Annotated in this window: 103 protein-coding genes, 1 tRNA gene and 1 pseudogene (1 of these 105 running past the window's edge); 59 read left to right on the top strand and 46 right to left on the bottom strand. The window is 64.2% G+C overall.

Annotated elements, in window-relative coordinates:
- On the top strand, positions 1–394 hold the 3' portion of the coding sequence (locus tag NCR35_RS10640) for an ABC transporter ATP-binding protein (protein ID WP_250534330.1). Its footprint begins 305 nt before the window's first position; 394 of the gene's 699 nt are visible here — the last part of the coding sequence; its start codon lies beyond the left edge, outside the window; it ends in the stop codon at positions 392–394.
- A gap of 1 nt (position 395) precedes the next feature.
- On the opposite strand, the gene iolB is transcribed toward NCR35_RS10640, so the two are convergent.
- The 7 genes from iolB to NCR35_RS10605 all read right to left on the bottom strand — a co-directional run bounded on the left by iolB (position 396) and on the right by NCR35_RS10605 (position 9,177).
- The gene (gene iolB, locus NCR35_RS10635; protein WP_250534329.1) at positions 396–1,202 is read right to left on the bottom strand and encodes a 5-deoxy-glucuronate isomerase; all 807 of its coding nucleotides are present in this window, start codon (positions 1,200–1,202) and stop codon (positions 396–398) included.
- Positions 1,199–2,101 (bottom strand): myo-inosose-2 dehydratase, encoded by a 903-nt coding sequence (gene iolE / locus NCR35_RS10630; protein WP_250534328.1) that lies wholly within the window; start codon positions 2,099–2,101, stop codon positions 1,199–1,201. Before iolE ends, iolB begins: the two co-directional genes overlap by 4 nt.
- Positions 2,102–2,124: 23 nt before the next feature.
- Positions 2,125–3,993 carry a 3D-(3,5/4)-trihydroxycyclohexane-1,2-dione acylhydrolase (decyclizing) gene (gene iolD / locus NCR35_RS10625; protein ID WP_250534327.1) on the bottom strand — a complete coding sequence of 623 codons (1,869 nt, stop codon included), beginning with the start codon at positions 3,991–3,993 and terminating at the stop codon, positions 2,125–2,127.
- Entirely contained in the window at positions 3,990–5,996 is a 2,007-nt protein-coding gene (locus NCR35_RS10620) for a bifunctional 5-dehydro-2-deoxygluconokinase/5-dehydro-2-deoxyphosphogluconate aldolase (protein WP_250534326.1), read from the bottom strand. Before NCR35_RS10620 ends, iolD begins: the two co-directional genes overlap by 4 nt.
- A 17-nt stretch (positions 5,997–6,013) precedes the next feature.
- Positions 6,014–6,802, bottom strand: a complete 789-nt coding sequence (locus tag NCR35_RS10615; protein WP_370650540.1) for an ATP-binding cassette domain-containing protein — start codon at positions 6,800–6,802, stop codon at positions 6,014–6,016.
- Between the two features lie 11 nt (positions 6,803–6,813).
- The gene (locus NCR35_RS10610) at positions 6,814–7,983 is read right to left on the bottom strand and encodes an ABC transporter permease (protein WP_250534325.1); all 1,170 of its coding nucleotides are present in this window, start codon (positions 7,981–7,983) and stop codon (positions 6,814–6,816) included.
- 141 nt (positions 7,984–8,124) lie between these two features.
- Entirely contained in the window at positions 8,125–9,177 is a 1,053-nt protein-coding gene (locus NCR35_RS10605) for a sugar ABC transporter substrate-binding protein (RefSeq protein WP_175944318.1), read from the bottom strand.
- A gap of 228 nt (positions 9,178–9,405) precedes the next feature.
- Between NCR35_RS10605 and NCR35_RS10600 the strand changes: the two genes are divergently transcribed.
- Genes NCR35_RS10600 through NCR35_RS10590 form a run of 3 tightly spaced genes read left to right on the top strand, consistent with a single transcriptional unit; the run spans position 9,406 to position 12,300 of the window.
- Positions 9,406–10,284 carry a MurR/RpiR family transcriptional regulator gene (locus tag NCR35_RS10600; protein ID WP_175944317.1) on the top strand — a complete coding sequence of 293 codons (879 nt, stop codon included), beginning with the start codon at positions 9,406–9,408 and terminating at the stop codon, positions 10,282–10,284.
- Entirely contained in the window at positions 10,274–11,278 is a 1,005-nt protein-coding gene (gene iolG / locus NCR35_RS10595) for an inositol 2-dehydrogenase (protein ID WP_250534324.1), read from the top strand. The genes NCR35_RS10600 and iolG overlap by 11 nt, the downstream gene beginning before the upstream one ends.
- Before the next feature lie 5 nt (positions 11,279–11,283).
- A complete protein-coding gene (locus tag NCR35_RS10590; RefSeq protein ID WP_250534706.1) occupies positions 11,284–12,300 on the top strand; it encodes a Gfo/Idh/MocA family oxidoreductase in 1,017 nt (338 codons plus the stop codon).
- Positions 12,301–12,342: 42 nt separating this feature from the next.
- Here NCR35_RS10590 and NCR35_RS10585 read toward each other — a convergent pair whose 3' ends face one another.
- Positions 12,343–12,678 carry a helix-turn-helix domain-containing protein gene (locus NCR35_RS10585; RefSeq protein ID WP_250534323.1) on the bottom strand — a complete coding sequence of 112 codons (336 nt, stop codon included), beginning with the start codon at positions 12,676–12,678 and terminating at the stop codon, positions 12,343–12,345.
- Entirely contained in the window at positions 12,675–13,019 is a 345-nt protein-coding gene (locus NCR35_RS10580) for a type II toxin-antitoxin system RelE/ParE family toxin (RefSeq protein ID WP_250534322.1), read from the bottom strand. Before NCR35_RS10580 ends, NCR35_RS10585 begins: the two co-directional genes overlap by 4 nt.
- A gap of 228 nt (positions 13,020–13,247) precedes the next feature.
- On the opposite strand from NCR35_RS10580, the gene NCR35_RS10575 reads away from it, so the two are divergent.
- Positions 13,248–13,475, top strand: a complete 228-nt coding sequence (locus tag NCR35_RS10575) for a sulfurtransferase TusA family protein (protein ID WP_206466644.1) — start codon at positions 13,248–13,250, stop codon at positions 13,473–13,475.
- Between the two features lie 71 nt (positions 13,476–13,546).
- Here the strand turns inward: NCR35_RS10575 and galU are convergent, their stop codons facing one another.
- Both galU and NCR35_RS10565 read right to left on the bottom strand, forming a co-directional pair.
- Entirely contained in the window at positions 13,547–14,428 is an 882-nt protein-coding gene (gene galU, locus NCR35_RS10570) for a UTP--glucose-1-phosphate uridylyltransferase GalU (protein WP_248320158.1), read from the bottom strand.
- A gap of 85 nt (positions 14,429–14,513) precedes the next feature.
- Positions 14,514–17,381, bottom strand: coding sequence for a valine--tRNA ligase (locus NCR35_RS10565; protein WP_250534321.1), 2,868 nt, complete (start codon positions 17,379–17,381; stop codon positions 14,514–14,516).
- Positions 17,382–17,589: 208 nt separating this feature from the next.
- Between NCR35_RS10565 and NCR35_RS10560 the strand changes: the two genes are divergently transcribed.
- The 7 genes from NCR35_RS10560 to NCR35_RS10530 all read left to right on the top strand — a co-directional run bounded on the left by NCR35_RS10560 (position 17,590) and on the right by NCR35_RS10530 (position 24,590).
- Positions 17,590–19,944, top strand: coding sequence for a UvrD-helicase domain-containing protein (locus tag NCR35_RS10560; protein ID WP_250534320.1), 2,355 nt, complete (start codon positions 17,590–17,592; stop codon positions 19,942–19,944).
- Positions 19,902–20,693: a 5'-methylthioadenosine/adenosylhomocysteine nucleosidase gene (locus tag NCR35_RS10555; RefSeq protein ID WP_250534319.1), complete on the top strand. Its 792-nt coding sequence runs from the start codon at positions 19,902–19,904 to the stop codon at positions 20,691–20,693. The genes NCR35_RS10560 and NCR35_RS10555 overlap by 43 nt, the downstream gene beginning before the upstream one ends.
- A 184-nt stretch (positions 20,694–20,877) precedes the next feature.
- The gene (locus NCR35_RS10550) at positions 20,878–21,138 is read left to right on the top strand and encodes a hypothetical protein (protein WP_250534318.1); all 261 of its coding nucleotides are present in this window, start codon (positions 20,878–20,880) and stop codon (positions 21,136–21,138) included.
- A 38-nt stretch (positions 21,139–21,176) separates the two neighbouring features.
- Positions 21,177–21,599, top strand: coding sequence for a hypothetical protein (locus tag NCR35_RS10545; RefSeq protein WP_250534317.1), 423 nt, complete (start codon positions 21,177–21,179; stop codon positions 21,597–21,599).
- 135 nt (positions 21,600–21,734) lie between these two features.
- Positions 21,735–23,639 carry a propionate--CoA ligase gene (locus NCR35_RS10540; protein ID WP_250534316.1) on the top strand — a complete coding sequence of 635 codons (1,905 nt, stop codon included), beginning with the start codon at positions 21,735–21,737 and terminating at the stop codon, positions 23,637–23,639.
- A gap of 115 nt (positions 23,640–23,754) precedes the next feature.
- Positions 23,755–24,147, top strand: coding sequence for a BPSL0067 family protein (locus NCR35_RS10535; RefSeq protein ID WP_244846841.1), 393 nt, complete (start codon positions 23,755–23,757; stop codon positions 24,145–24,147).
- Positions 24,144–24,590, top strand: coding sequence for an STY0301 family protein (locus NCR35_RS10530; protein WP_350029198.1), 447 nt, complete (start codon positions 24,144–24,146; stop codon positions 24,588–24,590). The genes NCR35_RS10535 and NCR35_RS10530 overlap by 4 nt, the downstream gene beginning before the upstream one ends.
- A 65-nt stretch (positions 24,591–24,655) precedes the next feature.
- On the opposite strand, the gene NCR35_RS10525 is transcribed toward NCR35_RS10530, so the two are convergent.
- Positions 24,656–25,906, bottom strand: coding sequence for an MFS transporter (locus NCR35_RS10525; RefSeq protein WP_250534314.1), 1,251 nt, complete (start codon positions 25,904–25,906; stop codon positions 24,656–24,658).
- Between the two features lie 315 nt (positions 25,907–26,221).
- Between NCR35_RS10525 and NCR35_RS10520 the strand changes: the two genes are divergently transcribed.
- Positions 26,222–27,889, top strand: coding sequence for a methyl-accepting chemotaxis protein (locus NCR35_RS10520; protein WP_250534705.1), 1,668 nt, complete (start codon positions 26,222–26,224; stop codon positions 27,887–27,889).
- 1,030 nt (positions 27,890–28,919) lie between these two features.
- Here NCR35_RS10520 and NCR35_RS10515 read toward each other — a convergent pair.
- Positions 28,920–30,392, bottom strand: a complete 1,473-nt coding sequence (locus NCR35_RS10515) for an HDOD domain-containing protein (protein WP_250534313.1) — start codon at positions 30,390–30,392, stop codon at positions 28,920–28,922.
- Positions 30,393–30,533: 141 nt separating this feature from the next.
- Entirely contained in the window at positions 30,534–32,429 is a 1,896-nt protein-coding gene (locus tag NCR35_RS10510) for a putative bifunctional diguanylate cyclase/phosphodiesterase (protein WP_284502943.1), read from the bottom strand.
- Positions 32,430–32,948: 519 nt separating this feature from the next.
- On the opposite strand from NCR35_RS10510, the gene NCR35_RS10505 reads away from it, so the two are divergent.
- From NCR35_RS10505 to NCR35_RS10495, 3 genes are read left to right on the top strand one after another with little or no spacing between them, the layout of a single operon-like run.
- On the top strand, positions 32,949–34,223 hold the full coding sequence (locus tag NCR35_RS10505) for an EAL and HDOD domain-containing protein (protein WP_250534311.1): 1,275 nt from the start codon (positions 32,949–32,951) through the stop codon (positions 34,221–34,223).
- Between the two features lie 35 nt (positions 34,224–34,258).
- On the top strand, positions 34,259–34,828 hold the full coding sequence (locus tag NCR35_RS10500) for a peroxiredoxin (RefSeq protein ID WP_250534310.1): 570 nt from the start codon (positions 34,259–34,261) through the stop codon (positions 34,826–34,828).
- Between the two features lie 37 nt (positions 34,829–34,865).
- Entirely contained in the window at positions 34,866–35,351 is a 486-nt protein-coding gene (locus NCR35_RS10495) for a hypothetical protein (RefSeq protein WP_250534309.1), read from the top strand.
- Between the two features lie 4 nt (positions 35,352–35,355).
- Here NCR35_RS10495 and cydB read toward each other — a convergent pair whose 3' ends face one another.
- Positions 35,356–36,363: a cytochrome d ubiquinol oxidase subunit II gene (gene cydB, locus NCR35_RS10490; RefSeq protein ID WP_250534308.1), complete on the bottom strand. Its 1,008-nt coding sequence runs from the start codon at positions 36,361–36,363 to the stop codon at positions 35,356–35,358.
- 25 nt (positions 36,364–36,388) lie between these two features.
- Positions 36,389–37,852, bottom strand: a complete 1,464-nt coding sequence (locus NCR35_RS10485; RefSeq protein WP_250534307.1) for a cytochrome ubiquinol oxidase subunit I — start codon at positions 37,850–37,852, stop codon at positions 36,389–36,391.
- A gap of 214 nt (positions 37,853–38,066) precedes the next feature.
- Between NCR35_RS10485 and sugE the strand changes: the two genes are divergently transcribed.
- The 6 genes from sugE to NCR35_RS10455 all read left to right on the top strand — a co-directional run bounded on the left by sugE (position 38,067) and on the right by NCR35_RS10455 (position 43,760).
- Complete coding sequence (gene sugE, locus NCR35_RS10480) at positions 38,067–38,387, top strand: quaternary ammonium compound efflux SMR transporter SugE (RefSeq protein ID WP_206466633.1); 321 nt, start codon at positions 38,067–38,069, stop codon at positions 38,385–38,387.
- A 270-nt stretch (positions 38,388–38,657) separates the two neighbouring features.
- Positions 38,658–39,287: a DUF4126 domain-containing protein gene (locus tag NCR35_RS10475; RefSeq protein ID WP_244846827.1), complete on the top strand. Its 630-nt coding sequence runs from the start codon at positions 38,658–38,660 to the stop codon at positions 39,285–39,287.
- A gap of 116 nt (positions 39,288–39,403) precedes the next feature.
- Positions 39,404–41,893: an ABC transporter permease gene (locus NCR35_RS10470; protein ID WP_250534704.1), complete on the top strand. Its 2,490-nt coding sequence runs from the start codon at positions 39,404–39,406 to the stop codon at positions 41,891–41,893.
- A gap of 20 nt (positions 41,894–41,913) precedes the next feature.
- Positions 41,914–42,348, top strand: a complete 435-nt coding sequence (locus NCR35_RS10465; RefSeq protein WP_250534306.1) for a group II truncated hemoglobin — start codon at positions 41,914–41,916, stop codon at positions 42,346–42,348.
- Positions 42,349–42,438: 90 nt separating this feature from the next.
- Entirely contained in the window at positions 42,439–43,170 is a 732-nt protein-coding gene (locus NCR35_RS10460) for an alanyl-tRNA editing protein (protein WP_250534305.1), read from the top strand.
- A complete protein-coding gene (locus NCR35_RS10455) occupies positions 43,167–43,760 on the top strand; it encodes a DUF924 family protein (RefSeq protein WP_250534304.1) in 594 nt (197 codons plus the stop codon). The genes NCR35_RS10460 and NCR35_RS10455 overlap by 4 nt, the downstream gene beginning before the upstream one ends.
- 13 nt (positions 43,761–43,773) lie before the next feature.
- Here the strand turns inward: NCR35_RS10455 and NCR35_RS10450 are convergent, their stop codons facing one another.
- The 10 genes and pseudogenes from NCR35_RS10450 to NCR35_RS10405 form a co-directional block, all read right to left on the bottom strand.
- A complete protein-coding gene (locus NCR35_RS10450) occupies positions 43,774–44,520 on the bottom strand; it encodes an SDR family oxidoreductase (protein ID WP_250534303.1) in 747 nt (248 codons plus the stop codon).
- 13 nt (positions 44,521–44,533) lie between these two features.
- A complete protein-coding gene (locus tag NCR35_RS10445) occupies positions 44,534–45,118 on the bottom strand; it encodes an LOG family protein (RefSeq protein WP_250534302.1) in 585 nt (194 codons plus the stop codon).
- The gene (locus NCR35_RS10440) at positions 45,118–45,855 is read right to left on the bottom strand and encodes a TetR/AcrR family transcriptional regulator (RefSeq protein ID WP_250534301.1); all 738 of its coding nucleotides are present in this window, start codon (positions 45,853–45,855) and stop codon (positions 45,118–45,120) included. The genes NCR35_RS10445 and NCR35_RS10440 overlap by 1 nt, the downstream gene beginning before the upstream one ends.
- A gap of 161 nt (positions 45,856–46,016) precedes the next feature.
- Positions 46,017–46,592 (bottom strand): diacylglycerol kinase, encoded by a 576-nt coding sequence (locus NCR35_RS10435; RefSeq protein WP_250534300.1) that lies wholly within the window; start codon positions 46,590–46,592, stop codon positions 46,017–46,019.
- Entirely contained in the window at positions 46,589–47,620 is a 1,032-nt protein-coding gene (locus NCR35_RS10430; RefSeq protein WP_250534299.1) for a glycosyltransferase family 4 protein, read from the bottom strand. The genes NCR35_RS10435 and NCR35_RS10430 overlap by 4 nt, the downstream gene beginning before the upstream one ends.
- 30 nt (positions 47,621–47,650) lie before the next feature.
- Positions 47,651–48,448 (bottom strand): annotated as a pseudogene (locus tag NCR35_RS10425) (UDP-2,3-diacylglucosamine diphosphatase); the annotation flags it as partial.
- A gap of 233 nt (positions 48,449–48,681) precedes the next feature.
- On the bottom strand, positions 48,682–49,185 hold the full coding sequence (locus NCR35_RS10420) for an RDD family protein (protein ID WP_250534297.1): 504 nt from the start codon (positions 49,183–49,185) through the stop codon (positions 48,682–48,684).
- Positions 49,186–49,192: 7 nt separating this feature from the next.
- Entirely contained in the window at positions 49,193–49,942 is a 750-nt protein-coding gene (locus NCR35_RS10415) for a DUF3106 domain-containing protein (protein ID WP_250534296.1), read from the bottom strand.
- Between the two features lie 27 nt (positions 49,943–49,969).
- Entirely contained in the window at positions 49,970–50,422 is a 453-nt protein-coding gene (locus tag NCR35_RS10410; RefSeq protein WP_250534295.1) for a DUF3619 family protein, read from the bottom strand.
- Positions 50,419–50,982 carry an RNA polymerase sigma factor gene (locus NCR35_RS10405; protein ID WP_250534294.1) on the bottom strand — a complete coding sequence of 188 codons (564 nt, stop codon included), beginning with the start codon at positions 50,980–50,982 and terminating at the stop codon, positions 50,419–50,421. Before NCR35_RS10405 ends, NCR35_RS10410 begins: the two co-directional genes overlap by 4 nt.
- A gap of 368 nt (positions 50,983–51,350) precedes the next feature.
- Here NCR35_RS10405 and NCR35_RS10400 point away from each other — a divergent pair, with 368 nt between their 5' ends.
- From NCR35_RS10400 to pssA, 5 genes are all read left to right on the top strand, one after another.
- Positions 51,351–53,114 carry an acetolactate synthase 3 catalytic subunit gene (locus tag NCR35_RS10400; RefSeq protein ID WP_206466619.1) on the top strand — a complete coding sequence of 588 codons (1,764 nt, stop codon included), beginning with the start codon at positions 51,351–51,353 and terminating at the stop codon, positions 53,112–53,114.
- Positions 53,115–53,223: 109 nt separating this feature from the next.
- Positions 53,224–53,715: an acetolactate synthase small subunit gene (gene ilvN, locus NCR35_RS10395; protein ID WP_008341906.1), complete on the top strand. Its 492-nt coding sequence runs from the start codon at positions 53,224–53,226 to the stop codon at positions 53,713–53,715.
- A gap of 68 nt (positions 53,716–53,783) precedes the next feature.
- The gene (gene ilvC / locus NCR35_RS10390) at positions 53,784–54,800 is read left to right on the top strand and encodes a ketol-acid reductoisomerase (protein WP_175944239.1); all 1,017 of its coding nucleotides are present in this window, start codon (positions 53,784–53,786) and stop codon (positions 54,798–54,800) included.
- A gap of 105 nt (positions 54,801–54,905) precedes the next feature.
- Positions 54,906–55,550, top strand: coding sequence for a phosphatidylserine decarboxylase (locus NCR35_RS10385; protein WP_244846813.1), 645 nt, complete (start codon positions 54,906–54,908; stop codon positions 55,548–55,550).
- A gap of 13 nt (positions 55,551–55,563) precedes the next feature.
- Positions 55,564–56,430 (top strand): CDP-diacylglycerol--serine O-phosphatidyltransferase, encoded by an 867-nt coding sequence (gene pssA / locus NCR35_RS10380; protein WP_175944235.1) that lies wholly within the window; start codon positions 55,564–55,566, stop codon positions 56,428–56,430.
- A gap of 76 nt (positions 56,431–56,506) precedes the next feature.
- Here the strand turns inward: pssA and NCR35_RS10375 are convergent, their stop codons facing one another.
- The 5 genes from NCR35_RS10375 to NCR35_RS10355 form a co-directional block, all read right to left on the bottom strand.
- On the bottom strand, positions 56,507–57,214 hold the full coding sequence (locus NCR35_RS10375) for a glycine zipper 2TM domain-containing protein (RefSeq protein WP_250534293.1): 708 nt from the start codon (positions 57,212–57,214) through the stop codon (positions 56,507–56,509).
- A gap of 183 nt (positions 57,215–57,397) precedes the next feature.
- Positions 57,398–58,924, bottom strand: a complete 1,527-nt coding sequence (gene lysS, locus NCR35_RS10370; protein WP_250534292.1) for a lysine--tRNA ligase — start codon at positions 58,922–58,924, stop codon at positions 57,398–57,400.
- A 93-nt stretch (positions 58,925–59,017) separates the two neighbouring features.
- A protein-coding gene (prfB, locus tag NCR35_RS10365; protein ID WP_250534291.1) for a peptide chain release factor 2 occupies positions 59,018–60,122 on the bottom strand; the annotation gives its coding sequence in 2 pieces (ribosomal slippage) (positions 59,018–60,040 and positions 60,042–60,122; 1,104 coding nt in all).
- A 241-nt stretch (positions 60,123–60,363) separates the two neighbouring features.
- The gene (gene recJ, locus NCR35_RS10360) at positions 60,364–62,064 is read right to left on the bottom strand and encodes a single-stranded-DNA-specific exonuclease RecJ (RefSeq protein ID WP_250534290.1); all 1,701 of its coding nucleotides are present in this window, start codon (positions 62,062–62,064) and stop codon (positions 60,364–60,366) included.
- 12 nt (positions 62,065–62,076) lie between these two features.
- Entirely contained in the window at positions 62,077–63,192 is a 1,116-nt protein-coding gene (locus tag NCR35_RS10355; protein WP_250534289.1) for a regulator, read from the bottom strand.
- Between the two features lie 213 nt (positions 63,193–63,405).
- Here NCR35_RS10355 and NCR35_RS10350 point away from each other — a divergent pair, with 213 nt between their 5' ends.
- The 9 genes from NCR35_RS10350 (at position 63,406) to ftsB (ending at position 74,352) form a co-directional block, all read left to right on the top strand.
- Entirely contained in the window at positions 63,406–64,659 is a 1,254-nt protein-coding gene (locus tag NCR35_RS10350) for a lipoprotein-releasing ABC transporter permease subunit (RefSeq protein WP_250534288.1), read from the top strand.
- Entirely contained in the window at positions 64,652–65,365 is a 714-nt protein-coding gene (lolD, locus tag NCR35_RS10345; RefSeq protein WP_250534287.1) for a lipoprotein-releasing ABC transporter ATP-binding protein LolD, read from the top strand. The genes NCR35_RS10350 and lolD overlap by 8 nt, the downstream gene beginning before the upstream one ends.
- Before the next feature lie 24 nt (positions 65,366–65,389).
- Positions 65,390–66,178: a TatD family hydrolase gene (locus tag NCR35_RS10340; protein WP_250534286.1), complete on the top strand. Its 789-nt coding sequence runs from the start codon at positions 65,390–65,392 to the stop codon at positions 66,176–66,178.
- Positions 66,179–66,262: 84 nt separating this feature from the next.
- Entirely contained in the window at positions 66,263–68,782 is a 2,520-nt protein-coding gene (locus tag NCR35_RS10335) for a ComEC/Rec2 family competence protein (RefSeq protein ID WP_250534703.1), read from the top strand.
- A 28-nt stretch (positions 68,783–68,810) separates the two neighbouring features.
- Positions 68,811–69,614 carry an alpha/beta fold hydrolase gene (locus NCR35_RS10330; RefSeq protein WP_250534285.1) on the top strand — a complete coding sequence of 268 codons (804 nt, stop codon included), beginning with the start codon at positions 68,811–68,813 and terminating at the stop codon, positions 69,612–69,614.
- 158 nt (positions 69,615–69,772) lie between these two features.
- Positions 69,773–71,467, top strand: a complete 1,695-nt coding sequence (gene pyrG / locus NCR35_RS10325) for a CTP synthase (RefSeq protein ID WP_250534284.1) — start codon at positions 69,773–69,775, stop codon at positions 71,465–71,467.
- Positions 71,464–72,318 (top strand): 3-deoxy-8-phosphooctulonate synthase, encoded by an 855-nt coding sequence (kdsA, locus tag NCR35_RS10320; RefSeq protein WP_250534283.1) that lies wholly within the window; start codon positions 71,464–71,466, stop codon positions 72,316–72,318. The genes pyrG and kdsA overlap by 4 nt, the downstream gene beginning before the upstream one ends.
- 166 nt (positions 72,319–72,484) lie before the next feature.
- Complete coding sequence (gene eno / locus NCR35_RS10315) at positions 72,485–73,768, top strand: phosphopyruvate hydratase (RefSeq protein ID WP_250534282.1); 1,284 nt, start codon at positions 72,485–72,487, stop codon at positions 73,766–73,768.
- A 119-nt stretch (positions 73,769–73,887) separates the two neighbouring features.
- On the top strand, positions 73,888–74,352 hold the full coding sequence (ftsB, locus tag NCR35_RS10310; RefSeq protein ID WP_175944209.1) for a cell division protein FtsB: 465 nt from the start codon (positions 73,888–73,890) through the stop codon (positions 74,350–74,352).
- 80 nt (positions 74,353–74,432) lie between these two features.
- Here ftsB and NCR35_RS10305 read toward each other — a convergent pair whose 3' ends face one another.
- The 3 genes from NCR35_RS10305 to NCR35_RS10295 all read right to left on the bottom strand — a co-directional run bounded on the left by NCR35_RS10305 (position 74,433) and on the right by NCR35_RS10295 (position 76,465).
- Positions 74,433–74,780 carry a hypothetical protein gene (locus NCR35_RS10305; protein ID WP_250534281.1) on the bottom strand — a complete coding sequence of 116 codons (348 nt, stop codon included), beginning with the start codon at positions 74,778–74,780 and terminating at the stop codon, positions 74,433–74,435.
- Positions 74,781–74,929: 149 nt separating this feature from the next.
- Complete coding sequence (gene hslO / locus NCR35_RS10300; protein ID WP_244846795.1) at positions 74,930–75,880, bottom strand: Hsp33 family molecular chaperone HslO; 951 nt, start codon at positions 75,878–75,880, stop codon at positions 74,930–74,932.
- Positions 75,881–75,940: 60 nt separating this feature from the next.
- Positions 75,941–76,465, bottom strand: a complete 525-nt coding sequence (locus NCR35_RS10295; protein WP_244846794.1) for a gamma carbonic anhydrase family protein — start codon at positions 76,463–76,465, stop codon at positions 75,941–75,943.
- A 185-nt stretch (positions 76,466–76,650) separates the two neighbouring features.
- On the opposite strand from NCR35_RS10295, the gene NCR35_RS10290 reads away from it, so the two are divergent.
- The 10 genes from NCR35_RS10290 (at position 76,651) to NCR35_RS10245 (ending at position 85,833) form a co-directional block, all read left to right on the top strand.
- Entirely contained in the window at positions 76,651–77,499 is an 849-nt protein-coding gene (locus tag NCR35_RS10290) for a ferritin-like domain-containing protein (protein ID WP_250534280.1), read from the top strand.
- 49 nt (positions 77,500–77,548) lie between these two features.
- Positions 77,549–78,433, top strand: a complete 885-nt coding sequence (locus NCR35_RS10285; RefSeq protein WP_250534279.1) for an alpha/beta fold hydrolase — start codon at positions 77,549–77,551, stop codon at positions 78,431–78,433.
- 88 nt (positions 78,434–78,521) lie between these two features.
- Complete coding sequence (locus tag NCR35_RS10280; protein WP_250534702.1) at positions 78,522–79,352, top strand: 3',5'-nucleoside bisphosphate phosphatase; 831 nt, start codon at positions 78,522–78,524, stop codon at positions 79,350–79,352.
- Between the two features lie 146 nt (positions 79,353–79,498).
- On the top strand, positions 79,499–80,128 hold the full coding sequence (locus tag NCR35_RS10275; protein WP_244846791.1) for an L-threonylcarbamoyladenylate synthase: 630 nt from the start codon (positions 79,499–79,501) through the stop codon (positions 80,126–80,128).
- A gap of 97 nt (positions 80,129–80,225) precedes the next feature.
- On the top strand, positions 80,226–80,891 hold the full coding sequence (locus NCR35_RS10270; protein WP_159836517.1) for a site-2 protease family protein: 666 nt from the start codon (positions 80,226–80,228) through the stop codon (positions 80,889–80,891).
- A 4-nt stretch (positions 80,892–80,895) separates the two neighbouring features.
- Positions 80,896–82,098, top strand: coding sequence for a tryptophan--tRNA ligase (locus NCR35_RS10265; RefSeq protein ID WP_244846789.1), 1,203 nt, complete (start codon positions 80,896–80,898; stop codon positions 82,096–82,098).
- Complete coding sequence (locus tag NCR35_RS10260; protein ID WP_250534277.1) at positions 82,098–82,706, top strand: class I SAM-dependent methyltransferase; 609 nt, start codon at positions 82,098–82,100, stop codon at positions 82,704–82,706. The genes NCR35_RS10265 and NCR35_RS10260 overlap by 1 nt, the downstream gene beginning before the upstream one ends.
- Before the next feature lie 99 nt (positions 82,707–82,805).
- On the top strand, positions 82,806–83,711 hold the full coding sequence (gene dapA, locus NCR35_RS10255) for a 4-hydroxy-tetrahydrodipicolinate synthase (RefSeq protein WP_250534276.1): 906 nt from the start codon (positions 82,806–82,808) through the stop codon (positions 83,709–83,711).
- Positions 83,712–83,897: 186 nt separating this feature from the next.
- The gene (gene bamC, locus NCR35_RS10250) at positions 83,898–85,040 is read left to right on the top strand and encodes an NlpB/DapX family lipoprotein (RefSeq protein ID WP_250534275.1); all 1,143 of its coding nucleotides are present in this window, start codon (positions 83,898–83,900) and stop codon (positions 85,038–85,040) included.
- 19 nt (positions 85,041–85,059) lie between these two features.
- Positions 85,060–85,833 carry an MBL fold metallo-hydrolase gene (locus NCR35_RS10245; protein ID WP_250472608.1) on the top strand — a complete coding sequence of 258 codons (774 nt, stop codon included), beginning with the start codon at positions 85,060–85,062 and terminating at the stop codon, positions 85,831–85,833.
- A 111-nt stretch (positions 85,834–85,944) separates the two neighbouring features.
- Here NCR35_RS10245 and NCR35_RS10240 read toward each other — a convergent pair whose 3' ends face one another.
- Positions 85,945–86,199 (bottom strand): hypothetical protein, encoded by a 255-nt coding sequence (locus NCR35_RS10240; protein ID WP_250534274.1) that lies wholly within the window; start codon positions 86,197–86,199, stop codon positions 85,945–85,947.
- Positions 86,200–86,463: 264 nt separating this feature from the next.
- Positions 86,464–87,702, bottom strand: a complete 1,239-nt coding sequence (locus NCR35_RS10235) for a cupin domain-containing protein (protein ID WP_250534273.1) — start codon at positions 87,700–87,702, stop codon at positions 86,464–86,466.
- A 33-nt stretch (positions 87,703–87,735) separates the two neighbouring features.
- On the opposite strand from NCR35_RS10235, the gene NCR35_RS10230 reads away from it, so the two are divergent.
- Positions 87,736–88,281: an FKBP-type peptidyl-prolyl cis-trans isomerase gene (locus NCR35_RS10230; RefSeq protein WP_244846782.1), complete on the top strand. Its 546-nt coding sequence runs from the start codon at positions 87,736–87,738 to the stop codon at positions 88,279–88,281.
- Between the two features lie 53 nt (positions 88,282–88,334).
- On the opposite strand, the gene NCR35_RS10225 is transcribed toward NCR35_RS10230, so the two are convergent.
- From NCR35_RS10225 to NCR35_RS10205, 5 genes are all read right to left on the bottom strand, one after another.
- Entirely contained in the window at positions 88,335–89,687 is a 1,353-nt protein-coding gene (locus tag NCR35_RS10225) for a hypothetical protein (protein WP_250534272.1), read from the bottom strand.
- The gene (gene mutS / locus NCR35_RS10220) at positions 89,674–92,298 is read right to left on the bottom strand and encodes a DNA mismatch repair protein MutS (RefSeq protein ID WP_250534701.1); all 2,625 of its coding nucleotides are present in this window, start codon (positions 92,296–92,298) and stop codon (positions 89,674–89,676) included. Before mutS ends, NCR35_RS10225 begins: the two co-directional genes overlap by 14 nt.
- A 281-nt stretch (positions 92,299–92,579) precedes the next feature.
- Positions 92,580–92,948, bottom strand: a complete 369-nt coding sequence (locus tag NCR35_RS10215; RefSeq protein WP_250472605.1) for an ElaB/YgaM/YqjD family protein — start codon at positions 92,946–92,948, stop codon at positions 92,580–92,582.
- Between the two features lie 184 nt (positions 92,949–93,132).
- Positions 93,133–94,431: a lysophospholipid transporter LplT gene (gene lplT / locus NCR35_RS10210; protein ID WP_250534271.1), complete on the bottom strand. Its 1,299-nt coding sequence runs from the start codon at positions 94,429–94,431 to the stop codon at positions 93,133–93,135.
- Between the two features lie 213 nt (positions 94,432–94,644).
- Entirely contained in the window at positions 94,645–95,448 is an 804-nt protein-coding gene (locus NCR35_RS10205; protein ID WP_248320082.1) for an inositol monophosphatase family protein, read from the bottom strand.
- 268 nt (positions 95,449–95,716) lie between these two features.
- Here NCR35_RS10205 and NCR35_RS10200 point away from each other — a divergent pair, with 268 nt between their 5' ends.
- Both NCR35_RS10200 and cysE read left to right on the top strand, forming a co-directional pair.
- The gene (locus tag NCR35_RS10200; RefSeq protein ID WP_250534270.1) at positions 95,717–96,484 is read left to right on the top strand and encodes an RNA methyltransferase; all 768 of its coding nucleotides are present in this window, start codon (positions 95,717–95,719) and stop codon (positions 96,482–96,484) included.
- Positions 96,485–96,669: 185 nt separating this feature from the next.
- Positions 96,670–97,464 carry a serine O-acetyltransferase gene (gene cysE, locus NCR35_RS10195; RefSeq protein WP_250534269.1) on the top strand — a complete coding sequence of 265 codons (795 nt, stop codon included), beginning with the start codon at positions 96,670–96,672 and terminating at the stop codon, positions 97,462–97,464.
- Here the strand turns inward: cysE and NCR35_RS10190 are convergent.
- The 4 genes from NCR35_RS10190 to NCR35_RS10175 form a co-directional block, all read right to left on the bottom strand.
- Entirely contained in the window at positions 97,459–98,268 is an 810-nt protein-coding gene (locus NCR35_RS10190; RefSeq protein WP_250534268.1) for a UDP-2,3-diacylglucosamine diphosphatase, read from the bottom strand. The genes cysE and NCR35_RS10190 overlap by 6 nt on opposite strands.
- Positions 98,269–98,279: 11 nt before the next feature.
- Positions 98,280–98,771: a peptidylprolyl isomerase gene (locus NCR35_RS10185; protein WP_244846768.1), complete on the bottom strand. Its 492-nt coding sequence runs from the start codon at positions 98,769–98,771 to the stop codon at positions 98,280–98,282.
- Between the two features lie 73 nt (positions 98,772–98,844).
- Complete coding sequence (locus tag NCR35_RS10180) at positions 98,845–99,423, bottom strand: peptidylprolyl isomerase (RefSeq protein ID WP_206466594.1); 579 nt, start codon at positions 99,421–99,423, stop codon at positions 98,845–98,847.
- Between the two features lie 93 nt (positions 99,424–99,516).
- Entirely contained in the window at positions 99,517–100,317 is an 801-nt protein-coding gene (locus NCR35_RS10175; RefSeq protein ID WP_250534267.1) for a tetratricopeptide repeat protein, read from the bottom strand.
- A 463-nt stretch (positions 100,318–100,780) separates the two neighbouring features.
- On the opposite strand from NCR35_RS10175, the gene cysS reads away from it, so the two are divergent.
- The 9 genes from cysS (at position 100,781) to NCR35_RS10130 (ending at position 112,929) form a co-directional block, all read left to right on the top strand.
- Positions 100,781–102,178: a cysteine--tRNA ligase gene (gene cysS / locus NCR35_RS10170; RefSeq protein ID WP_250534266.1), complete on the top strand. Its 1,398-nt coding sequence runs from the start codon at positions 100,781–100,783 to the stop codon at positions 102,176–102,178.
- A 47-nt stretch (positions 102,179–102,225) separates the two neighbouring features.
- Positions 102,226–103,266: a DNA-3-methyladenine glycosylase family protein gene (locus tag NCR35_RS10165; protein ID WP_250534265.1), complete on the top strand. Its 1,041-nt coding sequence runs from the start codon at positions 102,226–102,228 to the stop codon at positions 103,264–103,266.
- 127 nt (positions 103,267–103,393) lie between these two features.
- A complete protein-coding gene (locus tag NCR35_RS10160) occupies positions 103,394–104,365 on the top strand; it encodes an acetyl-CoA carboxylase carboxyltransferase subunit alpha (RefSeq protein WP_244846761.1) in 972 nt (323 codons plus the stop codon).
- A 52-nt stretch (positions 104,366–104,417) separates the two neighbouring features.
- A complete protein-coding gene (gene tilS / locus NCR35_RS10155; RefSeq protein WP_250534264.1) occupies positions 104,418–105,845 on the top strand; it encodes a tRNA lysidine(34) synthetase TilS in 1,428 nt (475 codons plus the stop codon).
- A gap of 339 nt (positions 105,846–106,184) precedes the next feature.
- Complete coding sequence (locus NCR35_RS10150; protein WP_175944160.1) at positions 106,185–107,435, top strand: aspartate kinase; 1,251 nt, start codon at positions 106,185–106,187, stop codon at positions 107,433–107,435.
- Between the two features lie 176 nt (positions 107,436–107,611).
- Positions 107,612–107,704, top strand: a tRNA-Ser gene (locus tag NCR35_RS10145).
- A gap of 107 nt (positions 107,705–107,811) precedes the next feature.
- Complete coding sequence (locus tag NCR35_RS10140; protein WP_250534263.1) at positions 107,812–109,467, top strand: site-specific integrase; 1,656 nt, start codon at positions 107,812–107,814, stop codon at positions 109,465–109,467.
- A gap of 66 nt (positions 109,468–109,533) precedes the next feature.
- Positions 109,534–111,447 carry an ATP-dependent nuclease gene (locus tag NCR35_RS10135; protein ID WP_250534262.1) on the top strand — a complete coding sequence of 638 codons (1,914 nt, stop codon included), beginning with the start codon at positions 109,534–109,536 and terminating at the stop codon, positions 111,445–111,447.
- Positions 111,448–112,344: 897 nt separating this feature from the next.
- The gene (locus NCR35_RS10130) at positions 112,345–112,929 is read left to right on the top strand and encodes a recombinase family protein (protein WP_250534261.1); all 585 of its coding nucleotides are present in this window, start codon (positions 112,345–112,347) and stop codon (positions 112,927–112,929) included.
- Positions 112,930–112,977: 48 nt separating this feature from the next.
- On the opposite strand, the gene NCR35_RS10125 is transcribed toward NCR35_RS10130, so the two are convergent.
- Complete coding sequence (locus NCR35_RS10125) at positions 112,978–113,433, bottom strand: hypothetical protein (RefSeq protein WP_250534260.1); 456 nt, start codon at positions 113,431–113,433, stop codon at positions 112,978–112,980.
- 1,051 nt (positions 113,434–114,484) lie between these two features.
- On the opposite strand from NCR35_RS10125, the gene NCR35_RS10120 reads away from it, so the two are divergent.
- Positions 114,485–115,285 carry a hypothetical protein gene (locus NCR35_RS10120; RefSeq protein ID WP_250534259.1) on the top strand — a complete coding sequence of 267 codons (801 nt, stop codon included), beginning with the start codon at positions 114,485–114,487 and terminating at the stop codon, positions 115,283–115,285.
- Positions 115,286–115,343 lie beyond the last annotated feature (58 nt).

Raw genomic sequence — 115,343 nt, 5'->3', positions numbered from 1 at the left:
CGAACGTAAAGGCACGCGCTTCACTTTCGACGACGCCTACGCGCTCTTTCCCGCGTTGAAGGAGCGCGCGTCGGTGAAGGCCGGCGCGCTATCCGGCGGCGAGCAGCAGATGCTGTCGCTCGCGCGCACGCTGATGGGCGATCCATCGCTCATCGTCATCGACGAACCCGGTGAAGGGCTCGCGCCGCAGGTCATCGCGCAAGTGGCCGCATGCCTTGCGACGCTGCGCCAACGCGGCGTGGCGATACTGCTGATCGAAGAGCGGCTCACGATTGCGCGCATGCTCGATGCGCGCGTCGCAGTGATGGGACACGGCGCAGTGCGCTTCGACGGTTCGCTCGCGCAACTGGAGCAGCGCGACGACGTGGTGCGCGAGTGGTTGTCGGTAGGGTAAATCAACCTTTGCTGTCGCGCTCCACGATCCATTCGTGCTTCGGATCGTTCTTGAAGTGCCACGTCCGTTTGTCGCCCGCCATCACGTTCAGATAGTAGTTGTCGTAGCCATACGGCACGACGACCGGATGATAGCCGCGCGGCACCATCACGACATCGTGATCTTCCACGGCCATGGTTTCGTCGAGATCGCGTTCGTCGGTATAGACGCGCTGGAATGCAAAGCCTTGCGGCGGATTCAAGCGATGATAATACGTCTCTTCGAGCGCGCTTTCAGTTGGTACGTTATACTGATCATGTTTATGCGGAGGATAACTCGATGCATGTCCGCCGGGCGTTCTCACTTCCACCACGAGCAGCGACTCGGCAGTTTCGGTTTGCGGAAGAATATCGCAGACGTAGCGCGTATTCGCGTGTTTGCCGCGCGTCGAGCGTTTCATCTGCGAAGGCTCGATCAAACGCGGTGGATAAAGCCCCGTTGCAGGCGCGCTTGCCACCGCAAGCTCCGTTTCGCGCTCGGCGCGCACGATGGCGGCGAGCTTCGGCGGCACATAGACCGCATACGGCGCGGCGTCTTCGAACACGCTGTCGCGCGATCCGATGGACTGCCAATGCTCGTCGCCGGCTTCGATGCTCACCGTCCCCGTCAGCACGACGATGCAGCTTTCGCGATCCGCGTCGTACACGTGCACGACATCGTCCGCATCCATGCGATACGCGGCGAAGCCCACATGCTTCCAGCCCGCGGAATCCGGTGTGACGCGCGCGATGGTCTGCCCTTCGCGCGATGCTTTCACTAGCAGGCTCATGCCGCCTCCTTGTACGTTGCATCGACGAGTGCGCGCAGCGTGCGATAGCCCTTGTCGGCATACGCATAGCTCGGCGCAATCACGGGATCCTGCTCCGCTTCGACCACGAGCCAGCCGCGATAGTCATGCGCAGCCAGACACGCGACGATGCCTGGATAATCCACCGCGCCGTCGCCCGGCACGGTGAACGCGCCGTTGATGACCGCATCGAGAAAGCTCCAGTTGCGGTTACGCGCGAGCTTCACGATATCAGTCCGCACGTCCTTGCAATGCACATGGCATACGCGCGCGATGTGCTTTTGCAGCACGCTCAACGCATCGCCGCCGGCAAACGTGATATGGCCTGCATCGAAGAGCAGGCCGACGTCATCGCTCGTCAGCATCATCAAACGGTCCACGTCGGCCGGCGTCTCGACATACGCGCCCATGTGATGATGATAGGCGACGCGCACGCCCTTAGAAAGCGTGTATTCGGCAAAGCGGTTCAGCCGCTCGGCGTATTGCGACCATTGCGCATCCGAGAAGAAGCGCGGACGCTGATACAGCGGACGAGGCGCGCCTTGAATCGAATCCGCGACTTCGCCATAGACCATGACGCTCGCGCCGTTTTGCGCAAGCAGGTCGAGATGCGGGCCTGCAGCTTCCATCTCTTCTTCGACGCTGCGTCGCGCGAGCTGGCCGGAATACCAGCCGGAGACGAGCGCGAGGTCGTATTGCGCGAGCAGCGCCTTCAACGCTTGCGGTTCGCGCGGGAACTTGTTGCCGAGCTCGAAGCCTTCATAGCCGATGCGCTTGCCTTCGGTCAGCGCGACCGAAAGCGGCGTCTCGCCGCCGAGTGAAGGCAAGTCGTCGTTCATCCATGACAAGGGATTGATGCCGATGCGGACATTCAGGGGCATGGTGTCGTGTCCTTTGTTGATGCTTAGTCGATGTTGCCTGCGCGAGCCTTCAGCGCGCGTTCATACTTCGCACGCGCGGACATGACCGCATCGCGATCCGAGACTTCGGGCACCGCCACTTCCCACCACCATCCGCCTTCTTCGGTGGTGCGGGCGGGATCGGTGTCGATCGAGATCAGATAGCTGCGGTCCGCGGCGCGTGCGCGCTTCATCGCGTCCTGCAGTTCATTGACGTTGGCTACGTGTTCCGCGAGCGCGCCCATCGAACGCGCGTGCATGGCGAAGTCGATATGCGGCGCGCCCGCTTCTCCTTGCTTGCAATCGTCGAGCAGGTTGTTGAACGGCGCGCCGCCGCACGCCTGCTGCAAGCGGTTGATGCAGCCATAGCCGCGATTGTCGAGCAGCACGACGATCAGCTTGGCGCCTAGCATCACCGATGTAGCAAGCTCGCTATTCATCATCAGATAGCTGCCGTCGCCGACGATCACGATCACTTCGCGTTCGGGCCGCGCGAGCTTCACGCCGAGGCCGCCCGCGATTTCATAGCCCATGCACGAATAGCCGTATTCGACGTGATAGCCGCCCGGCGCGCCCGTGCGCCACAGCTTCTGCAAGTCGGCGGGCAGCGTGCCCGCGGCGCAGACGACGATATCGTCGGCCGGCGATGCATCGTGCGAGCGTTGCACCGCGCCGATCACCTCGGCTTCGCGCGGCAAGCGGCCGTCCGGCGGCGGCGTGTTCGTCACGTGCGCGACGGTCTCGCGCCAATCGTTCGCAAGACGCTGCGCACGCGTGGTCCATTCGGGCGCGGCACGCCAGTCGCCAAGCGCCTGCGATAGCGCATCGAGCGCGAGACGCGCATCCGCTTCGACGGCCACGGCGTTTTGCTTTAGTGCATCGAATGGATTGGCGTTGATGGCGAGAAGCCTGGCCGCTGTGAAGAGCGTGTTCGATCCGGTCGTGAAGTCCTGCAAGCGCGTGCCGACGGCAAGCACGCAATCGCTCGCGTGCGCCAGTTCGTTCGCGGACGACGATCCCGTCACGCCGATGCCGCCCACGTTCAACGCGTCGTCCCATGCGAGCGCGCCCTTGCCGGCCTGCGTTTCCGCGACCGGAATGCCGTGCTTGTGCGCGAAGTCGCGCAGCGCCTCGGTGGCGAGGCCATACAACACGCCGCCGCCCGACACGATCATCGGCTCGCGTGATCCACGCAGCAACGCGGCGGCACGCTCGATCTCGCGCGACGATGCGGCCGGCGCATGGAACTCGACTACACGCGGCTCGAAGAACGAAGCAGGGTAGTCATACGCCATCGCCTGCACGTCTTGCGGCAGCGCGAGCGTCACGGGTCCGCATTGCGCGGCATCGGTCAACACGCGAATGGCGCGCGGCAACGCGCTCAACAATTGCGCGGGATGCACGATGCGATCGAAGTAACGCGACACGGCCTTGAGCGCATCGTTGGCCGATGCCCCGCCATCATGCGCATCTTCGACTTGCTGCAACACCGGATCAGGCGCGCGCGAGACGAAGATATCGCCGGGCAAGAGCAGCACCGGCAAGCGGTTCACATGCGCGAGCGCGGCCGCTGTGACGAGATTCGTCGCGCCCGGGCCGATGGAGGTCGTCACCGCCATCATGCGGCGCCGCATGTGCGCCTTGGCGAAGGCAATCGCGCTATGCGCCATCGCCTGCTCGTTATGCGCGCGATACGTCGGCAATTCCTCGCGATGCCGGTACAGCGCCTCGCCCATGCCCGCGACATTGCCGTGTCCGAAGATCGCGAAGACGCCGCCGAACAGCGGCTCGCCGTGTTCAGTGCGCAGTGCCGCAAGATAGCGCACGAGCGCCTGCGCGGCGGTCAGTCTGATGGTGGAAGCCACTGGGTTCATGCGGCTTGCTCCTGGGTTGCGTGAAGGGTCTTGATATCGGCTGTCGTGTCCTGCGATGCGCGCGCATCGCGCCATGCCGCGATCAAGGTCTCGAACGTGCGGCGCACGCGGGCGATGAGTTCGTCGTCGCTTATCTCGCCCGCAAGCCATGCGTGGCTCGGCTCATGAAAGATGGTGCGGCCTACCGTGAAGCCTTTGCATGTCTTCGACGAAGCCGCTTGCCTGAAGCCATCGCGCAACTGATCGACGCCCGCGGACAATCCCAGCAACACGACGCCGCGACAGTACGGATCGCGCTCGGCGATGAGGCTATCGACAGCTTGCCATTGCGCGGCGCTCATCGGTTCGAGCTTCCACCATTCGGGGTATAACTGAAGGTTATAGAGCCGCTTCAGCGCGCGATACGCTGTGTCGTCCGCGACGAGCGGTCCGTTCTTCGGCACGATCACTTCGAACAGCAGTTCGTGGCCGCTTGCCTGCACTGCATCGTATAGCGCGCGCAACTGCGCTTCCTGTTCGAGGCGCACGTCGTGCGGATGATCCGGGTGATAGTGAACCAGGCACTTCACCACATGCTCGCGCGGCCATTCGACGAGCGTCGTGCCGACCGATCGGCCATGATCGAAGACGAGCGGCATGGAGCCGGGCAACTCCACCGGCCGGCCGATCCACCAGCCGCGCCCCGTTGCCGCGTTCAGCGCATCCTGTCCATAGCGGTCGTCGATCAACACGCCGATACGCCCTTCGAGTTGCAGTTCTTTTTCCGTCTGCGCGACCGCTTCGACGAACAAGCCCTTGAGCGTCGAGATACGTGCTTCGCTTGCGCCCGTTTGCTGCGCGAGTTCGAAGAACTGGTTGCGATGATCGAACGCGAAGCCCAGCACTTCGTCCCATGCCTTGCGCGCAGGGCTCACGCGATGCAGCCGTGCGAGCGTCGCATCGCGGTCGGGGCGAGGCATGCGCGCCGGGTCTTGTTTTGCTGCGGCGAGGAAATAGTCGAGTTCGGCGGGCGTCGGCATGGCGGGCGCGCAGCCGTGTCGCGAAACGACGAGCGCGCCGCATGCATTCGCCGCGCTCGCGCAGGCTTCGAGCGGCGCATCGCGCAGCCATCCGGAGAGGAAGCCGGAGGCGAACGCATCGCCTGCGCCGAGCACGTTCAGCACTTCCACTTCGACGCCGCCGTGAATGGGCGCATCGTCGATGGAAGCGGGCACCGCGCCTTCGATGATCGAGCATCCGAGCGGCCCGCGCTTCACCACGAGCGTCGCGCTCGTGGCGGTGCGCACCATCGTCAGCGCATCGATGAGACGGTCCTTGCCGCCCGCGATACGGAACTCTTCTTCGGTGCCGATCACGAGATCCATCAGCCGCAAGATGCGCTGCAAATGCGCGGTCACGCCTTCGTTGGCGACAAAGCGCGTCTCACCATCGGCCTTGCCCGTGAGGCCCCACAGCACCGGCCGATAGTCGATGTCGAGTATCGTGCGAACCTGATTGCGTCGCGCATATTCCAGCGCGCGGCGGCTCGTGCGATTCACGTGCTCCGTCGAGAAGTGCGTGCCCGTGATGAGCAGTGCTTTCGATGACGCGATATACGCTTCGTCGAAATCGCTTTCGTCGACGGCCATGTCCGCGCAGTTCTCGCGATAGAAGACGAGCGGAAACGTATCGCGATCTTCTATGCCGAGCAGCACGAGCGCGGTCAGCCGCTCGGGATCGGTTCGAACATGGCTGATATCGCAGCCTTCGCGCGCAAGCGTTTCGGTGAGAAAGCGCCCCATGTGGTCGTTGCCGACGCGCGCCAGCATCGACGACTTGAGCCCGAGCCGCGCGCAGCCGAACGCGATGTTCGCCGACGATCCGCCGAGATATTTCGCAAACGTCGATACGTCTTCGAGCCGCGCGCCCACTTGCTGCGCATAGAGATCGACGGCGAGACGCCCGAGGCACACGATATCGCGCGTGCGGTCCGGCGCGAAGCGGGAAGTGTTTTGTGCAGGCATGAATGATGTCCTCGGTATCAGATGGTCGCGCCTTCGAGTTCGCCGATCATCTTCTGCATCTCCGCGCCGCCCGCCATCATGTCGAGCACTTCGTTCTTCGTGATGGTGTCCTTCGTGAAGGTGCCCATCGAACGGCCGCGGTTGAGCAGCGTGAAGGAATCGCCGATCGGATACGCGTGGTGCACGTTATGCGTGATGAAGATCACGGAGATGCCTTTCGCGCGCGCCTTGTGAATGAGCTTGAGCACATTGAAGCTCTGCTTCACGCCGAGCGCGGCGGTCGGTTCGTCCAGGATCAGCACGCGCGCGCCGAAGTGAATGGCGCGCGCAATCGCGAGACATTGCTTCTCGCCACCGGACATGGTGCCGATGGGCTGATGTGCATCGCGCACGTTGATGCCCATTTCCGCGAGCTTGGCGCGCGACGTTTCGGCGGCGAGGTCGAGGTCCATCACGCTGAATAGGCCGAAACGCTTCTTCTGCGGCTCGCGTCCCATGAAGAAGTTGCGCGCGACCGACAGCAGCGGCACGAGCGCGAGGTCCTGATACACCGTCGCGATGCCGAGGTCGAGCGCCTCTTTCGGCGATTCGAAATGCACGGGCTTGCCATCGACCAGATACTGGCCGGCAGAGGGCGCATGCACGCCTGCCAGCGTCTTGATGAGCGTGGACTTGCCCGCGCCGTTATCGCCGAGCAGACAGTGCACTTCGCCGCGTTTGAGCCGCAACGTGACGCCGTTAAGCGCGATCACCTTGCCGAAGAACTTGCTGACGTTTTCCAGCGCGAGAATGTTGTCGTCGTTCATGGCGGTGGTCCTCATTGCGCCTGCGACACGCGGCGGCGCACGTAGTGATTGAAGAGCACGGCGATCAGCAGCATCACGCCGAGAAACACGCGGAACCAGTCGGAGCTGACGTTCGTGTAGGTGATGCCGATCTGCACGACGCCGAAGATTAGGGCTCCGAAGCATGCGCCGACGACCGAGCCGTAACCGCCCGTCAGCAAGGTCCCGCCGATGACCGCCGCGATGATCGCTTCGAATTCCTTCTGCAAGCCGCGGTCCGCCGCCGCCGAGCCGATGTCGCACACCTGCAGCACGGCGAAGAGGCACGAGCAGAACGCGGTCAGCACGAAGAGCGAGATCTTCACGCGCTTGACCGGCACGCCGACGTTCTTCGCGGCGTTCGCATCGCCGCCGACCGCGAGAATCCAGTTGCCGTAGCGCGTTTTTGCAAGCACGAACGCGCCGATCGCCGCAAGCACGAGCCACCAGATGATGACCTTCGGGATGCCGGGCACGAGCGGCTCGCCGCTATCGAGCAGCTTGCCGATGCCCAGATGCGCGAGCCACGTGAAGAAGCCGTGCAGCGCGACGCCATGAAAGAACGTATCGGCGACCCAGTCCTTCTGCGCGAGATCGCCGACGCCGGAGATGATCGTGCGGTCCGCAAACATGATCGAAAGCGCGAGCGTCAGGCCGCGCAGAATGAACAGAAACGCGAGCGTGACGATGAACGATGGCAGGCGCGTGCGCATCACGAGATAGCCGTTGAGCGCGCCGAGCAGCATCGACGCGGCGAACGCGAACAGAATCGCGAGCGAGATCGGCCAGTGGAAATAGACCGAAGGCAGCGCGACCATCATGCCGGCGAAGCCGATCATCGAGCCGATGGACAGGTCGAACTCGCCCGCGATCATCAAGAGGCACGCGCCGACAGCGAGCAGGCCTAAGTAAGCGGCGACCTGGGACCAGTTCATCACGCCGTCGAGGTTGAACATGCCCGACGAACCCGCGCCGAAGCCGAACACGATGAAAACCAGCACCGTGCCCGATATCGCCGCGAATTCCGGGCGATTCAGCAGATGCCCGAACCACGACTGCCGGCGTACCCGCTCGTCCGATGGCCTGTCCTTGTCGGTCGCAGCGTCGGCGCTGTCGTGCTGAGGATTCGCGTGTGGAGGATAGTGCTTGCCGGCTACGCCCATGATGGCTCCTTGAAACGATCACTAATGCGGTACGGATGCGTGCGGTCCTGCCGCGTCCGCGAACGGACGCAGCAGCATTGTCGTGTTGGAGAAAAGCGGGCGGCTCGCGTGACGCGCCGCCCGAAGAAGGTCAGCCGTGCATCAGCGGTACTGCCCGGCGTACTTCACGACCTTGTCGAGATTGTCTTTAGTGATGAAGCCCGGGCCCGAGCGAATGTTCTTCGGCCCGTACGACGGCTGCAAGCCATACGTCTCGAGGCGCGCCTTGAACTTCGGGTTCGCTTCGAGAAGCTGGCGGATCTTCGCCGGATCGGTGGTGTGCTCCTTCTTCACGATGGCGAGCACCGCGACCGGAATGTAGCCCTGCAAGTACGGCTGCTGGTCGATGGCGAACTTGATCGTGCCGTCCTTGATCGCCTTCGCGATGTCGTCGGAGAAGTCGAAGGTCACGAAATAGACCTTGTTTTGCAGGCCCATTTGCGTGACGGCCTTGAGCGTCGCGGAAGCGGGCGTCGGTCCGAGCGTGAGAATGGCCTGCGTGTCCGGATGATTGCGCAGGAACGCCGAGACCTTCGACTGGATCTCGGTCGGGTCCTGTCCCGAGTCGACCGTGGACGCCTTGTAGTCCACGCCGATGGCATCGGCGAAACCGCGGCAACGGTCGAACGACACGGTGTTCGTCGCGATATGGTTCACGCACAGGAACGACTTCACGCCGGCCGCTTTCGCCTTCTCGCCCGCCGCCTTTCCCGCCACGTATTCCGGCTGACCGATGTGCATGATCGCGCCCAGTTGCGCGCTTTGTTCCTCGGTGCCCGAGTTGATCGTGACGAGCGGAATCTTCTTGGCCGTGACCTTGTTGAGCGCGCTTTTCAGCACGTCGAAGTCCGCGATCGTCGTGATGACGCCGTCGTAATTGCGCGCCGCGGCCTGTTCGATGAGGCGCGCCATGTCGGCGATGTCCCCGTTGGGCGGATTGCGATAGTCGGTCTGGACGTTGAAGTCCTCGTCCGCCTGTTTGATCGCGTTCTTGATGGTGTTCCACCACGAGTCCGAGTCCGGCGCGTGGCTGATGAGCACGAATCTGGCGTCCGGCGCCGCGTGAGCGGGGGACGTCGTGAACAACGCGGCGCTGCACAGCGCAGCAGCAGCCGCCAGCGCGCGCAGCGCGGCCCGACCGTTGCAAAGGGTCATTGTCTCCACCTATCTCGGTTGTTGTCTGGTGTGATTTTCTGGCGAGCCGTTCGAGGGCCAGGAGGCCGCTCAACCATGCTCACGAGCAAGAGTAGGTCAGTTTTCGGCGGTCTGCAATAGATATTTCAACGGTGCGACAAATGGAAAATGCTTTCCAAATTGCAGGCGGGCTTTCTATAATCGGCTGCACCGGCGCTCGCTTTCGGGCGCCGACGAACCGGGCTTTCCATGCAGGATGAAACCAGTACCGACGTCCTTTCCGTCGATGACCTGATGCAGCGGATCACCGATGCATACGACTCGCTGCCGCGCCAGTTGAAGAGCGTGGCGTCGTATATCGAGCAGCATCGGCAGAGCGTGATGATGGACCGCACGAGCGATATCGCCGCGTCGTGCGGCGTGCATCCGTCAGCGGTCGTGCGTTTTGCGCAGCGCTTCGGCTTCTCCGGCTTCTCCGACCTTCAGGCGGTGTTCCGGCAGGCGTACGCGGGCGGCAGCACGGCGCAGAGCTATCAGCAGCGCATTCGCAAGCTGATCGACGAGAAAGCCGGCGTCGCTTCGGGCGTTTCCGTGGCGCGCGAATTCATCGCGGCGAGCCGCGCGGGCCTCGACGAACTCGAAGCGGGTCTGGACGACGCGCAGTTCGAAGCCGCCGTCGAGATGCTGGAGAAGGCGGAGAACATCTATGTGATCGGCGTGCGCCGGTCCTTCGCGGTGGCGAGCTACATCGTCTATGCGCTCGGCCATACGAAAAAGCGCGTGCATCTGATCTCGGGCGTCGGCGGCATGTTCCGCGAACAGATCCGCAGCGTGAAGAAGGGCGACGTGCTCATCGCGATCAGCTTCGCGCCGTACGGCAAGGAGACGCAATACTGCGTGCGCGCGGCGCAGCATCACGGCGCGGCGACGCTCGTCATTACCGATAGCCAGCTTTCGCCGCTCGCGCGCCATGCGAGCGCGAGTCTGCTCGTGAAGGAGGGCAGCGCGTTCGCGTTTCGCTCGCTCACGAGCACCATCTGCCTGTGCCAGGCGCTTTTCATCGCGCTCGCGTACCGGCTCGAATTGAACGTCGAAGAATCCAGGGAGACAGGCGGTTATGACGATTGACGTGGCGGTGTTTGGGGCGGGGCGCATCGGCAAGATTCACGCGGCGAATCTGGCGCGGCAGCCGGGCGTGCGGCTGAAGTATGTCGTCGATGTGAACCGTGACGCGGCGGCCGCGCTTGCGGAACAGCACGGCGCGCAAGTAGCCGATATCGACGGCGCAATGGGCGATGCGGCGATCGGCGCGACCGTCGTGTGTTCGAGCACGGACACGCACGCGGACCTCATCATGCAGTCGGCGTCACAAGGCAAGCACGTGTTCTGTGAAAAGCCGGTGGACCTGACGCTCGAACGCGCGCGCGCCTGCGCCGACGCCGTTGAACGCGCGCGCGTCGTGTGCATGATCGGCTTTCAGCGGCGCTTCGATCCGACGTTCTCGGCGCTGAAGGCGCGCGTCGATGCGGGCGAGATCGGCGATCCGGAAATGCTGATCGTCACGAGCCGCGATCCGGGCGCGCCGCCTGTCGAATACATCAAGCATTCGGGCGGCATCTTCAAGGACATGCTGATCCACGATTTCGACATCTTCCGCTGGATGCTCGACGACGAAGCCGAGACGCTGCACGCGACCGGCAGTTGCCTCTCCGATCCGGCTATCGCGGATGCCGGCGATATCGATTCGACCGCGGTCACGATCCGCACGAAGCGCGGCCGCCTGTGCCAGATCAACACGGCGCGGCGCGCGGCGTATGGCTACGATCAGCGGTTCGAGTTGCTCGGCAGCGCGGGCATGCTGCAGGCGGGCAATGTGCGGCCGACGGAAGTGACCGCGTATTCGAAGACGTCCGTCTCGACGGACGTGCCCGAAGCGTTCTTCCTCGAACGCTACCGCGCGGCGTATGCGCTGGAAATCGCGCATTTCTTCGATGCCGTGAATCACGGCAAGCCGGTGCGCACGACGGTCGCCGATGGCCTGAAGGCGCTGGAGCTGGCCGAAGCCGCGACGCTTTCGTGGCGCGAGAAGCGCATCGTGCGGCTTGCGGAGCAAGCAGCGTGAGCGCGGTGCGCGTGGTGCGCGTGGGGATCGTCGGGCTCGGCCGGCTCGGCCGGCGCCACGCGGAGAACCTCGCGTGGCATGTGCCGGGCGCGAAGCTCGTTGCCGCGTGCAGTCCCGTCGACGAGGAACGCGCGTGGGCGCGAGAACGCTTGCCGGAGCTTGCGCTCTATGCCGACTACGACGCGCTGCTCGCCGACGCATCGGTGGATGCCGTGTGGCTCGTCACGCCGACCTCGCTGCACGCGCGGCAGATCATCGCCGCGCTGGAGGCGGGCAAGCACGTCTTCTGCGAGAAGCCGCTCTCGCTCGATCTCGCCGAATGCGACCGCGTGATCGAAGCGCACGCGCGGCATCCGCAGCTTCACGTGATGATCGGCTTCGTGCGCCGCTTCGACGCGAGTTACCGCGATGCTTTCGAGCAGGTCGGGAAGGGCGCGATCGGCCGGCCGTTCATGGTGCGCTCGCAGACCTGCGACAAGAACGACCCCGACGGTTTCTTCGTGCGCTTCGCGCCGACTTCGGGCGGACTCTTTCTCGATTGCAGCGTGCACGACATCGACCTCGCGCGCTGGATGCTCGGCAATCCGCGTGCGAAGCGCGTGTTCGCGAGCGGCACCATCGCGATTCACGAGGGCTTGCGCGAATGCGGCGACATCGACAACGGTGTGGGCGTCGTCGAATTCGACGATGGCCGGCTCGCCGTGTTCTACGCCTCGCGCACGATGGCGCACGGGCATGATACGCAGACCGAAGTAATCGGCACGGCGGGGGCGTTGTCGGTGGGGCGCAATCCGCGGCTGGATCGCGTCGAAATCGCCGATGAGCACGGCATGCGCAACGCGTGCACGCCGACGTTCTTCGAGCGTTTCGAGGAGGCGTTCTTGCGCGAGGCGCAGGCGTTCGTCGCGTTGCTGAACGACGGCACGCCGACCGGTCTCACGCTGAACGATGCGCGAGAGGCGACGCGCATCGGGATTGCGCTGCGGGAAGCGTATGGGAGTGGGCGGCCGGTGGATCTTTGAGCGCTGCGGAGCGCATCGCCCGCATTCGCGTTGATACCGCCGTCAGCCGACGACCAGTGTGACCGGCTTGCCTATGCGGGCGAGCATTTCCACGAGCGAGTCGATGGTGAACTTGCTCGACTTCTTGTTGACGACGTCCGATACACGTGGCCGGGTGACGTGGAGAATTTCGGCGGCATCGGCTTGCTTCAGATTTTGGGCTTCGATCCAGGCCGCCAGCTCGTCCATGAGTTGCTCTTTGAGCAGCAGCGTCTGACCGATGAGCGCCTGCGATTCGGCTTGATACCGGAGTGCTTCCGCTGGCGCAAAACCAAGCTCTGCGAAGATGTTCGCTCCTCGCTTGGTCACGTGCCGGACTTTGGTGTCGACCTTGTTCATGTTCGTGCCTTTCTTTCCCGAACAATCGCCCGATAGCGAGCGGCGGCGATTTCCTTGTCGTGCGTGGATGTCGCTTGCGATTTCTTTTGGAAGCAATGCAATACGAAAACCGCTTCTTCGAACTTCGCTACGTACATAACGCGAAAGATTCCGCTTGTGTCCTTGATGCGGATCTCCCGCACACCGGGGCCAACATCGTCGAAGGGCTTCCAGTCTTCGGGATCGAGCCCGACTTGCAGACGGCCAAGTTGGAAGCCTGCTTCGCGCCGTGCCGCAGAGGGAAACTCAAGGATGTCGTCGTAGGACGAGCCGACCCAGCGGATTTCTTTCTCATCGGTCATTGTACAAAATTTTATACAGCTCCGCCGACGCACGCGGTCGAAAGGCGCCGGGCACGCAGAGACTGCGAAGGTTGGTGAACGAGAGCCGAAAAATCTATCCGCTGGCACTAGAGGCGTGAAGTGGAAAACTCCCCAGCGAGAAGAGGGAAGACAACGAGCGGCCAGCCGGTGCATCTCCAACCGCTGCGTTAAAATCGAACCACCAGGCACACGGAAGGTTCAATCGCGATGGAAGTTCACAAGGAAGTCGACGCACGCGGGCTCAACTGCCCGTTGCCGATTCTGCGGGCGAAGAAGGCGCTGGCCGACATGACGAGCGGCCAGATTTTGAAAGTACTCGCGACCGACCCCGGCTCGCAGCGCGATTTCGCCGCGTTCGCCAAGCAGACCGGCAATGAAATCGTCGAGTCCAGCTCGCAGGACAAGACGTTTATCTTCTTGATGCGGCGCCGCTGAAAATCAGGCGCAGAAGCAAAATGCCCGTCACGAGAGTGACGGGCATTTTTTTGTGCGAAGGCCGTTGACGCTTACCCTTCGAGAACCGGCGAACGCGTGCGCAGATATTCTTCGAAGTCCTTCGCCACTTCCGGATGGCGCAGCGCGAATTCGACCGTCGCCTTCAGATAGCCGAGCTTGCTGCCGCAATCGAAACGCGTGCCGTGATACTTGTACGCGAGCACTTGCTCATCCGACAGCAGCGACTGAATCGCATCCGTCAGTTGCAGCTCGCCGCCCGCGCCGGGCTTGAGCGCGCGGATGTGATCGAAAATGCGCGGCTTCAGCACATAGCGGCCGACCACGCCCAGGTTCGACGGCGCCACCGCCGGCTCCGGCTTCTCGACGATGCCCGACAGCTTGACGATGTTGTCTTCCCACTCCTTGCCGTCGATGATGCCGTACGACTTCGTGTCTTGCGGCGGGATCTCTTCCACGCCGATCACCGAGCTGTGATAGTGGTCGAACACCTCGATCATCTGCGACATGACGGGCGGCTTGCCGTAAAGCAAGTCGTCCGCGAGGATCACGGCAAACGGGTTGTCGCCGACGAGCTTTTCGGCGCACAACACCGCGTGGCCGAGGCCGAGCGCTTCGGCCTGACGCACATAGAAGCAGTCCACGTGGCTCGGCTTGATGCTGCGCACGAGCTCCAGGAGCTTCTCTTTGCCGCGCGCCTCCAGCTCGGCTTCGATCTCGTAGGACTTGTCGAAATGATCCTCGATGGCGCGCTTGCTGCGGCCGGTGACGAAGATCATTTCGGTGATGCCGGCGGCCATTGCTTCTTCGACCGCATACTGAATCAGCGGCTTGTCGACGACCGGCAGCATTTCCTTCGGGCTAGCCTTGGTCGCGGGGAGGAACCGCGTGCCGAGACCCGCAACGGGAAAAACCGCTTTGGTAACTTTTAGCATGTGATGACCCTGATCCTCTTAATCATTTAGAACATCGAGTGAAGCGACTGAACAGGGCGTAAAAACGACTCCCATTAAACTTCCATCACACGGGCAGTCGCAATAATTGCGCCTGAAGCTTCTCGATAGTGGTCTTGTATTCTGCCAGCCTTTTGCGCTCCTGTTCAACGACAGCGGCCGGCGCCTTTGCAACAAAGCTTTCATTGCCCAGCTTCGCGTTACATTTGACGATCTCGCCGCCAAGACGTTCGACTTCCTTCGTCAAACGCTCGCGTTCCGCGGCCACGTCGATCTCGACTTTCAGCACCAGCTTGTGCGTGCCGACGATCGCCACCGGCGCGCCATGCGCTTCTTTATCGAGCGCGGCTTCGTCGTCGATGATCTTCACTTCCGCGAGACGCGCGAGCGCCGCGATGTAGGGCGCGAACGACGAAAGACGCGCGGCGTCGCCATGCGCGAGCAAGGGCACCTTCACCGCGGGCGACAGGTTCATTTCGCCACGCAGATTACGACATGCGTCGATCACTGCTTTCAGTTCGGCGGCCCACTGTTCAGCGGATTCATCCAGCTTTTTCGTCTCGGCGCGCGGATATGGCTGCGTCATGATCGACGCTTCGCCTTCATTCGCGCCCGCCGGGTACGCGTCCGTCAACGGGGCGACCTTCTGCCACAACGCTTCCGTGATGAACGGAATGACCGGATGCGCCAAACGCAGCACCGTCTCCAGCACGCGCAAGAGCGTGCGGCGCGTGGCGCGCTGCTGCTCGGGCGTGCCGTTCTGAATCTGCACCTTCGCGAGTTCGAGGTACCAGTCGCAGTACTCGTCCCACACGAACTTGTAAATCGCGCTTGCGACATTGTCGAAGCGATAGTCCGCGAAGCCCTTCTCGACTTCCGCTTCCACGCGCTGAAGCAGCGACACGATCCAGCGGTCCGCCTTCGAGAAGTCGGTGTAGCCGCCGGGTCCGCAATCGCCGGGCTTGCAGCCGGCCACGTTCGCGAAACCGCAATCGTGGCCTTCGCAATTCATCAAGACGAAACGCGTGGCGTTCCAGAGCTTGTTGCAGAAGTTGCGATACCCCTCGCAGCGTGCCAGATCAAAATTCACATTGCGACCGAGCGTGGCCATCGACGCCATCGTGAAGCGCAGCGCATCCGTGCCGAACGCCGGAATGCCGTCGGGGAATTCCTTGCGCGTCTTCTTCTCGATCTGCGCGGCCTGCTTCGGAATCATGAGGCCGCTCGTGCGCTTGGCGACGAGCGTTTCGAGGTCGATGCCATCCACGATGTCGATCGGGTCGAGCGTGTTGCCCTTGCTCTTCGACATCTTCTGGCCTTCCGCGTCGCGCACGAGGCCATGCACGTAGACGGTTTCGAAGGGCACCTTGCCGGTGAAATGCGTGGTCATCATCACCATCCGGGCGACCCAGAAGAAGATGATGTCGAAGCCCGTCACGAGCACCGAGGAAGGCAGGAACGCCTTCAGTTCCTTCGTCTCGTTCGGCCAGCCGAGCGACGAGAAGGGCACGAGCGCGGACGAAAACCACGTGTCGAGCACGTCGTCGTCGCGCTTGAGCGAGCCGGTGTAACCCTGGCGCTCGGCGTCCGCGCGGGCTTCTTCCTCGGTCTTCGCGACGAAGATTTCGCCGTTCTCGCCGTACCACGCGGGAATTTGATGCCCCCACCACAACTGACGCGAGATGCACCAGTCCTGAATATTCTCGAGCCACTGATAGTAGGTCGTGGTCCAATTCTCCGGCACGAACTTGATCTCGCCATTGCGCACGACATCGAGCGCGGTCTCTGCAATCGACTTGCCCGGGTTGAACGTGCCTTCGGGCGCGGGTTTGCTCATCGCGACGAACCATTGGTCGGTCAGCATCGGCTCGATGACGACGCCCGTGCGGTCGCCGCGCGGCACCATCAGCTTGTGCGGCTTGACGGAATCGAGCAGACCTTGCGCTTCGAGATCGGCGACGACCTGCTTGCGCGCCTCGAACCGGTCCATGCCGCGATATTTCTCGGGCGCGTTGTCGTTGATCTTCGCGTCGAGCGTGAGGATTTCGATTTGCGGCAGCTTGTGGCGCTGGCCGACCGCGTAGTCGTTGAAGTCGTGCGCGGGCGTGACCTTCACGACGCCGGTGCCGAACTCGCGGTCCACGTAGTCGTCCGCGATCACGGGAATCTCGCGGTCACACAGCGGCAGCACGACGCTCTTGCCGATCAGATGCGCATAACGCTCGTCTTCCGGATGCACCATCACGGCGACGTCGCCGAGCATGGTTTCGGGGCGCGTCGTCGCGACCGTGAGATGCCCAGAGCCGTCCGGCAGCGGATACTTGATGTGCCACAGGCTGCCGTTCTCTTCCTCGCTCACGACTTCGAGATCGGACACGGCCGTGCCGAGCACCGGGTCCCAGTTCACGAGCCGCTTGCCGCGATAGATGAGCCCTTGCTTGTAGAGCGTGACAAAGACGTCGCGCACGGCGGCGGACATCTTGTCGTCCATCGTGAAGTATTCGCGCGACCAGTCGATCGACGCGCCGAGCCTGCGCACCTGCCGCGTGATGGTGGAGCCGGACTCCTGCTTCCACGCCCACACGCGCTTCAGAAACTCTTCGCGGCCCAGGTCGTGGCGCGAGATGCCTTGCGCGTCGAGCTGTCGTTCCACGACGATCTGCGTCGCGATGCCCGCGTGGTCCGTGCCCGGCACCCACAGCGTGTTTTCGCCGAGCATGCGGTGATAGCGCGTGAGGCCATCCATGATGGTCTGGTTGAACGCGTGCCCCATATGCAGCGTGCCGGTGACGTTCGGCGGCGGCAGTTGAATGGAGAAGTTCTTGGCACCTTCCTTGAAGGTCGGCGCGGAATAGCCGCGTTTCTCCCATTCCGGGCCCCACTGGGACTCGATGTTCTGGGGCTCGAAACTCTTCGCAAGCGTGCTGTCGCTCATCGTGAAATCTGCCGAAAAATGCGTGAAAAGATGCGGGGTAATCACCGATTATAAGGTTTGGACCGCGCAATCGGACGAATCCGGGCGCGGCCGGTCCGCGGCCGCGAACGGCTCGCCGGGCGACGCCATCGGCGCGGTCTTATAATGGTCGGCTCGCCGGCGACTTCGTGCCGGCTTCTTCGGTGCGCTTGCCGCCGCTCACTTTCCCATGCCCGATTTACTCGCCAACCTCAATCCCGAACAGCTCGCCGCCGTGACGCTGCCGAACGAGCCCGCGCTGATCCTCGCGGGCGCGGGCAGCGGCAAGACGCGCGTGCTCATCACCCGCATCGCGTGGCTCATCCAGCAGGGTTACGCATCGCCGCAGACCATTCTCGCCGTCACGTTCACGAACAAGGCCGCGCGCGAGATGATGTCACGCCTGTCGGCGCTCTTGCCCATCGACACGCGCGGCATGTGGATCGGCACGTTCCACGGCCTCTGCAACCGCATGTTGCGCGCGCATTACCGCGACGCGGGCCTGCCGCAGTCGTTCCAGATTCTCGATACGGCGGACCAGCTTTCCGCGATCAAGCGGCTCATGAAGGGCCTGAACGTCGACGACGAGAAGTATCCGGCGAAGAATCTCCAGTACTTCATCAACAACGCGAAGGAACAAGGGCTGCGGCCGAAAGACGTCGATGCGACCGACAACTTCAATCGCAAGTTCGTCGAGCTGTACGAGGCTTACGACCAGCAATGCCAGCGCGAAGGCGTCGTCGATTTTCCGGAGCTTCTGCTGCGCTGCTATGAACTGCTCGCGCACAACCCGCCGCTGCGCGCGCATTATCAGGCGCGCTTTCGCAATATCCTCGTCGACGAGTTTCAGGACACGAACAAGCTGCAATACGCGTGGCTGAAGCAGCTCGCCGGCGAGCACAACGCGATCTTCGCCGTGGGCGACGACGATCAGTCCATCTACGCGTTTCGCGGCGCGAACGTCGGCAACATGCACGATTTCGAGCGCGAGTTCCGCGTGCGCAATCTCATCAAGCTGGAGCAGAACTACCGCTCGCACGGCCATATTCTCGATACCGCTAATTATCTGATTGCGAACAACGCGCGGCGGCTCGGCAAGAATCTGCGCACGGACGCGGGGCACGGCGAGCCGGTGCGCGTCTACGAAGCCGCGACCGATTCGCAGGAAGCGGGCTGGATCGTCGAGGAAATCAAGGCGCTCATCAACACCGGCCTCGCGCGCGGCGAGATCGCGGTGCTGTATCGAAGCAATGCGCAGTCGCGCACCATCGAACATACGCTGGTGAACGCGGGCATCGCGTATCGCGTGTATGGCGGCTTGCGCTTCTTCGAGCGTCAGGAAATCAAGCACGCGCTCGCGTATCTGCGCCTCATCGACAACCCGAACGACGACACCGCGTTCGCGCGCGTCGTCAACTTTCCGACGCGCGGCATCGGTGCGCGTTCCATCGAGCAACTGGCCGACGCCGCGCGTCTCTACAACTGTTCGATGGCCGCCGCCGTGCCTTACGTGACCGGCAAGGCGGGATCGAGCCTCGGCGCGTTCGCGACGCTCATCGCGAAGATGCGCGCCGAAACGCAGCAGATGAGCCTGCCCGAAACCGTCGAATACGTCGTGCGCGCGAGCGGACTCGCCGCGTTCTACGAAACCGAGCGGGAAGGGCAGGACCGGCTCGAAAACTTGCAGGAACTGGTCAACGCGGCAGCGGCGTTCGTGAGCGAGGAAGGCTACGGGCTGGATACGCCCGCGCGATCCATTCCGCTGCGCCCCGGCGCGACCGCCGCGCAGGAGATCACGTCGGTCAGCGAGGACGGCGAGATCGAAGTGCTGGATGCGCCCGGCATCGCCGATCCCGCGCAGAATCCGGACACCATGACGCCGCTCGCGGGCTTCCTGTCGCATGCATCGCTCGAAGCGGGCGACAACCAGGCGCAAGCCGGGCAGGACGCCGTGCAGTTGATGACCGTCCACGCGGCGAAGGGGCTGGAGTTCACGGCGGTGTTCATCACCGGGCTCGAAGAAGGACTCTTTCCGCACGAAAACAGCGCGCAGGAATCCGACGGGCTGGAAGAAGAGCGGCGGCTCGCGTATGTCGCGATCACGCGGGCGAAGGAGCGGCTGTATCTGTCGTTCGCGCAGAGCCGCATGTTGCACGGCCAGACGCGCTACAACATCCGCTCGCGCTTCTTCGACGAACTGCCGGAAGGCTCGCTCAAATGGCTCACGCCCAAAGTGGAGGCGGGCGCGCGCTGGGGCGGCCGCGCCGACAACGCCGGCTGGGGCCGCGACTGGTTCGCGCGGCCGGGACAGGAACGCGGCGGTCCGTCGACGGCGAGCGCGGCGCTGCCGTCGTTCGCGAACGAACAGCGCGCGGCCGATACCGGCTTCAAGGTCGGGCAGGCCGTGTTCCACACGAAGTTCGGCGAGGGCACGGTGACCGCGCTCGAAGGTTCCGGCGCGGACGCCCGCGCGCAGGTGCGCTTCAAGCGTCACGGCGAGAAATGGCTCGCGCTCGCCGTGGCGAAGCTACAGGCGGTCGAGTGAAGCGGCTTGCGATCATGGCGGCGCTGCCGCAGGAACTGGGCGACCTCATCGCGCACATGCGGGGCGCGGGCGACGTGCGCACGGTCACGCTCGGCAAGCGCGAATATCACGTCGGCGAGGCGCACGGCGTGCCGGTGGTCGTGACGCTCGCGCGCATCGGCAAGGTCGCGGCGGCCGCGACGGCGAGCGCGCTCATCCACGTCTTCGGCGTCGATGCGATTCTCTTCACCGGCGTCGCGGGCGGCGTGCGGGCGGACGTGCGCGTGGGCGATATCGTCGTCGCGAACGCGCTGCTCCAGCACGATCTCGACGCGTCGCCGTTCTTCCCGCGCTACGAAGTGCCGCTGCTGGAGCGCACGCGTTTCGACGCCGACAGCGCGCTGTCGGACGCGCTCGCCGCCGCGGCGCTCGCGTTCATCGAAACCGAAGGCGATGCGCTCGCCGAGCGCTTCGCTGTCGTGCGGCCGCGCGTGCATCGCGGGCTGGTGGTGAGCGGCGACAAGTTCATCGCGAGCCACGAGGCAGTGAGCGCGTTGCGCGTTGCGCTGCCGGATGCGCTCGCGGTCGAGATGGAAGGCGCGGCGCTCGCGCAGGTCTGCTACGAGCACGGCGTGCCGTGCGCCGTTGTCCGCACCATTTCCGATACGGCCGATGCCGCCGCGCCCGCGTCCTTCGCGGAATTCTTGACGGCGATTGCGGGGATGTATTCGTCGGGGGTGTTGTCGCGGTTTTTGATGCGGGCTGCGTGAGGCGGTTGGCCGCTCGGTCAGTTTGAGCGGGGCCGTTGCTTGCACTGCTCGAACCACCGCAAGCAGCAGCGTGCGAATCGGCGGCTGCCACATCTTGCCGCATCCGTCCCATCACGCTTGTTATTGAGAATGATTCTCAATACAATGAGGTCATACATCGTGGATACACGACTGGAGGCCCAACGTGACCAACGATCCGAACTCCAACGCCGTAGCACACAGCGACCCGCCCGATGCGCACGCCGACCGCGCCATCGCAGCCAACGCCGCCAAAGTCCTGGAAACAACCCGCCGCGCGTGGGCCGAAGCGCCCGCCGCGCCGTCGCCCGCGAGCGTCGAATGCCCGCCGCCGCGCGCCGCGCGAAAAAAGCGCGTCGTGCCGCGCCGTTCCCGCTGGCCGAGTCTCGTCGCCGCCCTGAACGAATGGAGCCCGAAGCCGCTGTGACCGCCGCCGACCATACTTCCAAAGCTCTCGACACGTCCATGCTCGACGCAAGCCGCTTCCCGCTCGTGCGCGTGCGTCGCCGGGCGATGAAACCCGGCTACGCGTTCGCGTGGTCCGCGCAGATGCGCCGGCTGCTCGCGCTCGCGACGCCGTTCGTCATCGTCGCGGAACACAGCGACGACGAAACGCCCGACGACATCGCTCTGCGCGCTGCTTGGCTGCGCACGCATCGCGTGGCGCTTGCGGCGCACTGCCGCGGATTCATCGTGATCGAACCGCGCATCGAGGCCCGGGCGACGACGCGCGAAACGCTGCGCACGCTCACGCACGACAGCGGCGTGCGAACGGTCGTTGTATCGAGCATGCGCGTGGCAGGCGAACTCGCGCCGGTGCTGCTCAGGCACGGCGCGGCACCGGCCAGCGCGCCGCGATCGCGCAGACCGGAGAGCCGCGCCGTCTGAACCCGCGGACCGCTCACACCCACTCCCACGATCAGGGCGCGCCCTCTCTAGCCAGCCATTCGCCCGCTGCTCTATGCTGTGGAGCGAGTCGATTTGCATCGACTCGCCACCGCTTGCATCTTGCAGAGGACGCGCATGCCGACTTACCGAGAAGCGTATCGCCAGTCGATCGAAGAGCCCGAAGCGTTCTGGGCCGAACAGGCCCGCCGCATCCATTGGCAGACGCCGTTCGAACAGGTGCTCGATGCGAGCAACCCGCCGTTCGCGCGATGGTTCGTCGGCGGGCGCACGAACCTGTGCCATAACGCGGTCGATCGCCATCTCGCCTCGCGCGCGCAGCAGGACGCGCTCGTCTATGTCTCGACGGAAACGGGCATCGAGCGCCGCTACACGTATGCCGAACTGCACGCGGAAGTGAACCGCATGGCCGCCGTCATGCGCTCGCTCTCGGTCAAGAAGGGCGACCGCGTGCTCATCTACCTGCCGATGATCCCCGAGGCGCTGTTCGCGATGCTCGCGTGCGCGCGCATCGGCGCGATCCATTCGGTCGTGTTCGGCGGCTTCGCGGCGCCGAACCTCGCGGCGCGCATCGACGATGCCGAGCCCACGCTCATCGTCACCGCCGATGCGGGCGCGCGCGCGGGCAAGGTGATCGACTACACGCCGCTCGTCGACGAAGCGTTGTCGCGCGCCGAATTCAAGGTGCCCCAAGTGCTTTTGATCGACCGGCAGCTTGCGCCCGAGCGCCTCCAGGCGAGCTATCTGGTCGCGTACGAGCCGCTGCGCGAGCAATTCTTCGATGCCCACGTTCCCTGCGAATGGCTCGAATCGAACGAGCCGTCGTATGTGCTCTACACGTCCGGCACCACGGGCAAGCCGAAGGGCGTGCAGCGCGATGTCGGCGGTTATGCGGTCGCGCTCGCCGCGTCGATGGAGCATATCTTTCAGGGCGCGGCCGGCGACACGATGTTCACGGCATCGGACATCGGCTGGGTCGTGGGGCATAGCTACATCATCTATGCGCCGCTGATCGCGGGACTCACGACCGTCATGTACGAAGGCACGCCCGTTCGTCCGGATGGCGGCATCTGGTGGCGGCTCGTCGAGCAGCACAAGATCAACCTGATGTTCACCGCGCCCACCGCGATCCGCGTTCTGAAGAAGCAGGACCCGGCGCTGATGGCGAAATATGATCTGTCGAGCCTGCGCACGCTTTTTCTGGCGGGCGAGCCGCTCGACGAGCCCACCGCGCAGTGGATCCAGAGCGCGTTGCAGAAGCCCGTGATCGACAACTACTGGCAGACGGAAACCGGGTGGCCGATGCTGGCGATACCGCGCGGCATTGAGGCATTGCCGTCGAAGCTCGGCTCGCCGGGCGTGCCGTCGATGGGTTTCAACCTGACCTTGCGCAACGAGATGACCGGCGAGCCGTGCGCGCCGGGCGAGAAGGGCGTCGTGACGCTCGGCTATCCGCTGCCGCCGGGCTGCATGCAGACCGTCTGGCGCGACGACCGGCGTTTCGTCGAGACGTATTGGCAGAGCGTGCCGAACCAGATGGTCTATTCGACGTTCGACTGGGGCGTGCAGGACGAGGACGGCTACGTGTCGATACTCGGGCGCACCGACGACGTGATCAACGTGGCGGGGCATCGGCTGGGCACGCGCGAGATCGAAGAGGCGTTGTCGGCGCACGCGGCGGTCGCGGAAGTGGCGGTCGTCGGCGTGACGGATGCGCTCAAGGGGCAGACGGCGACGGCGTTCGTCGTGCTGCGCGACGCCGATCGCATCAATGCGCCGGGCGCGCGCGAAGGCATGGAAGCGGAGCTGTGCCACGCGGTCGATACGCAACTCGGCGCGATTGCGCGTCCGGCGCGCGTGCATTTCGTCTCGATGCTGCCGAAGACGCGATCGGGCAAGCTGCTGCGCCGCGCGATTGCCGCGCTGGCCGAAGGCCGCGATCCCGGCGATCTGCCGACGATCGAGGACGCCGGCGCGCTCGCGCAGATCCGGGCGGCGCTGGGAGCATCCGGCAAGCCATAAGGCAGACACGCGGCATTGATCTTACGCAAGCCACGCCGCAATTTAACGCTCGCGGGTGATATTGGCTGATGCGGTGGCGCATACGATCAGGAGACCTTTACAAAGGAGGGTCTCCATGTCATACCGATATTCCGACGCAGCCAGCCTGGAAGGCACCGACATGGTCGGATCGCACCAGTGCGTCGATCTGGTCAAGCACTATGCGCACGCGCCTGTCACCGCTTTGTGGCGCGAGGGGCAGCGCGTGCTCGACGCCACGTTGATTCCAGCGGGCACTGCCATCGCCACGTTCGTGGAGGGCAGATACCGTAGCCACGCTCACGGCAATCATGCCGCGCTTTTCCTGCGCCGCGAGGGCGATTGCATCTGGGTGATGGATCAATGGGCGAACGACGAAGACAACAAGCCGGTGGTCTCGTCGCGTGCGATTTGTCGGAAGGGGCGGCTGAAGAACGGCCACTACGCGGACCCGAGCAACAACGCGGACGCGTTCTCCATCATCGAATGAGGGCGCGCGTGAAGTCATGCAGCAAGCCTCGGATGTGGGCGGCAATCGGCGCTGCGCTTCTCGCGGCATCGGGTGCGGCTGCCGCCATGGAGATCGCATGCCCCGCGCGCGTGACGATGCAGCCGGCCGTCATCACCGATGCACCAGACGGATGGCAGCCGCAACAACGGCGCACGACGCTATCGGTGCAGGACGTCGTCGTGACGATCGGGCCGCCCGAGGAACGGCATGATCTGAAGCCGGACATCACGATGGTCAACGGCCGCAGGTCGTACAACTGGCGATTCGTCGCCGCCGAGAACGAGCACGGCGTCTGGCTATCGTGCGGATATGGCAACACGATACTGCTTTCGCAAAAGCTCTCGACGCCGGTAGCCCAGTGTCAGGCGCAGGAGCCCATCGTCGAAAACGGCTACAGGAAGCTCGTCATCACCTGTCGTTGAGCCTGCCCGCCAAGACAAACGCCCGGTCACGTTTCCATGACCGGGCGTTGTACGAAACACCTTGCTCAAGCCTTCGCGTCGTGGGTTCTAGGCAGAAACACCGTCAGCACGCCGATCAACGGCAAGAACGCACACAGCTTGTAGACATAGTCGATGCTCGTCACATCCGCGAGATGCCCGAGCACCGCCGCGCCGACGCCGCCCATCCCGAACGCGAAGCCGAAGAACAGGCCCGCGACCATTCCGACCTTGCCGGGAATCAGTTCCTGCGCGTAGACGAGAATCGCCGAGAACGCCGAGGCCAGCACGAGCCCGATCACCACCGACAGCACGCCGGTCCAGAACAGGTTCACATACGGCATCAGCAAGGTGAACGGCGCGACACCGAGAATCGATACCCAGATCACCGCCTTGCGTCCGACCTTGTCGCCCACCGGCCCGCCGATGATCGTCCCGGCCGCGACCGCCGCGAGGAACACGAACAGGTGAAGCTGCGCGGCTTGCACCGACACGCCGAACTTGCTGATCAGATAGAACGTGAAATAGCTCGTGATGCTCGCAAGGTAGAAGTACTTCGAGAAGACGAGCAGAACGAGCACGCTCATCGCCAGCATCACCTTCTCTCGCGGCAGCGCAGCGTGCGCCGCCTTCGCGCGGCCTTTCTTGACCGCCGGATGACGCTTGTACCAGCGGCCGATGTTCGCGAGCACGACCATCGCGAGCAGCGCCGCCGCCGAGAACCACGCGATCGAGCGCTGGCCGTGCGGAATCACGACGAGCGCGGCAAGCAGCGGTCCGAGCGACGAGCCCGCGTTGCCGCCCACCTGAAACAGCGACTGCGCGAGTCCGTGCTTGCCGCCCGACGCCATGCGCGCCACCCGCGACGATTCCGGATGGAACACCGACGAACCGCAGCCCACCAGCGCCGCCGCGATCAGCAACGTGCCGAAGTTGCCCGCAATCGACATCAGCAGAAGACCGGAGAGCGTGAAGCCCATGCCGACGGGCAGCGAATACGGTTTCGGGTGCTTGTCCGTGTACAGCCCGACGATCGGTTGCAAGAGCGACGCGGTGATCTGATACGTCAGCGTGATCAGGCCGATCTGCCCGAAGGTGAGCGCGAACTCGCTCTTGAACATGGGGTAGATCGCCAGAATCAGCGACTGAATCATGTCGTTGAGCAGATGCGAGAAGCTGATGGCGCCCAGCACGGAATACACGGTGCGCGGCGCTGGCACGGGCGCCGCGCTGGCCGCATTCACTGCCGACGCGCCGCCCGAACTCGGGAAGGCGCCTTTGTCGATGCTTGTTTGCATGGTTGAAGTGAGGAGAAAGAAGCGGTGGTGTCGGATTCGTTCTTCTGCCCGCGATTCATGCGCGAACCGAATGTCTGCCAGTGTAGGTTGGCTCGCTTGCGTTGTCATGCCAAGGTTTGTCGAGAATCGGACACGTCTTTGTCGATGCCGCGCGTATCGTCGGAACAAACGAATTTTGGCCGGATATAAGAATCGCCGGGCATCGAACGGCCGTACGCACCCGCTAAAGAAAAACGAGGGATATGCCGTAGACCAGCGATGTGGGCGTCCCGGACAGCGGGCGTACCGTTCGAAGAAATCACACGGGGATACATGATGAGACTCTTTCCGCTACGCGGCGCGCGAGGCGCCGGCCTGATGCCGAACGCCGCTTCGGGCCGGCCGGCACTCGGCGCAGGAAGCCAGACGGCTTCGACGCGCACGCTGTCCGTGAAGGCGACGTTGCGCCTCGCGTTCGGCCTCGTTCTCGCGGGCACGCTCGGCATCGGCGCGATTGCGCTCACGCAGATCAGCCGGCTCAACGGCGCGACGGAGTCCATCTACACGCAAGGCTATGTCGCGAGCCGCGCGGCCGAGGAAACGCGCGGCTATCTGCTGCGCGCGAGCCGTTCGCAGAAGATGCTGCTCACCGCATCGACGGCGAAGGAGCGCGACGACCTCGGCAACGAGATCGAACACGCGCTGACCGAGATCGGCAAGGAGCAGACGCAACTGGCGCAGTACATCGACCATGCGGATACGGACGCGCTCGCGCAACAGAAGCGTTTCGCCGCCGCGCTCGCGACGTGGAGCGGCAACCTGCGCGGCTTCGTCAAGCTCGTGAAGGAGCAGCCGCTCGATCTCTCGCAGATGAACTGGCAAGTCGGCATGCAGGACGTCTCGCTGCTCGTCGAGACCAGCAAGCTGGAGAAGATGGTCGATGAGCTCGTCGCGCGCCGGGGCGCCGCCGCGAAAGCGACCATCGACGCCGCCGCGTTCATCTTCCATTCGTCGTTCGTGATGGTGGCGGTGCTGACGATTGCGCTTTTCGTGCTCGCGATCATCGTCAGCGAATGGGTCGTGCGGCGTCTGTCGGGACAACTCGGCGGCGAGCCGGGCTATGCGAAGGAAATCGCGAGCCGCATCGCGTCGGGCGATCTCGCTTATCCAATCCGCCTCAAGCGCCGCGACGACGCCAGCATGCTCTACGCGTTGTCCGAGATGCAGTCGGGCTTGTCCGCGACGGTCGGCGAGATTGCGGCGAGCGCGGAGGCGATCGCGTCGGCGTCGAGCGAAATCTCGACCGGCAACGTGGATCTGTCGCGCCGCACGGAAGAGCAGGCGGTCGCGCTGGAGAAGACGGCGGCCAGCATGGAGCAACTGACGTCGACGGTGCGCCAGAACGCCGATAACGCGATGCAGGCGACGACGCTTGCGCATAACGCGTCGGAGATTGCGGAGAAGGGCGGCAAGGTGGTGGGCCGCGTGGTCGAGACGATGGAGCGCATCGACGCGAGCGCGAAGAGCATCGGCGACATCATCGGCGTGATCGAAGGCATTGCGTTTCAGACGAACATTCTCGCGCTCAACGCGGCCGTGGAAGCGGCGCGCGCGGGCGAGCAGGGACGCGGCTTCGCGGTCGTGGCAGGCGAAGTGCGCGCGCTGGCGCAGCGGTCGTCGGCGGCGGCCAAGGAGATCAAGACGCTGATCGACACGTCGGTTTCGCGCGTGTCGGATGGCTCGACCTATGCGCACGAGGCGGGCGCGACGATGGAAGAAGTGGTGCGCGCGGTGCGCCGCGTGACGGACATCATGGGCGAGATTTCGGCGGCTTCGGCTGAGCAGAAGTCGGGCATCGAGGCGATTGGACATGCCGTGTCACAGATGGACGCCGGGACGCAGCAGAACGCGGCGCTCGTCGAGCAGGCGGCGGCTGCGGCCCAATCGCTCGATGATCAAGCGCGCGCGCTTAAGGGGCTTGTTGGGAAGTTTCAGTTGGTCTGAGGTTTCTTTTTGTTGTTGGCCTTGCTCTTGCTCTTTCTTCGGGGCGAGGGCGCTTTATGCTTTGCCTAGATAAACTGCTCTTTCGTCGGGGAACTTGATTTCGCGTCGGTCTATTGGCGTTGCCCCTCCCCGGGGCGGGGGTCACTTTCTTTGCTGCTGCAAAGAAAGTAACCAAAGAAAGCAGCTTTTTTTGGCCCAAAGCATTAACAGTGTGGCCACTCCGCAGCAAGGCATTGGCACTCAGTTTGAATCAGCCCTGAATCACCTTCCACGCCCGCTGAGCGCCACGTCCTCCGAGCCCCTTGGCTCGTCAAAACCTTCTCGAACGACGGCTCTGCCACTTGTTCGAGCCTCAGCAAGCCGCCAGCCGAACAACCAGAACAGGTGCGCGACAAGCATTTCTCACAGCGATAAACACCGGCTCGCACGCGGCGCGCACCGCACCGGGCGGTATCGTCGCGCTCGCCGTTGCAGGCCTAGAAGCAGGTGCGGATTCGGCCGCGGCTGCGACCGTGGTTGCCCGTGGCGGCTAACGAATTGCGACTTGCGGTGCGGTTGAGGGTTCGGTTGAGGGTGCGGTTGCGGTGCGGCTGCGGCAGCGACAGGACAGCAACAGCAACAGCAACAGCAACAGCAACAGCAACAGCAACAGCAACAGCAACAGCAACAGCGACTGCGACTGCGATTGGACTTGCGACTGCAACACGGCCACGGCAATTCGTTGAAGTGGTTGTTAAGTAATGCGAAGCATACCGATGGTTTTGACGAGCCAAGGGGCTCGGAGGACGTGGGTGTTCAGCGGGCGTGGAGGGTGATTCAGGGCTGATTCAAGCTGAGTGCCAATGTCTTTCTGCGGAGTGGCCACACTGTCGCTGCTGCGGGCCAAGAAAAAGCTGCTTTCTTTGGTTACTTTCTTTGCAGCAGCAAAGAAAGTGACCCCCGCCCCGGGGAGGGGCAACGCTAATAGACCGACGGAAAATCAAGTTCCCCGACAAAAAAGAGGGCGCCGAGAGCAAATAGCAAAGAACCCTCAAATCAACTCAACTTCCTTCCAATTAGCATTGAAAAAAAAACGGCTAAGCTCCCGTGTGAGCTCATTGAGCGCCCCCATCTCCTGTGGAGAAATCTTGTGCACATGCTGCCCCACAGTCCAGTCGCCATAAACGAGCGCGACAGTCGAATCGTTCGACTTCACGGGCAGCAGCACGAAAGCCTGCGCCTCGCCGAGCGTCTCCTTGTACCAGCGCGGCAAACGCGCGTCGATCCGCGGATCGTGCGCATTCTCGATGAAGATGCCCACGGGATTCGTGATCGCGAGATGAAACACATCCGGCCGGAACTCGGCGCTGAAGCAAAGCGAGGAAAGCATCGGCTCGATGCCCGCCCCCATGCCGAGACGCGCCTGGAACTCGTTGTTGGCCTGGCGCACGAAGACGACCGTGCGCGAAAGACCGAGCCCCGCGAGCACCGCCTCCGACGCCAGCGCGAGCACCGGCGAAAGCGCGTTCTTCGACGGCAGCGAGCGCAAGTCGGCAAGACTCGCGCCGATGCGCGCCTCCGCCGATACGCTCGCCCGCGCCATCGCGTCCGCGTCCGCCTGTAGTTCGACGATCTCGCGCATCACGCCGTCGCCGCTGTCCTCGCTCGCGAGCGCAAGGCTCATCGATGCGAGCGTTTCCGCATCCGCATTGAGCGCGCCGCTGTAGCGCTCGGCGATATCGACGAGCATCGGTTCGCGCCCGCCCGCCGCGACGTTCTGCGCGGTCAGCGCATCGGCGACTTCGGTCGAATAGTTGGTGACGGCCTGCAGCCAGCGCACGTGCTTCGGCACGGTTTCATCCGGCGGCGCGGTCGGGTCGCTCACGCGCATGCCCGCGCGAATCGTTTCCGGCAGACGCCAGCGGTCCGCCGCCTCGATGCCGATCTCCTCGAAGGTCACGCCAAGCAGCGCGGCGCACGCGCTGCTATCGCTGATGTTCTCGGTGGCCGCCTTGCGGCGCAACTGGTCCCACTCGTGTTCGAGATAGAACGCGACGAGCAGCTTGCCGATCTGCCGCATCAGCGTGCAGACCACGGCTTCTTCCGCCGAACGCAGGTCGATGCGCTCGGTCACTTGCCGCGCGACCGTGCCCGAAAGCAGCGTGCGGTTCAGTTCGAGTTTGGCGTCGATGCGGCGCGGCGCGCTCTGATGAAAGTGGTCGACGAGCTTCAGTCCGACGACCAGATGCCCGACCGCGTCCATGCCGAGCACCATCAGCGCCCGGGTGACGGTCGTGATGTTGCCGCCGAAAGCCATGTACATCGCGGAATTGGCGAGCCGCAGCACCTTCTGCGTGAGCCCGAAGTCCGACAGCACGACTTGCACGAGTGCAGTGAAGTCGAGGTCGTCGTCGCTCATCGCGGACACCGTCGTGCGCAGCGCCTGCGAAAGCATCGGGAAGTCCCCGCGCTCGCTCATGCGCTGCCACAACTTGTCCAGTAGTTCGGCCTTGGTGCGTGCCATGCGTAAAAAAACCTGTTGTTGCGAGAACGGCTAACCCGAAGCGGCTCTGCCCGATCCATCGTTCAGCGGCCAGCCCCGGAAGATACACGCATTCAGGGCGTTAAGGCGCGCTCTTTGACTAGAACACGAACATTCGTACGCTCATATTGTCTCGTGCAGCACGAGCGAACTCGATTGGAACGAACGCGCGAGTTCGTCCGACGGCATGGCCTGGCCAATCAGCCAGCCTTGTATGTGGTCGCAGCCCAGTTCGGCGAGCAAGTCCCGCTGCGCCTCGGTTTCGACGCCTTCCGCGACGAGTTCCAGTCCGAGCGACTGCGCGAGCCCGACCACCGCGCCCACGATCGCGCGGTTGTTGCGCGACGTAATCAGGTTTTCGACAAAGCTGCGGTCGATCTTGAGCTTCGCGAGGGGAAACCGTTGCAAATAGGCGAGGCTCGAATAGCCGGTGCCGAAGTCGTCCACGGCGAAGCGGATGCCGAGCGCGCGTAGTGCTTCGAGCAGGCGCGTCGCTTCTTCCGGGTCCTGCATCAGCAGGCTTTCGGTGATCTCGAAGACGAGCCGCTCGGCGTCGATGCCCGTCAGCGCGATGGCTTCCTTCACCGCCGCCATGAAGCGTTTGTCGCGGAACTGCCGCGGCGACACGTTCACCGACACGTAATCGAGCCGGATGCCGATGGCGTCCCACTGCACGAGCTGCATGCACGCCGCCTTCAGCACCCAGTTGCCGAGATAGTTGATGAGGCCGATGGACTCCGCGAGCGGAATGAACGTCGAGGGCGGCACGAGCCCATGCGCCGGATGATGCCAGCGCATCAGCGCTTCCACGCCGACGACGGCGCCCGTGCGGATCTTCGTGATCGGCTGGAAAAAGAGCGAGAACTCGCCGTTGCGCACGGCTTCGTAAAGGTCGGCTTCGAGCTTGAGGCGCTCCGCGTCGGCGGGATCGTCGTCGAGCGAATGGACGACGAGCGTGTTGCCGCCCGCGGCCTTCGCCTGCGCGAGCGCGAGATCGGCCATGCGCAGCAGGCTCGCCTGCACGCCGGATTTGGCGGTCGCGCCGTCTTTGACCGCGTAGTCCGGATACAAAGCCACGCCGACGCTCGCCGACAAATGCGTGTGCTGTCCGCGATTCCGGTACGGCTGCGCGATGGCCGTCAGCAGCCGGCGCGCGAGGTTCTCGGCGGCTTCGGCGGTCGCGCCCGCGGGCAGCAGCAGCGCGAACTCGTCGCCGGCCACGCGCGCCACGCGCTCGCCGTGCGTGGCCGTATGCTGAATGCGGCGCGCGGTTTCGCGCAGCATGTCGTCGCCCGCCTCGGAGCCGAGCGCGCGGTTGATGCGCTGATAGTCGTCGATATCGAGCAGGACGAGCGCCGTCTGCGTGCGGGTGCGTTCCGCTTCCGCCTGCATGGCGCCGACCGCCGCCTGAAGCGCGGTCGCGTTTTCGAGGCCGGTGAGCGGATCGTGATGCAGCGCGTGCGTGAGCGACGCTTCGCGTTCGCGCCAGCGCGACACGTCGAACGCGGCGAGCGCGAAACCGGGCGTGCCCTGCGAGGCGGTCGCCAAAAGCCGCAGCTCGACGCAGATCGGGTAGGTGAGCGACTTCACGAGATTGAGCGTCGCGCATTCGAGCTGGCCGCTCTCGCGCGCGCGGGCGACGAGCGCGTCCAGTTCGCCCGCTTCCTCCGACGGCACGAGATCGTGCAGCGTCAGCATGCTCAGGTAGTCGTGGTGATAGCCGATGAAGTCGATGCTCGCGTGCGACACGTACTGAAAGCGCAGCGCGTCGTCCAGATGCGCGAGGAAATCGACCGCGCCGAGCGTCGCTTCGAGCGCGGCGGCGGACCTGCCCGCCATGCCCGCGCCGTGAGCCGGGGAAGAAGGGGACGCGGGCACGGGCGCGGACGCGGGCGACGCAGCGTCGTGCGCGTGCGCATCGCGGTCGTCTCGCGCGGCGGGTCTCCATGCGCGGCAAAGCACATCGAACGCGATGCGCCAGGGTGCGCGGCGGGAGACGGAAGTCCGGTTCGCTTGCATGGTCAGTTAAGGTTCTCGCGGCGGCGCGCAGCCAATGGTCGACGCACAAGCTGATCGTCGGATGCTTCGGCGGCGCGCGAATGCCGCTTCGAGCGGCTCGGCGTACGGCGCGCCGGCATGAGGCGCGGCACGCTCTATCAGGCGAGTTATCGGCGGATTGGCGAATTTCTTTAACCGTCATGCCGCCGTCACGCGGGGCGCCGGCGGCAATCAGGGAAAACGCGCGGCGCGGCCGTTGCGCGCCTGGCGTAAAACATGGACGCAAGGCGATTTTCGGTTACAGTGCGCGTTTCCGCGAAACGCCTCGGCCCCGGTCGCCATGCGGGCGGGCGTCCCGCGTTACGGTTGCCCGATTCGGGAATTCCACACGTCACGCTTCATGATCGATTGCCTTCCATCGCCGACTCGCGCAGGTCGTTGCGGCTTCGAGACCGCTCATGTGCCGGCATCGGCGCAAACCTTTGCGCGCGCGCTCGTTGTCCTGCCTGACGGATTCGTCGGCCTCATTCGGTTTCCGTCATGCCCGATTCAACGCTGAAGCTGCGCGCCCGACGCGAGCCGAGCGTCTACGTCGGACGTCAGCCGATTCTCGACGGCGCGGGCGCGCTCGCCGCCTACGAACTGCTGTTCCGCGACAGCCCGGAAAACCGCGCCCGCGTCGATAACGACGTGCAGGCGACCGCGCATGTCGTCGCGCGCACGGTCGGCGAAATCGGCGTGCCGGCCGTGCTCGGACTGCATCCCGGCTACGTGAACATGAGCCGCGAACTCATCTTCGACGACATCGTGCATCTCATGCAGCCCGAGCGATTCGTGCTCGAGTTGCTGGAGAGCATCGAGTTCGACGACGCGCTTTTCAAGCGATGCGCGCAGTTGCGCCGCGACGGCTTTCGCTTCGCGCTCGACGACGTGACGCGCCTCGACGATACATTGCTCGCCGCGCTGCCGTCGGTCGATATCGTGAAGGTGGACGTGCTTGCCGCCGAGCGCGCGCACTTGCGCGAACTGACGGCGCTCGTCAAGAAGCACGGCAAGCTGCTCGTCGCGGAAAAGGTCGAGACGCACGAGGACTTTGCGCAGGCGCGTGCATTGGGCTTCGATCTCTTTCAGGGCTATTTCTTCGCGCGGCCGCAAGTGCTGTCGGCGCGGCGCGCGAGCCCGGCGCGCGGCACGCTCTTGCGGCTCTTGTCCGTGCTCGGCAGCGACCCCGGCCTGCGCGAACTCGAAGTGGAGCTGAAGCGCAATCCGGACATCGTGCTGCAACTCATGCGCCTCGCCAATTCGAGCGCCCATGCGCGCGGACGCAACGTGTCGTCGCTGAAGGAAGCCATGGCCGCCGCCGGCACGCGCCAGTTGATGCGCTGGACGCAACTGCTGCTGTACGCGGACGGCAGCGGCCTGCCGTGGCGCTCCGACCCGCTCTTGCAACTCGTCGGCACGCGGGCGCGCTTCATGGAACTGGCGGCGAATGCACTGCGTCCATCGGATGAAGCGTTCTCGGATGCCGCGTTCATGACCGGCATCTTTTCGCTCGTGCACGTGGTGGTGGATCTGCAGCCTGCCGAGATTGTCGATAAGCTGCATCTGACTGCCGATATCCGCTCGGCCATTCTCGCGGGCGAGGGCGAACTGGGCGCGCTGCTCGGCATCGCGCGGGCGACCGAACGCGGCGATGTCGAAGCCATCGACGAACGACGGCTTGCCGATCCGGCGCTCGACGCGCTGAGCCCCGCGCTTCTGGCTTCGCTTCAGGTGGAAGCGGCGGCATGGTTCGGCGAGCAGCGGCTCGACTGAACGCGGCACCAACCCGATCACGGAGAGACATCCGCATGAAAAGAAGAACGAAGCTGGCAGGCGCGGCGCTTTCGGGCTTGATCGCGTGCGCGGTGGCGGCGTATCCGCTCCTGGCGCGCGCCACGCTCAAGCCGGGCGATGCCGCGCCTGCTTTCGTGGCGCAGGCGTCGCTCGGCGGCAACGTTTTCGACTACTCGCTCGCCGACGCGCTGAAAAAAGGCCCCGTCGTGCTGTACTTCTATCCGGCCGCGTTCACGAAGGGCTGCACGATCGAGGCGCACGAGTTCGCCGAAGCAGTCGATCAGTACAAGGCGGAGGGCGCGACGGTGATCGGCGTGTCGCACGACGATATCGGCACGTTGCAGCGTTTTTCGGTGAGCGAATGCCGAAGCAAGTTCCCGGTCGCCGCCGACACCGACGCGAAGATCATCGGCGCATACGACGCCGCATTGCCGTTCAAGAGCTCGATGGCCAACCGCGTGTCGTACGTGATCGCGCCGGACGGCAAGGTCATCTACGAGTACACGAGTCTGTCGCCGGATCAGCATGTCGCGAACACGCTGCAGGCGCTGCGCGAGTGGAACGCCAAGCACAAGGCGCAGTGATGGCGGCCGCTTCGTACGTTCGCAAAGGGTAGCCGTCATGCCGATCGTTCTCGCGCTCATCGCGCTGGCGGCGCTGATCTACGGCGCGGTGTGGTCCTTCGACGCGCTCGATGCGCGCTTCGGGCTGGGCGTGGCCGTCGGCGTCGCGGTGGTCGTGGCGGCGGCGGTAGCGGCGGGCATCGCGTACTGGCTCGCGCGGCGTCGCGAGATCGCGCCGAATCTGCCGCGCGTCAAGGGCGACGCCACCAACTGGACGCACGAACTGAAGCGCGACTGGGGCGGCGTGCGGCTCGCCGCGGGCAAGCGCCTGCTGGACGTGCGCGTAGGCGAGGCGACCGGCCACTACATCTTCGCCGACCTGCGCGACGCACAACTCGCGCGGGACGACGCGCGCGGCGAGTGGCACGTCGTTCTCGATGTCGCCGACAAGGTTCACGGCCAATGGCGTCTGCCGATGACCGACCGCGCCGAGGCGCGCAAGTGGACGCGCATTCTCTCGCTCGCGGTCCGGCAAAAGCTCTGATGCGTCATTCCACGTGATAGCCGATGTCGCTGCGCACCTTGCCGCGAAACACCCAGTACGACCAGGTCACGTAGATCATCAGCACCGGCAGCAGGAACAGCGTTCCGATCAGGAAGAACTGATGCGTGATCGGCGCGGCCGACGCGTCCCATAGCGTCACCGAAGGCGGCGCGATGAACGGCCACAGGCTGATGACGAGCCCGGTGAACGCGAGAAAGAAGAGGCCCATCGAGCAGACGAAAGGCAGCACTTCGCGGCCTTTCGAGAGACTCGACCAGAGCTTCCACGCGAGAAACGCGGTGAGCAACGGCACCGGCGCGAACGCGAAGGCCATCGGAAAGCCGAACCAGCGCGAAGCGATGCGCGCGTCTTTCAGCGGCGTCCACAAGCTGATGAGCAGAATGAACGCGAGCACGCCGATGAGCGCGAAGCGCGCCATCTTGCGGCCCCACGCCTGCAAGTCGCCTTCGGTCTTGAGCACGAGCCACGTCGAGCCTTGCAGCGCGTAGCCGAATATCAGGCCGACGCCGACCAGGAGCGGAAACGGCGCGAGCCAGTCCCAGCTCGTTCCCGAGTACTGCCGGCCCACGATAGGAAAGCCCTGAATGAACATGCCCAGCACGATGCCCTGCGAGAACGTGGCGAGCAGCGACCCGTACGCGAACGCGCGATCCCACAGCCACTTGCGCGCGCCGACGACCTCGCGGAATTCGAACGCCACGCCGCGAAAGATCAGCCCGAGCAGCATGAAGAGAATCGGGAAATAGACGGCCGGCACGATGATCGCGTAGGCGAGCGGAAACACCGCGAACAGTCCGCCGCCGCCGAGCACGAGCCACGTTTCGTTGAAGTCCCAGACGGGCGCGACGGAGTTGATCATCAGATTGCGCTCGTCGTGGTCGCGGCGCAGCAGAAAGAGCATGCCGACGCCGAGATCGAAGCCGTCGAGCAGCACGTACATGAACACGGCCAGCGCGAGAATGGCGGCCCACAGCGGCACGAGATCGAGCATCGCGTTCTCCGGTTGTCAGGATCGGCTAGTTGGGCCGGCGCGGCGGCACGATGTCGTCGCTCGGCGCGACGTCCGCCGTCTGCCGCGAGGTGTCTCTGCTCGACGATACGGCCGAAAGCGGCCGCGCCGCGCGCGTCTTCGGCTGAAGCAGTTCGTTCTCATGACCTTGCGTGGCTTCGGACGGACCGATGCGCACGAGACGCCGCAAGAGGATGTATCCCGAGCCGAAGATGACGGCGTACGCGAGCACGTAAAGCAGCCACGACAGCCCGACATCGCCGGTGGTGAGCGAGGGCGTCACCGAATCGCGGGTGCGCAGCACGCCGTACACGGTCCACGGCTGCCGGCCGGCTTCGGTCGTCGTCCATCCGGCGAGCACGGCGATGAAGCCGAGCGGCATCGCGAACGTCGCCGCGCGCAGCCATCGCCTGCTGCGTTCGAGCTTGCCGCGCGCGAACAGCACGATGCCCGACAGCACGATCGCGAGCATCAGCATCGCGATGCCGACCATGATGTGAAACGCGAAGAACACGACCGCGACGGGCGGGCGGTCCTCGCGCGGAAAGTCCTTGAGGCCGCGCACGTAGCCGTTCGGATCGTGCGTCAGATAGATGCTGCCGAGCACCGGCACCGAGATTTCGAAGTGATTGCGCTCTTCGTCCTGATCGGGAATGGAGAAAAGATTGGCGGGCACGCGCGAGCCCGATTCCCATAGCGCCTCCATCGCGGCGAGCTTGGCGGGCTGATGCTTGAGCGTGTTGAGGCCGTGGGCGTCGCCGAGCACCATCTGCACGGGCACCATGATGATGAGAAAGATCAGCGACATCTTGAGCATCACGCGGCTTTCCTCGATCGCGCGGCCCTGACGGATATACATGGCGCCGACGCCGAGAATCACGAAGGCGGTGGTCACGAGAAACGCGCTGACCGTGTGGCTCAGCCGGAACGGAAACGACGGCGAGAAGATCACGTCGAAGAAGCTGACCACTTCGAAGCGGCCGTCGGGCATGAGGCGGTAGCCTTGCGGCGTCTGCATCCAGCTATTGACCGCGAGAATCCAGAACGACGAAATGAGCGTGCCGAGCGCGACGAACAGCGCGGACATCACGTGCGCCCACTGCGGCACGAGCTTGCGGCCGAAGAGCAGCACGCCGAGAAACGCCGACTCCAGAAAGAACGCGGTCAGCACTTCGTAGCCCATCAGCGGGCCGACGACGTTCGCGGTGCGGTCGGCGTAGCGGCTCCAGTTGGTGCCGAACTGAAACGGCATCACGATGCCCGACACCACGCCCATGCCGAACGACACCGCGAAGATCTTGAGCCAGAACGCCGACAGCCGCCGGTAGACATCGCGCTTGGTGATCCACCAGTTGACTTCCAGCGTGGCGATGAAACAGGATAGCCCGACGGTGAAAGCCGGCAGCAAGATATGAAACGCGATGACCCACGCGAACTGAAAGCGCGAGAGCAGAACCGAGTCGATATGCATGAACGCTCCTTGGCGATTCTTGCAACGTTTGCGTCGAACGATGCGACTGTACGCGCGTCGTTCTTTAATACACCGTTTGCCGGCGCGGGACACGCGGCGCGCATGACCCCTTTGCTACAATTTCGGCCTCGCGCTCATCAGCTAACCGCGTGCCGGACGACCGGGGCGCACATCGACTCATCGGGGACGGCCCCATCTTCATGGGAGTGACCCGATGTCCTGGATTCTTCTCTTCATTGCCGGTCTGCTGGAAGTCGCGTGGGCGGCGGGCCTGAAGTCGTCCGACGGCTTTACGAAGCTCGGCCCGTCCGTTTTCACGCTCGTGACGGCCATCGGCAGCTTCGTGCTGCTCGCGCTCGCCATGCGCCAGTTGCCGCTCGGCACCGCGTATGCGGTGTGGACGGGCATCGGCGCGGTCGGCGCGTTCGTGTTCGGCATCGTGTTCATGGGCGAGGCGGTGTCGGCGGCGCGCATCGTGAGCGCGGTGCTCATCATCGCGGGCTTGATCGGACTCAAGCTCACGTCGGGGCACTGAAAGGCGCGGGAACGGCAATCGCTTGGCCGCTGCAGTGCCACACGCCCACTGCGGGCATTTTGCGTGGATATAATGATCTGAAGTCAGTCTGACGGGCGCCTCGCGTGCGGTCGCGGTTTTCGCGGCGGGAGGCTGGCGGTTCCATCTTACGCGCGCCCGCGTCGCGGCTTCTTTCGGTCACTCCGGTCAGCGGAGCGGGCCGATTGTTTCAGCCGGTACAGCATCGAGCCGTGGCAAGAAGCGCGCGGCTGGCGCAACAAGGAGGCGGCAATGCTGGAATCACTTTCGCTCGCTGCGGGCCTTTCATGGGCGAGCGGGCTGCGCCTGTACCTCACGGTCTTCGTCGCCGGCCTGTTTGCCCGCATGGGCGTCATTCATCTGCCCGACACGCTCGCCGTGCTCGCTTCGCCGTGGGTAATCGGCGTCGCCGCGTTCCTCGCGTTCGTCGAATTTCTCGCCGACAAGATTCCCGCGCTCGATTCCCTGTGGGACGCCATTCATACGTTCATTCGCATTCCGGCGGGCGCAGTGCTCGCGGCAGGCTCGCTCGGCCACGCCGATCCGACGCTGCTCACCGTTGCCGCGCTTGCCGGCGGCACGCTCGCCGGGGCGTCGCATTTCGCGAAGGCCGGCACGCGCGCGCTCATCAATCTCTCACCGGAGCCGGTGTCGAACTGGGCGGCATCCGCCACCGAAGATGTCGGCGCGACGCTCGGCCTCGTGCTCGCGTTCTTCGTGCCGCTCCTGTTCCTCGTCATGCTGATTGCGTTTCTGGTGGTGGCCGGCTGGGCGCTGCCGCGCCTCGTGCGCGGCGTGCACGGCGGCGTGTCGCGCATGGCGAAGCACATGCTGCCGGGCACGCATAACCCGATCAGCCGACTGCGGAGCAAGCACGATTGAGCACGGCGGCCAACGACAAACCGGCGGCCAAGGCGTCGCAAGGACCGCACGCGCCTCACCACGCGCATCCGAGCGCCAGGCTCGACTTCCTCCAGACCGTGCGCCAGTCGTGGCGCATGACCGCGCGCGACTGGCGCGCGGGCGAACTCACGATGCTCCTGCTCGCGCTCGTGCTGGCGGTCGCCGCGTTGTCGAGCGTCGGGTTTCTCGCGGATCGCATGCGGCAGGGGCTCGCCCGCGACGGGCGCCAGATGATCGCCGCCGATTTCGTCGTGCGCGCCGATCACCCCGTCGATCCGATGTTCGCGCAAGAAGCGCGTGCGCTCGGGCTCGAAACGGCAGGCACGACCATCTTCCCGAGCATGGTCAGCTCGGGCGGGCAGACGCCGCTTTCGCGGCTCGCGGCGATCAAGGGCGTGACGCCGGGCTATCCGTTGCGCGGCGCGCTGCGCATCGCGCCGGGCCCCGACGCGCCGGATGCGCCCGCGCAAGGCATTCCCGCGCCCGGCACCGTCTGGGTCGATCCCGCGCTGCTCGACGCGCTCAAGACGAAAGTCGGCGGCGCGGTGAAGGTCGGCACGCGCACCTTCACGGTCGCGGCGGTCATCACGCGGGAAATGGACCGCGGCTTCTCGTTCGTGAACTTCTCGCCGCGTCTCATGATGCGCGCCGATGAAATCGCGGCGACGGGGCTGGTCGGCTACGGTAGCCGCGTGACGTACCGGCTGCTCGTCGCGGGACCGGACGCGCAGGTCGAGCGGTTCGCGCAGTTCGCGCGCGGCAAGACCGACGGCGGCAAGCTGCGCGGCGTGGCGCTCGAATCGCTTTCGGACGGCCAGCCGCAAGTGCGACAGACCATCGACCGCGCGAGCCACTTTCTCACGCTCGTCTCGCTGCTGACGGCGCTGCTCGCGGCGGTCGCAATCGCGATGGCCGCGCACCGGTTCGCGCGACGCCATCTGGACGGCTGCGCCGCGATGCGCTGCCTCGGCGTCAGCCAGCGGACGCTGCGCGCGCTCTTCATCAACGAATTTCTTGCGATCGGCGTGATCGGCAGCGTCGCGGGCATCGTGCTCGGGTTCATTGGGCATCTGGTGCTGCTGCGCGCGCTGGGTTCGCTCGTCGATGTCGAGTTGCCGCAGGCGAGCGCCTGGCCGGCTTTGCAAGGCATCGCGATGGGGCTCGTGCTGCTGCTCGGCTTCGCGCTGCCGCCGCTTTTGCCGCTCACGCGCGTGCCGCCGGTCCACGTGATCCGCCGCGAACTGGGCGATGCGAGCCGTATCGCGTATGCGGCGTATGGCGTCGGCGTGCTGCTCTTCGCGGCGCTGCTCGTGATCGCGGCGGGCGAGTTGAAGCTCGGCGTGATCGTCGCGGGCGGGTTCGCGGCGGGGCTGCTGCTCTTCGGCGTGATCGCGCGGGCGGCGCTGTGGGCGGCGGCGCGCTTCGTGCGGCGCGAGAGGAGCCGCGCGGGCGTCGGCTGGCGCTATGCGCTCGCGTCGCTGGAGCGGCGCAGCGGCGCGAGCGCGTTGCAGATCACGGCGCTCGGCATCGGGCTGATGTGCCTCTTGCTGATCGGCATGACGCGTAACGATCTCATCAAGGGTTGGCGCGACGCCACGCCGCCGGATGCGCCCAACGAATTCCTGATCGACATTCAGCCGGACCAGCGCGACGGCGTGCTCGCCTATCTGCACGGCCACGGCCAGCCCGACGCCGTGCTCTCGCCGATGGTGCGCGCGCGCCTCGTCGCGATCAACGGCAAAGCGGTGAATCCGGACAGCTACGACAAGCCGGACGCGAAGCGGCTGGTGGACCGCGAGTTCAACCTGTCCTACACGACCGCGCTGCCCGACGACAACCGCGTGACGCAGGGCGCGTGGTACGGCACGAGCGGCAAGCCGCAGGTGTCGATGGAAGAGGGCATCGCGAAGACGATCCGCGTAAAGATGGGCGACATGCTGCGTTTCGACGTCGCCGGCCTGCCGGTGGAAGCGCCCGTCACCAGTCTGCGCAAAGTGGACTGGAATTCGTTCAAGGTGAACTTCTTCGTGCTGATGCCGCCCGCGGCGCTCGCGGACTTGCCCGCGACGTTCATCACGAGCTTCCATCTGCCCGCGAACGATCAGCGCATGATCGACGGCCTGATCGCCGCGTACCCGAACGTCACGGCCATCGACACCGCGCCGATTCTCGCGCAGATTCAGCGCACGCTCGCGCAGGTGATCGGCGCGGTGCAGTTCCTCTTCATCTTCACGCTCGCGGCGGGCGTGCTCGTGCTGTACGCGGCGCTCGCCGGCACGCGCGACGAGCGCATGCGCGAGTCCGCGCTGTTGCGCGCGCTCGGCGCGTCCCACCGGCAAGTGCGCTCGGTGCAGGTCGCGGAGTTCGTCGCGGTCGGCGCGTTGTCGGGCCTCATGGCCGCGCTCGGCGCGCAGGGCATCGGCTACGTGCTCGCGTCGCGCGTGTTCGAGTTTCATATCGATTTCAATCCGTGGCTCGTGCCGGCGGGCGTCGTCGCGGGCATCGCGTGCGCGGGGCTCGGCGGCTGGCTCAGCCTGCGGCGCGTGCTGGCGCGCCCGGCGCTGCAATCGCTGCGGGACGCATAGTTTTCAGTCAAAGCAAAGCAATGAGCGAAGTGAATCAACCGGCTTCCGAAGACGAAGCGACGAATCAACAACGAGCGCCCACCGCGTTCGAACTCATCGGCGGCGAGGAGCGCGTGCGCGCGCTCGTCGACCGTTTCTACGATTTGATGGACCTGGAGCCCGAGTTCGCGGGCATTCGCGCGCTGCATCCGCCGACGCTCGACAATTCGCGCGACAAGACGTTCTGGTTCCTGTGCGGCTGGATGGGCGGACCGGATCACTACATCAGCCGCTTCGGGCATCCACGGCTGCGGGCGCGGCATCTGCCGTTCGCCATCGCGTCAAGCGAGCGCGATCAATGGCTGCGCTGCATGGCCTGGGCGATGGAGGACATCGGCCTCGCCGAGCCGCTGCGCGAGCGCCTGCTCACGTCGTTCTTCGATACCGCCGACTGGATGCGCAACCGTCCCGGCTGATTCGCCGCGTTGTGTACCGGGCGAGGCCGCGCCGGTTTGCGGCATCATCTGCGATCAACCGACCATCCAAGGCTTTGAGGACACGAAGTCATGACTACACGCGCGCTCTTTCGCGAGGACGCTTATCAAAGACGCTGCGAGGCGACCGTCACCGCCATCGACGAGGCGGGCATCCATCTGGACCAGACCGTGTTCTATCCGCTCGGCGGCGGGCAGGCGGGCGATGCCGGAACGCTGACGCTCGCGGACGGCACGGTCATCGCCATCGCGGATACGCGCAAGGCCAAGTTCGAAGGCGCGACGCCCGACGATGCCGTGCATGTGCCCGCGCCCGGTCAGGAAGACTCGCTCGCGAAGCTCGAGGTGGGCGACACCGTGAGCGCGGAAATCGACTGGGAGCGGCGGTATCGGCATATGCGGCTGCACACCGCGAGCCACCTGATCTGCGCGGTGCTGCCGTATCCGGTCGATGGTTGCAGCATCACGACCGACTACGCGCGGCTCGATCTCGCGACCGTCGAGCCGATCGAGCGCGAAGCAGTGGAAGCGAAGCTGCGCGAGCTCGTCGGCGGCTCGCACGACGTGCGCACCGAATGGATCACCGACGACGAAATGTCGGCGCGCCCCGAACTCGTCCGCACGATGAGCGTGAAGCCGCCGATGGGTCTCGGCCGCGTGCGGCTTCTGCGCATCGAGAACGTGGACTTGCAGCCGTGCGGCGGCACGCATGTGCGCAACACCGGCGAAATCGGGACGCTGCGCATCGCCAAGCTGGAAAAGAAGAGCGCGCGCACGCGGCGGCTCGTGCTGGAACTGGCTTGACGGTCGTGACCGGCGACCGGCGCGCGCAGGACGTCCTCGATGTCTGGTTCGGCGCGCCGGGTTCGCCCGAGTTCGGCACCGAGCGCAAGCAGTGGTGGACCAAGAAACGCGCATTCGACGCCATGCTGACCGAACGCTTCGGCGCGCTGCTCGACGAAGCGCAGGCGGGCGGCTTAAAAGAGTGGGAACGCGAGCCGCTTTGCGCGCTCGCGCTGATCGTGGTGCTGGATCAGTTCTCGCGCAACTGCCATCGCAACACGCCGCGCGCTTTTGCCGGCGACGCGCGGGCGCTGGCGGTCGCGAAGACGCTCGTCGAGCAGGGCGACGACTTGCGGATGCCGAGCGCCTGTCATCGCGCGTTCGTGTACACGCCGTTCGAGCACGACGAAACGCTCGCCAGCCAGCGCGAATCGGTGCGCCTTTTCGCGAAACTTCGCGACGACACGGGCGTCGCGAGCTTCTACGACTCCGCGTTGAGGCACGCGGAAGTCATCGAGCGGTTCGGGCGCTTTCCGCATCGGAACAGGATACTCGGGCGCAAGACGCTGCCCGACGAAGAAGCGTGGCTCGCCAAGCACGGCGGCTTTTGAACGCCCGAGACGATCACCGTCCGCCCGTCACGTCCAGTATCGCGCCGGTTACATACGACGACGCATCCGAGAGCAGCCAGACGATCGACTCTCCGACTTCGTCCGCCGTGCCGGGGCGTCCGAGCGGCGTGTGCACGCCGAGCACGTGCGCGCGGTCCGGCTTGCCGCCGCTCGCGTGGATGTCGGTTTCGATGAGGCCGGGGCGGATGGCGTTGACGCGCACGCCTTCCGGGCCGAGTTCCTTGGAAAGGCCGATGGTCATCGCGTCGATCGCGCCTTTCGAGCCCGCATAGTCCACGTATTCGTTGGGCGACCCGAGCCGCGCCGCCGCCGACGACACGTTCACGAGCGAGCCGCCATGGCCGCCGCGCGAGCGCGACAGACGCCGCGCCGCCTCGCGCGCGCACAGATACGCGCCGAGCACGTTGGTGTCGAAAATGCGCTTGAGCCGCTCGATGTCCATGTCGGCCAGAGGCGCCCCCGGCGCGACGATGCCCGCGTTGTTCACCACGCCGTCGAGCTTGCCGAAGGCTTGCTCGGTGGCGTCGAACATGGCGATGATCGCGGCTTCGTCGCGCACGTCGCCGGCTATCGCGATAGCCTTGCCGCCCGCCGCGCGCACCGCCGCGACGGTTTCTTCGGCGGCTTGCGCGTTCGACGCGTAGTTCACGCCGACCGACCAGCCGCGCGCGCCCGCGAGAATGGCAGCCGACCGGCCGATGCCGCGGCTCGCGCCGGTGATCAGGATGACTTTGGACATCGCTCGACTCTCCTCAGACTGCGTTGCGTTTCTCGGACCACTTGTCGTTCGCGGGCGGCGTGTAGGCCGCGAGCTTCGCGATCATCTCGTTCGGCTCGGCGGCCACCTGAATCATGTCCAGATACGGCTTGCGCATGAAGCCTTCGTCGATGGTATGACGCAGCATCGACAGAAGCGGGTCGAAATAGCCGTTCACGTCCAGCAGGCCAACGGGCTTCTGGTGATAGCCGAGTTGCGCCCACGTGTACACCTCGAAGAACTCTTCGTACGTGCCGACGCCGCCCGGCATGGCGACGAAGGCATCGGCGAGATCGGCCATCTTCTTCTTGCGCTCGTGCATGTCGGGCACGACGTGCAGTTCGGTGAGATCGGTGTGGCCGACTTCCTTCGCGAGCAGCAACTCGGGAATCACGCCGACCGCGCGTCCGCCGGCGGCGAGCACTTCATCGGCGATCAGGCCCATCAGCCCGACGCGGCCGCCGCCGTAGACGAGCGACAGGTTCGCTTCAACGAGCGCGCGGCCGAACGCGCGCGCCGCTTCGGCATAGACGGGGCGGGCTCCGGTGGCGGAGCCGCAATAGACACACACTGCCTTCATTATCGGGAATCCTTCGGTGTTTCGTTCTTCGATGCGCTGGCGGCATCGTCGCGCGGCGGCAGGAAGTCCGCGAATCCGCGCTTGGGCATCTTACCGGACACCAGATCGTCGAAAAGCTGGCGCGAGCGGCCGCGCAGATAAGGCGCCATGATCGAGATGATGTGCACGCTCACCTGATGAAGCTCCGCGCGAATCGCTTCCTGATCGTTGTACTTGCGCGGGTTCATCACGTACTGATACGACAGCCAGTACGTGGCGATCACGCCGATGTTGGTCGCGATCACCTCGATCTCGGCGGGCGTCGCGACCATTTCCTGATCGGCGACGAGCGCCTCGCACAGCTGCTGCGCAAAGCGCACCTTGTGCGTGATGATCTGCTTGAAGTGCGTTTCCAGCGTGCGGTTGCGCGCGAGAAGGTCGTTCAGGTCGCGGTAGAGAAAGCGATACGTCCAGAGAAAGTCGGCCATGTACTGCAGATACGACCACATCTCGTCGATGGTCGGCCGGTGATCGTCCGGAAAGCGCAGGCGCTTCTGAACCTGCTGCTCGAACTGCGCGAAGATGCTGTTGATGATGTCGTCTTTGTTGCGGAAATGGTAGTACAGATTGCCTGGACTGATTTCCATCTCCTCGGCGATCGTCGTCGTGGTGACGTTCGGTTCGCCGATATCATTGAACAACTTCAGCGACAGCTCGAGAATCCGTTCGCGGGTACGGCGGGGAGGTTTCGCTTCCATGTCGTCCGACCTTGGCATCCGGTCGCGGCGGCCTCGTGCAAGCATGCCCGCGTCCGGTTCCATTGCTATTTTTGAGAATATCGGACGATTATAAACCGCTCGTTCTCCGTTCCGGACGCGGCCTCGCAGACCCGGCGACGACTTTACGAGATACCGCGCCCTCAAGCCAAAAGACGCCTGAGCCACGCAGCCGCAGCGGGCGCGTGCGGCCACAGAATCATGGCCCAGGTGAGCACGCATACCGCGAGCGCGACCATCACAGCGGCGCTGCCGAAGTCCTTCGCGCGCTTCGAGAGTTCGTGGCGTTCCAGCGAGATGCGGTCGATCGCCGCCTCGACGCTCGAATTCAACAGCTCGACGATCAGCACCAGCAGCACCGAGCCGATCAGCGCGGCGCGCTCGACCGGCGCCACCGGCACGAACAGGCTGCACGGCAACAGAATGGCCGCGAGCGTCAGTTCCTGCCGGAAGGCGCTTTCCTCGCGGATCGCGATGCGAAAGCCCGCGATCGAGTTCTTCATCGCGTGCCAGGCGCGCGTGAAGCCGCGATTGCCCTTGTACGGATTGAAGGGCAGGTCGTCGGTGCCGAGCGGTTCGGTCGCCTGAGCGGGCCAATCGGGCAAGTCGGGCGAATCGACGCCGGCGTCGGATTCGTCGTCGAACGGGTCCATGATGCGGCCCGCCGCCGCTCGGACGTTCGCTTCGGCGCGTTCCTCCGCCAACGGGCGACGCGTCATGCGGGCGCCCGGTCGGTGCGCGGCGCGCGCGGCTCGAACTGCCGCAAATGCGACGCGAACTGCTCGGACGCTGCGCGCCACGAGAAGCGTTCGGCCCAGGCGCGCGCGTCGGCACGGTCGATCTTCAGCGCCTGAAGGCACGCCTCGCGCAGGTCGTCGTCGAGCGCGCCGGGTCCGTGTTCGCCGAGCACGTCGATCGGACCCGTGACCGGATACGCCGCGATGGGCGTGCCGCAGGCCATCGCTTCCAGCAGCACGAGGCCGAACGTATCGGTGCGGCTAGGAAACACGAAGACATCGGCGGCGGCGTAGACCTTCGCGAGTTCCGGCTGCGACAGCACGCCGAGATAGTTGACGTTCGTGTAGCGCGATTTCAGTTCCGCGAGCGCCGGGCCTTCGCCCGCGACCCATTTCGAGCCGGGCAGGTCGAGCTTCAGGAACGCTTCGACGTTCTTCTCGATCGCCACGCGCCCGACGTACAGAAAGATCGGCCGCGCGGTGTTGAGCACCTTCGAGTCCATCGGATGGAAGATGTCGAGATCCACGCCGCGCGTCCACAGCACGACGTTCGTGAATCCGTAGGCTTCCAGATCTTTCTTGACCACTGGCGTCGGCGCCATGACCGCCTGCGACGGTCCGTGGAACCAGCGCAGAAAGCGATACGTCATCGCGAGCGGAATGCCGAAGCGCGCCTTCACGTATTCGGGAAACCGCGTGTGATAGGCGGTCGTGTACGGCAGCTTGTGACGCAGCGCGTAGGCGCGGGCGGCGAGCCCGAGCGGGCCTTCTGTCGCGATGTGCAGCGCGTCTGGATCGAACGCGTCGATGCGCTCTGCGACATGACGGCCCGGCATCAGCGACAGGCGAATCTCGGGATAGGTCGGGCAGGGAATCGTCCTGAATTCGAGCGGTGTGAGCATGTCCACGCGATGCCCGAGCGCCGTCAGTTCCTTGCTCGTGTTCTTGAGTGTGCGCACGACGCCGTTGACTTGCGGCTCCCATGCATCGGTCACGATCATGATCTTCATTGCGGTTTCCTGTGCGGCTTGATGCTTGGGTTAGACCGTCACGCGTGCTTTCGCGGCCGGCTGTCCGGGCGAACGCATGACGGTCCAGTAGACGACCTTAAGTTCGCCGTCGTACGTCTCGACGAGCGCGGAGAGACTCTCGACCCAGTCCCCGTCGTTGCAATACAGGATGCCGTCGATATCGCGAATCTCGGCCTTGTGGATGTGCCCGCACACGACGCCGTCGCAGCCGCGGCGGCGCGCTTCATCGGTCATCACACGTTCGAACTGCGAAATGAAATTGACCGCGTTCTTGACCTGATGCTTCAGGTACTGCGAGAGCGACCAGTAATTGAAGCCGAGCTTCGTGCGCACGCGATTGAACCAGCGGTTGAGCAGCAGGATCGCGGTGTACGCGGTGTCGCCGAGATAGGCGAGCCATTTGGCGTGCTGAATGACGCCGTCGAAGAGATCGCCGTGGACGATCCACAGGCGCTTGCCCGCGAGCGTCGTGTGAAAGGCTTCGCCGCGCACGTGGATGTCGCCGAACGCGAGGTCGCAGAACTGGCGCGCGGCTTCGTCGTGGTTGCCGGGGATATAGACGACCTGCGTGCCCTTGCGCGCCTTGCGCAGGATTTTCTGCACGACGTCGTTGTGCGCCTGCGGCCAGAACCAGCCTTTGCGAAGCTGCCATCCGTCGATGATGTCGCCGACGAGATACAGGTAGTCCGATTCGTGATGCCGCAGGAAGTCGAGCAGATACGCGGCCTGGCAGCCGCCGGAGCCTAAGTGGATATCCGAGAGCCAGATCGTGCGATAGCGATGGGTTCCGTCTGCCGATTCGTTATCGGCGACGGGCGACGCCGTCTCGAGTGACTCAGACGCCAGCGCCGACGGATCGACGCGCAAGCCGGAACTGCGAAAACGGTAAGCGGTGGAGGGATCGAATGCCGGCGTGACTGTCGGGTGGAGGGCCATTGGCTCGCGCATCGAGTTTTGGTATGCGCATTACGCCGTGCGGCCGTGACCGAGCCGTGACAGTCACGAGAAGTTCGTATTACAGGGGGCGGGCAGGGGATGACTTAGGTGGCGACGATGCGCGTGCCGGCGAGGCGGTCGTGCAGGAACTGGCGGGCGGGATCGAGCCATACGGCTGCCGCCCATAGCGCGATCCAGACGGCCAGCGCGATCAGCGTCTGCGGCACCGCCAGTGAAAGGAGCGGGTGCAGCGCGAGCGGCGGCAGGAACCACAGCCACGCGAGCGCGTAGCGCGCAAGCGCCCGGCCGACGGTGAGCGGCTCGCCGCGCGCATCGACGACTTTCAGGCGCCAGGTTTTCATCGGCAGCGTCTGGCCGCCGTGCGTCCAGAACCACACGAAATACGCCGCCAGCACGAGACCGATCCACGACATCAGCCAGTCGTGATGCGTGAGGCCGTTGCGCTGCTGCGTGAGCGTGCTGAAGAGGTATCCGGCGATGAATACGACGCCGAACAGGATGACGCCTTCGTAGACCATCGTGGAGAGACGCCGGCGCAGGCTGGGCGCGCGAAGCGGCGGAATGGTCGCGGTGGCGGAGACGCTCATCGCGGGATCACGAACCGTTGTACATCGAAGGCGCCTGCTGCGGCGAAACGGGAATCGGCGTGGCCGGGACGATGCTCGCGGCGTTCGGCACGACAGGCTGCAACGGCGTGCCCGATGCCGGCGATCCCGCGCCCGGCCCGGCCTCCGCGTGCGAAGCCGCGTGGCCCTGCTCGCGCGCCGCCACCAGTCGGTTGATGTCCTTCACTTCGGCCTTGCCGGTTGGCGGCGCGCTGACCACGGTGGGGCGGCGGCTGCGCTCGCTCGCGGCGAGCTTTTTCTTTTGTTCTTCCGAGAGCTTCTGATACGCGTCCCAGGCCTTCTCACGCTTGTCGGGGGGCACGAGTTTCGACACCTGGTAGTTTTCCCGCGCGACCTTGCGCTGGTCGGGCGTCATGCGCACCCATTCCTCCATGCGCTGCTGCAGCCGCTTCTGCGCGTCCGGCGACATGCGGTGATAACGCGATGCGATCTTGAGCCACTTTTGCTTGCGCTCGTCGCTGAAGGAGTCCCACTGCGTCGCGAAAGGCGCGAGCGCGACGCGCTGTGCCTCCGTCAGACGGCTCCACGAGAGCGGATTGTCAGTGACAAGCGCGGCGAGCGGCGAGAGCGATGCGTCCGCGCTCGCGCCGCTGGGCGCGGCGGCGGACAGCGACGCCGTGGCGGAGGACGAATAGAAGCGCGGGTAAGTGGCGGCGAACGCGACCAGACCCGCAATCGCGCAGCCGAAGACAATCGCGAGACCGCGCTTGTAACTCACCCGAATTTCCCCCGCTCGGTTTGATGCTTAGTGATTGCGCGTCAGATACGCGTTGAAGCCGTGATCGAGATACGCGTCGAGCGGCAGGCTGTCGCTCATCATGGCCGCGTCGATGTCGGCCAGTTCGGCTTTGCGCTGCTGATCTTCCCAGTAAGCGATACCCGCCAGCGCCACGGCGAGCGCGAACACCGGGCCCGCCAGCCCGAAGCCGCCCAAGCGCGCGAACAGGCTCTTGCGGCCGTGCGCGTCGCCGGAACCGCCGGCCGAGAGCGTGGCGCCCGCGCCGGCCAGAACCGGCGTGAACACAGGCGCAGCGGCGGCGACCGCCACTTTCTCGGGCTTCTTGCGCGCGATCGCGGCGCGGCGCGCCTCGGCGAGCCGATCCACCGCGGCGGCCGGAATGGCCGACGTGCTTTCGTCGAGCGCGCGAACGACCTTCAGCGCGAACTCGTTTTCCTTCGTTTCAAGAGCGGAACTCATAGCGTGATCCCTTTGGCTTTCAGGGCTTGCGCGAGAGCGTGCGTGGCGCGTGAACAGTGCGTCTTCACGCTGCCCTCGGAGCAGCCCATCGCGGCGGCCGTCTCTGCGACATCCATATCTTCCCAGTAACGCATGAGAAAAGCTTCTCGTTGACGCGCCGGTAATTTCTGGATTTCCACGTCGATCAGGTTGAGCACCTGCTCGCGTTCCAGCCGGCTCTCGCTGCTTTCGCTGCCGGTCGCGCCGTCCTCGGATTCGAAGGTTTCGAGCGGGTCGAACTCGTCGTCGTCGGCGCTGCCGAACGAGGAGAACAGGCTGATCCAGGTATTGCGAACCTTCTGACGGCGAAAGTAGTCGTGCGTCGCATTCTGGAGGATACGCTGGAACAAAAGAGGAAGCTCGGCCGACGGCTTGTCGCCGTACTTTTCCGCGAGCTTGATCATGGCGTCCTGGACGATGTCTAGCGCCGCGTCGTCGTCGCGGACGGTGTACACGGTCTGCTTGAACGCGCGTCTTTCGACGCCCGCCAGAAAATCGGCGAGTTCCTTGTCTGATGCCATCCGTTGGAGACCCGGCGCAACGAATTTGCGTCGAAAGAGATTGTGGAGTTCCAGGAAAACCTGCGGATGCTAGCAAATTTTCGCTGTCGCGGGAGGATCGGGAAACGATTTGTTGCGCCGTATTACGCACGGCAGGCGCGGGAAAAACGGCCGAACGGAGCACTTAAAGCGCGCCCGGGAGATTTTTGCTTGACCGTGTGCGCAAAAACGGGCTATCGTTCCCGACTCGCATCATAAAGTGAATTGTCTGCTTTGAGGCGAGCCCAAGAAGTTCGCCTGTCAAACCAAGACGCGCCGCTTGAACCCGAGCCACAAGCCCGGCAGAGAGCACCCGATCAATTTTTTGCCGAAAATTCGAAAGGTGATGAATGAACATGCCTAGCGCGGAATTCTCCACGTCGGATACCACTCCCTCTCACGAAGCCGATTCCATCGGCGCGACCGTGCTCATGCGCGCGCTCGCCGACGAAAACGTCGAGTTCGTGTGGGGCTATCCCGGCGGCTCGGTACTCTACATCTACGACGAGCTGTACAAGCAGGACCAGATTCAGCACATTCTCGTGCGCCACGAGCAGGCCGCCGTGCACGCCGCCGACGCGTATTCGCGCTCGACCGGCAAAGTGGGCGTGTGCCTCGTGACTTCCGGCCCGGGCGTCACCAATGCCGTCACCGGCATCGCCACGGCCTATATGGATTCCATTCCGCTCGTCGTCATCAGCGGGCAGGTGCCCACCGCGGCCATCGGCCTCGACGCGTTCCAGGAATGCGACACCGTCGGCATCACACGGCCCTGCGTCAAGCACAACTTCCTCGTGAAGGACGTGCGCGATCTCGCCGCCACCGTCAAGAAAGCCTTCTACATCGCGCGCACGGGGCGTCCCGGCCCGGTGCTGATCGACATTCCGAAGGATGTGTCGAAAGCGCCGTGCCGCTACGAGCCGGTCAAGAGCGTGTCGCTGCGCTCGTACAACCCGGTCACGAAGGGCCACTCCGGCCAGATCCGCAAGGCGGTGCAACTGCTCTTGTCGGCCAAGCGCCCGTATATCTACACCGGCGGCGGCATCATTCTCGCGGACGCATCGCGCGAACTGAACCAGTTCGCCGATCTGCTCGGCTATCCCGTCACCAACACGCTGATGGGTCTGGGCGGCTATCGCGCGAGCGATAAGAAGTTTCTCGGCATGCTCGGCATGCACGGCACGTACGAAGCCAACATGGCCATGCAGCACTGCGACGTGCTGATCGCCATCGGCGCGCGCTTCGACGACCGCGTGATCGGCGACCCGAAGCACTTCGCCTCGTCGCCGCGCAAGATCATTCATATCGACGTCGATCCGTCGTCCATCTCGAAGCGCGTGAAGGTCGATATCCCGATCGTCGGCGACGTGAAGGAAGTCCTGAAAGAGCTGATCGAGCAGCTTCAGCACGCGGAGCACGGGCCGGACACGGCCGCGCTCAAGTCGTGGTGGGACGAGATCGAAGGCTGGCGCTCGAAAGACTGCCTCGCCTACGACCGCAAGAGCGAGATCATCAAGCCGCAGTACGTCGTCGAGAAGCTCGCGGAGCTGACGGACGGCAACGCGTTCGTGTGTTCGGATGTCGGCCAGCATCAGATGTGGGCGGCGCAGTTCTATCCGTTCAACAAGCCGCGCCGCTGGATCAACTCGGGCGGCCTCGGCACGATGGGCTTCGGCCTGCCGGCCGCGATGGGCGTGAAGATGGCTTATCCCGACGAGGACGTGGTCTGCATCACGGGCGAAGGCTCCATTCAGATGTGCATTCAGGAGCTCTCGACCTGCAAGCAGTACAACACGCCGGTCAAGATCATCTCGCTCAACAACCGCTATCTCGGCATGGTTCGCCAGTGGCAGCAGATCGAATACAAGAAGCGCTATTCCAGTTCGTACATGGACGCGCTGCCCGACTTCGTGAAGCTCGCCGAAGCGTACGGCCACGTCGGCATTCGCGTCGAAAAGACCGCGGATGTCGAACCGGCGCTCAAGGAAGCGCTGCGTCTGAAAGATCGCACCGTGTTCCTCGACTTCCAGACCGATCCGACCGAAAACGTATTTCCGATGGTGCAGGCAGGCAAAGGCATCACGGAAATGCTGCTCGGCTCTGAGGATCTATAACGCGGCTTTGTCACGCGAGGCTCGTGCGCGCCCGTCTTCACAAAGGACGAGCGCCGCGCGCGGGTTTTTCGGACGAACGCTTCTTCTGGACATATCGGGAAACACGCACATGAAACACATCATCTCCGTACTGCTGGAAAACGAGCCGGGCGCGTTATCGCGTGTCGTCGGGCTCTTTTCCGCGCGCGGCTACAACATCGAAACGCTGACGGTGGCGCCGACCGAAGACAGTTCGCTGTCGCGGCTCACCATCGTCTCCATCGGCTCGGACGACGTGATCGAACAGATCACGAAGCACCTGAACCGCCTGATCGAGGTGGTGAAAGTGGTCGACCTGACAGAGGGCGCCCACATCGAGCGCGAGCTGATGCTCATCAAGGTAAGGGCAGTCGGCAAGGAACGCGAAGAGATGAAGCGGATGGCGGATATCTTCCGCGGCCGCATCATCGACGTGACCGAAAAGACCTACACCATGGAACTGACGGGCGCCTCCGACAAGCTCGACGCGTTCATTCAGGCGCTCGACGCCACGGCGATTCTGGAGACGGTTCGCACGGGCAGTTCCGGCATCGGCCGGGGCGAGCGCATCCTGAAGGTGTAGCACCACACGCAACTCGACTCATTTCCTCTGCTTCTCGCGGAGACAGACCCAGGACTCAAGGAACCACCATGAAAGTTTTCTACGACAAAGACGCCGACCTCTCCCTCATCAAGGGCAAGCAAGTCACCATCATCGGTTATGGCTCGCAAGGCCATGCGCACGCGCTGAACCTGAAGGAAAGCGGCGTGAACGTGACGGTCGGTCTGCGTAAGGGCGGCGCTTCGTGGAGCAAGGCCGAGAACGCCGGTCTGCCGGTCAAGGAAGTGGCCGAAGCGGTGAAGGGCGCCGACGTCGTGATGATGTTGCTGCCCGACGAGCAGATCGCCGAGGTGTACGCGAAGGAAGTCCACGCGAACATCAAGAACGGCGCGGCGCTCGCGTTCGCGCACGGCTTCAACGTGCACTACGGCCAGGTGATTCCGCGCGCCGATCTCGACGTCATCATGATCGCGCCGAAAGCGCCGGGCCATACGGTGCGCAACACGTACACGCAAGGCGGCGGAGTGCCGCACCTGATCGCGGTCGCGCAGGACAAGACCGGCTCGGCGCGCGACGTGGCGCTCTCGTACGCGGTGGCCAACGGCGGCGGCCGCGCGGGCATCATCGAAACGAACTTCCGTGAAGAGACCGAAACCGACCTCTTCGGCGAACAAGCAGTCCTGTGCGGCGGCACGGTCGACCTGATCAAGGCCGGCTTCGAAACGCTGGTGGAAGCGGGCTACGCGCCGGAAATGGCGTACTTCGAGTGCCTGCACGAACTGAAGCTGATCGTCGACCTGATCTATGAAGGCGGCATCGCCAACATGAACTACTCGATCTCGAACAACGCCGAGTACGGCGAGTACGTGACGGGTCCGCGCATCGTCACGGAAGAGACGAAGAAGGCGATGAAGGCCGTGCTGAAGGACATCCAGACCGGCGAATACGCGAAGAGCTTCATCATCGAGAACCGCGCCGGCGCGCCGACGCTGCAATCGCGCCGCCGCCTGACGGCCGAGCATCAGATCGAGCAAGTCGGCGAGAAGCTGCGCGCGATGATGCCGTGGATCGCGAAGAACAAGCTCGTCGACCAGTCGAAGAACTAAGTTTTTCGCGCGTCACGGTTCTTGCTGTCACGAAAGCCGCCCGAAGCCGCTGTGCCGAGGGCGGCTTTTGCTATCCTACGGGTTTTGAAAACACAGACCTCGTTCATGAACTATCCCCATCCGATCATTGCCCGCGAAGGCTGGCCGTTCATCGCCATCGCGGCCGTCATTGCCATTCTCGTGCAGGCGGTCGGCGGCTTCGGCTTCGCCTGGATCTTCTGGCTGATCGTGATTTTCGTCGTCCAGTTCTTCCGCGATCCGCCGCGCCCCATTCCCACGCAGGCCAATGCCGTGCTGTGTCCGGCGGACGGGCGCATCGTCGCGGTGGAAACCGCGCATGATCCGTATGCGGGCCGCGAGGCGCTGAAGATCAGCGTGTTCATGAACGTGTTCAACGTGCACTCGCAGCGTTCGCCGGTCGATGGCGCGATCACCAAGGTGCAGTACTTCCCGGGTGCGTATCTGAACGCGGCCGTCGACAAGGCATCGACCGAGAACGAGCGCAACGCCATCGTGCTGCAGACCGCGACCGGCCATACGGTGACGTCCGTGCAGATCGCCGGGCTGATCGCGCGGCGCATTCTCTGCTACGTCCACGCGGGCGAGCCGCTCACGCGCGGTCAACGCTACGGCTTCATCCGCTTCGGTTCGCGCGTCGACGTGTATCTGCCGGTCGGCAGCCGGCCGCGCGTGGCGATCGGCGAGAAGGTGTCCGCCTCGTCGACGATTCTCGCCGAGTTCGCGGAATAACGCGGAGGCGTCGATGGCGGCATTCAAACCGCGCCGGAACCGCATGAACGGGGCGCCGCCGCGCGCGTTCCGTCGCAACAAGGCGGTGCAGGACGTCGGCGCCGTGGAAACGCGGCGCGCGAAGCGGCAGCAATTCCTGAGGAAGCGCGGCATCTATCTGCTGCCGAATGCGTTCACCACGGCCGCGCTCTTCTGCGGCTTCTTTGCCGTGGTGCAGGCGATGAACGTGCGCTTCGAAATCGCGGCCATCGCCATTTTCGTCGCGATGGTGCTCGACGGCATGGACGGGCGCGTCGCGCGCATGACGCATACGCAGAGCGCATTCGGCGAGCAGTTCGACAGCCTGTCGGACATGGTGTCTTTTGGCGTCGCGCCGGCGCTCGTCATGTACGAATGGGTGCTGAAGGACCTCGGGCGCTGGGGCTGGCTCGCGGCGTTCGTGTACTGCTCGGGCGCGGCGCTGCGGCTCGCGCGCTTCAACACGAACGTCGGCGTGGTCGACAAGCGCTATTTCCAGGGCTTGCCGAGTCCGGCCGCGGCGGCGCTGATCGCCGGCTTCGTGTGGCTCGCGACCGACAATCGCGTGCCGCTCAAGCTCGTGTGGCTGCCGTGGGTCGCGTTCGCGCTGACCGTCTACGCGGGCGTCACGATGGTGTCGAACGCGCCGTTCTACAGCGGCAAGGCGCTCGATGTGCGCTATCGGGTGCCGTTCGCGGGCGTATTGCTGGTCGTGGTGGCGTTCGTGCTCGTTTCGTCGGATCCGCCGGTCATGCTGTTTTGTTTGTTCGTGCTGTACGGCTTCTCGGGCTACGTCTGGTGGGCGTACATGGCCATGCGCGGCAGACCGAATCCGGCGCGCAGTTCGCAACGGGATCACTAGCGCAGATTACTTTCGATGAAAAAGGGCGACGGGTTGCGAAACCCGTCGCCCTTTTTTGCATGAGGCGGTCGGCCTGTTACCCTGCGTCGACCAGTGTGCCGTTATGCACGCGCACGTGCTGGCCCTGCGCGAACGGCGGCTGCTGATGATAGGTGAAATAACGCGTCTTGCCGTTTTCCATCCGCACGCGCACCGAGTAATCGGTTTCGCTGCGCAGGTGCTTTTCGACCGAATTGCCCGCGAGCCCGCCGCCGAGCGCGCCGAGCAGCGTCATCGCGGTGCGGCCGCCGCCGCGTCCGAACTGATTCCCGACGACGCCGCCCGCCACCGCGCCACCGACCGCGCCGATGCCCGTTCCGTGCCCTTCGCGACGCACGGCGGAGATGGCTTCGACGGTGCCGCACGTCGAACAATAGGCGGGGTGTTGCGGCGGCTGCTGTGCGTATGATGGTTGCGCCGGCTGCTGTACGGGTGCTTGCTGTACCGGCTGAGTCGCGGTTTGCGCCGCCGGTGCAGGCACGGGCGCGGTTTGCGCGACTACCGGCTGGGCGGCCGACGGCGCGGCCGGCGCGACCACCGGTTGTTGCTGCGCGACCGCAGCGGTCTGCGTCTGCGCATTCTGCGCGGAATTGCTGTGCGCGCCCGGGAAGATTCCGGTCACGGCGGCCGTTGCCGCGAGGCTCGCGACGATGACTGCGCCCGCAGCCGTCGCGACCAGCGGATGCAGGCGGCGCGGCTCGCCGGTGCCGGGCGTGGGCGTGATGTTGTTGGTCCCGTTGTCCATTTCTAACCTCCGTTAGAGGCGAATTGCCGATAGCGTTGATTCTGGCGCAGATGCCGCCTCGGCGCTTTTTCAGGTTGTAACCGCGTTTTTCTTCGTGGAAGCACGTTGGATGCCAGGCGTGACGGGCAAAAAAAACGCGCCCCGAAGGACGCGCTTTTCACCGGACACGGACCAACCTGCCGCTCAGTCCTCCCGGCGAAGATGCGGGAACAGAATCACATCGCGGATACTCGGGCTGTCGGTCAGCAGCATCACCAGACGGTCGATGCCGATGCCGCAGCCGCCCGTCGGCGGCATGCCGTACTCAAGCGCGCGAATATAGTCGGCGTCGAAGTACATGGCTTCCTCGTCGCCCGCGTCCTTTTGATCGACTTGCTTCTGGAAGCGCGCGGCCTGATCTTCCGGATCGTTCAGTTCCGAGAAGCCGTTCGCAATCTCGCGGCCCGTGATGAACAACTCGAAGCGTTCCGTGATGCCCGGCACCGAATCCGACGCCCGCGCGAGCGGCGACACTTCCACCGGATAATCGACGATATACGTTGGTTCCCACAACTGCGATTCCGCGGTCTCTTCGAAGAGCGCGAGCTGCAATGCGCCGATGCCTGCGTTCAGGAAGGCGGGCTGCGTCGTATCGACACCGAACTTCTTCAGCTCCGCGCGCAGGAACACGGCGTCGGCCAGCTGCGCGTCGGTGTACTGCGGCGCGTACTTTTGAATGGCCTGATTGATGGTCAGGCGATGAAACGGCTTCGACAAATCGAGCTCGCGTCCCTGATACGTGATGGTCGCGGTGCCGAGCGCATCGACGGCGGCCTGACGGATCAGTTGTTCGGTGAAGTCCATCAGCCAGCGGTAATCCGTGTAGGCCGCGTAGAACTCCATCATCGTGAATTCCGGGTTGTGGCGCGGCGACACGCCTTCGTTCCGGAAATTACGATTGATCTCGAACACGCGCTCGAAGCCGCCGACGATCAGCCGCTTGAGATAAAGCTCCGGCGCGATGCGCAGGAACATCTGCATGTCGAGCGCGTTGTGATGCGTGACGAAAGGCTTCGCCGCCGCGCCGCCCGGAATCGGGTGCAGCATCGGCGTTTCGACTTCCATGAAGTTCGCCTGCGCCATGAAGTTGCGGATCGACGTGACGGCCTTCGTGCGCGCCATGAAGGTCTTGCGCGACTCCGGCGTGACGATCAGATCGACGTAACGCTGGCGATAGCGCATTTCCTGATCGGCGAGGCCGTGGAACTTGTCCGGCAGCGGACGCAGCGCCTTCGACAAGAGCCGTAGTTCCGTGCAGCGCACCGACAGTTCGCCCTTGTTCGTGCGAAACAGCACGCCTTTCGCAGCGATGATGTCGCCCAGATCCCACTTCTTGAATGCCTCGTAGACGTCCGCGCCGACGTCGGCAGGCGTCACGAAGAACTGAATCTGGCCGCTGCCGTCCTGAACCGTCGCGAAGCTCGCCTTTCCCATCACGCGCTTGAGCATCATGCGGCCCGCGAGCGCGACGGGCAGGGGATTCGCTTCCAGCGTCTCCTTGTCGGTCTCGGCGTAGTCGCTTTGCAGCGCGGCCGCCTGATGCGTCGGGCGGAAGTCGTTCGGATAGGCGACGCCTTGCTCACGCAGCGAGCGCAGCTTGTCGCGGCGCTCGGCGATGATCTGGTTGTCTTCCAGTTCGGGAGCGGCGCTCGTCTGAGTCGGTTCGGTCATGATGATTCTTGGCTTGTGATGCTGCGGATGTGCGGCAAATGCGCGGCGGATGAAACGAAGGCGGCGCGACCGGAAGCCGCGCCGCTCGAAGACTTAAACGCCTTGTTTCAGGCTCGCGCTGATGAAGTCGTCGAGGTCGCCGTCGAGCACGGCGCGCGTGTTGCTCATTTCGACGTTGGTGCGCAGGTCCTTCACGCGGCTCTGGTCGAGCACGTAGGAGCGGATCTGATGGCCCCAGCCCACGTCCGTCTTGCTGGATTCGAGCTTGTCCTGCTCCGCCTGACGCTTGCGCATTTCGAATTCGTACAGACGCGCCTTCAGCATCTGCATGGCTTCGGCGCGGTTGCGGTGCTGGGAGCGGTCGTTCTGGCACTGCACGACGATGCCCGTCGGCGCGTGCGTAAGACGCACGGCGGAGTCCGTCTTGTTGATGTGCTGGCCGCCCGCGCCCGATGCGCGATACGTGTCCGTGCGGATATCGGCCGGATTGATCTCGATCTCGATGGAATCGTCGATTTCCGGATACACGAACACCGACGAGAACGACGTGTGCCGCCCGCCCGACGAATCGAACGGCGATTTGCGCACGAGCCGGTGAATGCCGGTTTCGGTGCGCAGATAGCCGTACGCGTATTCGCCTTCGACCTTGATCGTCGCGCTCTTGATGCCGGCGACGTCGCCTTCGGATTCTTCGAGCACTTCGGTCTTGAAGCCCTTGCGCTCGCAATAGCGCAGATACTGGCGCAGCAGCATGGACGCCCAGTCGCACGCCTCGGTGCCGCCCGCGCCCGCCTGAATGTCGATGAAGCAGTTGTTCGGATCGGCCGGGTTCGAGAACATCCGGCGGAATTCCATGTCTTCGACGCGCGCTCTCAATGCGCCCGCGTCGGATTCGCACGCGACGAGCGTGTCTTCGTCGCCTTCTTCGCGCGCCATCTCGAAGAGCTCTTCGGCGTCGCGCAGATCGTTGTCGAGGGCGGAAAGCGTGGAGACGACGCCGTCGAGCAGCTTCTTTTCACGACCGAGCGCCTGCGCGTTCTTCGAGTCGTTCCAGACGTTCGGGTCTTCGAGTTCCTTGTTGACTTCGGCTAGACGCGCGGACTTGGCGTCGTAGTCAAAGATACCCCCGTAGCTCGCCCGCGCGGCGGCGCAGGTCGGCCAGAAGGCTTTCGATCGCGTTGAGACGTTCTGCTTCCATTGTCGATCTTCGGCTTCGTAAAAAGGTCAAATTATAGCCGATCGACACGCTTTTCCCGCGCTGGCGGCGCACGCGGACGCACGCCGCTACACGCGAAGCGGGGCGCTTTGTCGTCCGCGTGCAGGCGCCTCACGCAAGCGCTTCGGTGCTCACTCGCAGCCGCAACGCCGGTATCCGTGATCGCGCGACCGTGTTGCCAGCCGGCGATCAGCGAATGTCGTGCGGCGAATACCGACCGCGATCAAGCCGCGTGCTCGACGATCAGCTGCACGCGCGCCACGCCGTTCCACGAATCGCTGACGAGCCGGTACGCGACGGTCGCGCGCGGCGGCAGCGGATCGACGTGATTGAACCAGATCGCGTTGAAACGCTGACGGCCGCGCATCAATTGCAGCTTCAGGTGCTTGTCTTTCACGAGCGATTGCGACGCGACGTCGAACTCGCCCGAAAACGTCGGCGCCGGAAAGCCCTGTCCCCAGACCGCCGCGTCCAGCAGTTCGATGAATTGCGGCGTGAAGTACGCATCCTCCAGCTCGCCGTCCGTCTCGATGGTCCGCGAGAGCGCGTCGGCGGTCAGCCATTCGCGGCCGACCGCTTCGAACGCGTCGGTGAAGCGCGGAATGTCGGCGGTGGCGAGCGTGAGGCCCGCCGCCATCGCGTGGCCGCCGAACTTGTGGATGAGACCGGGCTCGCGCTTGCTGATGAGATCGACGGCATCGCGCAGATGAAAGCCGGGAATCGAGCGGCCCGAGCCTTTCGAGAGCGTGCCGGCGTCATCGGCGTGCGCGAACGTGAACGACGGCCGGTGAAAGCGCTCCTTCAGCCGCCCCGCGACGATGCCGATCACGCCCTGATGCCAGCTCGCGTCGTAGAGCGTGAGCGTCGCGCGTCCGCCGGCATCGAACGATTGCAGTTCGGCGAGCGCCTGCTGCTGCATGCCGGCTTCGATTTCGCGCCGCTCGCGGTTCATCGCGTCGAGCTGCTGCGCGAGTTCCCATGCGCGGCCGATGTCGTCGGTCGTCAAGCATTCGATGCCGAGCGACATGTCCGAGAGCCGTCCCGCCGCATTCAGGCGCGGCCCGAGCGCAAAGCCGAGATCGAAGCCCGACGCGGCGCGCGCATCGCGGCCCGCCGCGCGGAACAGCGCGGCGATGCCCGGCTGCATGCGGCCCGCGCGGATGCGCTTCAAACCCTGCGCGACGAGGATCCGGTTGTTGCCGTCGAGCTTCACGACATCGGCCACGGTGCCGAGCGCGACGAGATCGAGCAAGCCGTCCAGACGCGGCTCCGGCGTGCGCTCGTACGCGCCGCGCCGGCGCAACTCCGCACGCAGCGCGAGCAGCACGTAGAACATCACGCCGACGCCCGCGATGCATTTGCTCGGAAAGCCGCAGCCCGGCTGATTCGGGTTGACGATCGCGCGGGCGGCGGGCAGTTCGTCGCCGGGCAGGTGGTGATCGGTCACGACGACGTCGATGCCGAGCGCGTTGGCAGCCGCGACGCCTTCGACGCTCGCGATGCCGTTATCGACGGTGATCAGCAAGTCGGGCGCGCCGAGCGGCGAGCGCGCGGCCAGTTCGACGATTTCCGGCGTGAGCCCGTAGCCGTATTCGAAGCGGTTCGGCACGAGATAGTCGATGGTCGCGCCGAACATGCGCAGGCCGCGCACGGCAACCGCGCAGGCGGTCGCGCCGTCGCAGTCGTAGTCCGCGACGACGAGCATGCGCTTGCCCGCCGCGAGCGCATCGGCGAGCACGGCGGCGGCGGCGTCGCAACCCTTCAGGCCGACCGGCGCGTGCAGGCGCTTCAACTCGGTTTCGACTTCGTCCGGCGACGTGACGCCGCGCGCCGCGTAGAGCCGCGCGATCACGGGATGCAGGCCGTGGCGCATCAGGGCTTCGGCATCGGCGGGGGACGAGGCGCGGGTAACGATTCGCGTCATGCGGAAAGAGCCTTATTCGATGAGAAGCGCCGCGATCGGCCGGCGGCGCCAGAACTTGCGCAAGTCGCCGCGCGTGACCGACAGCGTGACCGAGCCGGTATCGCCGCATAGCGTGAGACGCAGGCGCTTGAGCGAACCGCTCGATAGCGCATCGAGCGCCGGCGCGAACCACGCGTCTTCGAGCGTCTTCAGCGCGGCGTTCCAGCGCGCCCAGTCCTGTTCGATGAAAGGCGCGGAGAACGGGTCCAGTTCGACGAGCGTCGCGCCTTCGCCGCCGTCTTTCGGAAGCGCTGCAAACGACTCCGGCGGCGTCGACGGTTTCACGCCCGAAGCCAGCGCGAGGCCGCGCGTGGCGGCGGCATCGGACATCACGGCGGCGAACGGGCGCGTGACCGGACGCATCGCGCCTTGTCCGTGCAGCCAGATCGAATTGATCGGCGGCAGTCCGCGCGATTCGCGCTCGACGTTCAGCGGGTGCTCGAACCACGCCATCTGCACTTCGTTCTGCAGCTTCATCCACGGGCGCGAGCGTTCGCCGGTGCGGGCTTCGTGCGGCAGCCAGATTTCGATGTTGCGTCCCGCCGCGCGCAACGGCGACGCGCCCGCGAGCGAGCCGAGCGCATCGCCCGATACGTACCAGCGCAGCGGCGTGGGCGCCTGCACGGCGAGCCCCAGGTCTTCGATGACCGGCCGCGCGGTGTCCAGCAGCGCGCGCGCTTCTTCGGTGCGCACGCCGAGCGTGGCAGGATCGATCAACACGAGATGATCGTGCGCGATGCGGACATGAACCGGCTCGATGCAGGCCCAAAGGGCGGCGTCCCCGGCATCGGAGGCGCCGGGATCGCCGCCATCGGCGAGGAGCATGTAGGGCGCGAGCGGGGCGTCGTCGGCATAACGTTGGCCCGCGTTCGGCGAAGCGAGCCCAAAGCGTTGCGCGATCCAGCGTTCGTGCGGCAGCGTGCGCTGAAAGTCTTCGCCGATCACGCGTTCTTCAAGCGTCGCGCGGGCGAGCAGCATGTCGAGCGCCGCGCTTTCCAGTCCGTGCAGCGCGGTTGCGGCGTCCGCCGCCGAGGGCAGGGCGAACGGCAGCAGAAGGTGAAGGTCGGGAACGGGCATGATGGTCGGCATTGTAGGGCAAAGCGCGATGCGTGATCGGCGCGGGCGCGATGCGCCGAGCGCTGCACGACCCGCGCTTGTTACGGCGCCGACCTGAGGTGTGGCAAACTTTCGCAAATTTCGCGGCGCGCGGCGAATGGACCTGTCATGCGCCGCCATCAACGGGCGATTTAGCGCGGCATTCCTCAAGCGCCGTCGCGCAGAAACAGCAGAGAAAGGATTCGCTTGAAACTTCCGTACGAATGGCAGATCGGCTGGCGCTACACGCGCGCCAGCAAACGCACTACAGGCAACGGCTTCATCTCTTTCATCGCGCTCGTGTCGATGGCGGGCATCGCGCTCGGCGTCGCCGCGCTGATCGTCGTGCTCTCGGTCATGAACGGCTTTCAGAAGGAAGTGCGCGACCGCATGCTCTCCGTGCTCGCGCACGTCGAGATCTTCTCGCCGACCGGCTCCATGCCCAACTGGCAACTGACCGCGCAGGAAGCCAAGCGCAATCCCGAGGTGATCGGCGCGGCGCCCTATGTCGAAGCGCAGGCGCTGCTGACGCGGCAAGGCGCGGTGAGCGGCGTCGCGCTGCGCGGCGTGGAACCGTCGCTGGAGCCGGAAGTGTCGGATATCGGCAAGGAGATGCGCGCGGGCAGGCTCGCGGACCTCGTGCCCGGCGAGTTCGGCATCGTGCTCGGCGCCGATCTCGCGACCAACCTCGGCGTCATGACAGGCGACAAGATCACGCTCGTCGCGCCCGAAGGCACCATCACGCCTGCGGGCATGATGCCGCGCCTCAAGCAGTTCACGGTCGTCGGCATCTTCGAATCCGGTCATTACGAATACGATTCGACGCTCGCGCTCATTTCTATCCGCGACGCCCAGGCGCTCTTTCGCCTGCCCGCGCCGACCGGCGTGCGCCTGCGCCTGAAAGACATGCAGCGCGCGCCCGAAGTCGCGCGGCAACTGTCGCACACGCTCTCCGGCGAACTTTATATCCGCGACTGGACGCAGCAGAACAAGACGTGGTTCTCCGCCGTGCAGATCGAAAAGCGCATGATGTTCATCATTCTCACGCTGATCATCGCGGTGGCGGCGTTCAATCTCGTGTCGTCGCTCGTCATGACCGTCACCGACAAGCAGGCCGATATCGCCATCCTGCGCACGCTCGGCGCGCAGCCCGGCTCGATCATGAAGATATTCGTGGTGCAGGGCGTGACCATCGGCTTCATCGGCACGGCGCTCGGCGTGTCGCTCGGTTGCCTGATCGCGTGGAGCATTCCGTGGCTCGTGCCGATGATCGAGCATCTGCTCGGCGTGCAGTTCCTGCCGCCTTCGGTGTACTTCATCAGCGAACTGCCGTCCGAGCTCGTGCCGGGCGATGTCATGAAGATCGGCGTCATCGCGTTTTTGTTGTCGTCGCTCGCGACGCTCTATCCGAGCTGGCGCGGCGCGAAGGTTCGTCCGGCGGAGGCGCTGCGCTATGAGTGACCTGATTCCGGCAAACAATATCGTGCTGCAGGCGTCGGCCATTTCGAAGGCGTTCGTTCAGGGCGGCTCGAACGTGCAGGTGCTCGACAACGCGCAACTCGAAATCTATCGCGGCGAGAAGCTCGCGATCGTCGGCGCGTCCGGTTCCGGCAAGAGCACGCTCCTGCATGTGCTCGGCGGCCTCGACGAGCCGAGCGCGGGCAAGGTCTCGCTGCTCGGCAAGCCGTTCACGGAGCTGAAAGAGAAGGAGCGCAACGAACTGCGCAACCGCGCGCTCGGCTTCGTGTACCAGTTTCATCATCTGCTGCCCGAGTTCACCGCGCTCGATAACGTCGCGATGCCGCTGCGCATTCGCCGCATGAGCGAGGACGCCGCGCGCAAGGAAGCGATGGGCATGCTGGAGCGCGTCGGCATCGCGCATCGCGCGAAGCATCGGCCGGGCGCATTGTCGGGCGGCGAGCGGCAGCGCGTGGCGATAGCGCGCGCGCTCGTCACGCGTCCGGCATGCGTGCTCGCCGACGAGCCGACCGGCAACCTCGACGGCGGCACCGCCGATACGGTCTTCAACTTGATGCTGGAGCTGTCGCAGACGCTGGAGACGAGCTTCGTGATCGTCACGCACGATCCCGATCTCGCCGCGCGCTGCGACCGCATCATGCGTCTGCGCGACGGCGTGCTGCACGAAGAGCCGCCGGTGCCGGTCTAAGCGCCGCGCGCCTCGGAGGACGCCATGTGGATCGACACGCACTGTCACCTCGATGCCTCCGAGTTCGACGCGGACCGCGACGCCGTGGCCCGCGCGGCCAACGATGCAGCGGTGACGCGCATCGTCATTCCGGGCGTCGAGCGGTCGAACTTCGATATGGTGCGCGCGTTGGCGCATCGCATCGAAGGCGGCGCGTATGCGCTCGGCATCCATCCGCTATTCACGCCGCGCGCCACCGAGGACGATCTTCGCGTGCTGCGCGAGCAGATCGCGGCGAGCATGGATGATCCGCGCTTCGTCGGCATCGGCGAGATCGGGCTGGATTACTTCGTGCCGACGCTCGACGACGCGCGACAGCAGTTCTTCTACTACGAGCAATTGAAGCTCGCCCGCGAGTTCCAGTTGCCCGTGATCTGCCACGTGCGCAAGTCGCAGGACAGGGTGCTGAAGGGCCTGCGCGTGCACGACATCCATTGCGGCATCGCGCATGCGTTCAACGGCAGCTTCCAGCAGGCCGAGGCGTTCATCGCGCAGGGCATGCGGCTCGGGTTCGGCGGCAATCTGACGTTCGAGCGGGCGCGGCAGATCAGACGGCTCGCGGCCGATCTTCCGCTCGATGCCATCGTGCTCGAAACCGATGCGCCCGATATCGCGCCCGCCTGGCGCTACAAGGGCCGTAATACGCCGGATCAGGTCGCGGGCATCGCGAGGGTGCTTGCGCAGTTGCGCGGCATCGGCGAAGACGCGCTTTCACTAGGCACAACGGCTAACGCGCACGCCGCGCTGCCCCGGCTCGCACTCGCGGCTTCATAATCGCTCACGGTTGCATTTGCTTCGGATCACTGATTTTTTATCCGAGCGGATGCGTTTTGCGTGACGATAGAAGAGAGCAGAGGCGTGCGGGCGGTGTTGCTGTGTTTTGCGTTGGGCGTTGCGTGGTTGCAGCAACAGGCCGTGTTGCCGGGTGTCGGCGGCTGCGCGGCTTGCTTCGCAATTGCTTGCGTGGCGGCGTGCGTCGGTTGTGTGCTGCGCGGGCGGCGGCGTATCGTGGCTTTCGCGATTGCCGCCGCTGCAATCGGCTTCGCCTACGCCGCCGTGCGCGCCGAAGTGCGCTTGCAGCAGCACTTGCCGGTCGAGTTCGAGCAGCGCGATATCGAACTGACCGGCTTCGTGCGCGGTCTGCCTGAGCCGCAAGCGGAAGGCACGCGCTTTCTCTTCGAAGTCGAGTCGAACGGCGCGGGCTTACGCGATTTCCCGCGCATCGTGAGGCTGCTTTCGATGCCTTCTGCGCTGCCAGCGCTCGTGGCGGGTCAACGCTGGACGCTCACGGCGCGCCTCAAGCGTGCGCACGCCAACGCGAACTTCTCGTTGCGCGATGGAGAAGTGAGTTTGCTCGAACGCGGCATTCGCGCGACCGGCTCCGTGTCCGCCAGCCGGCCTGCGCGACGCCTTCGGGGCGATGCGATCGGACCGTGGCTCACGATAGACCGGTGGCGCGCGCGCATCCGGCAGCGCATCGAAACCGTACTCGCGGATGCGCCGCATCGCGGGATCGTCGTCGCCCTGGCAGTGGGCGCGCAGGATTCCGTGAGCGATGCCGACTGGGCCGTTTTGCGCGCGACCGGCACGAGTCATCTCGTCGCCATCTCCGGCCTGCATATCGGCTTCGTCGCGGGGCTTGCGGCGTTCATCTGCGGCTTCGTATGGAAGCGCATTTGCTTGCGTGGCGTGCCCGCGCCGCTCGTCGTGGCAGCGCCGAAAGTGGCGGCACTCGGCGCGGCGTCGTTCGCGGCGTTTTATGCCGCGCTCGCGGGCTTCAACGTGCCCGCGCAGCGCACCTTGTGGACGCTCGCGGTGTTCGCCGTCGCGTTCGTCGGCGGGCGGCGGCCGGCGGCGTCGCTCGTGCTCGCGTGGGCGCTCGCGTTCGTGCTGATCGGTGACCCGTGGGCGGTGACATCGCCGGGGTTTTGGCTCTCGTTCGTCGCGGTAGCGGCGATTCTGCATGCCATCGCGGCTTACGGCAGACGGGCCAAGAAAGCGCCGCCCGATGACACCGACGACTGGCTCGCGGGCATGGAGGCGCGTGATCCGGTGCTGCCGGATGACGGCGCGTCGAGCGAAGCCGTCGCTGATGCGCCGTCGCGTAAGCCCTCGCGCTCGCTGACAAGCGCGTGCCGCCGCGCCGTCATGAAGCTGCGGCAGCACATCGCATCGAGCGCACGCGTCCAATACGCCGTCACGCTGTCGCTCGCGCCGTTGACAGCCTACTGGTTCTCGCAGATCCCGCTCGTCGGCCCGCTCGCCAATGCGTTCGCGATTCCCTGGATCAGCTTCGTCGTGACGCCCGCGACACTCGTCGGGCTGATCCTTCCCGCACCGCTCGACGTACCGATGCTTCACCTAGCGCACGGCGCACTGTGCATCCTCTTCGACGCGCTCGAACGTCTAGCCGACGCAGGCCCCGCATGGTCGCTCTGGCGCTTGCCGCAGCCCGGCATGTTCGCGCTGGCCGCATCGCTCGCGGGCGCGGCGTGGGCGCTCGCGCCGCGCGGCTGGCCGCTGCGCTTCGCCGTGCCGCTCACGTGGCTGCCGCTTGTCGTGCCGGCGTCGAGCGGCGTCGCACAAGGGGCGTTTCGCGTGACCGCGCTCGATATCGGACAAGGCTCGGCGCTCGTCGTCGAGACAGCGCGGCACACGCTGCTTTTCGACGCCGGCCCCGGCCCCGAGTCGACGCACGCGGGCGAGCGCATCGTCGCGCCGTATCTGCTTGCAACGGGCGTGCATTCGCTGGATGCGCTCGTCGTGAGCCATTCCGATTCGGATCACGCCGGCGGCGCGCCCGCAGTGCTGCAGGCGGTCCCGGTGCGTCAACTGCTCGCGTCGCTGCCCGCAAGCCATCCGCTCTGGTCCGATGCAGAAAAGCGCGGCGGCGACACGCTGCGTTGCGTCGCCGGCCAGCACTGGATATGGGACCGCGTGGACTTCCGCGTGGTATGGCCCGACCCCGGGCCGCTCACGGGCACGCCCAATCATCAGGCTTGCGTGCTGAAGGTGACGAACGCAGCGGGGCGCGCCGCGCTGTTCACGGCGGATATCGAAGCCGACGTCGAACGCACGCTCCTCGCGCGCGACCGCACCGCGTTGCGCGCCGACGTGCTGATCGTGCCGCATCACGGCAGCCGCACGTCATCCACCGAGCCGTTCCTCGATTCGGTTGGGCCGCTCGCCGCGGTATTTCAGGTAGGCTATCGCAACCGATTTCACCATCCGAATCCCACGGTGTACGCGCGCTACCGGTTGCGCGACATCGCGCTCACGCGCAGCGACGAGGACGGCGCAGCGCGCATCGACATGGGCGAGGAGATCGTGCTCGATCGCTACCGGCGAACGCACGCGCGTTACTGGATGGGGCGCTGAAAACAATACGACGAGAACGAGGAGCCGCTTGAAGGACATCATCCATTTCTCGCACGCGAACGGCTTTCCGGCGTCCACTTACCGCACCGTGTTTGCCGAACTCGCGGACGACTACGAGATCCGCAGCATCGAACGATACGGGCACGATCCGCGCTTCCCGGTCACGCAGGGCTGGCCGCATCTCGCGGATCAACTGATCGAGGACATGAGCCGCTACCGGCAAGACAAGCATCCGAAGGTGTGGCTCGTCGGGCATTCGCTCGGCGGCTATCTTTCGCTGATGGCGGCGCAAAAGCGCCCGCAGTGGGTGAAGGGCGTGGTCATGCTCGATTCGCCGATCATCGCGGGATGGCGCAGCGGCCTGCTGCGCGCGACGCAATGGACCGGACTCGACGAACGCCTTTCACCCGCGGCCGCGACGAAAAAGCGCCGCACGCACTGGGCGAGCCGCGACGAAGCGTGGCGGCATTTTCGCGCGAAGCCCGCGTTCGCGCGGTGGGACGAGCGCATGCTGGCCGACTACATCGACTTCGGCATTCCGCAGACGCACGCCGACGGCACGCGCACGCTCTCGTTCGACCGGCACGTCGAATATCTGATCTATCGCACGTTGCCGCACACGCTCGGCGCGCGCTTCGCGCACGGCGCGCCGGTGCCGGTCGGCTTCGTCGCGGGCACGCATTCCACCGAAGTGCGGCAGGTCGGACTGCGCATGACGCGGCGCATCGCGGGCGGGCATTTCGAATGGATCGAAGGCAGCCATCTCTTTCCAATGGAGCGCCCCATCGAGACGGCGCGCGCCATTCGGCGGCTGCTTCACGCGATGAGTTGATCGCTCTCGAAAGGGCGCGAGCGTGGAGGGAAATGGTGCGCGTGGATAGCACGAAAAAGCACCGAAAAGCGGATCGGGAAGAGTGATTCGGGCGCGTCGGCCGCTGGGTCGCGGACGGCCTTTACGGTATAATCCGTTTTTCCCGCGAGCATCTAGCGATGACCAAATATGTATTCGTCACCGGCGGCGTAGTTTCTTCCCTCGGCAAGGGTATTGCCGCCGCCTCCCTCGCCGCGATCCTCGAATCGCGCGGTCTGAAAGTCACCCTCCTCAAGCTCGATCCCTACATCAACGTCGACCCCGGCACGATGTCCCCGTTTCAGCACGGCGAAGTGTTCGTGACGGAAGACGGCGCGGAGACGGACCTCGACCTCGGCCACTACGAGCGCTTCATCAGCACGAAGATGCGCAAGGCCAACAACTTCACCACGGGCCAGATTTACGAATCGGTGATCCGCAAGGAACGCCGCGGCGAGTATCTCGGCAAGACGGTGCAGGTCATTCCGCATATCACCAACGAGATTCAGGCGTTCGTCGAGCGCGGCGCGGCTGCGGCCACGTGCGGCCAGCCGGATGTCGCGATCGTCGAGATCGGCGGCACGGTGGGCGACATCGAATCGCTGCCGTTCCTCGAAGCCGCGCGTCAGATGAGCCTGCGCATGGGCCGCCACAGCGCCTGCTTCGTGCACCTGACGCTCGTGCCGTTCATCGCCACCGCGGGCGAACTCAAGACGAAGCCGACGCAGCACAGCGTGCAGAAGCTGCGCGAAATCGGTATCTATCCGAACGTGCTCTTGTGCCGCGCGGATCGCCCGATTCCAGACGACGAGCGCCAGAAGATTTCGCTGTTCTCGAACGTGCATGAGGAAGCGGTCATTTCGGTGTGGGACGTGGACAGCATCTACAAGATTCCGCAGATGCTCAACGACCAGGGCCTCGACGAAATCGTCTGCAACGAACTGAAGCTATCGCCGAAGCCGGCCGACCTGAAGATGTGGTCGGACCTCGTCGAGAAGCTGGAGAATCCGAAGCACGAAGTGACCATCGGCATGGTCGGCAAGTACGTCGAACTCACTGAGTCGTACAAGTCGCTGATCGAGGCGCTGCGTCACGCGGCCATTCATACGTCGACCAAGGTCAACATCGAATATATCGATTCCGAGCAGATCGAAGCCGAAGGCGCCGATGGCCTGAAGCACCTCGACGCCGTGCTCGTGCCGGGCGGTTTCGGACGTCGCGGCACCGAAGGCAAGATCAAGGCGATCCGCTATGCGCGCGAGTCGAAGACGCCGTATCTCGGCATCTGTCTCGGCATGCAGCTCGCGGTCATCGAGTTCGCGCGCGACGTCGCCGGCCTCGCAGATGCGAACAGCACCGAGTTCGATTCCGGCACCACGAACCCGGTCGTCGCCCTCATCACCGAGTGGTACGACCGCGCGGGCCGCATCGAAAAGCGCAGCGAAGAGTCGGACCTGGGCGGCACCATGCGCCTCGGCTCGCAGAAGTGCCCGATCAAGCCCGGCACGATGGCCGAGCGCATCTACGGCACGGATGTGAACGAGCGTCATCGTCACCGTTATGAAGTCAATAACCGTTTCGTGCCCCAGCTCGAAGCGGGCGGCCTTATCATCAGCGCCCGTACGCCGAGCGAGGACCTGCCCGAGATGATGGAGTTGCCGCAGTCGATGCATCCGTGGTTCGTCGGCGTGCAGTTCCACCCCGAGTTCACCTCGACGCCGCGCGACGGGCATCCGCTCTTCAAGGCGTTCGTCGAAGCGGCGCGCGCGCACAGCATCGCGGCGGGCGGCGAGAAGGCCGCGCCGGTCGCGGCAACGGCGGGAGCACAGGCATGAAGCTCTGTCACTTCGAAGCGGGACTCGACCAGCCGTTCTTCCTGATCGCGGGCACGTGCGTCGTCGAATCCGAGCAAATGACGATCGACGTCGCGGGCCAGCTCAAGGAAATCACGCAGAAGCTCGGCATTCCCTTCATCTACAAGTCGTCGTACGACAAGGCGAACCGCAGTTCGGGCAAGTCGTTTCGCGGCCTCGGCATGGACGAAGGCTTGCGCATTCTCGGCGAAGTGAAGAAGCAACTCGGCGTGCCGGTTCTCACTGACGTTCACGCCGAGCATGAGATCGAAGCGGTCGCATCGGTCGTGGACGTGTTGCAGACGCCCGCGTTCCTGTGCCGTCAGACCGACTTCATCCACGCGTGCGCGCGTTCGGGCAAGCCTGTGAACATCAAGAAGGGCCAGTTCCTCGCGCCGCACGACATGAAGAACGTGATCGACAAGGCGCGCGACGCCGCGCGCGAGGCGGGGCTCTCGGAAGACCGCTTCATGGCGTGCGAGCGCGGCGTGTCGTTCGGCTATAACAATCTGGTGTCGGACATGCGCTCGCTCGCGATCATGCGCGAAACCAAGGCGCCGGTCGTGTTCGACGCCACGCACTCGGTGCAGTTGCCGGGCGGGCAGGGCACGAGTTCGGGCGGCCAGCGCGAGTTCGTGCCGGTGCTGGCGCGCGCGGCGGTCGCCACGGGCGTCGCCGGGCTGTTCATGGAGACGCATCCCGATCCGGCATGCGCGAAGTCGGATGGTCCGAACGCGGTGCCGCTCGCGCGCATGGAATCGCTGCTGACGACGCTCATCGCGCTCGACCGTGCGGTGAAGAGCGGACCGTTTCTCGAAAACGACTTCAACTAAGGCCTGTGCGCAGGCTGTTCAGGCTGCGTCACAGGGCGAACGAGCGCCGCAGTGAACCGGCCGCGCGCCGGAAGGTCTGAGCCAGGCCAACGAAGCGAGGCCAGTGCTGAGAAGGCTGGCCGCTTCGATCGTGACTGACAGAATTCATCGTCAATTTGAGGAAACCATGAGTGCTATCGTAGATATCATCGGCCGCGAGATTCTCGATTCGCGAGGCAATCCGACCGTCGAATGCGACGTGTTGCTCGAATCGGGCACGATGGGCCGGGCCGCAGTGCCGTCGGGCGCATCCACGGGTTCGCGCGAGGCCATCGAACTTCGCGACGGCGAAGCCGGCCGCTACGGCGGCAAGGGCGTGCTGAAGGCAGTCGAACACATCAACACCGAGATCTCCGAAGCCATCATGGGCCTCGACGCCTCGGAACAGGCTTTCCTCGACAAGACGCTGCTCGAACTCGACGGCACCGAGAACAAGTCGCGCCTCGGCGCCAACGCGCTGCTCGCCGTGTCGATGGCCGTCGCCAAGGCTGCCGCCGAAGAAGCCGGCTTGCCGCTGTACCGCTATTTCGGCGGCTCCGGCGCCATGCAGCTGCCGGTGCCGATGATGAACATCGTCAACGGCGGCGCGCACGCGAACAACAGCCTGGACATTCAGGAATTCATGATCGTCCCGGTCAGCCAGCCGACGTTCCGCGAAGCGCTGCGTTGCGGCGCGGAAGTGTTCCATGCGCTGAAGAAGATCCTGTCTGATCGCGGCATGAGCACGGCAGTCGGCGACGAAGGCGGCTTCGCGCCGAACTTCGGCAGCAACGACGAGTGCCTGTCGACCATTCTGCAAGCCATCGAGAAAGCCGGCTATCGCGCGGGCGAAGACGTGCTGCTCGCGCTCGACTGCGCGGCGAGCGAGTTCTACCACGACGGCAAGTACCAGCTCGCGGGCGAGGGCCTGCAACTATCGTCGGGTGAATTCAGCGACTATCTCGCGACGCTCGCCGACAAGTTCCCGATCGTCTCCATCGAAGACGGCATGCACGAAAGCGACTGGGACGGCTGGAAGACGCTGACCGATCGCCTCGGCAAGAAGGTGCAACTCGTCGGCGACGATCTTTTCGTCACCAACACGCGCATTCTGAAGGAAGGCATCGAGCGGGGCATCGCCAGCTCGATTCTCATCAAGATCAACCAGATCGGCACGCTGACGGAAACCTTCGCCGCGATCGAAATGGCCAAGCGCGCCGGTTACACGGCGGTCATCTCGCACCGCTCGGGCGAGACGGAAGATTCGACCATCGCGGATATCGCGGTCGGTCTGAACGCCGGCCAGATCAAGACCGGTTCGCTGTCGCGCAGCGACCGCATCTCGAAGTACAACCAGTTGCTGCGTATCGAAGAAGACCTCGGCGATATCGCAAGCTATCCCGGCAAGTCGGCGTTCTATAACTTGCGTTAAAAGTCCTCGCTAAAGCTTTCGCCGCTTTAGTCGATAAGGACGTTGATCTTATCTTCTGCCCGCCGCCCCGGCCTCGTGTCGAACGAGACCGAAGGGCGGCGCTTATTTCGGCTACGTGAATGCGGCTTGTAACTGTCGTTCTGGTCTTGTTGCTGGCGCTGATCCAGTACCCGCTCTGGTGGGGACACGGCGGCTGGCTGCGCGTGCATGAATTGCAGCAGCAACTCGCGCAGCAGACGGACAAGAACACGAACCTGAAGCTGCGCAACGAACGTGTGCAAGGCGAAGTGCAGGACCTGCAAAGCGGCACCGCCGCCGTGGAAGAGCGGGCGCGCTATGAAATGGGCATGGTGAAGGACAGCGAGGTGTTCGTGCAGTTCGTCGCGCCCAATTCGACCGCGCCTGTCAACTCGGCGAACGTGCCGGGCATGAACGGCTCGACGCGCGGGCAGGTATCCGCCGCGCCGTTGCGCGTGGTTCCGAATCCGGTGTCGCGTTCGAAGCAGGAGTTGCGCGATCTGGATCGCAAGGCGCGCAAGGATAAAGCCGCCGAAGCCAAGAAAAAGCAGGGCGCAGGCGGGTGATTTGAAGCACTCAGCAGGCAAAGAAAAAAATGGCGCAGTCGTGATCGACTGCGCCATTTTTTTCGTTCCGCGCACGCGGCTTACCACCACGTCCCGATGCCGACGCCCGTGCCCCAGTAAGGTCCGCCCCAGCCGCCGCTCGAATAGCCGCCGTACACGCTGATGGGCGGCGTGTAATAGCCGGACATCATCTTCGCGTTGTTGCCGACAGTCGCGGCTTGCTGCGATTCGTTCAGCGCCTGCTTGTCGATCTCGTTGTAGCGCTGCATCTGCTCTTCGGGCGTCAGCGTCTGCTGCGCCGTCGCCGGCGTGCTCGGCAGACGGCTGTAGATCGGCGATGGCCCCGGCGGATCCATCATGCAGCCGCTAACGAGCAGCGCGGCGGCGGCACACGACGAAAGTTTCAGCACTAGCGATGCGGTTTTCATTTGCGACCTCCAGCCGGTCGGACAACTAATCGAGCATCAATCATAGCGCGCGGCGCGTGCTCCGAAACCCGCTGGCCGCGCGATCGCTCGGGCCGGCCGGCGCTTGTCCGGCGCGCGCAGAGGCCCGCCGGACAAGGCATCGAAGGCGATCAGTGCCGCTGATCCGATGCCGGACTCACGCCCTGCGACAGCTCCTTTGCGACAAAAAGTTGCGCAACGTCGACCGGGTCGAACTCGTAGCGTTGATTGCAGAACTCGCAGTGCACCTCCACGCTGCCGCGTTCTTCGATCACGCTGTCCACCTCTTCGCGCCCGAGCATCTTCAGCATGCCGCCGACTTTTTCGCGCGAGCAGGTGCACTGGAAGCGCGCCGGCGCGGGCTCGAAGTGCTGCACGTTCTCTTGCCAGAAGAGCCGCCGGAACACGGTTTCGGGATCTTCCTTCAGCAGTTCCTCGTTCGACAGCGTGCTGCCGAGATGACAGACGCGCTGCCACGTATCGGAGTCGTGCTCGCCCGGATGCGGAACGATGCCGCCATCGCCCGGCAGCTTCTGCAACAACATTCCGACGGCGCGGTCCGTGTTCGCGGCGAGCCACAGGCGCGTGTCGAGCTGCTCCGAATGATGCATGTACTGTTCCAGCACCTCGGCCATCGACGCGAGCGGTCCGTGCTCGCCGGACAGCGGCACGATGCCCTGATACGGCTGCTGGCCGGGCTTCTTGTCGGACGGATCGAGCGTGATGACGCAGCGCCCGTGACCGTTGCGGTTGAGCAGTTCCGCCAGCGGCATGTCGTCGCGAAGCGTGCTTTCCGCGCCTTCCGCGAGCTTGGCCGTCGCGCGCAGCGTCAGAGCCGAGCTGCATTGCACGACCAGCATCTTCACCGGACCGTCGCCGTAGATCTGCATGATGAGCGTGCCGTCGAACTTGAGGTTCGCCGAGAGCAGGGCGCACGCGGCCATCATCTCGCCGAGCACGTTGCGCACGGCCGTCGGATACGCGCGCCGCGCGAGCACTTCCTGCCACGTATTGCGCAGCGAAACGATCTCGCCGCGCACCGGCGCCGCGTTGAACATGAATTTCTGCAACTGGTCGTTCACAACTCTTCCTTGGGTGTTGAGGCGGAACGCGCCGCTCTGCGTCTCGCGCAGCGCCGCCGTTCAGCCGATGCGCACGAGCTGCGCCTTATAGTATTCGCGCCGGTCGGCATAACTCGCCGTGGCCGCGCGCATGCGGGCGATGTCCGCCTCGCCGATCTCGCGCACCGCCTTCGCGGGCGCGCCGAGAATCAGCGTGTTGTCGGGAAAAACCTTGCCTTCGGTGACGATCGCGCCCGCGCCAACCAGACAGTTGCGGCCGATCACCGCGCCATTCAAGACCACCGCCTGAATCCCGATCAGCGACCCTTCGCCGACGGTGCAGCCGTGCAGCATCGCCTGATGGCCGACCGTGACGTTCGCCGCAATCGTCAGCGGAAAGCCGGGGTCGGCGTGCAGCACCGCGCCTTCCTGCACGTTGCTGCCGCGGCCGACGACGATCGGCTCGTTATCGCCGCGCAGCGCCGCGCCGAACCACACGCTCGCGTTTTCTTCGAGCGTGACGCGGCCGATGATGGTCGCGGTATCCGCGAGAAACACGCTTTCGTGAATGGTGGGGGCGTCGTCGCCGAGTTTGTAGATCGCCACGGTGTCTCCTCTGGCTTGCGTCTTCGATGATGGATGCCGGCCGCGCGACGCTAGAATGCGCGTCTCTGCTCGTCTCTGCGCCTGCGCCGGCGCTATAGTTGCGCGATGTTTTGCCTGCCGGATCATTATTTTAGCCGTTTGCGGCATTTCGCCGCCGGGCCTTCCTTTTCCGATCAGCCGCTGTCATGCCGAATCTTCCCCCGCCCGCCGATTTTCCGTGCGACACGTTCTGCGCGCGTCGCGCGGCGCTCGCGATTCTGTGCGAGCGCGAGCCGGTCGCGAAGGCGGAACGCGCTCGTTCTCTTTACGGGAGCGTGCGATCCGGCGCGTTGCCGGTCGATCCGGCGCTCGCGCTCGACGATCCCGCCGATCTGCCGGGACGCCCGGCGCGGCCGGAACTCGTCGAGCCTTCGTCGCTGAAGCGCCGCGGCATGCAGTCGGAAGCCGGGCGCGCGGTGCTGCTGCACGCGCTCGCGCATATCGAATTCAACGCGATCAACCTCGCGCTCGACGCCGTGTGGCGCTTCTCCTCGATGCCCGCCGATTTCTACGTCGACTGGCTCAAGGTCGCTGCCGAAGAAGCGCATCACTTCTCGCTGCTGCGCGCGCGTCTCGCCGAATTCGGGCACGCTTACGGCGACTTCCCCGCGCACGACGGACTCTGGGAAATGGCCGAGCGCACGCGCGGCGACGTGCTCGCGCGCATGGCGCTCGTGCCGCGCACGCTGGAGGCGCGCGGGCTCGACGCGTCGCCGCCCATCCGCAAGCGGCTCGCGCAGGCGGGCGATCACGCGTCGGCGGCCATTCTCGACGTGATCCTGCGCGATGAGATCGGCCACGTGCTGATCGGCAACCGCTGGTTCCGCTTTCTCTGCGACGAGGCTGCGCTCGATCCGCACACGACGTATGAACGCCTCGCCGAGCAGTATCACGCGCCGAAGCTGCGCGGCCCGTTCAACCTCGAAGCGCGCCGCGACGCCGGTTTCGACGAGGCCGAGCTTCGCGCGCTGGCGGGACTCGACGCTTCGGCATAGCGCTATACTGAACGGTCATCCTTTTTCACGAATTTCCCCAAGGCGGACCATGAAAGAATCGCGCTCCGAGTTCGTCGATGCGCGCGGCGTGCGTCTGCACGTGCGCCGCTGGGGCTCGCCCGACGCGCCCATGCTGTTCATGCTGCACGGCTGGATGGACGTCGCGGCGTCGTTCCAGTTCGTGGTCGACGCGCTCGCGGGCGACTGGCAAGTGCTCGCGCCCGATGCGCGCGGCTTCGGCCTGTCGGACTGGCCGGTCGCGCAAAAGGGCGGCGGGCACTACTATTTTCCCGACTATCTCGCCGACCTCGACGCGCTTCTCGACCATTACGCGCCGACCGGGCAGGTTGATCTGGTCGGCCACAGCATGGGCGCGAACGTCGCGCTGCTCTACGCGGGCGTGCGGCCGGCGCGCGTGCGGCGCGTGGTCGATCTCGAAGGCTTCGGACTGCCGGCGACGCGTCCCTCGCAGGCGCCGGGCGCGCTCACGCGCTGGCTCGACGATTTGCGCGCGCCGCCGCCATTGCGCCCCTACGCGAGCCTCGACGAAGTGGCCGACCGGCTGATCCGCACGAATCCGCGTCTCGCCCGATCGCGGGCGCGTTTTCTCGCGCAGCACTGGTCCCGGCAGGAAGCGGACGGCGCGTTCCATCTGCTCGCGGACCCGGCACACAAGCTGCGTAGCCCTGTGTTGTATCGCCTCGACGAGGTGATGGCCGTCTGGTCGCGCGTGCAGGCGAAAGTGCTGCACGTGGAGGCGGAAGCCTCGCCGACGCTCGCGAGCTTCGCGGGCTCGATGCCCATCGCCGAGTTCAAGACGCGCTTCGCCGCATTCCCCGACTGGCGCGAGGAGATTGTCGGCGATGCGGGACACATGATTCATCACGACCAGCCCGAGCGCATCGCCGCGCTGATCGAGGCGTTCTGCGCGTGACGGCTGGGCGTGCGCTGGCCGCTGGCGGTCATCGCGGTAAGCGTTGTTCCATGCCGTTCAAGTAAAATGACATTCCATGAAGCCGACCATTAACGCCGATCTGCATTGCCACTCCACCGTCTCGGACGGCCAGCTTTCGCCCGCCGAAGTGGCGGCGCGCGCGCATGCTGGCGGCGTCGAAATGTGGTCGCTGACCGACCACGATCAGCTGGGCGGACAGCGCGAGGCGCGCGAGGCGGCCGAGGCGCTCGGCATGCGCTATCTGCCGGGCGTCGAGATTTCGGTGACCTGGGCGTCGCGCACGGTGCATGTGGTCGGCATGAACGTCGATCCGGAGAATCAGGCGCTCGTCAACGGCCTTGCCTCGACGCGCAACGGACGCGCCGCGCGGGGCGTGGCCATCGGTGAGGCGCTCGCGGCGGTGGGCATTCCGAACGCGTACGAAGGCGCGCTGCGCTATACCGACGACCCCGACATGATCTCGCGCACGCATTTCGCGCGCTTTCTCGTCGACGAAGGCTACGCCGAGACGACCTCCGACGTGTTCGCGCGCTATCTCGGCGACGGCAAGCCGGGCTTCGTCGGCCATCGCTGGGCCAAGCTCTCAGATGCGATGCAGTGGATTCGCGACGCAGGCGGCGAGCCGATCATCGCGCATCCGGGCCGCTACGACTACACGCCGGTCGAGTTCGCCGCGCTCTTCGACGAGTTTATCCAGTTGGGCGGCAAGGCCATCGAAGTCGTGACCGGCAGTCATACGCCCGACCAGTACCGCGAGTACGCTGAAGTCGCGCGCCGTTACGGCTTCGAGGCGTCGCGCGGTTCGGACTTTCACGGGCCGGGGGAAGGGCGCGTCGATCTGGGCCGGCTTCCGCCGCTGCCCGAGGACCTCACGCCCGTCTGGGCGCGCTGGCTGTAACGTCTCGGCGCGTGGCTTGGCGCCCCCGCACGGTCCATTGCTCACCGCATCTTTAGCACCTAAGGTTTTGGCCCAGCGTCGCGCGCGCCCCCTCAACCCCGACGCGAAACCCTCCACCGGCAAGAACGACACAACAAGGCGTCCCCATGTCCCAATTCTTTCGTATTCATCCGGATAATCCGCAGCCGCGTCTGATCAATCAGGCGGTGCAGATCATCAAGGACGGCGGCATCGTCGCGCTGCCGACCGATTCGAGCTACGCGCTCGCCTGCCATCTCGACGACAAGACTGCCGTCGAGCGGCTGCGCCGCATTCGCGGCATCGACGACAAGCAACTGCTGTCGCTGCTCGTGCGCGATCTGTCCGAGCTCGCCAACTTCGCGATGGTCGACAACCGGCAGTATCGGCTGATCAAATCGGTCACGCCGGGGCCGTACGTGTTCGTGCTCCAAGCGACAAAGGAAGTGCCGCGCAGGCTGTCGCATCCGTCGCGCAAGACCATCGGGCTGCGCGTGCCGGATCACGAGATCACGCTCGCGCTGCTCGGCGCGCTCGGCGAGCCGCTGCTCGCCTCCACCCTGATCCTGCCGGGCGAGACCGAGCCGCTCAACGACGCCGAGGAAATCCGCGAGCGGCTGGAAAAGCAGATCGACCTCGTGATCGATGCGGGCGCGTGCCCGGCCGAGCCTTCCACGGTGATCGACCTGACGGGCGGCGAGCCGGTGCTGGTGCGCGCGGGCCGGGGCAGTCTGGAGCCGTTCGGCCTGGCGGCGTGAGCGCGGCCTTCCGGCTGCGCATTTCGGAAGCCAGAAACGCCGCGCGCCAGCCGCGCCGCGCCTGCCGACGCCTGCCCGCTTGATACAATAGCGCCCTATGGATCCTTCCCTGATACAAACCATCGCGGTCTACGCGCTCCCGGTGATCTTCGCGATCACGCTGCACGAGGCCGCGCATGGCTACGCCGCGCGCCTGCTCGGCGACAACACGGCTTACGTGCTCGGCCGCGTTTCCATGAACCCGATGCGCCACATCGACCCGATCGGGACCATCGTCATTCCCATCGTGCTGTATTTCGTGACCAGCGGCGCGTTCATGTTCGGCTACGCGAAGCCGGTTCCGGTCGCGTTCGGCAATCTGCGCAATCCCCGCTGGGGCGGCCTGTGGGTCGCGGCGGCGGGTCCGGGCAGCAACTTCGTGCAGGCGCTCCTGTGGGGCGTGCTCGCGGTGCTGCTCGCCGCCTTTCATGTCGATGAACCGTTCTTCACGCGCATGGCGGCAGCAGGCGTCGGCGTGAATCTGGTGTTCGGCGTGCTCAATCTCTTTCCGCTGCTGCCGCTCGACGGCGGGCGCATTCTGTCGGCGCTCTTGCCGGTGCGCGCGTCGCTTGCATTTCAGAAGATCGAGCCGTACGGTTTCTGGATCGTGATGGCGCTCATCATGACCAACGCGCTGACGCGCTTCTGGCTCGGCCCGCTCGTGAACGTGGGCTACGCGGCGGTATCGGCCATTCTGAATCCCTTCGCTTCACTCTTTCCCTAAGATCATGTTCCCTGACCGTATCTTCTCCGGCATGCGGCCCACCGGGTCGCTGCACCTCGGCCACTATCACGGCGTGCTGAAAAACTGGGTGCGGCTGCAGTCCGAGTATCCGTGCTTCTTCGCGGTGGTGGACTGGCACGCGCTCACCACGCACTACGAGACGCCCGAGGTCATCGAGAAAAACGTCTGGGAAGTGCTGATCGACTGGCTCGCTTCCGGCATCGATCCGGCGCAGGCCACGCTCTTCATCCAGAGCCGCGTGCCTGAACACGCGGAATTGTCGCTGCTGCTCGGCATGGGCACGCCGCTCGGGTGGCTCGAGCGCGTGCCGACCTACAAGGAGCAGATCGAGAAGCTGAAGGAGAAGGACCTGTCCACGTACGGCTTTCTCGGCTATCCGGTGCTAATGGCGGCCGACATTCTGCTGTATCGCGCGTCGCTGGTGCCGGTGGGTGAGGATCAGGTGCCGCACGTCGAGATGACGCGCGAGATCGCGCGCCGCTTCAATTATCTCTACGGCAAGGAACCGGACTTCGAAGAGAAGGCGCTCGAAGCCGCGAAGAAGCTCGGCGGCAAGCGCGCGAAGCTGTATCACGAACTGCGCATCGCGTATCAGCAGGAAGGCGACGACGAGGCGCTCGAACAAGCTCGCGCGATGCTGCAGGAATCGCAGAGCCTGTCGATGAGCGACCGCGAACGTCTGTTCGGCTATCTGGAAGGCGCGCGCAAGCTGATCCTCGTCGAGCCGCAAGTGCTCTTGACGGAAGCGTCGCGCATGCCGGGCCTCGACGGGCAGAAGATGTCGAAGTCGTACGGCAACACCATCGGCCTGCGCGAAGACGCCGAGACCATCACGAAGAAAGTGCGCACCATGCCGACCGATCCGGCGCGCGTGCGCCGCACCGATCCGGGCGATCCGGACAAGTGCCCGGTGTGGCAACTGCATCAGGTCTACACCGACGAAGAGACGCACAAGTGGGTGCAGCAGGGCTGCCGCAGCGCGGGCATCGGTTGCCTCGACTGCAAGCAGCCGGTGATCGAAGGCATCTTGCGCGAGCAGCAGCCGATGCTCGAACGCGCGCAAAAGTACATGGACGATCCGTCGCTTCTGCGCGCGATCGTTGCCGATGGCTGCGACAAGGCGCGCAAGTTCGCGACGGAGACCATGCGCGACGTGCGCGAAGCAATGGGCCTGTCGTACAACTGATGGATGCCGGCACGCCGAGCGGCTGGGTCACGCGCTGGGCGCATCTCGTTGCGCCCGGCGCCGACGTGCTCGATGTCGCGTCGGGCAGCGGACGCCACGCGCGCTGGTTCGCCGGGCGCGGTCACGCGGTGCTCGCGGTCGATCGCGACGTCGAGGCGCTTGCATCGATGTCCGCGTGCGACGGCATCACGACGCTCGCCGCGGATCTCGAAGGCGCGCCGTGGCCGCTTTCGGCCGATCGCCGGTTTGGCGCGGTCGTCGTCACGAACTATCTGCATCGGCCGCTGTTCGGTCAACTGGTCGACTCGCTCGCGCCCGGTGGCGTGTTCATCTACGAGACGTTCGCGGCGGGCAACGAGCGCATCGGCAAGCCATCGAATCCTGCGTTTCTGCTCGCGCCCGGCGAACTGCTCGACGCGGTGCGTGGCCGGCTTCGCGTGATCGCGTACGAAGATGGTTACGTCGAACGTCCGCGTGCTGCCTATGTGCAGCGAATCTGCGCGGTCCGCGAGTTACAGGCAACGAATAGCGCGCCGTCCGGCGCAGAAAGACTGCTCACGGTTGGTAACACGGCTTCGGGTTCGCCTCGTTACGATTTGGCGGGCTAATCCGCTACAATCGCGTAGTATCGCTTTTTGCGGTTAAATTCACGATTAAATTCATAGAGTTTCATGACTAACGGAATGAACGGCGGAACTAACGGCGGAATGAACGGCGGAACCGGCGGCGGCCTCCGGATTCGCGGCAGCATCCCTGCCATCGTCACACCGATGCACGAGGACGGTAGTCTCGATCTGCCGGCGTTTCGTAAGCTGATCGACTGGCATGTCGAGCAGGGCTCGAACGGGCTCGTCGTCGTGGGCACGAGCGGCGAGTCGGCCACGTTGTCGGTCGAAGAGCACGTCCTGATGGTGCAGACGGCGGTCGAGCACGCGGCCAAGCGGTTCCCGATCATCGCGGGCGCGGGCGGCAATTCGACGGCGGAAGCCATCGAACTCTCGAAGCAGGCCAAGAAAGTCGGCGCGGATGCCACGCTGCAAGTCGTGCCGTACTACAACAAGCCGACGCAAGAGGGCATGTACCGGCACTTTCGCGCGATCGCGGAAGCCGTCGATCTTCCCGTGATTCTCTATAACGTGCCGGGCCGCACCGTTGCCGACATGAGCAACGAGACGATCCTGCGCTTGGCCGACGTTCCGGGCATCATCGGCGTGAAGGAAGCGACCGGCAACATCGATCGCGCGGCGCATCTCATCAAGCACGCGCCGGCCGATTTCGCCATTTTCAGCGGCGACGATCCCACGGCCATCGCGCTGATGCTGCTGGGCGGCCACGGCAACATTTCCGTGACGGCCAACGTCGCGCCGAAGCAGATGAGCGAGCTGTGCCGCGCCGCGCTCGCAGGCGATGCGATCACCGCGCGCCGCATTCATCTGAGCCTCCTGGACCTGCACAAGCAACTGTTCTGCGAATCCAACCCGATTCCGGCGAAATGGGCGCTGCAGGCGCTCGGCCGCATGGAAGGCGGCATCCGCCTGCCGCTCACGCCGCTCGACGCGCGCTTTCACGACATCGTGCGTGGCGCGCTGCAAAGCGCCGGGCTTCTTTCTTGACCGAAGCGCGGCGGCGCACTCGCGATATCGACGACACATCGAAATCGACGGCGCCGCTCAACGTGATCGAAGCGATCGCGACCCGTCATCAACCGCCGCTCATCGGCCTCGCTTGCCCGCGTTCGCACGCGCGACCGACGTGAGGCCATGCGTAACAGCACGTCATCTGCAGCAAAGAAGGACCTCATGAAACATTCCACTCTTCTTACCCAAGCCAAACGCCTGAGCGTGCTGTCGCTTGGCGCCGGCGTCATCTTCGCGCTGGCGGGTTGCGACACGCTGAACGACTGGCTCGCGCCCGATCGCGTGAATTACAAGGCCGCTGAAACCGCGCCGTCGCTCAACGTGCCGTCCGATCTCAGCACGGCCGACATCAGCCAGCGTTACGCCGCGCCGCCGCCGATCAACACGCTCGGCGGCACCGCGCAGCGCAACGCGACGCCCGCGGGCAACCTGACGCTCGGCGTGCCGAATGCGCAGGACCCCTACGGCATGCACGTCGAGAGCGACGGCGATCGCCGCTGGCTCGTCGTGGACGGCCGTTCGCCGGATCAGGTCTGGCCGCAGTTGCAGGAGTTCTGGACCGAGAACGGCTTCACGCTGAAGACTGATTCGGCGCAGACCGGCATCATGGCGACCGATTGGGCCGAGAATCGCGCGAACATTCCGAACGACTGGTTCCGCAACAGCGTCGGCAAGCTACTCGACTTCGCGTATTCGTCGGGCACGCGCGACATGTTCCGCACGCAAGTGGACCGCGCGTCGGACGGCTCGACCGATATCTCCGTCACGCATAGCGCGATGGAAGAAGTGCTGACGGGTCAGGACAAGACGTCGTCGCGTTGGGAAACGCGTCCGCGCAACCCGGCGCTCGAAGCCGCGTTCCTCGCGAAGATGATGCAGAAGTTCGGCCTGACCGAAGATCAATCGAAGCAACTGATCGCGCAGGCGCGTCCGGCCGGCGCGAAGGTTGCCGTCGAGCAGACGGCGGGCACCTCGACGCTCGATCTCGCCGAGCCGTTCGACCGCGCATGGCTGCGCGTCGGCCTCGCGCTGGATCGCACGAACTTCACGGTCGACAATCGCGACCGCGAGAAGGGCATCTACTACGTGCACTATTCGGATTCGATGGCGGAGCTGAAGAAGGAAGGTCTCCTTGGCAAGCTGTTCTCCAGCAATTCGCCGAAGCCCACGCGCCAGTTCCTCGTGAACGTTCGTCCGAAAGCGGATGCGCTCACGCAGGTCGCCGTCGTCGATGCGAACGGCCAGCCGGACAACTCGTCCGATGCGCAGCGCATCGTGTCGCTGCTTCACGCGCAACTCAACTAAGCCCGGGCGCCAAGCGATTGTGAGATTCGCCAGTCTGGGTAGCGGCAGTGAAGGCAACGCGTTGCTCGTCGAGTCGACGAGCGGCACGACCACCACGCGCGTGCTGCTCGATTGCGGTTTTTCCGCGAAGGAAGTGGAGCGCCGGCTCGCGCGGCTCGGGTGCACGGCGGCGCAACTCGATGCCATCGTCATCACGCACGAGCACACGGACCATATCGGCAGCGCGCTGACACTGGCGCGCAAGTGGTCCATTCCGCTGTACATGAGTTGGGGCACCGCGCGGGCGGTCGGCGCGGACGAAGCGAAGGTCGATCTGCGGGTGCTGTGGGGCGACGAGAGCGTCGCTATCGGCGATGTGAGCCTGCTGCCGTACACGGTGCCGCACGACGCGCGCGAGCCGCTGCAATATGTCTTTTCGGATGGCGCAAGCCGTCTCGGTGTCCTGACTGATGTCGGCGTGGCGACGCCGCACATCACGAGCGTTCTAAGCGGCTGCGACGCGCTCGTGCTCGAATCCAACCATGACCTCGCGATGCTTGCCGCAAGCCGTTATCCGGCGTCGCTGAAGGCGCGCATCGGCGGGACGCATGGACACCTGAATAACGATGCCGCCGCCGCGATCCTCGCATCGCTCGATCGTTCCAAAATGCGGCATCTGGTGGCCGCGCATCTGAGTCAGCAAAACAATCTGCCGCATCTCGCGCAGGCCGCGCTCGCGGCCGTCCTGGGCGCGTCGGCGGAGGATGTCGTGGTGGCATCGCAAGCGGATGGCTTCGACTGGTTGACGCTATAGACCGCGAACCTGTGAGCACAAACAAAAAAACCGGCGCGAGCCGGTTTTTTTGTATGGGCCGCTTCAAGCGGCCCTGCCAGGCGTCATGCGCTGGCGTAAAGCCCGATGGCCTTACTGGCTTGCGCCCGAAGCCGGAGCAGCTGCCGAAGCAGCAGCGTCCGAAGCAGCGCCAGCTGCCGAAGCTGCGTCGCTTGCAGCGGCCGATGCGCTCGATGCAGCAGCGTTTGCGTCCGAAGCGGCAGCAGCCGGAGCCGAAGCAGCCGACGAATCGCTTGCAGCGCTCGGAGCAGCCGTATCGCTAGACTTGTTGCATGCAGCCAGGGCAACAGCAGCCAACAGGGATGCTACGAGGAGGGATTTCTTCATGATCACGTCCTTTTATGGTTAAAGGTAAGCAACAGCGCAAAGTACCGGTAATGTGTGCTCCAACACCGACCTGGGCCGCTGTGGAGCCTCACAATTCTTTTTGTGTGAGACCTACACGGCTTGGCCGGAAATTATAGGCACTTTCGTAACGACCGTCGATAAATGCGGGGACGGTACGTTGTCTTTCTCATACAAACATTCGTATTGCGGAACAGCAAAACCAGGGCCTTCGGTGAATCGCCCGACGCGTTCGCGCAAAGCGTTTCAGGCCGGCGGGTCCGTCTGAATCCAGCCCGCACGATACCACTCGTGCAGCAGGGATGTCATTGCCGAATCGCCTGTAAGTGTTACAAAGCGTTTCGCCTCCAGACGCCGTTTGTCAGCCAACTCCGGCAGCCACTTTTTAGCCTTTGCGGATAACGCGGCCGCTTCGCCATTAACGAAATACGAGTGCGTGTTGTAGAGCAAATTCGTCTTTCTATCTAGTCTGATCCCTGTCTTTTTCGCTCGCTCAACAAATTTTTGCTCATTAAGCGCGCGGGACGGCGGATCGAATACGACATTGGCTTTCGGTTCGCTCAGATAACTTCCGAGAAACTCGGCAACGTCCTTTTCATTCCATGTCAGGTTCGCAAGGATCGCGCCAACGCGCTCGACGAGAAGCGCGGGCAACTCGCCCGGCTTCTCGACCGGCGGCTGCGCAGGATCGCGATAGCGCGCATCCGCTTTGCCCGCGTTCGATTCATCTCCCGCGCGCTCTGCAAGGTGATAGAGAAACTGCGCGGTGAGCTCACGAGCCGATGGCGCGCGAAAGCCGATGGAGCACGTCATGCATTCGCCTTCGGCGATGCCGTCGTGCGCGATATGCGGCGGCAGATACAGCATGTCGCCCGGCTCCAGCACCCATTCTTCTTCCGGCTCGAAGTGCTGTAAAACTTTCAACGGTAAGCCGGGTTTTAGCGAGAGATCCCGCTGCGCGCCAATGCGCCAGCGCCGCTTGCCGTGCACTTGCAGCAGGAAGACGTCGTAAGAGTCGAAGTGCGGGCCGACGCCGCCGCCGTCGGTGGCGTACGAGATCATAAGATCGTCGAGACGCGCGTCGGGAATGAAGCGAAAACGGTTCATCAGCGCATGCGCGCGCTCGTCGTGCAGGTTCACGCCTTGCACGAGCAATGTCCATTCGCGCTTCCTGACGGAAGGCAGTTCGTCCGGCGCGAACGGGCCGTGCTCGAGATTCCACGTATTGCGAAAATGCGTGATGAGGCGCGATTCCACATCGTCGAGATCGGCGAGTTCGAACAGGTCGTCGCGCGGAACGGGCGCGGACATGCCGGGGATCGCCTGACGGATCAGAAGCGGCTTTTTCTGCCAGTAACGCCGCATGAACTGTCGCGGCGTGCGGTTGCCCAACAACGGTGTGATCTCGTCGGGAAGCGGCGCGCCGGAGGGCTCGGAAAGGCTGGGAAGGGGTAAGGTGGGAACGTCTGAGGGCCGCTGGCGCATCGTATAATCGAGGCTTGTATCTTGGAGGATTCAATGAAAATTGCGAAAGACACTGTCGTTTCGGTCGCCTACAAGCTATCGGATGCGCAAGGCAATCTGATCGAGGAGAGCGACGAGCCGATGGTCTATCTGCACGGCGGCTATGATGGCACGTTCCCCAAGATCGAGGAAGCGCTAGACGGTCGCGAGCCGGGTTATGAAACGCTGATTCAGCTCGAGCCGCAAGACGCGTTCGGCGAATACGATCCCGAGCTCGTCAAGATCGAAGAGCGCAGCCGTTTTCCGGAGCCGCTGGAAGTGGGCATGCAGTTCGAAGGCACGCCCGAAGACAGCGACGACGATCTCGACGCGCTCATCTACACGGTGACGGATGTCGCGGAAGACAAAGTGGTGCTCGACGGCAATCATCCGCTTGCCGGCATGGCGCTGCGCTTTGCGCTGTCGGTGCAGGAAGTGCGCACGGCCACGGAAGACGAGGTGAAGCATCAGCACGCGCATGGCGTGGACGGCCTCGAAGTGCTGGATGAAGACGAAGACGACGACGAGCCGCGCACGGACTCCGGCCCGACGCTGCACTAAGCGCATCGGGGTTTGCAGGCGTCGTCGCAAAGCGCAGCTTCGGCTGCGCTTTTTTATTGCGGGGTGCCGTTGCCGGACACGCCCGATGCGGGCACCGGGAGAATAGGCGGCAACGCTTGCGGCGGCGTCAGAAGGGGCGGCACGCCCGACGCCGGTTGCATGAGCGAGGGCGGCGCGGGAATCTGCGCGGGCAGATCGTTGCGCGGCAGCGCGGGCGGTGTCGAAGCGGGCGCAGTCGGCACGTAATCGGGATATGAGCCGTAAGGCGCGCTCGACGGCGCGGATTGCGCGGGCGTTTCTGCTTTCTGCTCCGTCGCATCACGCTTGCGAGCGTCTTGCGCGTTGCGCACATCGCGCATATCGCGCACCCGCAGCCGAAACGGCGGATGCCATCGCGCGTCGCTGACGACTTCCAGCCATTGCGACTGCGGTCGCTTCAGCGAAAGCGCGACGCGCGTCAGATTCGTCACGGTCAGCCCCTTGTCGTTGCGCAGCGGCTGGTCGATATGAAAACCGTTCGGCTCGGACGCTTCCGTTCGATGAATGACGATCACCGGTCCGCGAAACGTCTCCGCCGCTTTCACGAGCGAGCGCTTCAGTTCGAGAAAGCCATCGCGCGGCTCGTTGGCGCGCGAAAAGCGCAGCCACGCGAAACGGTCGCGCCGTTCATAACGCGCGAAGTCGGGATCGCCCTGAAGCACGATGACGAGCGCGCGCATGCCAGCCCGCCGCGCCGATTCGGCGGCGTGATCGAGCCAGAACGTCGTCGCCACCGCGCGATCCTCGAATTCGCCGTTGCGCCCGCCTGCCGTCAAGTAATGGTTGTTCGGACTCGGCGCATTCAGGCCGATGAACGCAATGCCTTCCGCCTGCCAGCGCACGTTTTCACGAAACGGCCGAAAGCGCGCAACGTCGCTTTCGCGCGTGAGCGTGAGGGGATTCTGTCCCAGCGAACTGGCGTCCGCGAAGAAAAGCTGCCGAACGAAATCGAGCCGCTCGACGGGATCGTACGCGCCGCCATGCGTCAGCCCGCAATCGGCCCAGTCGTGCTGGCCGAGCACCAGCACGACCGGCGTTCGCGATGCATCCAGCAGATCGCGCCGCGACTGATAGATGCTGTCGCGGCAAGGCTCCGTTGGACCTTTCACGTTGCCGTCGTAGATGATGAAACCGACGTCGCGATCCCGCGCGATGGCATCCAGCATTTGACGCACGGGCGCTTCGTCGGCGGGGCGGGTGAGCGCGTCGGAGATGACAGCGAATGTCAGCGGATCGCCGTTCTGGGCGTGAGCCTGAGCGAACGCGCCCGCCAAGAGCGCCGTTACGAACGCGCCGTTGCAAAGCCGTGCGGCCGCGCGCAAAAGACGCGACGTCCCAGTGCCGTCGATGCGCTCAGTGCGACGCATCCGGCGCCTGGTTCGCCAGTTCATGCAGTTCGTAGAGCAAATCAAGCGCATCGCGCGGACGCAGGTCGTTCGGATCGAGCGCGCGCAGTTTGTCGAGCACCGGATGATCGGCCGCGGGTTGCGCGGCGGGTTCGTTATCCGCTTCGTCGTCGAACGCGTAGGGCGGGCTCGCGAACAGATCGAACTGGGCGGTCGGCTGCCCGATGGACTGCTGCTCCAGATGCACGAGATGCTTGCGCGCGGCGCGGATCACGGCTGACGGAACGCCCGCGAGCTGCGCGACCTGCAAGCCGTAACTCTGGTTCGCCGGGCCTTCGTTGACCGAATGCAGGAACACGATGCCGTGATCGTGCTCGACCGCAGACAGGTGCACGTTCGCCGCCTGCGTGAACTCGGTGGGCAACTGCGTCAATTCGAAGTAATGCGTCGCGAAGAGCGTATAGCAGTGGTTGTGCGACAGCAGATGCCGCGCGATGGCCCAGGCGAGCGCGAGGCCGTCGAACGTCGAGGTGCCGCGGCCAATCTCGTCCATGAGGACGAGGCTGGACGAGGTGGCGTCGTTGAGAATGGCGGCGGCTTCGGTCATCTCGACCATGAACGTGGACCGGCCGCCCGCGAGATCGTCCGCCGCGCCGATGCGCGTGAAGATGCGGTCGAGCGCGCCGAAACGCGCGCGCCTGGCCGGCACGTAGCTGCCGACATACGCCATCAGCGCGATCAGCGCCGTCTGCCGCATGAACGTCGATTTACCGCCCATGTTCGGGCCGGTGATCAGCAACAGCTTGCGGTCGTCGTTCAGGCAGCAATCGTTGGCGATGAACTGCTCGACCTGCGCCTCGACGACCGGGTGCCGTCCCTGTTCGATATCGATGCCGGCGTCCGCCGCGAACTCCGGCGCGACCCAATCGAGCGCGCGCGCCCGCTCGGCGAACGCGCCGAGCAAGTCCAGTTCGGCGAGCGCGCTCGCGACGCGCTGACAATCTTCGAGAAACGGCAACAGGTTTTGCAGCAGCGCTTCATAGAGCGCGCGTTCCCGGGCCAGTGCGCGTTCCTGCGCCGACAGCGCCTTGTCCTCGAATGCCTTGAGCTCGGGCGTGATGTATCGCTCCGCGTTCTTGAGCGTCTGACGCCGGCGATAATCGTCCGGCACCTTGTCGGTCTGGCCGCGCGTCACTTCGATATAGAAGCCATGCACGCGGTTGTACTCGACGCGCAGATTGCCGATGCCGGTGCGCGTGCGCTCGCGCGCTTCGAGGTCGATCAGAAACTGATCGCAGTTCTCCGAAATATCGCGCAGTTCGTCGAGATCGGCGTCGTAGCCGCGCGCGATCACGCCGCCGTCGCGAATCAGCGCGGCCGGTTCGGGCGCGATGGCGCTCGCGAGCAGATCGAGGCATTCGCGCGGCGGTTCGAGCGCCGCGCCGATGCGCGCGAGCGCCGCCGGCTGCGCGGGCAACGCCGCGACGAGCGTCTGAAGCTCGGGCAGCGCGGCGAACGTGTCGCGCAGGCTCGACAGATCGCGCGGGCGCGCCGAGAGCAGCGCGAGCCGCCCCGTGATGCGCTCGATGTCCGAGATCTTGCGAAGCGCGGTTCGCAGCGCGTCGAGACCGCTCGCGGCCGGCGCGTCGAGCAGCGCGCCGATCGCATGCTGGCGAGCCTGCGCGACGGACGCATCGCGCGGCGGATGATGCAGCCAGTGACGCAACAGGCGGCTGCCCATGCTCGTGCAGCAGGTATCGAGCAGCGAACAGAGCGTCGGCGATTCGGTGCCGCGCAGCGTTTCGGTCAGTTCGAGATTGCGGCGCGTCGCCGGGTCGAGCCCGATGTACTCCGACTCATGCTCGACCTTCAGGCTGCGCACATGGCGCAACTGCTGCCCTTGCGTTGCGGCGGCGTACAGCAAGAGCGCGCCCGCCGCGCCGCACGCGCAAGTGAGCGTTTCGCCGCCGAAGCCGTCGAGGCTCGCGACGTTGAGTTGCTCGCGAAGACGCTGCGTGCCGGAGCCGACATCGAAGTGCCAGGCGGGCACGCGCGTCGGCGCGGCGAGATTCGCGACGCCGAAGGTCGCCTGCATATCGGTAACGGTGTCGGCGATGAGCGTCTCCGACGGACGGATGCGCTCCAGCGCCGCTGCCACTTGCTCGGGCGCGACTTCCGCGAGCCGCAGCGCGCCGCTCGCCAGATTGAGCCACGCGAGGCCGACGCTCGTGACCACGCCGCGCCGGTTGTGCGCGGGGCAGAGCGCGAGCAGATAGACATCGCTTTTGTCGGAGAGCAGCGCCGCGTCGGTGAGCGTGCCGGGCGTCACCACGCGCACGACCTTGCGCTCGACCGGCCCTTTCGACGTCGCCGGGTCGCCGATCTGTTCGCAAATGGCGACCGACTCGCCGAGCTTCACCAGCTTCGCGAGATATTGCTCGCACGCGTGATGCGGCACGCCCGCCATGCGGATCGGATTGCCACCGGACGCGCCGCGTTGCGTGAGCGTGAGATCGAGCAGGCGCGCGGCTTTCTCGGCATCGTCGAAAAAAAGCTCGTAGAAATCGCCCATGCGATAGAAGACGAGCGTGCCGGGATGCTCCGCTTTAATGCGAAGGTACTGCTGCATCATCGGCGTATGCTGCGCGAAGTCCGCCGGAAGCGCGGCGGCGGCCGGAGCGGAAGGAGAGTCGGGAGTTGCCGTGTGATTGCCCATCTTGCGTGCGGTAAGAGCCAACGGGCCGAACGCAACGCGCGTTCAGCCGCGATTCAGCCGATAGTGCAAGAGTTTAACCCGTCGTGATCAGACGACGGAGGCGGCCGAAAGGCATAGGCCGCACGACGGGCGACGCAAAAACAAGCGGGGCCACCCTGCGGCGGCCCCGGTGTCACAGGCAAAGCAGGCGCGATGCTTTAGGAGCGTCCCGCCAGAAAGCCGACGAGCAGCGCGAGGCCCGCCACCGCGCCGAGCGTATGCCACGGCTTGTCATGGACGAAGTCGTCGGCGTAGCCCGCTGCATCGCCGAGCTTGTCGGTGATGGCCGAGCTCGCGCCGTCCATTTGCGAGCGCGCGAACTTCAGCTTCGATTGCAGTTGCTTGCGCAGGCGGTCGGCGTCGATATCCTTCGCGCCCTGAAGCGAGCTTTCAAGATCGTCGAGCAGGCTGCGCAGCTGGTCGGTCGCCGAATCGACGACATCGCCCGCACCGCGCACGGCGCGCTGGCCGACATCGGCTGCGCCATTGATCTTGCTGTCGAGCGTCGAACGTGAAAACAGTCCCATTTCATTGCTCCTTTATTTGACGTGCCGGAGAATGGCTGCGCGCGAACTGTAATTGCGTGATCCGGCCCGCGCGGCCTCTTGCGCTGATGCGCGTTCCCTGCTGTTACGACTCAAACCGTGCGCCGACGTTTCCTACCTGTTCAGACGCCGACGCGTGCAGCCGGATTCAACGGACAAGCAAGCTTCATTCCTCGACGAGCGCGCCCAGATCCACTTCGCGTTCGTTGCGGTTATGGCGGCGCATCGCGAGCGCCATCATCCCGCAGACGAAGACGCCGAACACGACGATGATCCACTGCACCGGCATCTTCTCCGTCAGGAGGAGCGCATAGGCGCCGAGCATTGCGAGCACGGCGAGGTTCTGGTTGAAATTCTGCACGGCGATCGAATGGCCCGCCGAAAGCAGCGTCGCGCCGCGATGTTGCAGTATCGCGTTCATCGGCACGATGAAAAAGCCCGACAGGCCGCCGAGCGCGATCATCAGCGGATACGCCATCAGAATGTAGGCCGGCGCGAAGAACGGACCGACGTGTACACCCGCGCCCGCCGGAAAGAGGTCCTTGTTGTAGAACGCCATCGCGATCGCCACCGCGCCGATCAGCACGCCGACCGGCAGCACCTTCAGCGACTGCCGCAGCGCGATCCACGCGGACGCGGCTGCCGCGCCGAGCGCAATGCCGACACCCGTGATGCCTTGCAGAACCGCCGCCTTCGAAAGCGACAAGCCGAGGTTCGCATCGGCCCACTTCAGCACGAGCAATTGCAGCGTGACGGCCGCGCCCCACAGGAGCGTCGTGACCCAGAGCGCGATCTGCGCGAGCTTGTCGCTCCACAAGACCTTGAAGCAGCGCGAAAAGTCGTGCACGAGGCGCGTCGGCTGCGTCAGCAGATTCGGATAGCGCGCGCCCGTGTCGGGGATGAACGCGTTGATGACGGCCGCCGATGCGTAGATCAGCATGACGGCGAACATCGCCGCGTGTGCGGCGCTGGTCACGAGCGGCACATGCGCCTGCGACACCCAGCGTTCGACGACCTGACTCACGAGCGCGCCGCCGATGACGGTGCCGATGATGGTCGAGCCGACCGTCGCCGATTCGAGCCACGCGTTGGCCGCGATCAGCTTCTGCGGCGGCAGCAGTTCGGTGAGGATGCCGTACTTGGCCGGCGAGTACGCGGCCGCGCCGAGGCCGACCACGCCGTACGCAATCATCGGATGCACGCCCGCGATCATCAACGCGCAGCCGCCGGCCTTGAGCGCGTTCGAGATGAACATGACGTGGCGCTTTTGCATGGCATCGGCGAATGCGCCGACGAAAGGCGCGAGCACCACGTACGAAACGGTGAAGAAGATCTGCAAGAGCGGCGTGACCCACGGCGCGGAGCGCACGACGGCGAGCATCGCGATGGCGGCGATCAGAAGCGCGTTGTCCGCCAGCGACGAGACGAACTGCGCGGCGATGATCGTATAGAAGCCTTTTTTCATGGGTGCGGGCGACCGGGGCGCGTGGCGCCGTGAACGGAAACTGAAAGGGAAGGGGAGAAAGCGCGCCCCGCTGAACGCCGAAGCAAAAGATTGCACTCTAGCCGAGCGCGACTTTCGTTGCAGAGCACGCGGCGCGCCCGTCAGGCCAATGGAAACGGAGCGCGGCGGCGCGCGCTCCGGCAAAGCGATTGCGATTGTTTCCCGTGCGCCGGCTTATTCGCCGGTCAGACGCGTGCGCGAATACATGTCGAGAATTTTGACCATCTGCGCGTACACCTTCGGGTTCGCGGCGACGATCTCGTTCTGAAACAGGAAGTCGGATTCGCCCGTGTAGTTGCCGACGAGCCCGCCCGCTTCGGTCACGATCAGGCTGCCTGCGGCGACGTCCCACGGATGAATGCCCTGCTCGAAGAAGCCGTCGAGGCGTCCGGCCGCGACGTTCGCCAGATCGAGGGCCGCAGCGCCCGGACGACGAAGACCGGCGCACGACATCGTCATTTCGCTGAAAAGGCGCGTGTAGGCGTTCAGGCCCTGGCCGTCGCGAAACGGAAAGCCCGTGCCGATGAGCGCATCGGACAGGCGGTCCAGCTTGCCGACGCGAATGCGCCGCTCGTTCAGATACGCGCCGCCGCCGCGCGAGGCGGTGAAGAGATCGTTGCGCGTCGGATCGTAGACGACGGCTTGCGTGACCGTGCCCTTGTGCGCGAGCGCGATCGAGACGCAGTAGTACTGGAAGCCGTGGATGAAGTTGGTGGTGCCGTCGAGCGGATCGATGATCCACTGATAGTCGGACTCGCGATCGTCCTGGCCGGACTCTTCCGCGAGAATCGAATGATCGGGATAGGCGGTGTGCAGCGTCTCGATGATGGCCGCTTCCGACGCCTTGTCGACTTCCGTCACGAAGTCGTTGTGCTGCTTCTTGCTGACGAGGAGGCGGTCCAGGTCCAGCGACGCGCGGTTGATGATCTGTCCGGCGCGGCGCGCGGCCTTGACAGCGATGTTGAGCATCGGATGCATGAGCGAAATCCTTTGACCGCCGCGCGTTGCACTCACGTGCGCGGGCGATGGGTTGCAAGCAGTTGGCGACAACGACTAAGGTCGACGAAAGACGAATTGAATAAGAGCGGGGCGCTCGCAGACGTTCACGAAGCGCGAAGGGGCCATTTTACCCGAATGCGGCCGGGCGCAGCGAGGGCGGCCGACCGGGTCAATCGGCGATAACATAGCGGGTTACTCCCGGCACTTATTCTTCAACTCATCCACAACTCAGAGCACGAACCGCGCCTTGGAATCCAACGATCTTTCTCTCCCCGCCGGTGGCTTCACGTCCACGCGATTCATCCTCGTCGAGCCGAGTCATCCGGGCAATGTGGGCGCCGCGGCCCGCGCGCTCAAGACGATGGGCTTCGCGCGCCTCGTGCTGGTCGCGCCGCGCGTGGCCGACGTGAAGAACGACCCCGAAGCCATCGCGATGGCGAGCGGCGCGGACGACGTGCTCGCGTGTGCGCATGTCGTCGATACGCTCGCGGATGCGCTCGTCGGCGTGCACTGGTCCGTCGCGCTGACCGCCCGCACGCGCGAGTACGGGCCGCCGCACATGCCGCCGCGTGTCGTGGGCGAGCGCGCGCGCGAGCTCACGCATCACGGCGACATTGCGCTCGTCTTCGGCAACGAGCGCAGCGGGCTTTCCAACGCGGATGTCGAGCGATGCAGCGCGCTCGCGCATATTCCCGCGAACCCCGCGTACAGCTCGCTCAATCTCGCGCAGGCGGTTCAGGTGCTTGCCTACGAACTGCGGCTCGCGTTTCATCAGGCCGCGCCCGTTGCGACGCCCGGCGAAACCGTGGTGCAGCTTGCACCGAGCGATGAAATCGAAGGCATGTACGCGCACCTCGAAGAGGCATTGGTCGCGCTTTCGTTCCTCGATCCGGCCAATCCGAAGAAGCTGATGTCGCGCGTGCGGCGTCTTTTTGCACGAGCCGGTCTCGAACGTGAGGAAGTGAACATTCTTCGAGGCATTGCAAAGCATATTCTTCTGCGTGGTAAGCCGTGAGCGCGACCGCGTTGTCATCGGGGGCTTCGGGCGCGTCCTGCAACGGCGGCGCGCTCGTCCTACAATCGGCAAGAAACGGCGCGCCGTCATAAGCTTTGCGCTTTTCCAGCAAAGCAGAGCAAAGCCCGACACAGTGCGACCCAGCGCGATCCAGCGCCATCCTTCCCCCGACCGAGACCACCGCCATGTTCGACCGATTTCGCGAAGACATCGCCGCCATTCGTGAGCGCGATCCCGCCGCTCGCAGCGTCTTTGAAGTCGTCACGTGTTATCCGGGCCTGCATGCCATCTTGCTGCATCGTTTCGCGCACGGCTGCTGGAACCGCGGCTGGCGCTGGCTCGGGCGCTTCGTCTCGCAGATCGCGCGTTTTCTGACCGGCATCGAGATTCATCCGGGCGCGACGCTCGGGCGGCGCGTGTTCATCGATCACGGCATGGGCGTGGTGATCGGCGAGACGGCTATCGTCGGCGACGACTGCACCATCTATCAGGGCGTGACGCTCGGCGGCACGTCGCTCTCGCGCGGCGCGAAGCGGCATCCGACGCTCGAGCAAGGCGTGATCGTCGGCGCGGGCGCGAAGGTGCTCGGCAGCTTCACCGTCGGCGCTCAGGCGAAGATCGGTTCGAACGCGGTCGTCGTGAAGCCGGTGCCGGCGGGCGGCACGGCGGTGGGCAATCCGGCGCGCGTGGTGATGCCGGCGGTCGCGAAGAAGCCCGATGCCCGCGAGAACGCGAGCGCCGCATTCTGCGCGTACGGCATCACGCCGAATGCGGACGATCCCGTGTCGCTCGCCATTCACGGCCTGATCGATCACGCATCGACGCAGGCGCAGCGCACCGACGAGATCGTCGCGGCGCTGGAGCGGCTCGGCGCGCGCGTCGAGGCGCTGCACGGCGTGGACGGCGCGGCGCTGCTCGACTTGAAGCGCCTCTCGAAAGTGATCGAAGGCGAAGCGCGCAGCGCCGAACGTCACTTATAGCGGCAGCGCGCGCACGCCGCCGGCATCGAGACGTAGATAGCCGCCGCGCGGCGCGTCGATATCCAGTTCCCAATCGGGCAGCACCCAGCGCACGCCTTCGACTTCGCGATGCATCGCGGGACGGTGCGTATGGCCGTGAATCAGCGTATGCGTGCGGCTTCGGATGAAGAGCTCCGACACGGCCTTGCGCGTCACGTCGTATTTCGCCGATGCGCCGTGCATACGCGCGCCTTCGCTTTTGCCTCGCATGCGCTCGCCGATGGCGAGCCGCGCGCCGAGCGGCAGCGCGAGAAAGGCGCGCTGCGCGTAGCGGTTGCGCGCGAAGCGTCGAAAGTGCTGATACGCGCGATCGGCGGTGCACAGCGCGTCGCCGTGCGCGAGCACGATGCGCGTGCCGAATGCGGTCATCGCATACGGATCGGGCAGCAGCATGGCGCCGGCTTCGCGCATGAAACGTTTGCCCAGCAGAAAGTCTCGATTGCCGTGCATCACATATAGGCCGATGCCGCGCTCCGACAGCGTGTGCATGAGCTTGGTCATGCGCCGCGCGAAGCGTGCGCGCTCGTGCTCCACGGCGGGATCGAGCACGTCGTCGCCGACCCAGAACTCGAACAGGTCGCCGAGAATGAAAACGGAGTCCGCCTCGCTGGCCGTGACTTCGATGAAATGTTCGAACGCGGTGACCGTCTTCGGTATCGCCTCGCTCAAGTGCAGGTCCGAAATGAAAAACAGCGGGCGCGCGACGTGCGCGCTGCCCGCTGCTTCGTGTTTCGATTCGTGACCGAAAGACTTTGTATCGATCATGCGATGAACGATCAGACCACCACGGCCTTCTCGATGATCACGTCATCGACCGGCACGTCCTGGTGGAAGCCCTTCGAGCCCGTCTTGACCTTCTTGATCTTCTCGACGACATCCAGCCCTTCGACGACGCGGCCGAACACGGTGTAGCCCCAGCCTTGCGGCGTCGGCGACGAGTGGTTCAGGAAGTCGTTGTCCTTCACGTTGATGAAGAACTGCGCCGTGGCCGAATGCGGGTCGTTGGTGCGCGCCATCGCGACCGTGCCGGTGTCGTTCGTGAGGCCGTTGTTGGCTTCGTTCTGGATCGGCGCGTCGGTCGGCTTCTGCTTCATGCCCGGCTCGAAGCCGCCGCCCTGAATCATGAAGCCGTCGATCACGCGATGGAACACCGTGTTGTCGTAGTGGCCCTTCTTCACGTAGTTGAGGAAGTTCTCAACGGTCTTCGGCGCTTTTTCCGCGTCGAGTTCGAGCTTGATGACGCCGTGGTTCGTATGCAGTTCGACCATGTTCTTTCTCCGGTGTGTTGAATGAGCGCGATGCGCGGCGCGCGACCATCGCGCGCCGCCGCGAGTGTTCGTGTTACTGGGACACCACGGTGGCCGACTCGATGACGGTCGGCTTCTGCGGCACGTCGGCCATCGGCCCGCGCGTGGTGGTCGGGCTGCCTTCGATCTTCTTCACGACATCCATGCCCGACACCACCTTGCCGAACACGGCATAGCCGTTGCCGTCCGGGTTCGGATAGTCGAGGCCGGCATTATCGACCGTATTGATGAAGAACTGCGCCGTTGCCGAATTCGGATCGCTCGTGCGCGCCATCGCGATGGTGCCGGTCGCGTTCTTCAGGCCGTTGCGGCTTTCGAGCGGAATCGGCGCGCGCGTGGGCTTCTCAGCAAAGCTCGTGCTATAGCCGCCGCCCTGAATCATGAAGCCGGGAATCACGCGATGAAAGATCGTGCCGCTGTATTGACCGGACTTCACGTAGGCGAGAAAGTTCTCGACCGTCTTCGGCGCCTTCTCGGGATACAGCTCGACGCGGATGTCGCCTTGCGACGTCTTGAAGAGCACGTTCGGATGCGCGGCCTGCGCGCTCTGAGCGAAGGCGGGGGCTGTCGCAATCAGGGCGGCGCCGGACAGCGCCAACATCAGCAATTTCATGAAGGTCCAATCCTCGATTGATGTATGCAAAGCGTCGTGCAATCGCGCGGCGCAGGACGGCAGCTTACCGCCTGCGCGCGCGGGTTCTCCTGCTTACGGCTGGCCGTTGGGCGCGACGTAGGGCGACGTGGGCAGCGGGCCGCTCGGGCCGCCGAACGGCGAATAGCTGTCGGGCGAGGGCATCGTCGTGACGTTGGAGCCCGGCGCGGGCGTCCACAGATCCGATGCCGCGCGCGGCGCCGACGCCGCCTGCGCGCCCGAAGCCGCAGCCGCTCCGCGCTTTCTCGGCGGCGGCGTGATGATGTTCTGGATGGCGGTCACGCGCTGGCGCGTGAGCGGGCTCGTCGAGCCGAGCGACTGCGCGCGCTTGTACGATTCGCTCGCGAGCCGCAGATACAGATCGCCGAGATTGTCGTAGGCGAGGGCATAGCCGGGATTCGCTTTGACGGCCGTTTCCAGCGCGACGCGCGCATCTTCGTAGCGGCCTTTCTTCGCGTACAGCGCGGCGAGATTGTTGTACGGCTCGGGCAACTCGGGGTAGGCCTGCGTGAGTTCGGTGAACGCGGTGATGGCTTCGTCGTCGCGATTCAGACGCGCGAGCACCGTCGCGCGCTTGAACTTGGCCTGCACGTCGCGCGGATGCGTGGCCAGGCGCGCGTCCAGTTGCGTGAGCGCGGCGTTCCAGTCCTTGCCGGCGATGGCGGCGTCGATCTGCGGCGTATCGTCCGCCGTGGCCGTCGATACCTGCGCGAGCGCCGCGTTCGACCAGCCGAAGCATGCGGCAACCCCGAAGACGGCGACAGCGGCGGTGCGCGCAAGCGTCGCGGCAAAGCGTGAGCGGAATTGGAAAAGGAAGCGATCGGCAGCGGGCCGGCGAGAGAATTGCAAAGGCATGCGCGCTTGGGCGTGGGTCACTTGAATATGGGTCAAGGAATGAGGCGGGAAGAAACCGAAGATAGCCGAGATAGCGGAGCGCGGGCTGCGAACGACCCGCGAAGCGACTGCCGGGCGACACGCGAAACACCATGAACGGCGGGGCCGAGAGCGAAGCACGAAGCACGCGTCACATTGCCCGCCGTGCGGCCGCCTGGAGGTTTCATGGGCTCAAATCCGGGTGTTATACTCCGACCCATTCTAACAAAAGGTCCGGGCGTTCCGCGCACGCGTCTTGCACACGACATACGCTCGTGCTCACGCGCTGCCGACATCGGACTGTCTTCGCCACTCGTGGCCGTCTCCGTCCTGGTCGCATGACCGTCGTGTTCGCGCTCGCGTGTGCGTCTTCTTCGCCCCGCAATATCGAGCACGCCGTTTGCGACTCCACGCACGGTTGGTTCCGGCTCACGCACTGTCCTCTATGAATTCGCTGCGCATCTACAACACGCTCGCGCGTGACAAGCAACCCTTCACGCCGCTTCGCCCCGGCGAGGTACGCATGTACGTCTGCGGAATGACGGTCTATGACTATTGTCATGTCGGCCATGCGCGCGTGATGGTGGTGTTCGATCTCGTGCAACGGTGGCTGCGCACGCTCGGCTACAAGGTCACGTACGTGCGCAACATCACGGACATCGACGACAAGATCATCCGCCGCGCGGTCGAGAACAACGAGCCGATCAAGTCGCTCACGCAGCGCTTCATCGCGGCGATGCACGAAGACGCCGATGCCCTCGGCGTCGCGCGTCCGGACCTGGAGCCGCGCGCCACCGACTTCATCCCGCAGATGCTCGGCATGATCGATGCGTTGGAGGCCAACGGCTACGCGTATCACGCGACAGACGGCGACGTGAACTACGCGGTGCGCAAGTTCGCGGGCTACGGCAAGCTCTCGGGCAAGTCGCTCGAAGACCTGCGCGCGGGCGAGCGCGTCGCGGCCAACGATGCAAAGGAAGATCCGCTCGACTTCGTGCTGTGGAAGCGCGCGAAGCAGGGCGAGCCCGCGGACTCGGGCTGGGACTCGAAGTGGGGACGCGGCCGTCCGGGCTGGCATATCGAATGTTCGGCCATGGCCTGCAAACTGCTCGGCGAGCATTTCGACATTCACGGCGGCGGTCAGGACTTGCAGTTCCCGCATCACGAGAACGAGATCGCGCAAAGCGAAGGCGCGACCGGCCAGACCTTCGTGAACTACTGGATGCATAACGGCTTCGTGCAGATCGACAGCGAGAAGATGTCGAAGTCGCTCGGCAACTTCTTCACGATTCGCGAAGTGCTCGAAAAATTCGATGCCGAAGTGGTGCGCTTCTTTATTGCGCGGGCACACTATCGGTCGCCGCTGAACTACAGCGACGTGCATCTCGACGATGCAAGGAACGCACTGACGCGTCTATATACGGCGTTGAAGGATGTCGAGCCGGACAATCAGCAACTTGACTGGGACGAGGCGAACGCGCAGCGTTTCCAGTCTGCGATGAACGACGACTTCAACACGCCGGTGGCCGTGTCCGTGCTGTTCGATCTCGCAAGTGAAGTCAACCGCACGCGCGATGCCGCGCTCGCGCGCCAGCTGAAGGGCCTGGGCCAGGTGCTCGGTTTCTTCGGCCGCGAGCCGCGCGCCTTCCTGCAGCAAGCAGGCGGCACCGCTGCGGCAGAAGGCCTTTCGCCGCAAGAGATCGAAGCCAGAATCGCCGAGCGCATCGCCGCGAAGCAGGCGAAGAACTATGCCGAAGCAGACCGGATTCGCGCCCAGTTGCTCGAAGCCGGGATTGCGCTTGAAGACAAACCGGGTGGGTCGACCGAATGGCGTCGCGTTTGAACGCGCACCTTCGAACCCTCTGATCGACTCGCCAGGCAGGAGGCAAGATGGCAACGGCCAGGAAGACGCCGGTCAAGCGACCCGCGTCAGGAAGTGCTGCGTCGCCCGCAACGAAGCGGACGCGCGGTGCGCAATTGAACGCAAGCACGCAGACCGCTTTGCAGACCGCTGGTGCCTCGACCGCAGCGCCGCGCAAGACCGCGCTCAAGCGGGCATCGAAGGACACGGCAGGCGCGCACGTGAACGGCGCGCGCCGCGTCAATGGCGAGGATGTCTCGGCGCGGACGTCGAAGGCTGACATCGCGCCCGCGCCGCGAACGAAGGGCAACGGCCGCGCATCCGCGAGCGATGCGGCGAACGCGCAATCGCTCGTCGCGGACAAGGAGCCGGGCGAAGTCGTCCGCAAGTCGCGCGTGGTCACGGCCGATGCCGCCGTGCCCGCGCAAGTGGGCGGTCTCACGCGCGAGATCGAGCGTCCCGATTACTGGGACAAAGCCTGCGCCGATCTCATGAAGCGCGACCGCATTCTCAAGAAGCTGATCCCGAAGTTCGGGCAGATGCACCTCGTCAATCTGGGCGATCCGTTCTCGACGCTCGCGCGTTCGGTTGCCGGACAGCAGATTTCGGTGAAGGCCGCGCAAGCCATCTGGGAGCGCGTGAAAACCGCGTGTCCGACCATCTTGCCGGCGGATTTCATCGCGCTCGGCGCGGAGAAGCTGCAAGCGTGCGGCCTCTCGAAGCGCAAGACCGAGTACATCCTGGATCTCGCGCAGCACTTCGTCTCGGGCGCGCTGCACGTCGATACATGGGCGTCGATGGACGACGAAGCCGTGATCGCCGAGCTCACGCAGATTCGCGGCATCGGCCGATGGACGGCGGAGATGTTCCTGATCTTCAACCTGTCGCGCCCGAACGTGCTGCCGCTCGACGACCTCGGCCTCATTCAGGCGATCAGCGTGAATTACTTCAGCGGCGAGCCGGTCACGCGCAGCGAAGCGCGCGAAGTCGCGGCGAACTGGGAGCCGTGGCGAACCGTCGCGACGTGGTACATGTGGCGCAGCCTGAACCCGATTCCCGCAGACCACTGATTCGCAAGCGCATTTGCCGGGCTATCGTTGATTTATAATTGATAGTTCCCGCGCGTTTTTAACAGGGACGGAGGCGGTTAGAATAGACGCCCTTGCGCCCCTGCCCGTTGTTCAAGGACTCGAACACATGAAGACCACGTTTCTGGATTTCGAGCAGCCGATCGCTGAACTCGAAGCGAAGATCGAAGAACTCCGCTTCGTTCAGGACGATTCCGCTGTCGACATCTCGGAAGAAATCGAGCGGCTGTCGAAGAAGAGCCAGCAGCTCACCAAGGATTTGTACGCCAACCTGTCGCCGTGGCAGGTGTCGCAAATCGCGCGTCATCCGCAGCGTCCGTACACGCTCGACTATGTGAGCGAACTGTTCACCGACTTCCACGAACTGCATGGCGATCGCTCTTTCGCGGACGACCTCGCTATCGTCGGTGGCTTCGCGCGTTTCAACGGGCAGCCGTGCATGGTGATCGGCCATCAGAAGGGCCGCGACACGAAGGAGCGCGCGCTGCGCAACTTCGGCATGCCGCGTCCGGAAGGCTATCGCAAGGCCGAGCGCCTCATGCGCCTCGCCGAAAAGTTCAGTATGCCGATCTTCACGTTCGTCGATACGCCCGGCGCGTATCCGGGCATCGGCGCGGAAGAGCGCGGGCAGTCCGAAGCCATCGGCCGCAATCTGTTCGTCATGGCCGAACTGAAGACGCCGATCATCACGACGATCATCGGCGAAGGCGGCTCGGGCGGCGCGCTGGCCATTGCCGTCGCCGACACCGTGATGATGCTGCAGTTCTCCACTTATTCGGTCATCTCGCCGGAAGGCTGCGCGTCCATCCTGTGGAAGAGCGCGGCGAAGGCGCCCGAAGCGGCCGAGGCGCTCGGTTTGACAGCGCATCGGCTGAAGGCGCTGGGACTCATCGACAAGATCGTGAACGAGCCGCTCGGCGGCGCGCACCGCGATCCGAAGGGCATGGCCGCGCTGCTGCGCCGCGCGCTCGCCGATTCGCTGCGTCAGTTCCAGGGCATGAGCATGCAAGACTTGCGCGATCGCCGCTTCGACAAGATCATGGCCTACGGCAAGTTCAAGGAATCGATGCCCGGCGCATGATCGCGCCGTCCTGACGTTTCGTCCTTCCTTCTTCCTTCTCCTCACGATTCTCGTGACATCCGACAGCGAAACCACGGCCGGCCGCCTCGTGCTCGAGGCGGTCCGCGCGGCAGTGGCCGATGCCGGACTCGCCGCTGATTCGCTGCTCGCCGTCGCATTGAGCGGCGGCCTCGATTCCACCGTTTTGCTCGATGCCGCCGTGCGCGTGTTCGGCGCGGCGCGCGTCGTCGCGTTCCATGTGCATCACGGCTTGAGTCCGAACGCCGATGCCTGGGCCGCGCACTGCCAGTCGTTCGCGGCATCGCTCGGCGTGCGTTACGCGGCGCGCCATGTCGACGTCATGCGCGCGGGCGGCGAGAGCCTCGAAGCCGCCGCGCGCGATGCGCGTTATCGCGCGCTCGACGAACTCTGCGACGCGCACGGCGCGGCGGCGCTCCTGATCGCGCATCACGCCGACGATCAGGCGGAGACCGTGCTGCTGCAATTGCTGCGCGGCGCGGGCGTCGCCGGTCTCGCCGCGATGGCGCCGCAGCGGCTCGACGGCGCGAACGTGCCGCGCCTGCGACCGCTCTTGCGGCTCTTGCGGGCGCAACTGGAGCAGTACGCGCACGAGCGCGACTTGAGCTGGATCGACGACGAATCGAACGCCGATACCCGCTACGCGCGCAACGCGCTGCGCCACGACGTGCTGCCGGTGCTCGCCGTGCATTTCCCCGGCTTTCGCGATGCGCTCGCGCGCACGGCGTCGCACGCGGCATCGGCGCAGCGGCTGCTCGACGATCTGGCGCGTCTCGACATGGACACCGCGCAGAGCGAAGAGGAGGGCGCGCTCGCACTCGACGCGCTGCTCGCGCTCGACGACGAACGCGCCGTGAACGTGCTGCGCTACTGGATGCGCACGCGCGACTTGCCGGCTGCATCGACGGCGCGCGTCGCGGATATGCTGCGCCAGCTCCGGCATGCGGCGAACGCGCGCGACGGTCATGCGCTGCGCGTCGATCACGCGGGGCGGTGTCTGCGCGTGTATCGCAACGCGCTCTTCTGGGAGAGCGGCGACAGCGCGGATGCGCCCGACTTCGATCAGGGCGCGGCGGTGCCGAAGGCGCCAAGCGAATTGCACTGGCAGGGCGATGAAGTCTGGCGGCTGCCGCAGTGGCGCGGCTCGTTCGTGTTCGAGCCGGCCGCGTTGCCCGGTGTCGATGTCGTCGCGGAGGGCTTGTTGCGCGCGGCGCCGATCGTCGCGCGTTCGCGTGCCGGAGGCGAGCGCATGCGCCTTTTCGCCGATGCGCCGAGCCGCACGCTCAAGAACCTGTTTCAGGAGCGCGGCGTGCCGGCGTGGAAGCGCGACGTGCCGCTGCTTTTCATCCGCGATGCGCTTCTTTTCGTGCCGCTCGTCGGCGTGAATCGCGAAGTGGCGCCGGAGACGGCGAATGCGCCGTTGCGCCGCATCGTCTGGCGGCCGGATTTGCTGCTGGCCTGAGGTCCGCCACGGAGCGGGCTGCGAAGGCGGTAAAATAGCGCGCTTCGCCGCCCAATCTTGAAATTTCGGCCTCGTTCGGGTACCGTAACTCGTTTGCCCGCCACGCGCTTTGCGCGGCATCTCCGTTCAAAAGACGCGAATTTCGCCCGTGATGCGCCGCTTGCGCCCTTGCGCGCACAAGTCACTCTACGAGTGCCACTCCCGGGCGGGCATGCGGCGGCACCCGCGTATCGTTGCTGGCTTTCCCTATCCCCGAAGCCGTCGAGCGCAACGCCATAGCAACACGAGCAGCACGCATCGAGCGCGTCAGCGCGGTTTTCCCTCCAGTTCAAAACGACAATGGCACTCATCGTACACAAATACGGCGGCACTTCGATGGGCTCGGTCGAGCGCATCAAGAACGTCGCCAAGCGCGTCGCCAAATGGCACAAGGCCGGCCACCGAATGGTCGTCGTGCCCTCGGCGATGTCCGGCGAAACCAACCGCCTGCTCGGTCTTGCAAAAGACATCACGGCGAATCCGGACCCGCGCGAACTCGACATGATTGCCTCCACGGGCGAGCAGGTGAGCGTGGGACTTCTCGCCATCGCGCTGCACGCCGAAGGCCTCGACGCCGTGAGCTATGCCGGCTGGCAGGTGCCCATCAAGACGGACAGCGCGTTCACGAAGGCGCGCATCAGCGAAATCGACGGCGAGCGCGTGCTGAAAGATCTCGACGCGGGCAAGGTCGTGGTCATCACGGGCTTTCAGGGCGTCGATCCGGAAGGTCATATCGCCACGCTCGGGCGCGGCGGGTCGGACACGTCGGCGGTCGCGATCGCGGCGGCGCTGAAGGCCGACGAGTGCCTGATCTATACCGACGTCGACGGCGTCTACACGACCGACCCGCGCGTCGTCGAAGAGGCGCGCCGGCTGGATCGCGTGACCTTCGAGGAAATGCTGGAAATGGCGAGCCTGGGCTCGAAGGTCCTGCAGATCCGCTCGGTGGAATTCGCCGGCAAGTACCAGGTGAAGACGCGGGTGCTGTCCAGCCTGACCGATCCGCTCATGCCGCTCGAGGCCGAGATGCACTCGGGCACCCTGATTACTTTTGAAGAAGACGAGAACATGGAAAAGGCAGTTATCTCCGGCATCGCGTTCCAGCGCGACGAAGCGCGCATCGCGGTCATGGGCGTGCCCGACAAGCCGGGCGTCGCGTATCAGATTCTCGGTCCGGTGGCCGATGCGAACATCGACATCGACATGATCATTCAGAACCAGAGCGTGAACGGTAAGACCGACTTCACGTTCACGGTGGGCCGCGGCGATTACCAACGCGCGCTGGAGATCCTGAACGGCCAGGTGAAGGGCCACGTGAACGCGGAGACAGTGCTGGGTGATCCGAAGGTGTCGAAGGTGTCGGTCGTGGGCGTCGGCATGCGTTCGCACGTGGGCATTGCGAGCACGATGTTCCGCACGTTGTCGGAAGAGGGCATCAACATCCAGATGATCTCGACTTCGGAAATCAAGATCTCCGTGCTGATCGACGAGAAGTACACCGAGCTCGCGGTTCGCGCGCTGCACAAGGCGTTCGAGCTGGATCGCGGCTGAGCGCCTGACCGGCCGGCCGGGCGGCTTCGTACCTTGGGCACTGTTGCGGTTCGGCTGTCGGCGAGATTCGAATTTGATCGATTGGAAAAAATCGTCATGCGAATTTGACCGCTGCGGCTGAACAGGCTATTATCTCGATCTCGTTGCACTGTACTCCCGGTGCAACGAAAAGTTTGGGAGACGTGGCCGAGAGGTCGAAGGCACTCCCCTGCTAAGGGAGCATCTGGCTAAAAACTGGATCGAGGGTTCGAATCCCTCCGTCTCCGCCAGCGTTGTATGAAGCCCTTGATTTTGCTGGGAAACCAGTCGATTCAAGGGCTTCACCATTTCTGCACTGTACCACCGGGCGTACCGAATGGCGTATCATTTGGGAGCCATGAAGCCAGTGAAGAAATGTCCGTATGTGAGGCAAAGACCGGGAAGCTTGGTCTTTCATTTCCGCATGAAAATCCCCTTGGACTTGCGCGACCACTACCGCAAGCCCTCGGGCGAGTTCTCTTTTTCCCTCCGCACCTGTGACCTCACGGAAGCGAACCGCTTAGCCGTGGAGCATGCTGCCCGCTATGAGCAAGAGTTCGCAGCGCTGCGCCATGCTAAACAGCCACGGGGCGTTACGTATCTCACTCCGCTTAACGCTGACGCGCTAGCTAGCACACTCGCGAGCGGCATCCATGCAGCCATTCTCCAGCTTGATGACCATGTGAGAACCGAAGGCTTTGCAAAGAGCGAGGTGGCACGAGCCCTTGGCGTCTCCTCTCTGCGGATTGGGCCAGAGCCTACTCCAACGGAAATCTTCGACGGCTGGAGCTCGAATATCGACAAGGCCCTCGCCGCCGCACGAAAGGCTTATGCCATCGGGGACAGTCACCTCATTGATGCGCAGCTCGATACGTGGATGCGCGAACACAACGTTATAGCGAATCGTGACAGCGACGAGTATCAAAAGCTCCGCCGCACTTTCCTGACCGAGTACATGCAAGCCCTAGAGGGGCAGCAGAAGAGGAACCAAGGCCACCGGGTGGACTCGCCAGCCGTGCCTTCGGAGCTCAGGGAACTTGGCCGCGAGGTACATGCAGGGCTTGAGGAGGAAGACCTGGGCGCAACCCTAGATTCCCTTCTGGAGGCATGGGAGGCTGAGCGAGGGGGCAATGGGAAGACGCGTCAGTCAGTTCGTTCAGCCTTCGAGGAGTTCAAGGGCATCACTCGCCAAAGCCGCGCGAAGGCTGTGACGAAGGCGGTCGCAGTTGCCTATAAAGACGAGCTGTTGACCAAGGTCAGCGCGGCTACGGTAGAGAAGAAGCTGGGCTTCATCCGCGCCGTCTTCAATCTCGCAGAGGACAACTCCCGCATCGACAGCAACCCGCTTAAGGGCGTGAAGGTCTCGATGCCGAAGAACCGCCAGAAGTCCCGCGTGCAATTTGAAGCGGAGGACCTAAGGCTGATGTTCTCTCAGCCTCTTTTCGTCTCGAAGGTGTTACCGGGGGGTAGGCAAGCTGGGGGCATCGCTGCTTACTGGATTCCCCTTGTGGGCCTCTTTACGGGTGCGCGGCTCGAAGAAATTGGCCAGTTGCATGTCGCCGACATCAAGCAGCGGGACGGTATCTGGTTCATCGACATCAACAACGAAGCGGACAAGAGCGTGAAGAACGCTCCGTCAGTCCGTGAGGTCCCCATCCATGCCGAGCTGCTGCGCTTAGGCTTTCTCGAATACGTGCAGTCACTGCCTCCGGGCGGCATGGTCTTCCCGCTTCTCTACCGGGCAAGCGATGGAAAGCTGACCAATAACTTCTCGAAGTGGTTCGGAAAGTGGAAGAGGGCTGTAGGGATCACCGATGAGCGGAAGACCTTCCACTCGTTCAGACACGGATTCGCCACCGCATGCAGGGCCGCAGAGGTTCCTACGGGGACCCAGTACGGGATTACGGGGCACACGGACGGCAGCGTGGGGGGCACGTATGGAGTGGTGCCGTTGAATGCTAAGGCGGCAGCGATGAGAAGGATTTCCTTCGACGGCCTCCCTGAGTTGCGTTAACGCCTCTCCGATACTAATCGAATAGCGGTCGATTCGGCATTTTCAATTGAGCAGATAGAGCCAAATATGAAACTACTAAGTGTGCGCGTCGAGAATGTTAGAAGCTTCGCCGATGAGCAGGTTCTTCGCTTAGACGGCGACATTTCGATTATCATCGGACCGAACGGCAGCGGGAAGACGAACCTGTTGGACGCCATATTTGTATCATTGAGGCGGCACATTTTCGTATCGTGGGTAGCGCCAGAGGATTCGCGAGAACCTGGGCGGCCCATGCGCTTTCGTTTTCAGCGGAACGACCAAATCAATCATACTCAGCTTCACAAGCATACCGACCTTGCGAACAGAGACCAAGTAATAACTTTCGAGATACAGGTCACGCAACAAGACGTTCAAAACATGGAGCGAATCGCCAAGAAGCGCGACGTTCTCTCACGTTTCTTGGAATACCGATATAACGGCGTCAGCCTTCCAAGTGTCGAGCGTTGGTCGGAAGGACATCCGCCCGTTGGGCGCGTTATTAATTTCGTGGTGAGAAACGGAAATATACAAGCTTTGAACGGCGCGGCTGAAAATGTCTACTTTGATTATCTTTCAAACTTTGATTGGATAGCTCACCTGTTGGCTGAATCAGATGGCGAGACGTTGCCCATGCCAATGCTTCTTTTTCCGGCTGTTCGTTCTAATAGCGGATTTACGCCAGACATTAGCCTTATGAACTTTAGCGAGGCGGAAATCAAAAAGCAGGTAGATGCGACCCATTCGGGAAGCGCAGGTGCGTACACTCACCTCGCTCTCGGACGTATCGCTCAACGTTATCGTGCGTTGCTAGAGACGGTAGGAGCAGATGCGATGCAAGCTATATTGCAAACTCCAGAGCTTCGCATGTTGGATTCGATGTTGACCCGAATTGGTTACACATGGAGACTCCAATGTACGAACCCAAATCAAAATCAATATTCGATTGTTCTGAAAAAGGAAAGCAGAGAGTTCTTGGTTAACAATGCGTCGTCTGGCGAGAAGGCGTTGCTGACTTATCTTTTCGCCATCTATGGATTGAACGTCCGCGATGCTGTTGTTTTTATCGATGAACCAGAGCTTCACCTCCATCCAAGGTGGCAGAAGATTTTGATGGAGCTTTTCGAGTTGCTTTCCAAAGAAACAGGGAATAAGTTCCTTTTGGCTACACACTCCCCCACCTTTGTTTCACCGGAGACCATTACGATGGTATCACGGGTGGTGATGCAGGAAGGGTGCAGTAAGATCATTCGACTTCGAGATACTACCCTACCTGATGCGCGTCTTTTGTTTTCGATTATCAATAGCCATAACAATGAATCTCTTTTCTTCGCGGACAAGGTTGTATTGGTCGAGGGTATATCCGATAGGCTATTCTTTCGAAAGTTGTTTGCCCGTTTTATGCCGAAGGATAAAAGAGCACAGGCGATAGAGGTTGTAGCGGTAGGAGGTAAGGGATATTTTGACTCTTATAAGAAAGTCCTTTCAGCTTGTGTGGTTCCGCATTGTCTTATAGCCGACCGAGACTATATCGACCAAGTTGGCACCGAGAAAGTTAAAAAACTATTTAAGCTTGACGTGAGAGAGGTAAAAAAAGACGTAATAGATAATATAAAGAGTAAGGACGGGGAGGCACTTGTGAATGCCATCGAAGCTGCTATGGCTTCGGGGAATTGGGGCGAGGCAAAGGATACATGGGCGTATATAAAGTCTAAGCGAGTGATGCTGAAAGACAGGCTGGACGACAATGAGCAGGCGCTTTTCGATCAATTCTTAGCGGAGAAGCGGGTCGAGAATATATTCATCCTGAAACAAGGGGCTTTGGAGGCTTACTTACCTGACGGGTTTCTCTCCAAAGACGTTGAGAAGCTAATAAGCTTTCTCGATTTCCCCGATTTTTACGAGCGCCTCCCTGATGTTGCGCAACGCGAATTGAAGGCTCTTTGCAGTGCAGTACTGGAGTAGCGCGATTACGTATGTTCGGGGTAGGGGTGATTTTTGCTGTGACCGATGTTTCATTGGTAACTCCATTACCGTTGCTATGCCTCGAAGATTCTGGCTAAAAATTCCGAGCAGTTATCTGATATAGGTTTGGGCCGCACTTCCCCCCCGTGGCCCCCTCAATTCCCAGCGTGCGACCTGGATGCGCGTCAGTGGTACCCGTGGATACCCGCGACCAAGCCGGGCGCGCCTCTAGCAGTGCCGCAAGCCCTCCGCATGCTCTAAACTATCGCGCGTCTGTTTTCGATGAGTGATCACGTATGGAAAAGATTTACCAATCAGTGTCATGAGGCGAGTGGTGGTTCAGCGTGGTTTTCGTCGGGGTACTCGTGGGTGTAGCAGGGACGTTTGCAATCCGCGCGCTTGACTACGCAACATCGCGGCTCGCTACCGCTCGTTCTCAGAGGGCCAAAGCAGCGCGCGCGAAAAGAACTGCTCAGGTGGAAGAGCTTCTCGAATTTCGTCATCAAATTCCTTTTGCTCTGTCAGACCGCAACGGGCACCAACTGACCGCGCTTTGGTTGGCTGCGATTGGAGTTCCTGCGCTCGGGACCGCATCTATCATCACCACGTTCGCGGACCGACTCGGCGTGCCAACGGCTGGCTACGTGCTGGGGTATGCCTTGACAGGAGCGGGCGGGCTAATGATCCTCCTAGCTTTTGCGGAACAGTTTCGTGCGCTTCGGTTGACCCTCCTCCTTATTGAGACTAGGGGGGCTCTCACGGTAGAAGCCATTCGACAATCGGTTGGTACGAAATTGACCGATTCCGTACAGGGCTGAAAGGGCTGTCCGAAAAATAGCTTGTAAACCATTCGGACAGTCTTTATGATTCGGACATCCTTTTCGAACAGGTGTCCACATGTCCCGAGTCTTCGCCTATTGCCGAGTCTCCACCACGGAGCAGACCACTGAGAACCAACGCTTGGAGATTGAGCGGGCCGGTTTCTCCATCGAACCGAAGCGCCTCATCGAGGAGTCCATTAGCGGCTCAGTAGCTGCCTCCGAGCGGCCAGGCTTCTCCAAGCTGGTGGACCGCATGGAGTCGGGAGACATCCTAGTGGTGACTAAGTTAGACCGCCTGGGCCGCAATGCGATGGATGTACGGTCCACGGTCGAGGCTCTTACCGAGCTCGGAGTGCGGGTTCATTGCTTGGCCTTGGGGGGCGTGGACCTCACCAGCCCTGCAGGGAAGATGACGATGGGTGTGCTCAATGCAGTAGCAGAGTTCGAGCGGGACCTTCTCATCGAGCGGACCAACGCAGGGCTCATACGGGCCAAGGCCGAAGGGAAAACTTTAGGCAGGCCTTCAGCCCTCACAATGGTCCAACAGCAGGAACTAGCCAAGAGGCTTGCTAGCGGTGAAGCGGTGGCGGCATTGGCTAGGGAATTCAAAACCAGCAGGCAGACTGTCATGCGGCTGAGAGAGAAGGCAGCAGGCGCGTAACGAGAGAGGGCCGGGACTAACCATCCTAGCCCTTTTCTTTTCTGGGACCTACACAATCTTGAGCTTGTTGTCTTTCTTCTCGATGGCCTTGCCCTTGGGGAGTGATAGGTACTTGGTAGCTTCCTCTGGCGTCAGACCGAAGGTAAACGTGAGTGCGCCTCGCGAGGTGCTTCCGATGCCATACCCGCTCAGCGCGGAGAGCCCGTTGAACTGGACATCAGATATGGTGCCGTCATTGCAGGTGACATGGCCAACGCCAATCTTCGCACCTGTGTAGCGGAAAGAGCCCATGCACCTAAGCGATTCGTTGACGGTCGACGCCATCTCGATTGTGCCAGTCCGGTCCATGTAGCCGGTTGCCGTCCCGGTGAACAGGTCATCATGCAGCATGGCAATGACTGGTGCTGTTGCTGAAAACAAGCCCATGCGGGCTCCGGATTCGTTGGCACATCCCGCAACTGCAACGGCAAGCGATGTCAGAAGCAACCCCCGAGTCATCTTCATTTTGGCCTCTATTGTTTCGTTCTTGTCCGAGGAGTGTAGCCATACACTCACGTATTGAACAGTAGGGCGTGACAGCGGTTTACCGCGCAGCGTAAACTTCGGCCTTCTTCCTTTTTGCGCATTGATAGATGACCGAGATTACCCAACCAACCCCGGAGCAACTCAGGGAACTCATCCGCCGCCATAACGTGACCCGTAGCGAAGCCGCAGCTATGGTCCATGTAAGCCTCAACGCCTGGCACAAGTGGAGTGCTGCGGAGGGCACGGTGGACCATAGGGCGATGCCGCTGGCCGCTTGGGAACTCCTCCTGCTGAAGCTAGGCGAACACCCAACGAAGAAACTTGTTGACGCATAACCCCATTGGGGGTATTCTGTTTGAACGGTAGCGCATCGGGCGCACCATAACTTAGCGAGTTAAGCCATGTTCGAATTCAGCATAACCACCAAGCATCTCAGCATCGAGTGGTTTCAGAAGTCCTTCTACCTCCGCATCATGCGTCGAGAGCTCACCTGGGTACATCCTGACTACGGGTTTGAGAGCTTCGGTGGCTTCCTCGGATTCCACCTTTCCTAAGCTCCCCGCAGTCCCCAATAGAAGCGCCTTCCGGTCATCGGTTGGCGCTTTTTGCTTTGTGCTTCCGACTTCCCGCAATGTCTTTCCTGATAAGGCCGTGCGGGATTTTATGCGTCTAAACCCTCACTATCGGATAAAGACTGCCCATCGCGTCGCCGCAGTAATCCCCTTGCTAGCCGCTTCCGGCGGTCGAATTTCAACCTATAACCTACCTATAGCAGGTAGCCGATTCTGGCTGAACTGTTTTCGTGTATGCGTGAGCACACCTGTTTTTTCGGGATTCTCCCGCGCTATCCCTATTTGAAAACTCAGTTTGGCCCTGTGCCAATCCCCTGAGCGCCTTTACTGGCAACCCTCAGCGGTCATAAGGCCACCCTCGCATTTCCCGTTAGTCCTTTTCCATTCGTGACGCTCCTTCATCGGGCGGGTGTCGCCACGTCCATATTCGCCCGGTTCCATTTTATTCACCGACCACCATGCCCCCTAACGACACGCAGCAAATTTCCCCACGGGGCCAAGCAGCTCCTAGCGGCCTGCAGGTAACCTACCAACCGCAAGAGCGGACCATTGACACCTATTCCGGTGGAGGGCAGCCCGATGCCACGCTTATGGGCTTGGTCGATGGCCTGAAGGCTTTCAATCCCGCGCTCTCCCAATACGCTCAACTCCGTAATCAGGAGAACGCCTCGGCAGCATTCAAGGCGGGCACTGCCCAGGGCGAGCTCTCCGATGCTGGCCTCACTGATGCGCAGACAGGCGGCATCAAGGTCCCGCCCCCTGCTGACAGCTACAAGGTGGACCCTGCATTCTCGGAGGCTTTCGCTGCTGGCTATCGCAGTTCGGTTGGTCTCAAGATTGGGAGCCAAGTCCAGAATGACATTCTCTCAGCCTACGCCGAGCACAAGCAGCAGGATGGATTCGACCCTGAGCAATTCCTGCATGAGCAGGTAGCACAGCACACCGCAGGGCTCACCGACCCCGCCATCATTGAGCAAGTCGCGAAGAACGTTGTACATACGGCTGAGCAGGTCCGCTCTGACTTTGCCCAGGTGCAGCTTACGCGCCTCAAGGAGACCGCCAACGGCAACCTTTCGGCAGGAGCGGATTCCGTCATCACTCCCACGGCAACACCTCAGCAAATTTGGGATGGCCTACGGAACACCGTGGAACCCTTGCGCGGTCAGCTCGGATTGGTAACGCGGCCTGAGCTGGCGAACATGATGCTGGACAAGCTGAGCGCATTGTCTTCCAAGGCAGGTGTGAACTTTCGCCGCTAAGGAGCCAAACCGTTTTCGGCATAAAGGCGCCGGGGACTTTTCGGCGTTTAGGCGCCAC

It is taken from the genome of Caballeronia sp. AZ10_KS36 (genome assembly GCF_023631105.1).
Taxonomy (GTDB): domain Bacteria; phylum Pseudomonadota; class Gammaproteobacteria; order Burkholderiales; family Burkholderiaceae; genus Caballeronia.
The sequence above is the reverse complement of the archived record's forward strand: the minus strand, read 5'-3'. Positions and strand labels throughout refer to the sequence as shown.

Bases quoted from the DNA above. Each gene is read 5' to 3' on its own strand.
- NCR35_RS10265 (WP_244846789.1), top strand. From the start codon at position 80,896: ATGTTCCCTGACCGTATCTTCTCCGGCATGCGGCCCACCGGGTCGCTG.
- ilvC (WP_175944239.1), top strand. From the start codon at position 53,784: ATGAAAGTTTTCTACGACAAAGACGCCGACCTCTCCCTCATCAAGGGC.
- NCR35_RS10435 (WP_250534300.1), bottom strand. From the start codon at position 46,592: ATGACGCGTCGCCCGTTGGCGGAGGAACGCGCCGAAGCGAACGTCCGA.
- NCR35_RS10410 (WP_250534295.1), bottom strand. From the start codon at position 50,422: ATGAGTTCCGCTCTTGAAACGAAGGAAAACGAGTTCGCGCTGAAGGTC.
- NCR35_RS10475 (WP_244846827.1), top strand. From the start codon at position 38,658: ATGCTGGAATCACTTTCGCTCGCTGCGGGCCTTTCATGGGCGAGCGGG.
- NCR35_RS10610 (WP_250534325.1), bottom strand. From the start codon at position 7,983: ATGGGCGTAGCCGGCAAGCACTATCCTCCACACGCGAATCCTCAGCAC.
- NCR35_RS10535 (WP_244846841.1), top strand. From the start codon at position 23,755: ATGTCATACCGATATTCCGACGCAGCCAGCCTGGAAGGCACCGACATG.
- cydB (WP_250534308.1), bottom strand. From the start codon at position 36,363: ATGCTCGATCTCGTGCCGCTGTGGGCCGCCATTCTCGCGCTGGCCGTG.
- NCR35_RS10525 (WP_250534314.1), bottom strand. From the start codon at position 25,906: ATGCAAACAAGCATCGACAAAGGCGCCTTCCCGAGTTCGGGCGGCGCG.
- pyrG (WP_250534284.1), top strand. From the start codon at position 69,773: ATGACCAAATATGTATTCGTCACCGGCGGCGTAGTTTCTTCCCTCGGC.
- NCR35_RS10420 (WP_250534297.1), bottom strand. From the start codon at position 49,185: ATGAGCGTCTCCGCCACCGCGACCATTCCGCCGCTTCGCGCGCCCAGC.
- NCR35_RS10165 (WP_250534265.1), top strand. From the start codon at position 102,226: ATGGCAACGGCCAGGAAGACGCCGGTCAAGCGACCCGCGTCAGGAAGT.
- NCR35_RS10185 (WP_244846768.1), bottom strand. From the start codon at position 98,771: ATGGTCGAACTGCATACGAACCACGGCGTCATCAAGCTCGAACTCGAC.
- NCR35_RS10130 (WP_250534261.1), top strand. From the start codon at position 112,345: ATGTCCCGAGTCTTCGCCTATTGCCGAGTCTCCACCACGGAGCAGACC.
- NCR35_RS10450 (WP_250534303.1), bottom strand. From the start codon at position 44,520: ATGTCCAAAGTCATCCTGATCACCGGCGCGAGCCGCGGCATCGGCCGG.
- NCR35_RS10575 (WP_206466644.1), top strand. From the start codon at position 13,248: ATGGAAGTTCACAAGGAAGTCGACGCACGCGGGCTCAACTGCCCGTTG.
- NCR35_RS10290 (WP_250534280.1), top strand. From the start codon at position 76,651: ATGCCGAATCTTCCCCCGCCCGCCGATTTTCCGTGCGACACGTTCTGC.
- NCR35_RS10275 (WP_244846791.1), top strand. From the start codon at position 79,499: ATGTCCCAATTCTTTCGTATTCATCCGGATAATCCGCAGCCGCGTCTG.
- NCR35_RS10405 (WP_250534294.1), bottom strand. From the start codon at position 50,982: ATGGCATCAGACAAGGAACTCGCCGATTTTCTGGCGGGCGTCGAAAGA.
- NCR35_RS10515 (WP_250534313.1), bottom strand. From the start codon at position 30,392: ATGGCACGCACCAAGGCCGAACTACTGGACAAGTTGTGGCAGCGCATG.
- NCR35_RS10430 (WP_250534299.1), bottom strand. From the start codon at position 47,620: ATGAAGATCATGATCGTGACCGATGCATGGGAGCCGCAAGTCAACGGC.
- NCR35_RS10180 (WP_206466594.1), bottom strand. From the start codon at position 99,423: ATGAAATTGCTGATGTTGGCGCTGTCCGGCGCCGCCCTGATTGCGACA.
- lplT (WP_250534271.1), bottom strand. From the start codon at position 94,431: ATGAAAAAAGGCTTCTATACGATCATCGCCGCGCAGTTCGTCTCGTCG.
- NCR35_RS10615 (WP_370650540.1), bottom strand. From the start codon at position 6,802: ATGAACGACGACAACATTCTCGCGCTGGAAAACGTCAGCAAGTTCTTC.
- dapA (WP_250534276.1), top strand. From the start codon at position 82,806: ATGAACGGCGGAACCGGCGGCGGCCTCCGGATTCGCGGCAGCATCCCT.
- NCR35_RS10400 (WP_206466619.1), top strand. From the start codon at position 51,351: ATGAACATGCCTAGCGCGGAATTCTCCACGTCGGATACCACTCCCTCT.
- NCR35_RS10530 (WP_350029198.1), top strand. From the start codon at position 24,144: ATGAGGGCGCGCGTGAAGTCATGCAGCAAGCCTCGGATGTGGGCGGCA.
- NCR35_RS10140 (WP_250534263.1), top strand. From the start codon at position 107,812: ATGAAGCCAGTGAAGAAATGTCCGTATGTGAGGCAAAGACCGGGAAGC.
- NCR35_RS10230 (WP_244846782.1), top strand. From the start codon at position 87,736: ATGAAAATTGCGAAAGACACTGTCGTTTCGGTCGCCTACAAGCTATCG.
- NCR35_RS10495 (WP_250534309.1), top strand. From the start codon at position 34,866: ATGCCGATCGTTCTCGCGCTCATCGCGCTGGCGGCGCTGATCTACGGC.
- NCR35_RS10510 (WP_284502943.1), bottom strand. From the start codon at position 32,429: ATGCAAGCGAACCGGACTTCCGTCTCCCGCCGCGCACCCTGGCGCATC.
- NCR35_RS10160 (WP_244846761.1), top strand. From the start codon at position 103,394: ATGAAGACCACGTTTCTGGATTTCGAGCAGCCGATCGCTGAACTCGAA.
- NCR35_RS10120 (WP_250534259.1), top strand. From the start codon at position 114,485: ATGCCCCCTAACGACACGCAGCAAATTTCCCCACGGGGCCAAGCAGCT.
- NCR35_RS10175 (WP_250534267.1), bottom strand. From the start codon at position 100,317: ATGCCTTTGCAATTCTCTCGCCGGCCCGCTGCCGATCGCTTCCTTTTC.
- NCR35_RS10465 (WP_250534306.1), top strand. From the start codon at position 41,914: ATGAGCGAAGTGAATCAACCGGCTTCCGAAGACGAAGCGACGAATCAA.
- NCR35_RS10355 (WP_250534289.1), bottom strand. From the start codon at position 63,192: ATGCCGACCATCATGCCCGTTCCCGACCTTCACCTTCTGCTGCCGTTC.
- NCR35_RS10270 (WP_159836517.1), top strand. From the start codon at position 80,226: ATGGATCCTTCCCTGATACAAACCATCGCGGTCTACGCGCTCCCGGTG.
- NCR35_RS10545 (WP_250534317.1), top strand. From the start codon at position 21,177: ATGCTCGACGCAAGCCGCTTCCCGCTCGTGCGCGTGCGTCGCCGGGCG.
- cysS (WP_250534266.1), top strand. From the start codon at position 100,781: ATGAATTCGCTGCGCATCTACAACACGCTCGCGCGTGACAAGCAACCC.
- NCR35_RS10190 (WP_250534268.1), bottom strand. From the start codon at position 98,268: ATGATCGATACAAAGTCTTTCGGTCACGAATCGAAACACGAAGCAGCG.
- NCR35_RS10375 (WP_250534293.1), bottom strand. From the start codon at position 57,214: ATGGACAACGGGACCAACAACATCACGCCCACGCCCGGCACCGGCGAG.
- NCR35_RS10445 (WP_250534302.1), bottom strand. From the start codon at position 45,118: ATGAAGGCAGTGTGTGTCTATTGCGGCTCCGCCACCGGAGCCCGCCCC.
- NCR35_RS10505 (WP_250534311.1), top strand. From the start codon at position 32,949: ATGCCCGATTCAACGCTGAAGCTGCGCGCCCGACGCGAGCCGAGCGTC.
- NCR35_RS10605 (WP_175944318.1), bottom strand. From the start codon at position 9,177: ATGACCCTTTGCAACGGTCGGGCCGCGCTGCGCGCGCTGGCGGCTGCT.
- NCR35_RS10205 (WP_248320082.1), bottom strand. From the start codon at position 95,448: ATGCATCCGATGCTCAACATCGCTGTCAAGGCCGCGCGCCGCGCCGGA.
- NCR35_RS10385 (WP_244846813.1), top strand. From the start codon at position 54,906: ATGAACTATCCCCATCCGATCATTGCCCGCGAAGGCTGGCCGTTCATC.
- NCR35_RS10460 (WP_250534305.1), top strand. From the start codon at position 42,439: ATGACTACACGCGCGCTCTTTCGCGAGGACGCTTATCAAAGACGCTGC.
- NCR35_RS10520 (WP_250534705.1), top strand. From the start codon at position 26,222: ATGAGACTCTTTCCGCTACGCGGCGCGCGAGGCGCCGGCCTGATGCCG.
- NCR35_RS10340 (WP_250534286.1), top strand. From the start codon at position 65,390: ATGTGGATCGACACGCACTGTCACCTCGATGCCTCCGAGTTCGACGCG.
- NCR35_RS10500 (WP_250534310.1), top strand. From the start codon at position 34,259: ATGAAAAGAAGAACGAAGCTGGCAGGCGCGGCGCTTTCGGGCTTGATC.
- mutS (WP_250534701.1), bottom strand. From the start codon at position 92,298: ATGATGCAGCAGTACCTTCGCATTAAAGCGGAGCATCCCGGCACGCTC.
- NCR35_RS10225 (WP_250534272.1), bottom strand. From the start codon at position 89,687: ATGCGTCGCACTGAGCGCATCGACGGCACTGGGACGTCGCGTCTTTTG.
- bamC (WP_250534275.1), top strand. From the start codon at position 83,898: ATGAAACATTCCACTCTTCTTACCCAAGCCAAACGCCTGAGCGTGCTG.
- iolB (WP_250534329.1), bottom strand. From the start codon at position 1,202: ATGAGCCTGCTAGTGAAAGCATCGCGCGAAGGGCAGACCATCGCGCGC.
- NCR35_RS10240 (WP_250534274.1), bottom strand. From the start codon at position 86,199: ATGAAGAAATCCCTCCTCGTAGCATCCCTGTTGGCTGCTGTTGCCCTG.
- iolG (WP_250534324.1), top strand. From the start codon at position 10,274: ATGACGATTGACGTGGCGGTGTTTGGGGCGGGGCGCATCGGCAAGATT.
- pssA (WP_175944235.1), top strand. From the start codon at position 55,564: ATGGCGGCATTCAAACCGCGCCGGAACCGCATGAACGGGGCGCCGCCG.
- NCR35_RS10600 (WP_175944317.1), top strand. From the start codon at position 9,406: ATGCAGGATGAAACCAGTACCGACGTCCTTTCCGTCGATGACCTGATG.
- NCR35_RS10150 (WP_175944160.1), top strand. From the start codon at position 106,185: ATGGCACTCATCGTACACAAATACGGCGGCACTTCGATGGGCTCGGTC.
- iolE (WP_250534328.1), bottom strand. From the start codon at position 2,101: ATGCCCCTGAATGTCCGCATCGGCATCAATCCCTTGTCATGGATGAAC.
- eno (WP_250534282.1), top strand. From the start codon at position 72,485: ATGAGTGCTATCGTAGATATCATCGGCCGCGAGATTCTCGATTCGCGA.
- NCR35_RS10440 (WP_250534301.1), bottom strand. From the start codon at position 45,855: ATGGAAGCGAAACCTCCCCGCCGTACCCGCGAACGGATTCTCGAGCTG.
- NCR35_RS10235 (WP_250534273.1), bottom strand. From the start codon at position 87,702: ATGCGCCAGCGGCCCTCAGACGTTCCCACCTTACCCCTTCCCAGCCTT.
- NCR35_RS10135 (WP_250534262.1), top strand. From the start codon at position 109,534: ATGAAACTACTAAGTGTGCGCGTCGAGAATGTTAGAAGCTTCGCCGAT.
- NCR35_RS10215 (WP_250472605.1), bottom strand. From the start codon at position 92,948: ATGGGACTGTTTTCACGTTCGACGCTCGACAGCAAGATCAATGGCGCA.
- NCR35_RS10540 (WP_250534316.1), top strand. From the start codon at position 21,735: ATGCCGACTTACCGAGAAGCGTATCGCCAGTCGATCGAAGAGCCCGAA.
- NCR35_RS10285 (WP_250534279.1), top strand. From the start codon at position 77,549: ATGAAAGAATCGCGCTCCGAGTTCGTCGATGCGCGCGGCGTGCGTCTG.
- galU (WP_248320158.1), bottom strand. From the start codon at position 14,428: ATGCTAAAAGTTACCAAAGCGGTTTTTCCCGTTGCGGGTCTCGGCACG.
- NCR35_RS10620 (WP_250534326.1), bottom strand. From the start codon at position 5,996: ATGCCTGCACAAAACACTTCCCGCTTCGCGCCGGACCGCACGCGCGAT.
- kdsA (WP_250534283.1), top strand. From the start codon at position 71,464: ATGAAGCTCTGTCACTTCGAAGCGGGACTCGACCAGCCGTTCTTCCTG.
- NCR35_RS10470 (WP_250534704.1), top strand. From the start codon at position 39,404: ATGACCGCGCGCGACTGGCGCGCGGGCGAACTCACGATGCTCCTGCTC.
- recJ (WP_250534290.1), bottom strand. From the start codon at position 62,064: ATGACGCGAATCGTTACCCGCGCCTCGTCCCCCGCCGATGCCGAAGCC.
- NCR35_RS10565 (WP_250534321.1), bottom strand. From the start codon at position 17,381: ATGAGCGACAGCACGCTTGCGAAGAGTTTCGAGCCCCAGAACATCGAG.
- NCR35_RS10125 (WP_250534260.1), bottom strand. From the start codon at position 113,433: ATGAAGATGACTCGGGGGTTGCTTCTGACATCGCTTGCCGTTGCAGTT.
- NCR35_RS10585 (WP_250534323.1), bottom strand. From the start codon at position 12,678: ATGAACAAGGTCGACACCAAAGTCCGGCACGTGACCAAGCGAGGAGCG.
- ilvN (WP_008341906.1), top strand. From the start codon at position 53,224: ATGAAACACATCATCTCCGTACTGCTGGAAAACGAGCCGGGCGCGTTA.
- sugE (WP_206466633.1), top strand. From the start codon at position 38,067: ATGTCCTGGATTCTTCTCTTCATTGCCGGTCTGCTGGAAGTCGCGTGG.
- NCR35_RS10560 (WP_250534320.1), top strand. From the start codon at position 17,590: ATGCCCGATTTACTCGCCAACCTCAATCCCGAACAGCTCGCCGCCGTG.
- NCR35_RS10305 (WP_250534281.1), bottom strand. From the start codon at position 74,780: ATGAAAACCGCATCGCTAGTGCTGAAACTTTCGTCGTGTGCCGCCGCC.
- NCR35_RS10555 (WP_250534319.1), top strand. From the start codon at position 19,902: ATGGCTCGCGCTCGCCGTGGCGAAGCTACAGGCGGTCGAGTGAAGCGG.
- NCR35_RS10485 (WP_250534307.1), bottom strand. From the start codon at position 37,852: ATGCATATCGACTCGGTTCTGCTCTCGCGCTTTCAGTTCGCGTGGGTC.
- NCR35_RS10580 (WP_250534322.1), bottom strand. From the start codon at position 13,019: ATGACCGATGAGAAAGAAATCCGCTGGGTCGGCTCGTCCTACGACGAC.
- NCR35_RS10260 (WP_250534277.1), top strand. From the start codon at position 82,098: ATGGATGCCGGCACGCCGAGCGGCTGGGTCACGCGCTGGGCGCATCTC.
- iolD (WP_250534327.1), bottom strand. From the start codon at position 3,993: ATGAACCCAGTGGCTTCCACCATCAGACTGACCGCCGCGCAGGCGCTC.
- lysS (WP_250534292.1), bottom strand. From the start codon at position 58,924: ATGACCGAACCGACTCAGACGAGCGCCGCTCCCGAACTGGAAGACAAC.
- cysE (WP_250534269.1), top strand. From the start codon at position 96,670: ATGTTCGACCGATTTCGCGAAGACATCGCCGCCATTCGTGAGCGCGAT.
- ftsB (WP_175944209.1), top strand. From the start codon at position 73,888: ATGCGGCTTGTAACTGTCGTTCTGGTCTTGTTGCTGGCGCTGATCCAG.
- lolD (WP_250534287.1), top strand. From the start codon at position 64,652: ATGAGTGACCTGATTCCGGCAAACAATATCGTGCTGCAGGCGTCGGCC.